This window comes from Colwellia sp. BRX10-3, assembly GCF_014077505.1.
GTDB lineage: Bacteria > Pseudomonadota > Gammaproteobacteria > Enterobacterales > Alteromonadaceae > Cognaticolwellia.
Map to the genome: position 1 here is coordinate 115,344 of NZ_JACGWA010000005.1, position 111,484 is coordinate 226,827.

Annotated in this window: 102 protein-coding genes and 6 tRNA genes (1 of these 108 running past the window's edge); 20 read left to right on the forward strand and 88 right to left on the reverse strand. The window is 38.3% G+C overall.

All coding sequences use genetic code 11. The features are described 5' to 3' along the window. Positions 1 to 544: the 5' portion of a glycosyltransferase family 2 protein gene (locus H4J38_RS09825; RefSeq protein ID WP_182131618.1), read on the reverse strand. Its footprint begins 359 nt before the window's first position; 544 of the gene's 903 nt are visible here — the first part of the coding sequence; the start codon lies at positions 542 to 544; the stop codon falls past the left edge of the window. Positions 545 to 1,119: 575 nt separating this feature from the next. Between H4J38_RS09825 and H4J38_RS09830 the strand changes: the two genes are divergently transcribed. From H4J38_RS09830 to H4J38_RS09855, 6 genes are all read left to right on the forward strand, one after another. After that, complete coding sequence (locus tag H4J38_RS09830; protein WP_182131619.1) at positions 1,120 to 2,448, forward strand: O-antigen ligase; 1,329 nt, start codon at positions 1,120 to 1,122, stop codon at positions 2,446 to 2,448. A gap of 79 nt (positions 2,449 to 2,527) precedes the next feature. Further along, the gene (locus H4J38_RS09835) at positions 2,528 to 3,460 is read left to right on the forward strand and encodes a sulfotransferase family protein (protein ID WP_182131620.1); all 933 of its coding nucleotides are present in this window, start codon (positions 2,528 to 2,530) and stop codon (positions 3,458 to 3,460) included. 7 nt (positions 3,461 to 3,467) lie between these two features. Beyond that, on the forward strand, positions 3,468 to 4,916 hold the full coding sequence (locus H4J38_RS09840; protein WP_182131621.1) for a lipopolysaccharide biosynthesis protein: 1,449 nt from the start codon (positions 3,468 to 3,470) through the stop codon (positions 4,914 to 4,916). 1 nt (position 4,917) lies between these two features. Continuing rightward, positions 4,918 to 5,958 (forward strand): acyltransferase, encoded by a 1,041-nt coding sequence (locus H4J38_RS09845; protein WP_182131622.1) that lies wholly within the window; start codon positions 4,918 to 4,920, stop codon positions 5,956 to 5,958. Positions 5,959 to 5,999: 41 nt separating this feature from the next. Continuing rightward, the gene (locus tag H4J38_RS09850; RefSeq protein WP_182131623.1) at positions 6,000 to 6,995 is read left to right on the forward strand and encodes a glycosyltransferase family 1 protein; all 996 of its coding nucleotides are present in this window, start codon (positions 6,000 to 6,002) and stop codon (positions 6,993 to 6,995) included. 18 nt (positions 6,996 to 7,013) lie between these two features. Continuing rightward, a complete protein-coding gene (locus H4J38_RS09855) occupies positions 7,014 to 8,681 on the forward strand; it encodes a hypothetical protein (protein ID WP_182131624.1) in 1,668 nt (555 codons plus the stop codon). Between the two features lie 191 nt (positions 8,682 to 8,872). Here H4J38_RS09855 and rffA read toward each other — a convergent pair whose 3' ends face one another. From rffA to H4J38_RS09925, 14 genes are all read right to left on the reverse strand, one after another. Continuing rightward, positions 8,873 to 10,027, reverse strand: coding sequence for a dTDP-4-amino-4,6-dideoxygalactose transaminase (gene rffA / locus H4J38_RS09860; RefSeq protein ID WP_182131625.1), 1,155 nt, complete (start codon positions 10,025 to 10,027; stop codon positions 8,873 to 8,875). A 259-nt stretch (positions 10,028 to 10,286) separates the two neighbouring features. After that, positions 10,287 to 10,838, reverse strand: coding sequence for a DapH/DapD/GlmU-related protein (locus H4J38_RS17215; protein WP_182131626.1), 552 nt, complete (start codon positions 10,836 to 10,838; stop codon positions 10,287 to 10,289). 5 nt (positions 10,839 to 10,843) lie between these two features. Continuing rightward, a complete protein-coding gene (locus tag H4J38_RS09870; RefSeq protein WP_220465502.1) occupies positions 10,844 to 11,149 on the reverse strand; it encodes an EamA family transporter in 306 nt (101 codons plus the stop codon). A gap of 340 nt (positions 11,150 to 11,489) precedes the next feature. Beyond that, entirely contained in the window at positions 11,490 to 12,221 is a 732-nt protein-coding gene (locus H4J38_RS09875; RefSeq protein WP_182131628.1) for a sulfotransferase, read from the reverse strand. After that, positions 12,218 to 13,135, reverse strand: a complete 918-nt coding sequence (locus H4J38_RS09880; protein ID WP_182131629.1) for a glycosyltransferase family 2 protein — start codon at positions 13,133 to 13,135, stop codon at positions 12,218 to 12,220. The genes H4J38_RS09875 and H4J38_RS09880 overlap by 4 nt, the downstream gene beginning before the upstream one ends. A 284-nt stretch (positions 13,136 to 13,419) precedes the next feature. Then, complete coding sequence (locus H4J38_RS09885; RefSeq protein ID WP_182131630.1) at positions 13,420 to 14,358, reverse strand: glycosyltransferase; 939 nt, start codon at positions 14,356 to 14,358, stop codon at positions 13,420 to 13,422. A 24-nt stretch (positions 14,359 to 14,382) separates the two neighbouring features. Continuing rightward, positions 14,383 to 15,867, reverse strand: a complete 1,485-nt coding sequence (locus tag H4J38_RS09890; protein ID WP_182131631.1) for an oligosaccharide flippase family protein — start codon at positions 15,865 to 15,867, stop codon at positions 14,383 to 14,385. A gap of 48 nt (positions 15,868 to 15,915) precedes the next feature. Then, on the reverse strand, positions 15,916 to 17,031 hold the full coding sequence (locus H4J38_RS09895; RefSeq protein WP_182131632.1) for a glycosyltransferase: 1,116 nt from the start codon (positions 17,029 to 17,031) through the stop codon (positions 15,916 to 15,918). Then, on the reverse strand, positions 17,028 to 18,080 hold the full coding sequence (locus tag H4J38_RS09900; RefSeq protein WP_182131633.1) for a glycosyltransferase family 4 protein: 1,053 nt from the start codon (positions 18,078 to 18,080) through the stop codon (positions 17,028 to 17,030). Before H4J38_RS09900 ends, H4J38_RS09895 begins: the two co-directional genes overlap by 4 nt. A gap of 28 nt (positions 18,081 to 18,108) precedes the next feature. Continuing rightward, the gene (locus tag H4J38_RS09905; protein ID WP_182131634.1) at positions 18,109 to 19,092 is read right to left on the reverse strand and encodes a polysaccharide deacetylase family protein; all 984 of its coding nucleotides are present in this window, start codon (positions 19,090 to 19,092) and stop codon (positions 18,109 to 18,111) included. Then, positions 19,092 to 20,255, reverse strand: coding sequence for a hypothetical protein (locus H4J38_RS09910; protein WP_182131635.1), 1,164 nt, complete (start codon positions 20,253 to 20,255; stop codon positions 19,092 to 19,094). The genes H4J38_RS09905 and H4J38_RS09910 overlap by 1 nt, the downstream gene beginning before the upstream one ends. Then, the gene (locus tag H4J38_RS09915) at positions 20,252 to 21,433 is read right to left on the reverse strand and encodes a glycosyltransferase family 2 protein (RefSeq protein WP_182131636.1); all 1,182 of its coding nucleotides are present in this window, start codon (positions 21,431 to 21,433) and stop codon (positions 20,252 to 20,254) included. Before H4J38_RS09915 ends, H4J38_RS09910 begins: the two co-directional genes overlap by 4 nt. Further along, complete coding sequence (locus H4J38_RS09920; RefSeq protein ID WP_220465503.1) at positions 21,433 to 21,951, reverse strand: serine O-acetyltransferase; 519 nt, start codon at positions 21,949 to 21,951, stop codon at positions 21,433 to 21,435. The genes H4J38_RS09915 and H4J38_RS09920 overlap by 1 nt, the downstream gene beginning before the upstream one ends. Further along, complete coding sequence (locus H4J38_RS09925; protein ID WP_182131637.1) at positions 21,951 to 23,360, reverse strand: TIGR03013 family XrtA/PEP-CTERM system glycosyltransferase; 1,410 nt, start codon at positions 23,358 to 23,360, stop codon at positions 21,951 to 21,953. The genes H4J38_RS09920 and H4J38_RS09925 overlap by 1 nt, the downstream gene beginning before the upstream one ends. Before the next feature lie 240 nt (positions 23,361 to 23,600). Here H4J38_RS09925 and H4J38_RS09930 point away from each other — a divergent pair, with 240 nt between their 5' ends. Genes H4J38_RS09930 through H4J38_RS09950 form a run of 5 tightly spaced genes read left to right on the forward strand, consistent with a single transcriptional unit; the run spans position 23,601 to position 29,339 of the window. Further along, entirely contained in the window at positions 23,601 to 24,224 is a 624-nt protein-coding gene (locus H4J38_RS09930; protein WP_220465504.1) for an XrtA/PEP-CTERM system exopolysaccharide export protein, read from the forward strand. Between the two features lie 37 nt (positions 24,225 to 24,261). Continuing rightward, complete coding sequence (locus H4J38_RS09935; RefSeq protein ID WP_182131639.1) at positions 24,262 to 25,854, forward strand: XrtA system polysaccharide chain length determinant; 1,593 nt, start codon at positions 24,262 to 24,264, stop codon at positions 25,852 to 25,854. Between the two features lie 3 nt (positions 25,855 to 25,857). Continuing rightward, on the forward strand, positions 25,858 to 26,715 hold the full coding sequence (locus H4J38_RS09940; protein ID WP_182131640.1) for an XrtA-associated tyrosine autokinase: 858 nt from the start codon (positions 25,858 to 25,860) through the stop codon (positions 26,713 to 26,715). Continuing rightward, positions 26,678 to 28,303 (forward strand): TIGR03016 family PEP-CTERM system-associated outer membrane protein, encoded by a 1,626-nt coding sequence (locus H4J38_RS09945; protein ID WP_182131641.1) that lies wholly within the window; start codon positions 26,678 to 26,680, stop codon positions 28,301 to 28,303. Before H4J38_RS09940 ends, H4J38_RS09945 begins: the two co-directional genes overlap by 38 nt. A 4-nt stretch (positions 28,304 to 28,307) precedes the next feature. Next, entirely contained in the window at positions 28,308 to 29,339 is a 1,032-nt protein-coding gene (locus H4J38_RS09950; protein ID WP_182131642.1) for an XrtA/PEP-CTERM system-associated ATPase, read from the forward strand. A 172-nt stretch (positions 29,340 to 29,511) separates the two neighbouring features. On the opposite strand, the gene prsR is transcribed toward H4J38_RS09950, so the two are convergent. Genes prsR through H4J38_RS09970 form a run of 4 tightly spaced genes read right to left on the reverse strand, consistent with a single transcriptional unit; the run spans position 29,512 to position 36,978 of the window. Continuing rightward, positions 29,512 to 30,861, reverse strand: a complete 1,350-nt coding sequence (gene prsR, locus H4J38_RS09955; RefSeq protein ID WP_182131643.1) for a PEP-CTERM-box response regulator transcription factor — start codon at positions 30,859 to 30,861, stop codon at positions 29,512 to 29,514. 13 nt (positions 30,862 to 30,874) lie between these two features. Beyond that, the gene (prsK, locus tag H4J38_RS09960; RefSeq protein WP_182131644.1) at positions 30,875 to 32,932 is read right to left on the reverse strand and encodes an XrtA/PEP-CTERM system histidine kinase PrsK; all 2,058 of its coding nucleotides are present in this window, start codon (positions 32,930 to 32,932) and stop codon (positions 30,875 to 30,877) included. Between the two features lie 3 nt (positions 32,933 to 32,935). Then, positions 32,936 to 35,980 (reverse strand): efflux RND transporter permease subunit, encoded by a 3,045-nt coding sequence (locus H4J38_RS09965; RefSeq protein ID WP_182131645.1) that lies wholly within the window; start codon positions 35,978 to 35,980, stop codon positions 32,936 to 32,938. 5 nt (positions 35,981 to 35,985) lie between these two features. After that, positions 35,986 to 36,978, reverse strand: coding sequence for an efflux RND transporter periplasmic adaptor subunit (locus tag H4J38_RS09970; RefSeq protein ID WP_182131646.1), 993 nt, complete (start codon positions 36,976 to 36,978; stop codon positions 35,986 to 35,988). A 460-nt stretch (positions 36,979 to 37,438) separates the two neighbouring features. On the opposite strand from H4J38_RS09970, the gene H4J38_RS09975 reads away from it, so the two are divergent. Together H4J38_RS09975 and H4J38_RS09980 are read left to right on the forward strand one after the other, a co-directional pair. Continuing rightward, positions 37,439 to 37,515: transfer RNA gene (locus H4J38_RS09975), tRNA-Arg, on the forward strand. A gap of 191 nt (positions 37,516 to 37,706) precedes the next feature. Beyond that, the gene (locus H4J38_RS09980) at positions 37,707 to 38,111 is read left to right on the forward strand and encodes an OsmC family protein (RefSeq protein ID WP_182131647.1); all 405 of its coding nucleotides are present in this window, start codon (positions 37,707 to 37,709) and stop codon (positions 38,109 to 38,111) included. Positions 38,112 to 38,406: 295 nt separating this feature from the next. Here H4J38_RS09980 and H4J38_RS09985 read toward each other — a convergent pair whose 3' ends face one another. From H4J38_RS09985 to rpsJ, 29 genes are all read right to left on the reverse strand, one after another. Then, complete coding sequence (locus tag H4J38_RS09985) at positions 38,407 to 39,306, reverse strand: phosphoribulokinase (RefSeq protein ID WP_182131648.1); 900 nt, start codon at positions 39,304 to 39,306, stop codon at positions 38,407 to 38,409. 169 nt (positions 39,307 to 39,475) lie between these two features. Further along, positions 39,476 to 39,883 carry a 50S ribosomal protein L17 gene (gene rplQ / locus H4J38_RS09990; RefSeq protein WP_081151062.1) on the reverse strand — a complete coding sequence of 136 codons (408 nt, stop codon included), beginning with the start codon at positions 39,881 to 39,883 and terminating at the stop codon, positions 39,476 to 39,478. A gap of 42 nt (positions 39,884 to 39,925) precedes the next feature. Next, positions 39,926 to 40,915 (reverse strand): DNA-directed RNA polymerase subunit alpha, encoded by a 990-nt coding sequence (locus tag H4J38_RS09995; protein ID WP_182131649.1) that lies wholly within the window; start codon positions 40,913 to 40,915, stop codon positions 39,926 to 39,928. 24 nt (positions 40,916 to 40,939) lie between these two features. Next, positions 40,940 to 41,560: a 30S ribosomal protein S4 gene (gene rpsD / locus H4J38_RS10000; protein ID WP_081179731.1), complete on the reverse strand. Its 621-nt coding sequence runs from the start codon at positions 41,558 to 41,560 to the stop codon at positions 40,940 to 40,942. A 33-nt stretch (positions 41,561 to 41,593) separates the two neighbouring features. Next, positions 41,594 to 41,983 carry a 30S ribosomal protein S11 gene (gene rpsK, locus H4J38_RS10005; RefSeq protein ID WP_076420861.1) on the reverse strand — a complete coding sequence of 130 codons (390 nt, stop codon included), beginning with the start codon at positions 41,981 to 41,983 and terminating at the stop codon, positions 41,594 to 41,596. A gap of 13 nt (positions 41,984 to 41,996) precedes the next feature. Continuing rightward, entirely contained in the window at positions 41,997 to 42,353 is a 357-nt protein-coding gene (gene rpsM / locus H4J38_RS10010; protein WP_081151060.1) for a 30S ribosomal protein S13, read from the reverse strand. Between the two features lie 133 nt (positions 42,354 to 42,486). Beyond that, positions 42,487 to 42,600, reverse strand: a complete 114-nt coding sequence (gene rpmJ, locus H4J38_RS10015; protein WP_077287462.1) for a 50S ribosomal protein L36 — start codon at positions 42,598 to 42,600, stop codon at positions 42,487 to 42,489. 30 nt (positions 42,601 to 42,630) lie between these two features. After that, complete coding sequence (gene secY / locus H4J38_RS10020; protein ID WP_081179730.1) at positions 42,631 to 43,956, reverse strand: preprotein translocase subunit SecY; 1,326 nt, start codon at positions 43,954 to 43,956, stop codon at positions 42,631 to 42,633. Between the two features lie 8 nt (positions 43,957 to 43,964). After that, entirely contained in the window at positions 43,965 to 44,399 is a 435-nt protein-coding gene (gene rplO, locus H4J38_RS10025) for a 50S ribosomal protein L15 (protein ID WP_182131650.1), read from the reverse strand. Between the two features lie 2 nt (positions 44,400 to 44,401). Beyond that, positions 44,402 to 44,581: a 50S ribosomal protein L30 gene (rpmD, locus tag H4J38_RS10030; protein ID WP_077287469.1), complete on the reverse strand. Its 180-nt coding sequence runs from the start codon at positions 44,579 to 44,581 to the stop codon at positions 44,402 to 44,404. Positions 44,582 to 44,587: 6 nt separating this feature from the next. Beyond that, positions 44,588 to 45,097, reverse strand: coding sequence for a 30S ribosomal protein S5 (rpsE, locus tag H4J38_RS10035; RefSeq protein ID WP_146877772.1), 510 nt, complete (start codon positions 45,095 to 45,097; stop codon positions 44,588 to 44,590). Positions 45,098 to 45,106: 9 nt separating this feature from the next. Beyond that, on the reverse strand, positions 45,107 to 45,460 hold the full coding sequence (gene rplR, locus H4J38_RS10040) for a 50S ribosomal protein L18 (RefSeq protein ID WP_081151055.1): 354 nt from the start codon (positions 45,458 to 45,460) through the stop codon (positions 45,107 to 45,109). Positions 45,461 to 45,469: 9 nt separating this feature from the next. Continuing rightward, complete coding sequence (rplF, locus tag H4J38_RS10045; RefSeq protein WP_182131651.1) at positions 45,470 to 46,003, reverse strand: 50S ribosomal protein L6; 534 nt, start codon at positions 46,001 to 46,003, stop codon at positions 45,470 to 45,472. Between the two features lie 11 nt (positions 46,004 to 46,014). Beyond that, complete coding sequence (rpsH, locus tag H4J38_RS10050; protein WP_126667316.1) at positions 46,015 to 46,404, reverse strand: 30S ribosomal protein S8; 390 nt, start codon at positions 46,402 to 46,404, stop codon at positions 46,015 to 46,017. 19 nt (positions 46,405 to 46,423) lie between these two features. Further along, complete coding sequence (gene rpsN, locus H4J38_RS10055) at positions 46,424 to 46,729, reverse strand: 30S ribosomal protein S14 (protein ID WP_081151052.1); 306 nt, start codon at positions 46,727 to 46,729, stop codon at positions 46,424 to 46,426. A gap of 4 nt (positions 46,730 to 46,733) precedes the next feature. After that, positions 46,734 to 47,279 carry a 50S ribosomal protein L5 gene (gene rplE / locus H4J38_RS10060; RefSeq protein WP_182131652.1) on the reverse strand — a complete coding sequence of 182 codons (546 nt, stop codon included), beginning with the start codon at positions 47,277 to 47,279 and terminating at the stop codon, positions 46,734 to 46,736. Positions 47,280 to 47,291: 12 nt separating this feature from the next. Then, complete coding sequence (gene rplX / locus H4J38_RS10065; RefSeq protein WP_182131653.1) at positions 47,292 to 47,606, reverse strand: 50S ribosomal protein L24; 315 nt, start codon at positions 47,604 to 47,606, stop codon at positions 47,292 to 47,294. A gap of 12 nt (positions 47,607 to 47,618) precedes the next feature. Then, positions 47,619 to 47,987: a 50S ribosomal protein L14 gene (rplN, locus tag H4J38_RS10070; protein WP_070375069.1), complete on the reverse strand. Its 369-nt coding sequence runs from the start codon at positions 47,985 to 47,987 to the stop codon at positions 47,619 to 47,621. A 358-nt stretch (positions 47,988 to 48,345) separates the two neighbouring features. Then, a complete protein-coding gene (rpsQ, locus tag H4J38_RS10075) occupies positions 48,346 to 48,597 on the reverse strand; it encodes a 30S ribosomal protein S17 (RefSeq protein WP_182131654.1) in 252 nt (83 codons plus the stop codon). Continuing rightward, positions 48,597 to 48,788, reverse strand: a complete 192-nt coding sequence (gene rpmC / locus H4J38_RS10080) for a 50S ribosomal protein L29 (RefSeq protein ID WP_182131655.1) — start codon at positions 48,786 to 48,788, stop codon at positions 48,597 to 48,599. The genes rpsQ and rpmC overlap by 1 nt, the downstream gene beginning before the upstream one ends. Further along, a complete protein-coding gene (rplP, locus tag H4J38_RS10085; protein ID WP_081151048.1) occupies positions 48,788 to 49,201 on the reverse strand; it encodes a 50S ribosomal protein L16 in 414 nt (137 codons plus the stop codon). The genes rpmC and rplP overlap by 1 nt, the downstream gene beginning before the upstream one ends. Before the next feature lie 11 nt (positions 49,202 to 49,212). After that, the gene (gene rpsC / locus H4J38_RS10090) at positions 49,213 to 49,911 is read right to left on the reverse strand and encodes a 30S ribosomal protein S3 (protein WP_146877782.1); all 699 of its coding nucleotides are present in this window, start codon (positions 49,909 to 49,911) and stop codon (positions 49,213 to 49,215) included. Positions 49,912 to 49,922: 11 nt separating this feature from the next. Further along, positions 49,923 to 50,255 carry a 50S ribosomal protein L22 gene (gene rplV / locus H4J38_RS10095; protein ID WP_126667308.1) on the reverse strand — a complete coding sequence of 111 codons (333 nt, stop codon included), beginning with the start codon at positions 50,253 to 50,255 and terminating at the stop codon, positions 49,923 to 49,925. Between the two features lie 10 nt (positions 50,256 to 50,265). Then, complete coding sequence (gene rpsS, locus H4J38_RS10100; RefSeq protein ID WP_081151044.1) at positions 50,266 to 50,541, reverse strand: 30S ribosomal protein S19; 276 nt, start codon at positions 50,539 to 50,541, stop codon at positions 50,266 to 50,268. A 28-nt stretch (positions 50,542 to 50,569) separates the two neighbouring features. After that, positions 50,570 to 51,394: a 50S ribosomal protein L2 gene (gene rplB / locus H4J38_RS10105; protein ID WP_182131656.1), complete on the reverse strand. Its 825-nt coding sequence runs from the start codon at positions 51,392 to 51,394 to the stop codon at positions 50,570 to 50,572. Between the two features lie 12 nt (positions 51,395 to 51,406). Beyond that, positions 51,407 to 51,709, reverse strand: a complete 303-nt coding sequence (gene rplW / locus H4J38_RS10110; protein WP_182131657.1) for a 50S ribosomal protein L23 — start codon at positions 51,707 to 51,709, stop codon at positions 51,407 to 51,409. After that, positions 51,706 to 52,311 carry a 50S ribosomal protein L4 gene (gene rplD, locus H4J38_RS10115; protein ID WP_182131658.1) on the reverse strand — a complete coding sequence of 202 codons (606 nt, stop codon included), beginning with the start codon at positions 52,309 to 52,311 and terminating at the stop codon, positions 51,706 to 51,708. Before rplD ends, rplW begins: the two co-directional genes overlap by 4 nt. 15 nt (positions 52,312 to 52,326) lie before the next feature. Beyond that, on the reverse strand, positions 52,327 to 52,965 hold the full coding sequence (gene rplC, locus H4J38_RS10120) for a 50S ribosomal protein L3 (RefSeq protein ID WP_126667305.1): 639 nt from the start codon (positions 52,963 to 52,965) through the stop codon (positions 52,327 to 52,329). Positions 52,966 to 52,978: 13 nt separating this feature from the next. Beyond that, positions 52,979 to 53,290, reverse strand: a complete 312-nt coding sequence (gene rpsJ, locus H4J38_RS10125; protein ID WP_070375080.1) for a 30S ribosomal protein S10 — start codon at positions 53,288 to 53,290, stop codon at positions 52,979 to 52,981. A 564-nt stretch (positions 53,291 to 53,854) separates the two neighbouring features. On the opposite strand from rpsJ, the gene fusA (H4J38_RS10130) reads away from it, so the two are divergent. Then, positions 53,855 to 55,954, forward strand: a complete 2,100-nt coding sequence (gene fusA / locus H4J38_RS10130) for an elongation factor G (protein ID WP_182131659.1) — start codon at positions 53,855 to 53,857, stop codon at positions 55,952 to 55,954. Between the two features lie 222 nt (positions 55,955 to 56,176). Beyond that, a complete protein-coding gene (locus H4J38_RS10135) occupies positions 56,177 to 58,180 on the forward strand; it encodes a methyl-accepting chemotaxis protein (RefSeq protein WP_182131660.1) in 2,004 nt (667 codons plus the stop codon). 507 nt (positions 58,181 to 58,687) lie between these two features. On the opposite strand, the gene tuf (H4J38_RS10140) is transcribed toward H4J38_RS10135, so the two are convergent. From tuf (H4J38_RS10140) to H4J38_RS10200, 13 genes are all read right to left on the reverse strand, one after another. Then, positions 58,688 to 59,872 carry an elongation factor Tu gene (gene tuf, locus H4J38_RS10140; protein WP_182131661.1) on the reverse strand — a complete coding sequence of 395 codons (1,185 nt, stop codon included), beginning with the start codon at positions 59,870 to 59,872 and terminating at the stop codon, positions 58,688 to 58,690. A gap of 68 nt (positions 59,873 to 59,940) precedes the next feature. Beyond that, positions 59,941 to 62,037, reverse strand: coding sequence for an elongation factor G (gene fusA / locus H4J38_RS10145; RefSeq protein ID WP_182131662.1), 2,097 nt, complete (start codon positions 62,035 to 62,037; stop codon positions 59,941 to 59,943). A 138-nt stretch (positions 62,038 to 62,175) separates the two neighbouring features. Continuing rightward, positions 62,176 to 62,649: a 30S ribosomal protein S7 gene (rpsG, locus tag H4J38_RS10150; protein ID WP_126667302.1), complete on the reverse strand. Its 474-nt coding sequence runs from the start codon at positions 62,647 to 62,649 to the stop codon at positions 62,176 to 62,178. A gap of 108 nt (positions 62,650 to 62,757) precedes the next feature. Then, on the reverse strand, positions 62,758 to 63,132 hold the full coding sequence (gene rpsL / locus H4J38_RS10155; RefSeq protein ID WP_011045492.1) for a 30S ribosomal protein S12: 375 nt from the start codon (positions 63,130 to 63,132) through the stop codon (positions 62,758 to 62,760). Positions 63,133 to 63,346: 214 nt separating this feature from the next. Beyond that, positions 63,347 to 67,552 (reverse strand): DNA-directed RNA polymerase subunit beta', encoded by a 4,206-nt coding sequence (gene rpoC / locus H4J38_RS10160; RefSeq protein WP_182131663.1) that lies wholly within the window; start codon positions 67,550 to 67,552, stop codon positions 63,347 to 63,349. Between the two features lie 105 nt (positions 67,553 to 67,657). Further along, entirely contained in the window at positions 67,658 to 71,686 is a 4,029-nt protein-coding gene (gene rpoB / locus H4J38_RS10165; RefSeq protein WP_182131664.1) for a DNA-directed RNA polymerase subunit beta, read from the reverse strand. A 198-nt stretch (positions 71,687 to 71,884) separates the two neighbouring features. After that, positions 71,885 to 72,247 (reverse strand): 50S ribosomal protein L7/L12, encoded by a 363-nt coding sequence (rplL, locus tag H4J38_RS10170; protein WP_081151025.1) that lies wholly within the window; start codon positions 72,245 to 72,247, stop codon positions 71,885 to 71,887. 102 nt (positions 72,248 to 72,349) lie between these two features. Beyond that, entirely contained in the window at positions 72,350 to 72,844 is a 495-nt protein-coding gene (gene rplJ / locus H4J38_RS10175; RefSeq protein ID WP_182131665.1) for a 50S ribosomal protein L10, read from the reverse strand. A 300-nt stretch (positions 72,845 to 73,144) separates the two neighbouring features. Next, positions 73,145 to 73,840 (reverse strand): 50S ribosomal protein L1, encoded by a 696-nt coding sequence (gene rplA, locus H4J38_RS10180; RefSeq protein ID WP_182131666.1) that lies wholly within the window; start codon positions 73,838 to 73,840, stop codon positions 73,145 to 73,147. 3 nt (positions 73,841 to 73,843) lie between these two features. Beyond that, the gene (gene rplK, locus H4J38_RS10185; RefSeq protein ID WP_182131667.1) at positions 73,844 to 74,272 is read right to left on the reverse strand and encodes a 50S ribosomal protein L11; all 429 of its coding nucleotides are present in this window, start codon (positions 74,270 to 74,272) and stop codon (positions 73,844 to 73,846) included. Positions 74,273 to 74,790: 518 nt separating this feature from the next. Further along, positions 74,791 to 75,375 carry a transcription termination/antitermination protein NusG gene (gene nusG, locus H4J38_RS10190; RefSeq protein ID WP_182131668.1) on the reverse strand — a complete coding sequence of 195 codons (585 nt, stop codon included), beginning with the start codon at positions 75,373 to 75,375 and terminating at the stop codon, positions 74,791 to 74,793. 9 nt (positions 75,376 to 75,384) lie between these two features. After that, positions 75,385 to 75,768, reverse strand: coding sequence for a preprotein translocase subunit SecE (secE, locus tag H4J38_RS10195; RefSeq protein WP_182131669.1), 384 nt, complete (start codon positions 75,766 to 75,768; stop codon positions 75,385 to 75,387). Between the two features lie 108 nt (positions 75,769 to 75,876). Next, positions 75,877 to 75,953, reverse strand: a tRNA-Trp gene (locus H4J38_RS10200). Between the two features lie 274 nt (positions 75,954 to 76,227). Here H4J38_RS10200 and H4J38_RS10205 point away from each other — a divergent pair. Then, entirely contained in the window at positions 76,228 to 77,190 is a 963-nt protein-coding gene (locus tag H4J38_RS10205; protein WP_182131670.1) for a 2OG-Fe(II) oxygenase, read from the forward strand. 526 nt (positions 77,191 to 77,716) lie between these two features. On the opposite strand, the gene tuf (H4J38_RS10210) is transcribed toward H4J38_RS10205, so the two are convergent. The 17 genes from tuf (H4J38_RS10210) to argC all read right to left on the reverse strand — a co-directional run bounded on the left by tuf (H4J38_RS10210) (position 77,717) and on the right by argC (position 94,042). Continuing rightward, positions 77,717 to 78,901 carry an elongation factor Tu gene (gene tuf / locus H4J38_RS10210; RefSeq protein WP_182131671.1) on the reverse strand — a complete coding sequence of 395 codons (1,185 nt, stop codon included), beginning with the start codon at positions 78,899 to 78,901 and terminating at the stop codon, positions 77,717 to 77,719. 82 nt (positions 78,902 to 78,983) lie between these two features. Further along, positions 78,984 to 79,059: transfer RNA gene (locus H4J38_RS10215), tRNA-Thr, on the reverse strand. A gap of 16 nt (positions 79,060 to 79,075) precedes the next feature. Next, positions 79,076 to 79,150, reverse strand: a tRNA-Gly gene (locus H4J38_RS10220). Positions 79,151 to 79,179: 29 nt separating this feature from the next. After that, positions 79,180 to 79,264: transfer RNA gene (locus tag H4J38_RS10225), tRNA-Tyr, on the reverse strand. A 35-nt stretch (positions 79,265 to 79,299) separates the two neighbouring features. Further along, positions 79,300 to 79,375, reverse strand: a tRNA-Thr gene (locus H4J38_RS10230). A gap of 134 nt (positions 79,376 to 79,509) precedes the next feature. Then, positions 79,510 to 80,244 (reverse strand): type III pantothenate kinase, encoded by a 735-nt coding sequence (locus H4J38_RS10235; protein WP_182131672.1) that lies wholly within the window; start codon positions 80,242 to 80,244, stop codon positions 79,510 to 79,512. Further along, on the reverse strand, positions 80,241 to 81,215 hold the full coding sequence (birA, locus tag H4J38_RS10240) for a bifunctional biotin--[acetyl-CoA-carboxylase] ligase/biotin operon repressor BirA (protein WP_182131673.1): 975 nt from the start codon (positions 81,213 to 81,215) through the stop codon (positions 80,241 to 80,243). The genes H4J38_RS10235 and birA overlap by 4 nt, the downstream gene beginning before the upstream one ends. Next, positions 81,215 to 82,246 (reverse strand): UDP-N-acetylmuramate dehydrogenase, encoded by a 1,032-nt coding sequence (gene murB, locus H4J38_RS10245; RefSeq protein WP_182131674.1) that lies wholly within the window; start codon positions 82,244 to 82,246, stop codon positions 81,215 to 81,217. The genes birA and murB overlap by 1 nt, the downstream gene beginning before the upstream one ends. Before the next feature lie 70 nt (positions 82,247 to 82,316). Beyond that, the gene (locus tag H4J38_RS10250; protein ID WP_182131675.1) at positions 82,317 to 84,476 is read right to left on the reverse strand and encodes a polysaccharide biosynthesis tyrosine autokinase; all 2,160 of its coding nucleotides are present in this window, start codon (positions 84,474 to 84,476) and stop codon (positions 82,317 to 82,319) included. Beyond that, a complete protein-coding gene (locus H4J38_RS10255; RefSeq protein ID WP_259365481.1) occupies positions 84,473 to 84,982 on the reverse strand; it encodes a polysaccharide biosynthesis/export family protein in 510 nt (169 codons plus the stop codon). Before H4J38_RS10255 ends, H4J38_RS10250 begins: the two co-directional genes overlap by 4 nt. A gap of 174 nt (positions 84,983 to 85,156) precedes the next feature. Then, a complete protein-coding gene (locus tag H4J38_RS10260; RefSeq protein WP_182131677.1) occupies positions 85,157 to 86,320 on the reverse strand; it encodes an outer membrane beta-barrel protein in 1,164 nt (387 codons plus the stop codon). A gap of 219 nt (positions 86,321 to 86,539) precedes the next feature. After that, positions 86,540 to 87,847 carry an amino-acid N-acetyltransferase gene (argA, locus tag H4J38_RS10265; RefSeq protein ID WP_182131678.1) on the reverse strand — a complete coding sequence of 436 codons (1,308 nt, stop codon included), beginning with the start codon at positions 87,845 to 87,847 and terminating at the stop codon, positions 86,540 to 86,542. Between the two features lie 56 nt (positions 87,848 to 87,903). Next, positions 87,904 to 89,865, reverse strand: coding sequence for an argininosuccinate lyase (gene argH, locus H4J38_RS10270; protein ID WP_182131679.1), 1,962 nt, complete (start codon positions 89,863 to 89,865; stop codon positions 87,904 to 87,906). Between the two features lie 20 nt (positions 89,866 to 89,885). Then, positions 89,886 to 91,130: an argininosuccinate synthase gene (locus H4J38_RS10275; RefSeq protein WP_182131680.1), complete on the reverse strand. Its 1,245-nt coding sequence runs from the start codon at positions 91,128 to 91,130 to the stop codon at positions 89,886 to 89,888. Between the two features lie 114 nt (positions 91,131 to 91,244). Beyond that, positions 91,245 to 92,159 (reverse strand): ornithine carbamoyltransferase, encoded by a 915-nt coding sequence (locus H4J38_RS10280; protein ID WP_182131681.1) that lies wholly within the window; start codon positions 92,157 to 92,159, stop codon positions 91,245 to 91,247. Between the two features lie 57 nt (positions 92,160 to 92,216). After that, positions 92,217 to 93,005, reverse strand: a complete 789-nt coding sequence (gene argB / locus H4J38_RS10285) for an acetylglutamate kinase (RefSeq protein WP_182131682.1) — start codon at positions 93,003 to 93,005, stop codon at positions 92,217 to 92,219. Next, the gene (gene argC, locus H4J38_RS10290) at positions 93,002 to 94,042 is read right to left on the reverse strand and encodes an N-acetyl-gamma-glutamyl-phosphate reductase (RefSeq protein ID WP_182131683.1); all 1,041 of its coding nucleotides are present in this window, start codon (positions 94,040 to 94,042) and stop codon (positions 93,002 to 93,004) included. The genes argB and argC overlap by 4 nt, the downstream gene beginning before the upstream one ends. 314 nt (positions 94,043 to 94,356) lie before the next feature. On the opposite strand from argC, the gene argE reads away from it, so the two are divergent. After that, positions 94,357 to 95,517, forward strand: coding sequence for an acetylornithine deacetylase (gene argE, locus H4J38_RS10295; RefSeq protein ID WP_182131684.1), 1,161 nt, complete (start codon positions 94,357 to 94,359; stop codon positions 95,515 to 95,517). A gap of 120 nt (positions 95,518 to 95,637) precedes the next feature. On the opposite strand, the gene H4J38_RS10300 is transcribed toward argE, so the two are convergent. Then, entirely contained in the window at positions 95,638 to 97,098 is a 1,461-nt protein-coding gene (locus H4J38_RS10300) for a hypothetical protein (protein ID WP_182131685.1), read from the reverse strand. A gap of 259 nt (positions 97,099 to 97,357) precedes the next feature. On the opposite strand from H4J38_RS10300, the gene H4J38_RS10305 reads away from it, so the two are divergent. After that, the gene (locus H4J38_RS10305) at positions 97,358 to 97,549 is read left to right on the forward strand and encodes a DUF2970 domain-containing protein (RefSeq protein ID WP_404842609.1); all 192 of its coding nucleotides are present in this window, start codon (positions 97,358 to 97,360) and stop codon (positions 97,547 to 97,549) included. A 161-nt stretch (positions 97,550 to 97,710) separates the two neighbouring features. Here H4J38_RS10305 and H4J38_RS10310 read toward each other — a convergent pair whose 3' ends face one another. The 9 genes from H4J38_RS10310 to H4J38_RS10350 all read right to left on the reverse strand — a co-directional run bounded on the left by H4J38_RS10310 (position 97,711) and on the right by H4J38_RS10350 (position 106,556). Next, a complete protein-coding gene (locus H4J38_RS10310; protein WP_182131687.1) occupies positions 97,711 to 98,526 on the reverse strand; it encodes a Dam family site-specific DNA-(adenine-N6)-methyltransferase in 816 nt (271 codons plus the stop codon). Positions 98,527 to 98,604: 78 nt separating this feature from the next. Next, positions 98,605 to 99,954, reverse strand: coding sequence for an SPOR domain-containing protein (locus tag H4J38_RS10315; protein ID WP_182131688.1), 1,350 nt, complete (start codon positions 99,952 to 99,954; stop codon positions 98,605 to 98,607). Positions 99,955 to 99,976: 22 nt separating this feature from the next. Next, complete coding sequence (gene aroB, locus H4J38_RS10320) at positions 99,977 to 101,041, reverse strand: 3-dehydroquinate synthase (protein ID WP_182131689.1); 1,065 nt, start codon at positions 101,039 to 101,041, stop codon at positions 99,977 to 99,979. An 11-nt stretch (positions 101,042 to 101,052) separates the two neighbouring features. Next, positions 101,053 to 101,571, reverse strand: coding sequence for a shikimate kinase AroK (gene aroK, locus H4J38_RS10325; RefSeq protein ID WP_081150979.1), 519 nt, complete (start codon positions 101,569 to 101,571; stop codon positions 101,053 to 101,055). A 144-nt stretch (positions 101,572 to 101,715) separates the two neighbouring features. Then, positions 101,716 to 103,719, reverse strand: a complete 2,004-nt coding sequence (locus H4J38_RS10330; protein ID WP_259365482.1) for a type IV pilus secretin PilQ — start codon at positions 103,717 to 103,719, stop codon at positions 101,716 to 101,718. Positions 103,720 to 103,772: 53 nt separating this feature from the next. Continuing rightward, positions 103,773 to 104,306, reverse strand: a complete 534-nt coding sequence (locus tag H4J38_RS10335; protein ID WP_182131690.1) for a pilus assembly protein PilP — start codon at positions 104,304 to 104,306, stop codon at positions 103,773 to 103,775. Further along, complete coding sequence (locus H4J38_RS10340) at positions 104,306 to 104,911, reverse strand: type 4a pilus biogenesis protein PilO (RefSeq protein WP_182131691.1); 606 nt, start codon at positions 104,909 to 104,911, stop codon at positions 104,306 to 104,308. The genes H4J38_RS10335 and H4J38_RS10340 overlap by 1 nt, the downstream gene beginning before the upstream one ends. Continuing rightward, positions 104,911 to 105,489 (reverse strand): PilN domain-containing protein, encoded by a 579-nt coding sequence (locus H4J38_RS10345; RefSeq protein WP_182131692.1) that lies wholly within the window; start codon positions 105,487 to 105,489, stop codon positions 104,911 to 104,913. The genes H4J38_RS10340 and H4J38_RS10345 overlap by 1 nt, the downstream gene beginning before the upstream one ends. Further along, complete coding sequence (locus tag H4J38_RS10350) at positions 105,477 to 106,556, reverse strand: pilus assembly protein PilM (RefSeq protein WP_182131693.1); 1,080 nt, start codon at positions 106,554 to 106,556, stop codon at positions 105,477 to 105,479. Before H4J38_RS10350 ends, H4J38_RS10345 begins: the two co-directional genes overlap by 13 nt. A gap of 131 nt (positions 106,557 to 106,687) precedes the next feature. Between H4J38_RS10350 and H4J38_RS10355 the strand changes: the two genes are divergently transcribed. Next, complete coding sequence (locus tag H4J38_RS10355) at positions 106,688 to 109,264, forward strand: penicillin-binding protein 1A (RefSeq protein WP_310733466.1); 2,577 nt, start codon at positions 106,688 to 106,690, stop codon at positions 109,262 to 109,264. 461 nt (positions 109,265 to 109,725) lie between these two features. After that, positions 109,726 to 111,336, forward strand: a complete 1,611-nt coding sequence (pckA, locus tag H4J38_RS10360) for a phosphoenolpyruvate carboxykinase (ATP) (protein WP_182131694.1) — start codon at positions 109,726 to 109,728, stop codon at positions 111,334 to 111,336. Positions 111,337 to 111,484 lie beyond the last annotated feature (148 nt).

Here is a 111,484-nt window from a genome sequence, read left to right on the forward strand (position 1 = left end):
GGTATAAATCAATATCTTCTGCTGTTTTTAAGTCTTCATCAACCCCCCCTACCTCTCTAATAACAGTTGATTCAATTAAAAAACTCGAGGTAGTTAAATTATAAGGATGCATAAATATGTCTTCACAGTTTTTCTCTATTAGCTCTGGTAAATTGTGAGTGTAAGCCTTAGGCTGAGATCTTAAATTATAATCTTTACAATATATAGCTATCAAAGATTTGTTCTCTTCCATATGCATCATCTGAACTGATAGCTTTGAAGGAAGCCACTCATCATCAGCATCTAAAAAGGCAAGATATTTACCTTTAGCAGCCTTTATTCCAACATTTCGAGCTGAAGAAGCGCCACCATTAATTTTATGAAGCAAACGTATACTCAATGAATGTTCTTGAACTATTAATACAGAGTCATCTGTTGAACCATCATCAACAACAATCACCTCATAACTATTAAAAGTTTGTTTCTGAATAGAGTCTAAAGCCCTAGCTATATACTTTGAAGCATTATATACAGGAATAATTATTGATACAGTTGAATTGCTCATTGAAAACTTCATATTATAGTTTTTAGGATCTGTTGATCTTTCGTGATTAAATTTTGAACTAAAAAAGTAATCTCGTATAATTATTTCGCCCAAAATAGAAATATAACATCACCATATCCCGACCAGTGCTCACAAATGAGCACTGGTCAAAACTAAGCACTGGTCAAAACTAAGCACTGGTCAAAACTAAGCACTATAATGCTCAAAGATAGAATGTATGACAAGCTCGAATACAGAATTACTATGGAAAATATTTTTTGTCGAATAGAAACAAAGCATCATTAGCATTATCTACAAAAATCACTTCTGGCAACATGAATGAGAGAAAATCTATACCTGAATTATGCAAAGGCCTATACGAAAGCTTGATGGTAATAATGCATATTTGAAAAGCTAGCAAATTTCAGTAAAAAAACTGATTTAAGATAGAAATAGTTAATAAATAACCGATTAACTGTAGTAGTATTGGTTAATATTTTTACTGGTTATTTTCTGGTAAAAGTTAAAATAATAGCAATTGAACAACTTAAAAAGTAAACCATTCTCACTCACGCCCAAATGGAATTAATTTAAGCATGGTAAGACCGCTCCCTAAGCAAGAACACAAAGATTCTACTTTTGCTTTTGTACTCTTATTTTTATATACCGCCGCAGTTTTAATTCGTCCACATGAAATGTTTGTTGGCACACGGCAATGGATCATTATTAAAGTTTTTGCCATTCTATGCTTCTTAGCCGTATTAGTAGGACATAGACCATTAAAAATATACCCACAACATTGGATGTTACTCTCTTTAGTGCCTTTAATTATTATGTCAGGCTTTTTAAATGCCTCGGGGATGATAGGTATTGAAGAGGCTCAAAAACTCTTTATAAGTGCCATTATCCCCCTGTTTCTATACACTTTCAGTATAAGCACCATAAAACGACAACATTGGCTAATGTTTGTCTGTTTAATTGCTGCGATGTTAATGGTACATAATGGCCATACTCAACAAACTGCATTTATGGGTAACGGCTGGGCATTGTATACCCATTCTGTTGGATATATTGATCTTGGAGAACGACGAATAACTTATTTAGGATTTTTTAATGACCCAAATGATTTAGGTATGTTTTTAGTTATGTGCATTCCTTTTACAATATATTTTTTTTCAAAGGGTAAGTTCCTTACTAAGTTACTAATGTTCTTAGTTTTAGCTTCTCTTGTGTACGGCGTATTTTTAACAGGCTCAAGAGGAACCATGGTAGGTTCAATCGCATTAGTTGGCACATATTTTTTGATCACGTACGCTGGCCCTAAGTTATTCGTAGCTTCAATTGTTGTTGCACCAATTTTTGCGGTTGTAGCCACATCACTTCAAAAAAATATAGATGAATCAGCTAACCAACGTTTAGAGGCATGGTATCACGGCATTCAAATGGCAATATCTAACCCCATATTTGGTGTAGGTAAGGCACAATTTGTAGAAGTACATGGTAGAACAGCACACAATTCATATATATTGATACTAGGCGAACTAGGTTTTGTAGGATATTCTCTCTGGGGGGGGGCTATTATTTTTACTGTTTTTAGTGCTTTTAAATTTCTTAAATACAATAAAAACAAAATACAGACAGAGCAAGATAATGATAGGAATACAGCACTAAAAAATGAATTTATGCTCAATAAAACTCTACTTTTTTCAATGGTTGGTTTTATGGTTACTGGTTTTTTTCTTAGTCGCTCATACACCTTACTGTTATTTATCTTTGTAGGTATGACACTCGCCTCTCACATACGATTAGTAAAACTAGAGCCTGCTCTTGAACAGTTTTTTAACACAAAAACAGCTTTACGCTCAATGATGTATAGTTGGGTAGTTATTATCGCGGTATATATAACATTAAAAATTGGCTTATAGTATTTATTTATAGTTTCAGATATCTGATAATACACTGATATAAAATCAACTTAAAACCTCATAAAATAATGGATTTAAAATGAAAAAAGCGGTAATTGTAGTCGGCATGCATCGAAGTGGCACTTCGGCTATATCAGGCATGCTATCAACTTTAGGCGTTTTTATGGGGAAAAAGCTTTTTTCAGCCCAAAAAGGTGTTAACGAGAAAGGGTTTTATGAAAACGCTGCGATTGTTGATTTAAATGAAAAAGCTTTTGATCTACTTAACTGGACATGGGATGACCCATTAGCTAATTGTTTTGAAAAATTTGACGAAACAGTAGTATCTTCGCTAGAAAAACAGGCATTAGCACTTATAAAAACAGAATATCAAGAACAACCAATATGGGGAATGAAAGATCCTAGAACATCTCTACTACTTCCCTTCTGGATTAAAGTTCTAGCAAAGTCTAATATAGAACCTTGTTTTATTCTCATGATAAGAAAACCAAACGAGGTGGTTGGCTCTTTGAAAAAAAGAGATGAATTTTCAGATTCCAAGTCGTTACTGCTATGGATAAATTATACATTATCTAGTTATTGGCAAGTTAAGAACGAAAAATTTGTTATCGTCTCATTTGATCACTTAATTGGTGCGCCTACAGAAATAATTCAACAATTAAAAACAGAATTTGGCTTGGTTATCGAACATCCAGAAAAACAAGATTTCATAGATCCTAAGATGCAAAACCAAAAGCAGCTCGATAGTGGTAAAAGTGAACTCCACCAACTTGCAAATTCAGTCTACCTAGAATTAACATCTGAACAGCCAGATGAAGCCACTATTGAAAAGCTCACAAAAACATTTAATGAGCTAAAACTAAAAGATAGCTCTGTATTCATTGAGCATATACATTCATTAAAATTAAGTGAAACAAAATATCGGCAATTATTTTATACTGCCTACAAATCCATTTGGTGGAAACTAGCAACGCCATTTCGTAAGTTAGAAAGATTGATAACGAATAATTAGAACTGCTTTGAAACAACAAGTAATTGAGTCACTTAAGTGGCTAGCTATCGGAAAAGTTTTATCACAGGCCTTTCGATGGGGAGCGACCATTTTCACTATGCGTATTCTTTTTCCTGAAGATTACGCCATCATAGCGATTAGTTCATTTTTCATAGAGTTCTTATGGATGTTCAGTACAGGCGGAATATTAACCGCACTTGTTAGACAAAAAGACCTATCTACGCAAGTATTGAAACAATTTACCACCTTCTCATATTTAGCGCATACAGCCCTATTTTTAATTCTATTTTTTATGGCTGAGTTTATTGCTAACATTTATGGCAATGCAAGTTTAGAAAAAGTAATACAACTATCATCGTTAAGTTTTTTAATCTCTTGCATAGGGCTAAATTCAAAAGCGCTTTTGTCACGTGAATTAGACTTTCGATCGATTTCAATTAGTGAGGCAACAGGGGATATTATTTGCTCACTTACCACCCTTTACTTGGCCTATATTGGTTTAGGATTTTGGGCTATTGTCTGGGGGAGTTTGATAAAAGTAATTATTGAGAACATGTTACTTATATTTTTTAGACCTGTTTTTTTCTTTCCTAATTTAATAAATAAAGAAAGTAGTCCACTTGTAAAATTTGCATCTAAAGCTGCATTTTTAGGAACATTAGCACATATTGCCACCAATGCAGATATCGCAATTGCGGGTTTAATTCTATCAGATCATGAACTTGGTATATTTCAGTTTGCTGTTGTATTTGCAATGATGCCAATGTCAAAAATAATGCCAATGATTCGACAAGTTGCATTACCAGCCTATGCAAAGTTACAAGACGAGCCAGCAAAGCTTCGTCAGTATTTCATAAAAAGCCAGAGAATGATGATGCTTGTAATGATCCCCTTATTTTGGGGTATTTCTGCTTGCTCATATACTATAATCCCTATTATTTTTGGAGAGAAATGGTCTGATGCTTGTTTAGTACTAAGTGTCTATTGTTTATCTATTCCACTAAAACTGATATTGGAATTAGTAGGCCCTGTATTTAAAGCGATTGGAGATGTAAGCACCTTAATTACAAACACATTTATTAATATAGTAATCATGTTACCTTCATTTTTAATAGGCAGCTTTTGGGGGCCTGTAGGACTGGCATTAAGTTGGTTAGTTGGGTTTTCATTGGTTTTTATTATTGTATCTAATCGAATATGTACTCGTTTAAATATTTCCACAGCATTATTTTATCGCTCTTTAGCCTTTATAATGACATCGGGTATTGTAATGCTTGTGAGTGTGCTTTTTACAACAGAACTGCTCGAAAACCATATCAATCTGCTTCTATTGTTAGCATGTCAAATTATTGTTGGTGCAATTGCCTACCTTATATCGCTTATACTGCTTGATAAAACAGTATTACAAGAAGCACTTAACATGATGCCCGCAAAATATAGCAAATGGATTTCATAACATGACTTTAACCTTGAAAGGTTTATTTAATAACTCTGCTCAACATGGGCAATCTGAATTATCCAGAATAGATTATTTAGACGGGTGGAGAGGCTTGGCAATATCTTTTGTACTTTTTGCACATTTTATTCCAAACAGTTTTTACAGTGCCAATTATGGGCGACTAGGTGTCGATATATTTTTTGTATTATCTGGCATGTTTATGTCTAAAATTTTATTTGAAAAACGAGTACCACTGACAACATTTTATAAAAGAAGATTTAGCCGTATACTTCCTGTTTTTGTTATTTTCATCAGCGTTTTTTATTTTGCAAGTTATGTATTCTCACTTTCAAATGAGCATGAAAACTTTTTTTATACTTTATTCTTTTTACGAACTTACTTTCCCAGTGATCCTTCTATTATGCACACAGGCATACCAGTAGAGCATTTGTGGTCACTTAATGTAGAAGAGCACTGTTACATATTACTGAGCATTATCACTTTATTTAAAGTTTTTAAAGGCCGTGAATACATTCCTTTACTCATCGTTGGCTTTACAACAATTTCACTTAAATATATCTATGAAATATATCCGGAGACCGCTTCCGCCAATTATGATATTAAAACAGAAATTGTTGCCAGCCATTTATTTATTTCTGCTGGATACTATTTGATCAGGGATAGATTTACAAAATTTGTACCCCCTTGGTTGCCACTGTTAACGTTTGTATTAGCTGTACTTTGCTATTTTGAAGGGGCACCATGGTATTCAACCTGGTTGTTTTCTCCGCTGCTACTAGCTTTTACAGTGAATCATTTAAATAATATCCCTGAATTTTTCAAAAATACTCTTAGATTCAAGCCGTTGAGTTTACTTGGTGTTTGGTCATATTCAATTTATTTATGGCAACAACCTTTCCATTATTATGGCGTAAAATTTGGTGAACTATTCCCGTTTGCAGGTATTGTATTTTTTCTCCCCTTAGCTATTGCTACAGGTATGTTTTCATTTTATTTTATAGAGAACCCAATTAGAACTTACCTAAATAATAGGTTTTAGCTTGAACACAACACATTTACATTAATAAGGTTATTCGCTTTATGATTAAAGTTGGCGTATACAACCCTGATGGGTTACCAGAAAGCTTCAGAGTATGTATTACTAATATTTGTTCCAATTTACAACATTACGATTGCTTACCTGTCATTACCGATGATCTTTCTTTATTAAAAGAATGTGATGTTTTATGGGATCCAAGAGCTGGCGGTGGGCATGGCCCCCATGAGCCTTTAACAGAGCTTAACCGTCCTTTAATCGTTACATTACATGGCATTGGTCCAATGTTGTACCCTGCTTTATATTCTGTAGGCATCCGCCATCGATACAATATAATAAAAGCAAATAGACAGAAGAAACGAGATTGGAAGCGTTTACATAGTAAATGCTCTAAGGTGCTTACTGTGTCAGAATACTCTAAAAATGTTATCTGTAAAAATATCAGTATTCCTAAAGACCTAATAGAAGTTGTTTATAATGGCTTCGATAAAGCTATCTTCAATAAAAATGCCGACAATGATGTAATCATAAATAAAGGCCAGCCTTTTTTCTTTCATATTTCTAATGACGAACCTAGAAAAAATGTTGACCGAATAATCTCTGCCTATGAAAATATTCCGGCTAAAAATAAATGGCCATTAATATTAAAGCTAAGTAGCAAAAGAGCAATAGATGTTGAAGGGATTAAAGTCATCAGCAACAGACTATCTGACGCAGAAGTAGCTAATTATTACCGTTCAGCCGGCGCTTTAGTTTTTCCGTCTATTTATGAAGGCTTTGGCTTACCTATCGTAGAGGCCTTAGCATGTAACTGCCCAGTAATTACCTCACGAAATACCGCCTGTGAGGAAGTGGGGAAAAATGCTATATCCTTAGTTGACCCTTTCTCAGTTAAAGACATTACAGCTACAATGAAAGCCTGTATGGAAGAACCACAACCATTATTAGATGTAGATAAAGTAATACAAGCATATAGCTGGTTATCAGCTGCTGAGCTACATGCAAAGCATTTTCATAATGCTATTCCTCTTAAAAAATAACAAAGGATGTTATAAGCAATGCAACTTTTAACTCGAACCAATATTTGTAATACCATTGCTAATTTTCAATCAAAAAAAATATTATTTGGTTTCTATGTTGCGACCATATTAATTTCATATTACTTTCTAGTTAGTTCTGGAAAGTCCTATACAGTAATATGGTTTAATGACACCATGGCCTTGCTTGATGCCACTTACCGCGTAACACTAGGTCAAATTCCCGGAACAGATTTTTACAGCTCTATTGGTCCATTAAACTTTTACTTATCAGCGGTAGGTTTAAAGCTTGGGTTTGATCCTAGCGTTATATTTGCCATCGAAGGTATTTTAGTACTATTGATCATTTTCTCCGCAGGCTTGTTAGTAATGTACTCTAGATTCTCATTACTGATGATACTGCTACCCAGTATATTTATTTGGTTACTTATTACCGTACCTTTAGGCTCAGGACAAGACGCTAATAACTTCAGCTGGGGAATGTTTTATAATAGACACGGTTGGGCTGGGCTATTTTTCATTCTCTTGTTTTACATTGAACCTAGAGAAATAACAAAAGCATCGAAATGGATAGATAGCTCAATGTTAGCGATCCTTGTGCTGTTTGAACTTTATTGCAAGATAACATACGGCTTAATAGGTTTGGGGTTCATTTTTGCCAACATGCTAGTGTCTAAATATAACCGTTCTGTTTCAATAATATCACTGCTGATAATAGCCTTATCTGTACTAATTATTCACTACGCTATTGATATACATAATGGATACTTAGATAGTATTTTAAGAGCAATAAATTCAAGAGGTGCATACAGAGGCAATATCTATAATGTTATCAACACAATTATTGAGCACTCTCATATTATAAGCGCAGTGCTTTTAGCAATGGTTTACAGTGCTTTTCTAGGGTGCAATAAACTACTTAATTGGCTTTTTGTTATTGGTAGTACTATAGTTTGCATTATTTTATTAGACCAAAACGGCGATATAAAGGGCATTCCCTCTATAATAGCTGTTTTCCTTGTACTCGCTGAATTAATTCGCCGTAATAACCTCTCATCTACCGAGAATAATAAAGCCATGAAAGGTTTCAGCGGTGCGGAGCCTATCTGCATAGTAATCATCATGACTATTCTATTAATAAAGCCCACGGTAAATAGATTATATTCACTGTACGCATACAATATAAAGACTACATCAGTAACGTCATTAACAAGCAACCCTGAAAAAATCACTAACTTTTTAGTACCTACGCCACCCAGGAAGTATCTGTTTACCAACCTTGTAGCTGAAAATGATTTGTCTTCTGATTTACTGAGCGATATAAGAGCATCTGCAAGCGATCAAATACTATCAAGTTATGAGTACTTAATTACCATTAATGACGGCCATAAGCTTCTTAATGAACACATGACTCAAAGAGGGAAGGTATTTGTATTAGATATGGCCAACCCGTTTATATTTACGCTAGGGCTACCCCTCCAAAATCCAGGTTATCCATTTCTATTTAGCTGGCCTTCTGAAACTGTTGATACTATTTTGGACGATGCAACTTATATTATGGAGCCAAGGTTACCTTTCAAATCTAGCTTATCTGTTAGTTATAAAGCTGAATATGAAAACTACCTACATTCAAATTACCGAAGCATTACCAGTTCACTTTATTGGAACCTTTGGATTAAAAAGTTGTAGGTGTAGCTGCTTGTTATCTTAAAATATCGCTATTTATAATATTTAAAAAACTATACCTGCATAATACGATAAATCAAAGTTCATTTGCTGATGGCAATATTTTATTCAGTGAAAAAGCATTATAAAGCTACTGATAATAAAAAGCGCCCAAATTGGGCGCGCAAAAACTATAACGATGAAAGTTTCATTGATTAGTAAAGTTCACTAATATGTTCCTGCTTATAATAACCCCTAACACTGTTGATGATTTTTGAAAGTTGGTCAGGGGTTATACCGTAAAACAAAGGCAACCTAACCAATCTTTCACTATGAGCGGTAGTAATAACATCAGCCCCATAAAACTCACCAAATTCAAGCCCAGCTGGAGCGCTATGTAAAGGCACATAATGAAATACGGCCATAATACCATCAGCCCTTAAATGTGAAATCAGTGCTGTCCGCACTGCTAGCGACTCACATTTAAGATAAAACATATGTCCATTGTTAGTCGCGAAATCAGAGATATTCGGTAATGTAATCAATCCTTTAACCGCCAAATCATCTAACTTTGATGCGTAAACATTCCAACTATTACGCCGGTCATTGTTAATTTCAGACAATTTAAGTAATTGACCATATAAATAGGCGGCTTGTATTTCAGAAGGTAAATAGCTAGAACCAATATCCACCCAACTGTATTTATCAACACTACCACGGAAAAACTGACTTCGATTAGTGCCTTTTTCTCTTATGATTTCAGCTCGGCTTAGCATTTTTGAATCATTAATCAGTAATGCGCCACCTTCACCACCACTGGTGATGTTTTTTGTTTCATGAAAACTAAATGTACCAAAATGACCAATAGTGCCTAAAGGTTTACCGTTATAAAAGCTGTCAATCGCTTGAGCGGCATCTTCAACAACATATAAATTATGTTCTTCAGCTAGTGCCATTATGCTGTCCATATCACAAGCAACACCAGCATAATGAACAGGTACAATCGCTTTTGTTTTGCTATTTATTGCTGCCTTAATACATTCAGGGTCAATATTCATCGTCGCTGCATCCACATCGACAAATATTATTTTTGCTCCTCGCAAAGCAAAGGCATTGGCCGTTGAAACAAAAGTGTAGCTAGGCATAATTACCTCATCGCCTACTTTTAAATCAATTAATATCGCTGCCATTTCCAGTGCGGCTGTACATGACGGCGTTAATAAAGCTTTTTTACATCCCGTAAGTTGTTCTAGTAAGACCTCACATTTCTTTGAAAATGGTCCGTCACCACTCAAAGCTCGAGATGCTATTGCTTCGCTAATATAATCTAATTCATTACCAACAACAGGCGAGTTATTAAAAGGAATCATAATTTACCACCTGAATTATCCTTAATCATGGTTGTCCCTTGTGTATGTATATAACATCTATCATGCCTAGCTGATCGCATATATCTAGATGTATGGAAAGATGATGAGCAGAATCGGCTATCGAATCTAATGATTCTAAGTTGTTTGCATAAATTACGCCAAACAACGTGATATTCTGTTACATTCATTAAAAATCAAATGAATGCTACTCCAAGACAGCAGGCACAATTTGCTACTGTTATATTCAATTTTTAATCCATCATAAATTTGGGTTATTGTATTTTTTAATTATTCTATCTTTAATTTTTTTAGCGGGTACACCGCCAACAACTGTGTAAGGCTCTACGCTTTTAGCAACGACACTCCCTGCGGCGATTATTGCTCCTTCGCCTATAGTAACACCCTGTAAAATGGTAGAATCACCACCAATCCAAACATTATCTTTAACATAAATCGAAGCTGAATTGTCTGCTAAGTTTATATCATTCATTTCATGACCAGCAGCGAAAAAACGTATTGCTGGTCCTAATCGAACATTGTTGCCGATTGAAATTTTTGTTTGTTGTTTATCATGCCATGAAGAAAAAAATTCACAACCTCTATTAATTGAAACGTCATTCCCAATATGTATAGTGGATGGGTAACGAAAATAAACATTTGAATCAATAAAAACACGTTTACCATAATTACCCAGAATTATATTCCAGAATGGAACCCTTAATATTGGTGGCAATATAAAAATAATAATATGAATAATATTGATCACATAGGAATAATGTAGAAAAGCGAAACGCAAAAAATTTTTTTTCATTAGGTTTACACCATATAAATAGATACGCCACAAAACACTAAGAATGCACCTAGTATCTGCATACGTACGACTTTTTCTTTTAAGACATAGTAGGATAAGATTAAGACAATTAGGCCATTTAAACTAGTCATCATATAAACTGTATCCACACTTAGATATTTTAATGCTAAAAAGCTAAAAACAGGTGCAAGGATAAAGCTAATAATCGCAGTTACCAACAATAATAGCCTCTTTTTAATAGCATATTGTTTATACAGTACCACACCGAAAGAAGTAGCTAATACGGCACATAAAGTTAAAAAATAGCCCATCACTTAACTTCCTTCGCCGTTTCCATCAAATATAGACCTGCGAGTATTATAATTAAACCACTGATCTTTTGAATAGTTAACGACGTATCTCCGATAATGACAGCATAAATAAATATTAACGGAAAAAAAATCGCCGTAAGGGGGTAAGTTTTCGATAAATCATAATGTTTATTTAACCATCCCCAAGTTACAAACTTCACTAAGTTAATAAGGAAAACAAGTATAATTATGCTTATGCCTAAAAGGCTAAATAGTTCATATTCGCCAGATGATTGCTTTAAAATAATAGAAGTTAACAATGTGAGAAATACAGTGAATAAGACGCTTAATATTCGCATATTTAATCTGACCAACAACTAACGTCACAATAGTTACCTACAGTATTGACTGTTTTAAAGTAATAATCGTTTAAATACTCACTGACTACACTCGGAATTTCTATTTTCTGAGTACTCGCATTTTCTAATTTTTCAAATGATTCAGGTACAAAACATTTGTCGACATCTAAAAATTCATATGTCATTTGAAGTTGATTTAAATCAGTGGTAATAAGTTCTTTGCATAGAATTAGAATATTATCATTAGAAAAATATTGCTGATAAAGCTTAATATAATTGTCGTATAAGCCCCGGCCAAGATAGTTAAATGGATCGGTAGAAAGTTCAATATCTAATTTTGGAGCTGGTAAAGTGTTTAGAATAGCCTCTTTCATAGTACGACACTCCAAGCCATTATTAACTGAAAAATGGTAATTAGATATTGCACGTTCCGCAGGATTTCTCAGTAACATAATGATTTTTGCATTTGGATACATTGCTACAATTCGCTGTGCAGCTAGTTCTGATTCAATATATGTCGTACTTTTTTCACCGCAAGCGCTAATGTTAGAGTTAATATTACCAAAGTATTTTTGTTCATAATGTTCTTTTTTAGAATCAAATGTTTGTGTTAAAAAATATTTTGGTTCCGGTTTTATTGGTTGTGCCATTGTAATTTGAGGATGTTGTTGTAACATCTGATATAACCAAGTTGTACTACTCCTTTGAGCCCCAACAATGAAAAACTGATTCATTCAATTTCCTCAGAAATATGATAGGCACGATCATGAGATAAGGTTCGCGAAATACGGATGACATATTCACCTAAAACACCTAACAGTAAAATAACAAATCCATTCAAAAATGATAGTAGTGCTATTAAAGTTGTCCAGCCTTGCACGTTGGAACCATAAAAAAATTGTTTTATGATCATAAACATACCCCAGCCAAAACTTAAAATAGCAATAAAAGCGCCGATGGTTGAAAGTAACTTTAGCGGATAAGAAGAATAATTAAATAACAAACGACTCACTAAGAGTAAAATTTTACCGAGAGAATAATTTGACTCACCGTTATCCCGTTTCGCATGCTTAGTTAATGTATTTCCAATCTTACTAGCATGCATTAATAACAATCCTGGAATATAGGGTTCATTAACCCGATACTTAGTTATTCTTTTAGCTAGCGCTTGAGTAAAAATTCGAAAATTTGTTAGTGTAATATTATCGGGCTTATCAAATACTTTCTTGTTTAGCAAGTCTATGATCTTAGTGCCAATTTTTCTATATGACGCATGTTTTTTCTCTTCGAATTTAGCAAAAACCAAATCATACCCTTCTTCAATTTTAGTCACTAACTTTATAATTTCACTAGGCGGGTTTTGTAAATCATCATCCATGGTAATAATGTAATCACCAGATGACTTTTCAATGCCACAAATTACAGCAGTGTGTTGGCCGTAGTTTTTAACTAAGTTGATTGCTTTTACTTCATTAATATTTTTGGCCAGTTCTGAAATAACTTTCCAGCTGTCATCAGGGCTACCATCATTTACAAGTATTAACTCGTAGTCATCTGTTATTTTACTAACATGAGTGATTATTTCTTCAACAGTTTTTTCAACAAAATGTTCACTTTTATAAACGGGAATAACTATAGATAACTTCAAAACTAACACCTTATTTTAACTGTATTTTATTATTTACTAAACCTAAAGAGCATTGGCCATAGTTTTTATAACCATGGTGTTGCCTATCATTATTAATTACTCTCTACCCATTCTAATTGAAGGCTATTTATTAATAGACATTATTTATAATTCAGCTTATAAACTGCTTTAGCATTATCAATCACTAAAAATAAAACGGTATAACATACTATATTGTTTCCTAAAACCCCTTCCAAGCCTATTCTATTTATTGATAAATCTGTGTTGTAATAAGCTTCCTTTACTTAAATTGAAGTAATTCGTTTAGTTTTTTGTAGTAACGTAAGCATAAAAGATGGGCACCACTTAAAAAACAGGCCTTGCGACTTTAGCTTTGAATCATTATCTAATTCAGCAGCAAGTAATAGTGCATCTCCTCCTAACCTGAAGTCGCCATTAAAAATAAAGGCCTCGGCATAGCGTAAGTGAATATTTTTTTCTACTTGCTGATAGTCCACTTCTTTACTTTGCGAATAAGATTTTGCAAATGGCCTAATCTTAGCTAAACAAACTAGTTCTGCTTTATACATTTTAGCTTCATTAGATGAATAATTATTTTCATGAAATATATGTATGGCTAGATACTCTTCGACAAAGTCGACTTCACAAACTAACGACATTTTAAGCCAAGCTAACCAGTCATCTACCCCCATAAGCTCAATGTCTTTGTCAAACGCTTCTATTTCTAGCAGCAATGTTCTACGGGCTATAGCGGTACAACTCACTATCTCATTTTTCTTTGTCAACGATGCGTAAATATTCCCACGATATGTATCAAAGAATGGAAGCTCTACCTGCCGGTCTTCTGATATATGATCTTCAATAGCACCACAATAAACCAAGCCAACCTTTGGGTTATCAAATAAAACAACTTGCTTAGTAAGTTTTTCTGGGAGCCAAAAATCATCTTGATCACAAAAAGCAATAAATTCACCTTTTGCGTTTGCTATACCAAATTGCCTAGCACACGCCACGCCACCATTGTCTTTATGCAGTATTACAATACGGCTGTCTTTTTGCGCTATTTTATCAAAAAAGTCGGTTGTAGCATCTGGACTTCCATCATTAATTATCAATAATTCAAAGTTCTGAAAACTTTGATGCAAAAGACTATCAATGGTTTTTTCTATGTATTTTTCTCCTTTATAAAAAGGAACAACAATAGAAATTAACGTTTGAGACATAAACTTTCCTAATCAATCAGATGACTATTTCTTTAACAACAGACATATTAAATGTTTGCGCATGCTTACAGTTATAATTAAAAACCAAGAAAACACAAACAGTGTTACAGAGATAACACCCGCATAAAGAATAAGTTCGAACCATGTCAATGGTTCAACATTTTTTAAAATTTCTTGGCCAATTAATACTAGCGCTATATATATTATGGACAATGTTAAAAACTTAATTACGGGTATAGTAATTGAAAAATCATTATATCGTTTCAACAGTATGGCATGCAAAATTACTTCACTAATAAAAAAGCTTATCGCTGTGGCAATAGCAATTCCTGTTAACCCCCAGTTTTGGGCAAAAGTTATCGATAATACAATATTCAACAGTGCACCAAATAAACTAACGACAGAGATGAGTTGATGGTTCGCTTGGGCAAGTAGTAAGGAACTCACTGGGCGTGATACGGACTTACATATGTATGCAAAGCCAAGGATACCAGCCAAATAACCGTATTGAGCATATTCAGCCCCAATCCATAAATAGATAAAGTCTTCGGCCAATATTGCTAATGGAGTATAAAGTAATATCACAACAAAAAAATTTATGTCTAGTACTTGTTTAAATATATCGTCTATCAAACTATTTCTTGCGACTAATCGATTTAGCATTGGAGCAAACACATCTACAATAGCAACAATCAAACTCTCTATTTGATTCACTAAATTGTTTATTACTCCATATAATGCGACATATTTCAGGCCTAATATATGACTGATCACTATTGGGTCTGAACGCCTTAAGACAGTATCAGCGATACCCGCCGCTACAAGGTGTTTAGAATATGAAAATAGATATTTTATTTCTAGAAATGATACAAAATTAAATGAGAATTCAAATCGTTTATTAAGCTTTTTCGCGTAATATATTTTTAAGCTATGTGCAATTATGTCGGCGGTAATTGTGGCGATCGCTGCGCCATAAATATTTAAATCAACAATCAGAAAAAAAACTAATACTGACTTTATTAACGTATTAAGCAAACTTATATTAGCGTCTATATCCATTCTTAGGTAAGCACAAAAAAAACCGTGATAACTATTCATGATAAAGTCTAATAACACTTTAAGTGCCAATATTGACAATGCTATAGCAGCACTTGATTGGTTAATATCATTTATACCTAATATCTCAGGTACAAACGCTAAAATAAACACACAACCTGCAGCAATAAGACCCAAAGCCCCAAACAAAACCACCGAGACTGAAAAGACTACATTGATACGATGGTTATCTGCATTTTCTAATGCTATCGCGATTTCACGCTTTACCGCTGAGGAAAACCCTAGTTCAATAAAGTTAAACCAGCCTAAGGTCGAAATGATTAAAAGCCATAGACCATAGCTTTCATTACCCAGATGCTTTATTAGATAGGGGGTCATCGCCAACGATATCATCGTCAACGATAAAACCTCTATAACCCTGAAAAATGAACTCTTTAATAATTTATCTTTCATATTTATTGCAGCTAAAAGGCAAAAGATTGAAAAGTTTAATTATATTGATCAATTAAACGTATCCAAAAACTGTTCGCTTGTATTTTCCCAAGTGTAACTTTCTACAGACTTAAGAATACCTCCACTAGACCAAGCTTCGTTCATCAGGCTCCTTATTCCCTGATAGATTGTATCAGGCTGATAATCTTCAAGCAGTATACCGTTAATATCATTTTTAATAACTTCTGGTATCCCCCCCACGCTAGTTGCTACCACGGGTGTACCTGTAGCAAGTGCTTCCATAATAACATTAGGCACTCCTTCTCTATAACTCGGTAATATGAGTGCGTGAGACTTTGCAAACCACTGATTGAGTTGTTCGTGCGGAATAGCACCTATTATTTTGACTGTATTTTGCAGTTCGTTTTGTTCTATATAAGCCGCTAACTTAGCTTTTTCTGGCCCTTTGCCAATTAACGATAATTCAAAATCTACGTTTTTATCTTTTAATAATTTGGCTGCGGCTAATAATTCAAACACACCCTTGGTAGAAATTAGATTGCCAATAAACAAGAATTTAAGCTTTGAACTATCAGGCTTTTTCTCAATGCTAAAACGCTCAAAATTAACGCCATTATAAATTGTTTTTACTTTAGCACTAGGCGCTATTTCAAGCACTTTGGCGGCAAGGGCGTTACTTTTAGTGGCTACTGTTGTGGCATGTTTAAAGGCAAAGGCGAGTTGTTTTTTTCTTCTGGGGCAAAGGCTGTGTACATTAACGTCACTGCCTAAGCAATCAATGGTTAATTTAAAACCAAATATTTTTTTTAAAATTGCTGCAGTCACACCTTCAGGATAAGCCCAGCTAGCTAAAACATATTTATGTTTAGCAAACCAAAGTAATGGCTTTATGCTGATAATGATTGAAATCAGCATAAACAAGGGATTCAGCGAACGGCCAATGCCTGGAATGTAGAAAAATGGAAATAAACAAATATTTTTCTGCGAGTAATATTCGCGGCCAATGAGTACTTTTTTAAACCAGGTTACAAAAGAAACAGGGATTAAATATGACAAGCTTGCTTGTGCTTCCATATGTGATGTTTGTTGTAGGTTAAACTGCCCTCTTGTTTTTTCCCAAGGCAATGGATATAAATTTGAGAAAAATAGGATCTGCTTTTTCATGCTTTATACCCATAATATTGTTGATAGGTCTTGGCAATATCATCAATTGAAAAGTGACTCGCCACGTATTTTTGCCCCAACCTTCCTTTTTCAGATAAAATATTTTTATTGGCGTAAATAAATTCAAGATGCTGGCCTAGCTGCGATATATTGCCTGTGTCATATAAAAAGCCACCTTCGCTTGCTGTAACAATGTCTGGTATTGCCCCTACACGTGAACTAATGCAAGGCACACCGCTAGCCATAGCTTCTAAGAGCACCATGGGTAAACCTTCAGTTTCAGAACTAATAATTAAGCAATCAAGTTCAGGATAAATCTTACTTTCATCAATAACATTATTCATAAACATGACATGATTCGTTAAGCCTGTTGTTTGAACTAGAGCTTCTAACATCTGCCTTTGTGGTCCGTCACCATATATTTTTAACGTTAGTTTTTCGCTAAGTCCATAATCACTGATGCATTGAATTACATCTTCAATTTTCTTCAATGGGATTAAACGTGACACCGTGCCAATAACTAGCTTCTCTTGATTATTGGTTTGAATTTTTACGTTTGAAATAGCCACACCATTTTTAATGACAATAATTTTTTCTACCGGCCAGTTAAAAAGTGCCTTGGCTTTTAGTTTTGTTTGTTCGGATACCGCAAAGGTATAATTGACATAGCAACGAGCGATGATATGAGATACTTTGATACCTTTTAAATTTGGCGCAACTTCACCATGAATGGTATAAATAACTTGCTTGTGCATCAACAAGGGGGAAATAAATAAGAAGGCTCTAATAACCGCTGGGGAATGAATATGTATTACATCAAATTGCCTTATCAGCTTTGATAATTGATATTGTTTTTTAAGAAAACCAACAACAATATTATAAATTTTTATCTTTGAGCATTTTAACGCTTGCTGAAAATCATCTGTTTCATCACCAAATGATAAAATAGATACATTTTGCCCATTCGCTTGCTGTGAAAGCGATAAGTTTTTTACTAGTTTTTCTGCTCCGCCAACTTTTAAGCTGCTGACACAATGAAGTATTTTCATTTTTATTGCTGTCACTTCTTTTCAAGGATCAGTATATTTTAGCGTAACCTAAGGTGTTTTTTAGTGTACTAATGGACGTTGAAGGTTCGATAGAAAAGCGCCTTAAATCATATTTATTTGCTTCAATGTTTACATTTATGCCAGGCTGAAAATTAAACGCTATATCATAGCCACAGTTTGCTAAAGCGGTAGTAACTTGTTCATTGTAAGTCCCCTGACTACCAACAGGATAGGAAAAAGAGTTAACTTTATAGGCTAAGTGTTTTTCTATGAGCATTTTAGAATGCGTTAACTCAAATATTATGTCTTCTTGAGTGAGGTTTGCTAATATTTCATGATTATGTGAATGCGCGCCAACATCCATTCCGTGTTCGATCATTTCAGCTAAATCTTCCCAAGCCATAAATTCTTGTGTTGGTATCTCACCATCTATTGGGAACAAAGTCTCCAATTCATTTAATTGCTCTTCAATAGGTACTTGACTAACTTTTGCAGCCGCTAACATGCTGCGGACAAATTCACGTTCATCACCATTATATGTGACGGCTTCATTCCAACTAGATAATTTAAGTGTTTTAAATTTATTTTTCTTATAGTTGTAGGCAATTCGATCCCACCAAGGTAATTTTTTATCACCAATTAAGCTTGTCGCGATAAAAAAACATGCGGGTACATTATGACGCTTTAAAATTGGAAAGGCTTCGGTGTAATTATCTTTGTAGCCATCATCAAAAGTAATGATTAAATATTTGCCATGAATTTTTTCAGGATGTTTTTTTACAAGTTCAACCGCTTCTGCAATAGAAATTATGTCAAATTCTTGTTTAAAGAAAACTATAAACTCATCTAATTGCTTTGGATTACATGAAAAAACACAAGGGTCAAAACGTGTTTCCTTCCAATCACCAATTCTGTGAAAATTAAAGCTATATATACCATCAGAAATATTTGCCCATCTAATAGCATCGACTCCAATATAGCGTTCAAGCCTTCTCAATACCTTTGTAAGCATTAAAGCTGACTCCTTTTAAAGTCTGGCTTAGGTATTATAAAATCACGATAGTCATTAGGGTTACCTTTTTTACAATCTTCTGCAGCTTTAATGATATTGTACATTTCGCGTGAACTTACATAATGTAAAAAGTAGTTTTTTCCGTCATTATATTTTTCATTCAAATGCTGATGCATTTCATTAATAGGCTGCCCTAATAATGTTTCCATAGAAGCTTCTTGAGTGCCATGCGTATGCACTTTTATAAAAATCCAATCGGGTCTGTTATCAATATGGATTGCTTGATCAACCCACATATCAACTCTTTCTTTACTCGGAGGAAGGGTATTTCTAACATCTGATTGTTCTATTTTTGGAATTACACCAAACTTTCTATTTTTCCAATTTAATTTGAGCACACCTTGGACGATCATTAAATCTCCCCATGTACTGCCACCTTTTTTAACTTTTCGGCCTGTATTGTATGATTTTGGCTTTAATGGATCATCTTTCGCGTAATAAATACAATTTACCATCGCAGGTTGCGTGGTATCTGGCGAAGGGAAAGTATAGTCGGCGTAACATCCCGTTTCTTTTAATATAATAAGTTCGTCATTAACCCCACACCAATGCCCATGTGCATGCGAATTATCTAGCGCCCAATTGCCGTGAATAAAAGCATAAGTAGGCTTGCCTGTTTCTGGATCTAAACTTAATGCTCCGTGGTCTTTGTACAACAGTTCCGCAAAATTAGTTAAAGTTGTTCTAAGATTATCACTAGTATCATTTTCATGATGAAGGTGAATTTCGATTTCACCAAACCCTCTAGCACATAAGTCCGAAAGCTTATCTAAGTGCTCTTTTCTGTACTCTTCCTCAGGGAAGAAAAATGAATGTTTAGGATGGTATCCATCCGCGTCCGTATATCTTGCCGCCATTATTGGATAGTCTGTCATCCAACGGTCCACTCTTTCGCGCTCAAGGTTTATATTGTCTTTATTCATCCATTGAGGCTCGTAATGGTCGACAAAACAAAACATGATGTGCTTAGGCCCATCAAACTTTTTATTTGGAAATAAACCTTGTTTTACATAAGTTGGTAGCCATGTTTGCATCTCTTTTTTGCGAACAACGAAGATAAAAGCTCCAACAATAAAGAGTGATAAAAGCAACGCTATGATCATCTGGATGTACTCTCCCAAGTAGCGGATAGGTTTTTATTTAAAAATTTAAGAAACCCTCTTAGTAGAGAGAAGTTCATTGAAACAAAAAAGGCAATAAGCTGTAGCAGTTTAATATGTATTCCATTACCTGATTTTATTTTCAAACCTACAATAGCTAATAAATAAAAAGTAATCTGTAAAAGTAATGCATAAAGATACAGTTCATGATCTACCGCTAGTATTAAATTACAAATAAAAGCCAGCACCATAAAATGTGGCACAAACCACCTTAGTACTTTATGGCTTAAATAGGAGAAAAAGCGATAGCCTTGTAACGGGTTTAATAACCAACCAAGTCTCATCATTGCTTGATAATTCCCTGCACCAATTCTTACTCTTCTAGACGATTCTTCGGCAAGGTCTGGTGCTATTTCTTCGATAGCTTTTGCTTCTGGGGCATATAAAACTGTATAACCTTGTTGTGCGATATTCATCACAATACAAAAGTCATCAATAATGGTATTAGTTGGTAATGGTATGTAGGTTTCTGTTCTGATCGCGTAAATTGCACCATTTGCACCTAACAATGCATTTAGCCTTGATTCATGAAATTTTAAAGCTTGTTCATATTTCCAATATAGATTGTCTTTATTATCACCGGAAAATGGGTCAATTAGATGTAGCTCTCCACAAACAGCACCTATTTTTTCAGTTTCAAAATGTGAAACTAAATGTTGTATAGCATCAGTATTAAACATTGTGTTTGCATCAGAAAAAATAGTAAAAGGTGACTCAACTTTGGTCATTAAATCATTTAAAACATTTATTTTTCCGCGGTTCTGTTCAAAACAATGAATACTTAAGTTTGGGTGGTCAAATGTATTTAAAACATCATTAGTTTGATCGGTACTGCCATCAGAACCAATTAAAAATGTAATTTTTTCCTTCGGGTAATCTAAGGCTAGTAAGTTATTAATACGATCTTCAATACATTTTTCTTCATTGTAAGCCGCAATGATAATGGTCACTTCTGGTAATGAAGTAAATTTAGTTCTACGTTCTGCTTTATTGAAAACGAAAGCTGTGTCCTTGCACACTTGAATAACGCCACTGATGATAATTAAAAGCAGTGGATACAAAATATAAGTATATAAAATGATAAATATTGAAAGGACAAATAATAACTCTATTGTATTCATTATTTGTTAAGCCTCGCGGTAGCTGGAACACCTAAAGCGGTACAGTTACTTGGCACATCTTTAACTACAACAGCGTTAGCACCAATTTTTACGTTATCACCAATAATTACTTTACCAATAACCTTAGCACCAGCACCAATAAATACATCATTACCCAATTCAGGCGACAAACCTTTTTCGGCACCTATAACAACACCACTTTCAATGGTAATATTCCGCCCCATTTTAACACTTGAGTTAATAACAACACCTACGGGATGCATAAGGACAAAACCTGCACCTGCAGATGACTTCACACCTATGGTACAACCATTATAAATCCGATTTATGTGCTGAAAAATCAACGCTAATGGAGACAATATTTTGTGCTTACTACAACTACTGGCTAATCGATAAAAGATGTTTGCACTTGTACCATCGGTAAAAAGCATTCTTAAAACAGATAAGTTTGAACCGTCGTCTAAAAATATTTCACGTTTTCTTTTAAAGTCGAGCTTAATCAGTGTCAAAATACTCATTATCGACCCTTGCCAAATAACACAATTTCAACAGTGCGGATTAAAATCAATAAATCCAACATAAAGCTGCGATGTTTAATGTAATACAAATCGTATTTTAGCTTTTCTAAAGAGTCTTTTTCTGTGGCACCATATGGGTACTTAAGTTGAGCCCAGCCGGTTAAACCAGGTTTAACATTATGGCGTTCGTTATAATAAGGAATGTTTTTGATTAATTGCTGAACAAATTCTGGACGCTCAGGTCGAGGGCCAACAAAACCCATATCACCCATCATTACATTATAAATTTGTGGTAATTCGTCAATGCGATATTTTCGAATAGCTTTGCCAATTCGAGTTGTTCTATCATCATCTTTCGAAGCCATTTGCGCGCCATTTTTTTCTGCGTCGATTCGCATACTTCTAAATTTAACAATATTAAAAGCTTGACCGTCTAAACCGACACGTTCTTGAGAATAGAAAATAGGCGCTTTGATGCCATCTTCAAGTTTAATTAAAAGCGCGGTAATAAGCATTACGGGCCAAGTAAATAGAAATAAGAAAAAGCCCATAGTGGCATTAAAAATCCAGTCTAGGGTGTTACGTAGATGGTTAGCAGATGCAAAGCCATTAGAATATATAACCCAACTTGGATAAATTAAGTTAACTGCAATTTGCCCGGTTTCACGTTCTATAAAGTCGAGAATTTCAGTTATTTCAACTCCCCTGATTTTACAGGCAAAGAGCTCATCTACAGGTAGGTTTTCTCGACGTTCGTCATTGGCGACAACAATTTCATCAATTTGATGCTCTAAGGCGTAATTTACTAATGAACTGTCTAAGTTGATTCTATTTTCATTAACAATGCCATGGTCAGCATCGCCATTCATAACAACAAAACCATGCATAAAAAAACCTTGGCGGTCAACATCGCGACGCATACGCTTTTCTATAATTGAAGCACGCTCGCCGGCGCCTAGCACTAGGATATTTCGCTTATTAAAACCGAAAAAGTCGATTTGCAGGGTAAAATACCGAACACCACTCACTATAAATAAACTTATTAAAGATGCCGTAGCAAGCAATTCAATTGCTAATGCGCCTTTACCATAGAATGGGTTAAGCAAAGAAACAATAAAAAACCCGATAGCTACCGACACCAGTAATCGTCTGAACACTCCGCGCAAGTTTTCTCTTAGCTTTGAGTCATAAAGCCCCATTGCCAAGCAAGATAGCTGTACAATTAACGCAAAAACGACCGCGTGGATAAACAAAATATTGATCGCGATGTCTTGCGTTTTATGAGCAACAAAATGAAATAATCCATTAAAGTACAAGCTAAGCATAAGTGCGCCAGCAAAACAGACAAATTCGATTAATACTAAAGACTTACTACCCGCAGATAAATCACGAAATTTAGGGCTAGACATAAGGTTAGAAAGTTCCTTTCTAGTGAGAAAAATAAACCAGTATTGGATACTTTTAATTTTTTAGCTGTATATTAGAATTGATTCACTGCTAAATGTAAACATTAGACTATTTAAAATACTACAATTACAATCTATTTACAGAAATTAAATAATGTGCATCAGATGTAAAAATCAAATACAATCTGGTAGCTTATATAAAAAACAGTTGTAAATAATAAGGTTAATACCATGGAAACACGCATGACTAATACATTAAAAGCGATTTTATTTCTTGCTCTGGGTTACATTGTAACTGGATGTAGTTCACCTACATTACCTACTGCTAAGCTTCATCAGTCAAATACTGTTGATGTAGATTCATACAAATATTTAATAGGTGCTGGCGACGTAGTCAATATTTTTGTTTGGCGCAACCCTGAAGTTTCTGGCACGTTTGTAGTGCGCCCCGATGGTATGATTACTACATCATTGGTGGAAGATATCCCTGTATCTGGAAAAACGCCGACAGAACTTGCACGCTCAATTGAAGAAATATTGGCAACTTATTTGCGTGAACCAGTAGTTACTGTAACGGTAAATAATTTTGTTGGCCCCTTTAGTGAACAAATTCGTATTATTGGTGAAGCAGCTCAACCCCAATCAGTTAACTATATTCAACACATGACTTTATTAGACGTTATGATACGTGTTGGCGGTTTAACAGAGTTCGCTAATGGTAACGGCGCAATATTAGTGCGAATAGAGAACGGTGAACAAAAACAATACGACATATTTATTGAAGACTTAATAAAAAATGGGGAAATATTAGCTAACGTTGATGTATTACCTGGCGATATTATTGTAATACCTGAAACATGGTTTTAAACGCAATAGATTTATTTACCTGTTTTAGAGGTCAGGAATGCAAGAAATTATAGAACAAATTGTAGATTATCTTAAAGGCATCTGGCTTAAGCGCCGCTTTATTATTATTTCAACTTGGCTAATATGCCCATTTGCTTGGGTTTTTATTTCCCAACTCGATAATGTGTATGAGTCTGATGCGCGTATTTACGCCGACACCCAGTCGATTCTTGGTCCATTGTTAAAAGGCCTAACGGTTGAAACCAATCCAGAAGTACAAATTCGTTTAATGATTAAAACGCTATTAAGTCGCCCTAACTTGGAGCGAATTACGCGTATGACAGATCTAGATGTGCAAGCCAATACACCTGCAGCTTATGAAGAATTAATCGAGAATCTAAAAACTACTATTGATATTAAAAAAACTGGTGGTCGAAATGAAAATATTTTTACTATTACATATCAACATAAAGATCCAGAAATGGCGAAAAATGTGGTCAATTCTGCACTAACAGTATTTATTGAAAACACCTTAGGTGAGAATCGCAGCGATTCAAACACTGCACAGAAATTTTTAGGCACTCAGATAAAAGATTATGAAAATCGTTTATTATCTGATGAGGCTAGATTAACTGATTTTAAACAAAAATATAGCGGTGTATTACCTGACCAATATGGTGGTTTTTATCAAAAATTAAATATTGTAAAAGAGCAATTAAAAATTACAGAGTTAAATTTACTAGAACAACAAACTCAATTAAAGTCAGCAAAAGCCCAATTGAGCTCTTCACCTTCTAGTAATGAAAATGCCCAAAACAACATTATGAATTCTAATAGTATTCAAACCACATACGATGACCGTATATCTGAGTTAGAAGCCACCTTAGATTCACTACAATTACGTTACACTGAAATGCACCCGGATGTAAAAGAAGTTAATCGCAGACTTGAGCATTTAAATAACCAACGTAGTAAAGAAATTGATGAATATTTGAATGCTACTAACAGTGGTGATAGCAATAAACTTTCTACTAGCCAAAACCCTGTTATTCAACAATTACAAATTCAAGTAAATCAATTAGAAAATCTAGTTGCTTCGACAAATGTACGGGCTATCGATTACCGTCAGCAAGTTAAAGAACTTGAAAGTAAAATTCATATTTTGCCAGAGATTGAAGCTGAGTTAACCTCATTGAATCGTGGTTATGAAATTACTAAAAGTAAATATGAAGAGTTACTAAATCGTCAGGAAACAGCTCAACTAGCACAACAAGCAGATGAATCAACCAATCCAATTCAATTTAGGGTTATCGATCCACCAAGAGCTTCAACAGAGCCAGTTGGACCAAAGCGTATTCTATTTTTAATTGGCTCAACTATATTTGCTTTTGGTGTAGGTGTTGGTTTGTCACTGTTATTTAGTCAAATTAACCCGGTGGTTACTTCGAGTAGCCAGGTATCAAAACTTACCGGCATTCCTGTTTTTGGCATTGTTTCTGCCACAGATAACCTTGGTTTGCAGCGCTGGCACAAGCGAAAAACCCTGATTTTTATTATTTCTAATAGCGTGTTATTAATTTTACTGACATTTTTTATACTTTATGCCATAGCGCCCAATGCTATATTAGCGCCGTTCCGAGGGATTTTATAATTTATGAGTATCATCGAGAAAGCGCTAGCAAAACAGCAACAAAAACAGACTAAAACCTCAGTTGAGGTTCAACAACATTCTCTGCCAGAAGAAAGTACCGACAATACCGCTGACGTAATTACAAAAGATTTATTGGCACTTGATAAAATAAGCTTAGCAGAGCGTGGTTATTTAATAGATAACGGTACCCGAAAGAGTATTAAAGACGAGTTCCGTCAAATTAAGCGTAAATTACTGAATAACGCTTTTGGTAATGCTTCAAAAACACTTCACCATAGCAATTTAATTATGGTGAGTAGCGCGAAGCCAAATGAGGGCAAAACTTTTGTCGCGATTAACTTAGCCTTAAGTATCGCGCTTGAGCAAGATAAAACGGTACTGCTTATTGATGCCGACGTTCTGCGACCTAGTGTTGCTCGTGAGTTAGGGGTTGGAGAAAATCCAGGCATTATCGACTATTTATTAGGTAAATCTGAACAAGTAAGCGATATAATTTACAACACAGATATTGATAAACTAAAATTAATACCCGCTGGGAAGCCTCATCATTTATCTAACGAATTATTAGCCAGTGAGAAAATGACAACATTGGCCAATGAGTTAGCTAATCGTTATCCCGATCGAATTGTTATTTTTGATTGCCCACCATTGATTGGCGTGACGGAGACAATGGTATTAGCAAGTTTAATGGGGCAAGCAATCATTGTAGTTGAGGAATCAAAGACTTCTATTGCAGATGTTCAGGCCGCAACTCGTCACCTCAACGAAGATTTAGCTTTGGGGCTAGTACTTAATAAAGCAATAAGATCTCATAAGGATTTGTATGGCTATTACGGCTATGGGTATGGCACAAAAAACTAAACTAAGTGCTGTTTATTTTGCATTGCTTTGCTCTACTAATTTCGCTTTTGCTGGCGATTGGCAGTTTCATCCCAGCATTAACATTGATGAAACCTACTCTGACAATGTTGGTTTAACAGCGAGCAATGAACAATCCAGTTTGGTAACTCAAACTGGGCTAAACATTGATGCTACTTATAAAGCACAGCAGGCTGAATTTAATTTTTCGTCGCAAAGTTCTTATGCTTTATATAGCCATGACCATGATCTTGATAATGACTACCATACGGTGTCCAGTGATTTACGGCTGCAGCTTTGGCCAAACGGTATTACACTGTTCGGCGGTCTCAACATATCCAATCAGTCTCGTAATAGCAGTAGAAATGCCTTAGCTGATATTGTATCAGCCGATACAATTCAAGTTGAAACCTATAACGGTGGCATTGAATATAATATAAAAAATAGTGCTTTCGTTTTAAATTCTTCGATTGGTTATCGACAAACTAACTCAGAAGATAACATCGGCAACCGAGAGGGTGTGCTTGTCCAACTCATGAGTACGAATGGTACTGGCGCTCGACATGCATTTTGGGAAATAGAGCATAATTATCAAGAATTAAAAAATAAAGAACAACAAGGTACACAAAGTCAAAGTGAAGTTAAAATAGGCTTAATATCTGACTTTAATCTTAATCCGTTTCTTCGTTACTATGATGAAGACAATAGTGGTGATATTAATAATAGTAGTCGTTCAATAGAGTCAAGTTCTTACGGCTTAGGTCTTCGCTGGCTAATTTCACCGCGACTGCGCTTAGATGTTTCATATAACAAGCCGATTGGCAATAAATTGGATATTGATGGCGATGAGCAAAAAGAATATGTTAACGCTGTGATTCAATGGCAACCTTCACCTCGCACCAAGCTTTCAGCAAACCTTTCTGAGCGTTTTTATGGTAATAGCTATGGATTTGACTTTACCCATAGAAATAGGCGTTTAAAAAACAGTATTAGCTATGTTGAAGATGTTCAGACTTTTACCCGTAATAATTTTGTCGCAAACATTGTTGGCTTTTATTTTTGCCCAAGCAATACCGTTACGTCAATCGATGAGTGTATTCTTAATGATGGTGCAACCATTTTTCCTGATAATCCTAATGAACCAGGCAATCCGGGTTTTCAAATATTTCCGATTCAAGACTTTACTTTAGTTGAAGATAACGTTTTTTCGCTTAATAAAACTTTAAGCTGGAGTTCAGTATTAGAGCTGCCACGAACTACGATTAATTTTACTGCTAATAAGCAAAATCGAGAAAACCTTGACAGCTTTATTGAAGACGAACAGAGTGAAACAAGTTTAAACGTAAAGCGTAAAGTTAGTGGCCGCTCTAGTGTCAGTTTCAATTTATCGTATACTGAAACAAACTTGCAGATTGATACTGAGTTAGAGCGTACCGATAGATACCGTAGTTACAAACTAAGCTACGAAAAATCATTAAATAGTGCATTGTCTTTTGATTTAGCATTGAGTTATTTGAACCGAAGTTCGGAAAACACTCTGTTAAATTACGAAGAAGGTCGCGTAAGCGCCAAAATTACCAAAGGTTTCTAGTAGTATGTATGAAAGTTATTATGGCTTTAAAGAAAGACCGTTTCAATTAAGCCCAGATCCCAGATTTTTTTTCGCCTCTAGCCATCACCAACGCGCTTTGTCGTATCTCCAGTATGGCTTAGATCAAGGTGAAGGTTTTATAGTTGTAACGGGACCAATAGGTACTGGAAAAACCACTATCGCGCGTAATTTATTAAATAACTTAGGCGACAAAAGCATTGTAGCTGCACAGCTTGTTACGACTAAACTTAATCCTCAAGAGTTACTCGAATTAGTTGTTTCAGAATTTAATATCACTGTTGTTGGCAATAGCAAAGCTGATTTACTTCAAGGTATTGAAAAGTTTCTTATTCAATTACATCAACAAGGAAAAAGAGCTTTATTAATTGTTGATGAAGCGCAAAACCTACCTAGTGAAACTGTGGAAGAGTTGCGTATGCTGTCTAATTTCCAGCTTGATAATAAGCCTTTAATTCAGAGTTTTTTACTTGGTCAAGAAGAACTCAAAGGTATTATACAAGCACCTAATATGGAGCAATTTCGCCAACGTATTATCGCTTCAGCACATTTAAAACCGTTGTCAAAAGAAGAAGTAAAAGAGTACATAAATCATAGGTTACATCAGGCCGGTTGTATTAAAGACGATTTATTTTCAAATGCTGCCTTTGACCTCATCCATGAGAAAACGCTGGGAGTTCCGCGAAAGATAAATATATTTGTCGATAGATTACTCTTGTTTGGCTTTTTAGAAGAACTTAAAAGTATCGACTCTGACGCAATTAATGAAGTTGCAGAAGAAATGGAAGTTGAACTTACCGGCTCTTTAAATACGGTAGAGCTTGCTAGTACTGAGCCAAACCAAGTTGTAGTAAATTCGTCAGAAAAAGTTGAAAGCATTAGAGAAATATTACGCGAAGTAGAAGAAATACTGGAAGGTAATATAAAACAGAAAATTAAAATGGCCCGTTATGTTGATAAAATGCTAAAACATAAAAGCCGTGTTTACACAGATACAGACGAGAGTACTGAAAAATAACGGGCTTTATGGTGATAGCCTTCAGGTAATTTCCCGCTAAACAAATGACGGATTCAAGCCCAACCTACAAGTGAAAACTTCACCAGGAATAAACCTAACTTAATCCTATATTGCTTAAATTAAAAACCGCCTTTTGGGCGGTTTTATTTTTTATCGAGCGCACACTTAATGTTTACTCATTAATATTTAATTCATACTTTTCTATTAATGAGTATAAAGTAGGTCTAGTTACCCCTAGCAAATCGGCTGCTTTAGACATATTGCCATCAGATAACGCATAGGCCTTTTGAATGGCGATTGATTCAGCTTGCTCACGCACTACGCGTAAATTTAATGAAAGTTCAAAACTTTTATCTTGATGATCAAAGAAGCCTAAATCTATTGCTGTTACTTGTGTGCCTGTGGTCATAATAACCGAACTTTTCACCTTGTTTTGTAGCTCTCGTATATTACCGGGCCACTTATGCCCTTTAATTGCACTTAATGCGTCCTCAGAGAAGCTTTTAACGTTTCGCTTATACTCAATGGCATAATGTTGCAAAAAGTACTGTGAAAGGATTATAACGTCTTCATCTCGATCTCGTAATGGCGGAATATTTAAGGTGATTTCACTAACACGGTAAAATAAATCTTCACGAAAGGTTTTATCAGCAACCATCTGTTCAAGATTTTGATTGGTTGCGCAGACGACTCTTACATCGACTACAATTTCTTGTCGCCCGCCAAGGCGCTCAATACTTTTTTCCTGCAAGAACCTTAGCAATTTTGCTTGCAAGCTATAAGGCATATCACCAATTTCATCGAGAAATAGTGTTCCACCTTCTGCACATTCAATTTTTCCTTTCGTAGTACGGTGAGCGCCAGTAAAAGCGCCTTTTTCGAATCCAAACAGTTCGCTTTCTAATAAGGTTTCAGGAATAGAAGCACAATTTATCGCAATAAATGGTTTGTTTTTACGATCGCTAGCTAAATGTACGGCATTAGCCGTTACTTCTTTACCTGTGCCACTTTCTCCCAACAGTAAAGCTGTAATTGACGTTGGGGCAATGCGCTTTACCATCATGCGCAGGCGCTCAATACTTTCGCTGTTGCCGATAATGCCAATGTCACTGCCGCCAACAGCACGCATTTTGCGATTTTCTTCTTCAATTTCAGCGACACTAAATGCACGAGCAACTATGACATTAATAACGTCAGTTTCTATAGGTTTTTGGTAAAAGTCGTACGCGCCCGCAGCAATCGCCGCCAAGGCATTGGTTCTGTCGTCATTGCCTGTTATTACTATTACTTTAGTATGTGGCGCAATAGTCAAAATCTCCTGCAATGCAGCTAATCCTTCTGAGGCATTTGCCTCATCTGGTGGAAGACCTAAGTCTAAGGTAACAACTTTAGGTTCATAACGACGAACCGCAGCAACCGCACTTTCACGATCACCAGCGAGTACAACATCGTAATCAGATAAGCTCCATTTTAATTGTTTTTGGATACCTTTATCGTCATCTACGATTAACAACTTTTCCATAATGATTTAACCCTTATAGTAAATCTTGACCGCTGTTTGCGCCTGCTGCTCTTAATGGCAGATCAATAGTAAAAACTGTACCTTGTTTAGGCGTGCTTGTAACTTTAATTATGCCTGCCATGTTTTCAAAGAATTGTTTGGCTTCGAATACACCAATACCCATACCTGCATTGCCTTTGGTAGTGTCAAAAGGTCGAAATAATCGGTTTTTGATAAATTCTTCACTCATGCCACAGCCATTGTCTGAAATAATTAATCTAATGATGCGTTTTTTCTCGATAAGGGATACTTTTATCCAGCCATCACTGGCTGTTGCTTCTTGAGCATTTTGTATTAAATGGTGGATAACCGATTGAAAAGAATCGCTATCGATAAAGGTAATACAGTTGCCTTGCTGTTCAAATTCAACCTGTGGTGCACGTAAATTGCACTGCAAGATCACTTTTTTAATTATTTCGCCCAAGTTTGATTGGCTAAATGAAGACTGTTCGCCTTGTTTTTTTCTAAGTTGAGACAATACTTTTTCTAGTCTTTGAGTGGCTGACTCAACGGTTTCAAACACATCATCAACAAATTCAGGATTGTTACGATGTTTTTCGGCATTTGCGGTAATTAATGCTAATTGTGCTTGGACATTTTTTAAGTCGTGTACCAAAAATGCTGACATACGATTAAAGGCGTCAAACTGCTTTGATTCGCTTAACTTATCTGTCGCTTCATAGAGTGAAACAAAATTACCCAGCTGTTTAGATATAGCAAAGAGTAAATCTCGGTCTTCCCAATTTAGGCGTTTGAGTTCTTTTTCATCTGCAAGCAAAAATAACCCATAAAATGCTTTGCCGATAAATATAGGCACTATAATTTGAATGTTTTTGGTACGACAAAGCGCTATATCTAGTGTTAGTTCTGGATAAAGCAAAGGAGATGCTTCGTACTCATTAACATCTACGATCCAACCTTTTTTTTGACAGAATAGCCCTACTTCTAATAACTGCTCTTCAATCTCTTCGTTGATTTCAAGCCCATTGCTGTATTGAAGCTGATAATGTTGGTTGGAAAACTTTTTAATTATCGCACCACGAGAGGCTTCAACTTTAGACATCATAATTTGTGTTGCCATTTGATAATGGCTTTCACCGCTAGTGGTTTCAATTTTTTCAATTAGGTTTAACCACTCATCACGATATTCGTATTTATTGGCAAAAAAGTTTTTCGCAATAAAAACTTTCACACGACGGCGTAAAGACTCTGTAATAAGTAAAGCAACAAGTACAATGCCACTGAGCATTAAAAATCCAATGCTGACTAAATCGCCCCACTCGCCACCTATGTAATTTATAACGTAACCTGCAAAGGACATTAACAGTAAGTAAGCACCTGCTATCATCAGCATTGAGCTATAGAAAACAACGTTGCGTGAGACAAAAATACGTACTTCGCCATTTTTAATCCGGCGGATACTAACCAATATAAGTGGCGCAACGAATAGCGCTAAGTAACCCCGACTAAACCAAAAGTCAAAATCGATACCATCAACCATAGTTGCTTGTGCATACATGACAAAATCAAAAATTGCGACACTCGCAAGTGCAATAACTAACGGCCAAATAGCCCAGCGCGCTTGTAGATTTGCATTACGGTAAAGTTGCTCAAGCAACACCAACATCCATAAATTAAGTACAATAAAGAGCAGGAATATGTATTCGTAGGCGTAATCTAACCAGTAACTGGCTAACCAACAACCTAGCATCAGCAATGACCAAACACCAACATACTGGCGAACATAGTAATTACTGACCAATGCTTTAAAGTTACGATGTTCAGTATTAAAAAGAATAATTAATAGCGACCAACAGCCAATTTTAAAGCCATCAGCTAACATCGCCCATTGCAGGCTGTAACCTAATTTAATTTGCAGGGCAGCGATTAAATTACTAGTTAAAGTTACTAAGGTACAAAATAATACCGCTCGTGCGACTAAGCTACGATTTCGGGCAGCAATTATAAGTAGTGTAAATAATACATATACTACAACTGCTAAAGAGAAACCTATTAAGCCAATAAAATCCATAATTTATTCTTTTATGCTTCTATCTGGATTAACTTTTGTAAATAATTCAGTGAGAATTGGCACAATAATAAAACTCGCGAGAGCCGAGATACATAAGCCAGAAATAATAACCACACCTAACGGTTGCCATAAGCTACCACCAAAAAGCGTTAATGGCAGTAAGCCACCGATAGTTGTAATTGTTGTTAACAATATTGGGGTAAAGCGTGTGGAGCTGGCGGATAAAATAGCTTGTTTTTTATCTAGTCCCGCCTCTAAATTTCGATTAGTTGTGTCGATCAGAATAATGGCATTATTGACCACAATACCAAACAGACTAATTAAACCAATAAAAGCCATCATAGAAAATGATAGGCCCGTTAAATATAAGCCAAATATTGCGCCAGCCATAGCGAAAGGTATTGAAGTAAAAATGATTAACGGCTGTAAGAATGATTTAAATTGCAGAACTAAAATTGCAAAAATACCAATCGCCGTTATCAGCATTATTTGCGACAGCCCTGCGAACGACTCTTGTCGAGATTCTTCTTCTCCACCTAAAATGTAATACATGCCTGTTGGCAATGAGGTGTTATCAAGGTAATTAACCACCTCACTTGTTATTTTTTGCACAGAATAGCCTTGGCCAGCGTCTGCTGATACCCGTGCCATTCGTAGTTTTTGATAATGGAAAAAGTCTGTCCGCCCTTTCTGCAGCTTTATCTCTACAAACTGCCCTATAGGAATATTTTCGCCTTGTTGATTAACAATCGTTATATCGGATAATCCAGTTAAGCCACTTTTGGGGCGACGCACTAATATAGGATAGTTTTCACCATTAACATCATTAAATTGACCAATAAATGTGCCTGAAAGTGCGGTTTGTATGCTGTTGTCTAACTGATTTATGTCTATTCCTGACAGGGCAGCTTTATCGTAATCTATCGCTAATGCGAGTTCGGTATTAGCAATACCAATAGGATTGTCGAGATTTATCGCCCCAGGTATTGATGCTATTTTGGTTTGTAAATCTGCGGCAACACGCTCAAGGTCAGATAACGACTCGCTGATCAATCTAACGGTAATAGGTTGGTCAGTCACTGGTCCTTGAGTAAATTCTTTAACGGTAATTTTTGCTTGATGCCAAGCTGAGAACTCGTCTCGTAACGCGGCAACTAACGCATTAACTTCTTTTTCGTCGTATGCTTTCAATACCAACAGCAGCTGACCATAACTTGACACACCACGTTTAGGTATTTCGTTGTAATAAATACGGGGATTAGAGTTACCAACATTGAGCGCTATTTTATCAACATAGGACTGAGCTTCAATAAAGTCTGTCATCGAGTGCATGACCTTATTGGTATAATCTAATGAAGAATTAGCCGGTGTTTCAACGTCAATTAACAACATTGATTTCTCAGCTTTAGGGAATAAACTTACGCCTACCTGCCCAAAGAGAGATGCCATTACAAACAAGGCGATAAAGGCGAGTACTAACATGACAAGTTTTGCACTCATTAAACGGCCAAGCCATCGAACATAATAACGCTCAGCAAATATATTGGCATAGTGTTGCAGCGCTTTAACTTTACTCGGCTTTTGGCTGAAAAATTTACTGGCAAGCAATGGCGTGAGTGTTAGTGCTATTAACAAAGATGCCAACAGTACTAGCACAACAGTTACAGGCATAGAGCGCACAAAATCACCTGTATCGCTAGCTAACATAAGCATAGGTAAAAATGCCAACATGGTGGTTACTGTACCACTAGTAATGGCCCAACCGACTTTACTGGTGCCAGATGCCGAGGCCTCTGCTAAAGTGACTGAATTTTTCTTTTCTCGATGAATGCTCTCTGTTACCACAATGGCATTATCAACTAATAAACCTAACGCAATAATTAACCCAACAATAGACATTTGCTGTAAGCCAAAGCCAGCAAAGTCTAGCCAACCAATGGCAATTAAAAAAGATAACGGGATGGCAATAATAACGACAATAGCTTCGCGTAAGCCTAGAAATATTAGCGACATTAATCCCACAAGTACTAAGCCTTGCCATAAGTTATCAAAAAAGCCGTTTACTCGATTTTCAACACCGTCAGATTGTTTAAAAAGGGTGGCAATTTTAATATTGTCAGGCAGCGTCTGTTTAAAAGCTAGAATTTCAGCATCAATCGCTTGGGTAAGGCCAAATATATTGGTATTCATTCTTTGTTCGACCGTTAAAAATATAACCGCCTTACCATCGTAGTAAGCTAGGTAGCTAGGCTCTCTGTTAGAAAAAGCGACATGTGCAACATCTTTTAAACGAATTACAGCACTTTCATTGGAGAAAACTACGGTATTGTTAAGTTCGTCAATGTGTTGAAAGTTACCACTTGTTTTAACATTAAATCGACGGGTATTAGCGTCAACAAATCCTGGTGTGATGTTAATCGCTCGTTTTTGTAGCAAGCTATTAATGGTTTGAATGCTAATACCATAGTGTTCTAGCATCGCAAGGTTTAAATCTACGGCTACAACTTGCGTTGGATAACCCCAAATATCAGCTTTTTTTACGGCTTCAATAGCTTCTAAACGTTTTTCAAGCTGCTTGGCATGAAACTCCATATTTTTATAGTCAGTTGTTTCACTCCAAAGTGCTAACTGAATAATAGCCACACTAGTCGGTGTCGCTTTTAAAACTAATACATCTTGAACGCCTTCAGGCAATGTAGGTTTTACGGTTGATACGGCTTGTTTAACTTCGTTGTAAGCGGCATTGGGATCACTACCATATAAGAATGTGACTTCGATGCGAGCCCCACCATTTTTAATTTGCGATTCAACTTTTTTAATCCCTTCAATATCTGCAAATTCTTCTTCGAGTGGATCAACGACTAATGTTTCAATATCGGTAGGTGACGCACCTGGATAAATAATTTCAAGTAAGGTAATGGGAATATCAAATTGAGGGTCTTCAGAACGAGGCATTTGAAAATATGAAACAATGCCAACAAGCACTAAGAGAACAACAATAGTAAACGTAAACTGAGCATTTTTTATTGCAATGCGAGGGAGATGCATAATGACTAATTCCCACCCACTGAGTAATTTTGCCAACCTTTAGTGATTATGTTTAAAGGTTCGTCATTACGATTAGCCTTTAAGTAAATATAATCGTTGTCTAACTGAAATACTTCGAAACTGTGTTGTGTAAAATCTGAATTATCAAATGATTGCGCAATTACAATGGCCTTGCCATCATCATCAACAGCAACCAATGCTGCTATTGGAAGACGATAAACAAATTTGTCACTGTCAAATGCAATGTTAACACCTGCCAATTGACCCGCTATCATACCTGCAGTTATTTTACTTTTCGGTAGCGATACCTCAATTGTAAATAAGTTACTATCTGCACTAGCAATGGCGGGAATTTTGCTAATAATGCCTTCAACAATACCTATATGACTTAAAGACACTCTAACCTTTTGATCTAAGCGGACTTGACTTACTTCTTGCCCTGTTAATGCAACTTTAATGATCCAGTCAAGCTTTGCGACTTTGAGTACTTGCTGTCCAGGACTTTGTAATTCGCCAAGCTCAGTATCACGGGCTAGAACAACCCCTGAAAAAGGTGCATATATTTGAGCTTTTTGTAAATTGTAATACGAAACTTGGTAGGCTGCACGTGTGGTTTCTACTTGTGTTATTGCGGTATCCATCTGGCGCTCTGACGCAAGTTTACTTTCCATTAATTGACTTATACGCTCCACTTCACGCTTTGCTTGTGTCAATTGTGCGAAATTGGAATTTTTTTGCTCTTTTAATTCAGTTATATCAAGTGATGCGAGCAATTGTCCTTTATTAAACAGCTCGCCCTCTTCGACACTCAGTAATGTTAAGTAGCCACTACTTTTAAAAGCAAGACTCAAGGTGCGCTTAAAATCTAGTTTCCCAGTGCGCTGTATAGTCTCACTGTAAAGTTCAGCGCTAATAAGTTCTGTATCGTATGACTGACCCTGAGATGGTGCAGTCAATAAGATAAGTAATAAGGTAAATATAATCGAGAATAGTTTCATAGCCAAGCGCTTACTTATAGGGTGTTGAGATAAAAGATATTATAGCCTTTACTTTAGGCATCTTCATGACGAAAGTACATCTTTTTCCCTAATTACACTGACAATAAATTAATATAACTCGCAGGTGGTTAGCCTGAATGAACAGCTTAAACTTATTGTTAAACAAAGGAATTAAGACACATTTACAGATAATTATATAAAATTTATAACCTACTGCTCTTCTCAGTAATAAATCCTGTAATTTTGTAGACATAAACATTGATAATCTATAGTATTTGCCGCGCTTAAACCTTTTCAATATATGTATAGTTCTGCTAGAAAGCGCGATACTTTATGGATGGAACATTGCTTAGTAAAATCTAAGTTATATTCTTATATTAATTAAGTTTGCACTTATATAAATTACCGTTGTTTGTTAATGACAGTTAATTAACGCTACAATTTGTATTAAAATCAATAACCACCCGTAGCTCAGCTGGATAGAGTACACGCCTCCGAAGCGTGCGGTCACAGGTTCAATTCCTGTCGGGTGGGCCACCTTTTCTTTAATAAGCTTACATTAAAATTTTGATCTTTAATCGCAATTATTATCAGTTTTCATACTCTTTAAAGTTTAAACTCATCAAAAATAACCTGCTATAAATACAACAAACTTCAACGGGGCCACTAGCTAAAGCTGTTATAAATAGCTAATATCCTATTCAATTAGAAACTTAGGGAATATGTTAATGAAAGCACAAGTAAAATGGATCGGCGAAGAAATGTTTTTGGGTACGTCTGAAAGTGGCCACACGATTGTACTAGATGCAAACGCTGGTGCCTTGGCTCCAAGTCCATTAGAAAGTGTATTAATATCTTTAGGTGGCTGTTCTTCAGTTGATGTGGTTAGCATACTAGAAAAAGCTCGCCAAAATATTAAAGGCTGTAATGTAGAGATTGAAGCTAAACGCGTTGATTCTGTGCCAAAATTATTTTCAGATATACACTTACATTTTGTTATAGAAGGCACTGATATTAGTGCTAAACATGTTGAACGAGCTGTGAGTTTATCTGCTGATAAATATTGCTCTGTGGCTTTAATGCTTAATAAGTCTGTAAAAATTAGTCATGACTTTGAGATTATAGAAATATAACTATTTTGTTGTCATTCAGGCGACTGGGTGTAACTTTCTGTTTGTCCTTACCGGGCTTTAAACGTTTTGTATTGTGATGCTGAAACTAATCCTGCTTTTGTATTGAGCAGGTAATATCAAAATAACGACATTTGCATACAGGCCTGAATTAATCGACTTTTTATAAGTAAAGCTTGCCCGTAAAACTTTTTAAATCTCTACTCAGTTTTCCCATGGTTTCCTGCTAGTAAAAAAATTCACAAGAAGAAAGGCAGGAAGAGTAAAGGTTAAATCAATAAATAACCTTGTTCTGCAGCTATAGATCACTCATCCAATCAAGTTGCTTGTTTGCTTCATTTTTTCTGAGCATTAAATCTTTAATCATGGGTGTCAGTAGTAACTCCATCGCAAGACCCATCTTTCCGCCAGGAACAACCAGAGTATTTATTCGAGACATAAATGAACCATCGATCATACTTAAATAATAGGGAAAATCTAGTTGACTAGATTCGCGACAACGAATCACAACAAAACTCTCATCTAAAGTAGGTATCGCTTTAGCGCTGAAAGGATTTGAGGTATCAACGGTGGGAACGCGCTGAAAATTGATATGCGTACGTGAAAACTGGGGCGTTATAAAGGATATATAATCTTCCATACTCCGCACAATGCTTTGTGTTACAGCCTCTCGGCTATGACCACGTTTATCAGTATCGCGTATTATTTTTTGTATCCACTCTAGGTTTACAATCGGCACCATACCAATAAGTAGATCAACATGCTTAGCAACATCGTTCTTTTCGGTAACAACGCCACCATGCAGTCCTTCATAGAACAATAGGTCAGTACCGTCACCCAATTCCTCCCAAGGCGTGAAAGTGCCCGGCATTTGGTTATAAGGCACAGCTTCATCGAACGTGTGCAAGTAACGGCGCATTTTGCCTTTACCTGTTGCAGAATAATCTTTAAATAACTTCTCTAAGGCATCGAAATCATTTGCCGCATCACCAAAGTAACTTATTTTAAGTTGCTGTTCTTTAGCTTTTCGCTTTTCCATATCCATTTCTTGTCGCGAATAGCGATGGAAACTGTCGCCCTCAACCGTTGCTGATGTTACACCCAATGAACGAAATATATGCTCGAACGATTCTGTTGTCGTAGAAGTGCCTGCTCCCGAAGAGCCAGTAACTGCAATAATAGGATTACGTGACGACATGATAGTTAAGCCTTATTTTAGATGGACAATTGTTATACGAGGTATTACCAGAAGGGTCAAGCTTTTCGCTAATCTTCTTATTTCACAAATCGTAATTTTAGAGCAAAAAAAAGCGGAGCCTAAGCTCCGCTTTCAATATATTCAGAATAAATTTAGTACAAGTACTAAATTATGCTTCTGCGTTAACTTCTTCAACTACTTCAGCGGCTTCTTCAACTGCTGGGCGGTCTACAAGTTCAACGTAAGCCATAGGCGCTTTATCACCAGTACGGAAACCACATTTTAAAATGCGAGTGTATCCACCTGGACGTTCTTGGTAACGAGCACCAAGTTCGTTGAATAAAATACCTACTACTTCTTTATCTTGTGTACGAGCAAACGCTAAACGGCGATTTGCAACACTGTCGGTCTTAGCCAATGTAATCAATGGCTCTACGACCATACGTAGTTCTTTAGCTTTAGCTACAGTCGTTTTAATCAAACCGTGCTTCACTAAAGAGCTTGCCATATTGCGGAACATCGCTTTACGATGACTGCTATTACGGTTTAACTGGCGACCGCTTTTACGATGGCGCATAAGTTAATCCTTCTCTCAACTATTAAAAAAACGATGATCGACTTAGTCGTTATCAGCTATGCTTTCAGGTGGCCAGTTTTCTAGGCGCATACCTAGAGACAAACCACGAGACGCCAAAACGTCTTTGATTTCAGTTAAAGACTTCTTACCTAAATTAGGTGTTTTAAGAAGCTCAACTTCAGCACGCTGTACTAAATCGCCAATATATTGAATTGCTTCTGCTTTTAGGCAATTTGCTGAACGAACAGTAAGTTCAAGGTCATCAACAGGACGAAGCAAAATAGGATCAAACAGTGGTTTTTCCTCTTTTGGTTCAACTTCAGTCACATCACGAAGCTCTACAAACGCATCTAGCTGTTCGGCTAAAATTGTTGAAGCGCGACGAATTGCTTCTTCAGGATCTAACGTTCCGTTAGTTTCCATGTCTAAGACCAGTTTGTCCAAATCTGTACGCTGTTCAACACGTGCAGAATCAACATCATAGGCAATTCTTACAACTGGACTGAATGAAGCATCAACTAACAAACGTCCAATTGCACGATCTTCTTCCTCGGCATCACGTCGAGCTGAAGCAGGAACATAACCACGTCCCATTTCAACCTTTATACGCATACTGATAGAGCCATCACCTGTCAAATGACAGATTACATGATCTGGATTTGCAATTTCTACATCACCATCATGTTGGATATCGGCAGCCGTTACAGGGCCTTCACCGGACTTAGTTAAAGTAAGAACGGCTTCATTTTTGCCTTCTAAACTTATAGCTAATCCTTTAAGGTTTAACAGTATTTCGATGATGTCTTCTTGCACACCTTCTTTACTGCTGTACTCATGAAGTACACCGTCAATTTCCACTTCAGTTACAGCACAACCTGGCATTGAAGATAAAAGAATGCGGCGTAACGCATTACCTAAAGTGTGACCAAAACCACGCTCTAATGGCTCTAAAGTTACTTTAGCGCGAGTAGCACTAATAGTTTCGATACCAACCAATCGTGGTCTAAGGAATTCGGTTACAGAACCCTGCATTATGTCCTCTCTTAAAGTGCAACTTTACTTAGAGTAAAGTTCAACAATCAACTGTTCATTAATTTCGGCAGACAAGTCAGAACGATCAGGAACACGTTTGAAAACGCCTTCAAGTTTCTTGTTATCAACTTCAACCCAAACTGGCTTCTCACGTTGCTCAGCTAATTCTAAAGCAGCGATAATACGCGCTTGAGTTTTAGACTTTTCACGTACAGAAACTGCATCTTCGGCTTTAACAGTGAAAGATGGAATATTAACAACAACACCGTTTACTACGATAGCTTTATGGCTAACTAGTTGACGAGCTTCAGCACGAGTGCTTGCATAGCCCATACGGTATACTACGTTATCAAGACGTTTCTCTAAAAGTTGCAACAAGTTTTCACCTGTATTGCCTTTTAGACGAGCCGCTTCTTTATAGTAGTTGCGGAATTGTTTTTCTAGTACGCCATATATACGACGAACTTTTTGTTTTTCACGAAGTTGAATACCGTAGTCTGATAAACGACCGCGACGGGCGCCATGTTGACCTGGTATTGTTTCGATTTTACATTTAGTGTCAATTGCTCTAACACCGCTTTTAAGGAACAAATCTGTACCTTCGCGGCGACTAAGCTTTAACTTAGGACCTAAATATCTAGCCATTTTCTTTCTCCAACTATCCTAAAAAAAGTACGATTAAACGCGACGTTTCTTAGGAGGACGACAACCATTATGAGGAATTGGTGTAACGTCAGTAATGTTGGTGATTTTAAAACCAGCAGCATTTAAAGCACGGATAGCAGATTCACGACCTGGACCCGGACCTTTAACGAACACTTCAATATTCTTCAAGCCAAACTCTTGTGCAGCTTTACCAGCACGATCTGCAGCTACTTGCGCAGCAAATGGAGTAGATTTACGTGAACCACGGAAACCTGAACCACCAGCAGTCGCCCATGATAAGGCGTTACCTTGACGATCTGTAAGAGTTACGATTGTGTTGTTGAAAGATGCATGGATATGAGCCATGCCGTCAGCAACTTGTTTTTTTACGCGTTTACGCGTACGTACAGGTGTTTTAGCCATTGTTTAGTTCCTCTTACTTCTTAATTGGCTTACGAGGACCTTTACGGGTGCGCGCATTAGTTTTAGTGCGTTGACCACGTAATGGAAGACTGCGACGGTGGCGTATGCCACGGTAACAACCTAAGTCCATAAGACGTTTAATGTTCATTGAAACTTCACGGCGTAAATCACCTTCTACGGTGTATTTATCCACTTCTGCACGAAGCAAATCAATTTGAGCTTCGTCCAATTCACTGATCTTAGTTGACTCTGCAATACCAGTTGCAACACAAATTGCTTTCGCACGTGTTGCTCCGATACCGAAGATCGCAGTAATGGCGATTACTGCATGCTTACGATCAGGGATGTTAATGCCAGCGATACGGGCCACTAAACACATCTCCTATTTTTAAATTAAAATTTACCGGTTGAAAAGCCCGTTAGGATACTCAACCAGCCGCATTTCTTTGCAAATCGAAGCGGCATTATACAGACTTATCTGTATAATGCTACTGCTTAAAGATTTAGCCTTGACGTTGCTTATGCTTTGGCTCTTCGCAAATTACACGAACAACACCAGCACGTTTAACAACTTTACAGTTACGACAAATCTTTTTTACGGATGCACGTACTTTCATTTTATATACTCCGTTACCTAATGACTCAGTCTAACGACCATAGCCCTTAAGGTTTGCTTTCTTAAGTACATTGTCATATTGATGAGACATCAAATGGGTCTGTACTTGTGCCATAAAGTCCATTATCACAACTACAATAATAAGTAGTGATGTGCCGCCAAAGTAAAAATTGACGTCCCATGCCATGATAATAAACTGAGGTACCAAACAGATAAAGGTAATATACATCGCACCAGCTAAGGTTAAGCGAGTCATAACTTTATCTATATATTTTGACGTTTGTTCACCAGGACGGATCCCAGGAATAAACGCACCGGATTTTTTCAGGTTATCTGCTGTTTCACGCGGATTGAAAACAAGAGCCGTGTAAAAGAAACAGAAAAATATTATCGCTGCTGCAAGTAACATTACATATAGCGGCTGTCCTGGAGAAATAGCAATTGATACTTCTTGTAGGAAATCAGCAACCATACCTTCACCTTGACCAAACCAGCTCGCAAGCGTGCCTGGAAACAAGATAATACTTGAGGCGAAAATTGGTGGAATAACACCTGCCATATTGACTTTTAGCGGTAAATGCGTGCTTTGGGCAGCGAAAACCTTACGGCCTTGCTGACGTTTAGCATAGTTAACAACAATACGTCGTTGACCACGTTCCACAAATACTACAAAGAAAGTCGTAGCAAATATAATTACGCCAATTAGCAATAATACCAATAAGTGCAATTCACCTTGACGCGCCGCCTCTGCTGTTTGACCAACAGCTGACGGCATACCAGCAACTATACCTGCGAATATCAAGATAGATATACCGTTACCAATACCACGTTCAGTAATTTGTTCACCTAACCACATTAAAAACATGGTACCAGTAACCAAACTAACTACCGCAGCAAAGTAGAATCCGAAACCTGCGTCCATTACTAGACCTGGCATCATCCCCGGTAAACTTCTTGCTATTGCAATTGATTGTACAGTCGCTAGAACTAAAGTGCCGTAGCGGGTGTATTGACTGATCTTACGTCGTCCAGCTTCACCTTCTTTTTTCAACTCTGCCATTGCCGGGTGCATAACCGTAAGCAATTGCATAATGATTGAAGCTGAGATGTACGGCATAATACCAAGTGCCAATACAGAGGCTCGCTCAAGTGCACCACCAGAGAACATGTTAAACATCTCTACAATGGTGCCCTTTTGTTGTTCGAACAACTGAGCTAATACAGCGGCGTCAATACCAGGGATTGGCACAAATGTTCCCAAACGAAGCACAATAAGTGCACCGAATACAAACCACAATCTTTGTTTAAGCTCAGACAATCCGCCCTTTGCTTTATTATCAATTCCTGGTGTAGCCATAACCTGTACTATTCCTCGATTTTTCCGCCAGCAGCTTCAATAGCTGCACGTGCGCCTTTAGTAACACCTAAACCACGTACGGTAATTGGACGAGTGATATCACCAGAAAGCATGATTTTCACGGCCACAATATTACGTGTGATTAAGTTAGCATCTTTAAGGGCAAAGATATCGACAACATCACCTGTGATGTTGTTTAGTTCATGTAAACGTACTTCAGCGCGAACTAAAGATTTACGTGACGTGAAACCAAACTTAGGTAAACGTTGTTTCAATGGCATTTGACCACCTTCGAAACCAGGACGTACACTACCGCCAGAACGAGATTTCTGACCTTTGTGACCACGACCGCCTGTTTTACCTATGCCAGAACCAATACCACGCCCACAGCGTTTCTTGGCTTTCTTAGCACCTGGTGCAGGAGATAAAGTATTTAAATGCATTATTAATCCTCCACCTTAATCATATAAGATACTTGATTAATCATACCGCGTACAGATGGAGTATCTTCTAACTCTACTGTATGACGAATACGACGTAAACCAAGACCTTTTAATGTAGCTCTATGCTTCGGTAAACGACCGATAGAACTTTTTAACTGAGTTATTCTAACTGTTTTAGCCATGCTCAATTACCCCAGAATATCTGAAACGCTTTTGCCACGCTTTGCTGCAACAGCTTCAGGCGAATGCATATTCGCAAGAGCAGAAACAGTAGCGCGAACTACGTTTATTGGGTTAGTAGAACCGTATGCTTTTGACAATACGTTCTGTACGCCTGCAACTTCAAGTACTGCACGCATAGCGCCACCGGCGATTATGCCTGTACCTTCAGAAGCTGGTTGCATGTAAACTTTTGAACCAGAGTGCTTGCCAATAATGACATGCTGAAGAGTAGTACCCTTCAAATCAACGGTTACTAAGTTACGACGTGCTTTTTCCATTGCTTTTTGGATTGCAGCAGGCACTTCACGTGCTTTACCGTAACCAAAACCAACGCGACCAGCGCCATCACCAACTACGGTTAGTGCTGTGAAACTGAATATACGACCACCTTTAACCACTTTTGAAACGCGGTTAACTGCGATTAGCTTTTCAGCCATATCACTTTGTTGTGAGTTTTCTTGATTATGATTAGCCATTATCAACCCCTAAAACTGAAGACCAGCTTCGCGAGCTGCATCTGCTAACGCTTTCACGCGACCATGGTAACGGAAACCTGAACGGTCAAAAGCAACACTAGTGATGCCTTTAGCCACTGCACGTTCTGCAATAGCCTTACCTACAGCCGTAGCTGCTTCAACGTTACCTGTTTTTTCTAACTGAGCACTAACTTCTTTGTCTAAAGTAGACGCTGCTGCGATTACTTCAGAACCTGTTGGAGCGATCAATTGCGCGTAAATATGACGAGGAGTACGGAATACAACTAAACGATTCGCACCCAACTCGCTAATTTTTGCACGAGAGCGTTTAGCTCTGCGCAAACGAGATGTTTTCTTATCCATAGTATTACCCTACTTCTTCTTAGCTTCTTTACGACGTACATTCTCATCGCTATAACGAATTCCTTTACCTTTATAAGGCTCAGGTTTACGGTATGCGCGAATGTTCGCTGCAGTTTGACCGACCAACTGTTTATCAGCACCTTTCAGTATGATTTCAGTTTGGCTAGGAGTTTCAACGGTAATTCCTTCAGGAATTGCGTGGTCAACCGGATGCGAAAAGCCTAAAGATAAGTTTAAGTTCTTACCTGCAGCTTTAGCACGGTAACCAACACCGTTTAACAATAATTTCTTCTCAAAACCTTTACTTACACCTTCAACCATATTATTGATTAAAGAGCGTACTGTACCGGCTTGAGCCCAAGCGCCTTTAACATCAGCAACGATATTAGTGATAATGTTGTTCTCTTCTTGAGAAACAACAACAGCACCATGGATCGTGTGAGATAATTCACCCATTGGACCTTTAACTTTAATGTCTTGACCTGATAACGTAATAGTAACGCCTGCAGGTATTGCGACATGTGCTTTTGCGACACGAGACATATTCTGCTCCTTTACTCTACGAAACCAAGAACTTCACCGCCAAGACCCGCATTGCGAGCGGCGCGATCAGTCATTAGACCTTTAGAAGTAGAAATAATTGCGATACCCATTCCTGCTAATACTTTAGGAAGCTCTTGAGCTCCTTTGTATACGCGAAGACCTGGACGTGAAACACGTTTGATCACTTCAATTACTTCTTTACCTTCAAAATATTTCAATTCAACAGTTAACTCAGGCTTTGCATCACCTGAAACTGAAAACTCTGAAATGTAACCTTCTTCTTTAAGCAAGTTGGCAAGTGCAACTTTTACCTTTGAAGATGGCATTTTTACTGCAGTCTTAGCTGCAGATTGACCGTTGCGGATGCGTGTAAACATGTCCGCGATAGGATCAGTCATCATAACCATTTACTCCCGTGAATTACCAACTAGCTTTCTTAAGACCTGGAACTTCACCGCGCATCATAGTTTCACGTAATTTAATACGGCTTAAACCGAATTTACGTAAGAAACCATGCGGACGGCCAGTAATGTTACAACGGTTACGTTGACGACTACTGCTCGAATCACGAGGTAAACTTTGAAGTTTCAATACTGCATCCCAGCGTTCTTCTTCAGAAGAATCAACACCAGAGATGATAGCTTTTAGTGCACTACGCTTTTCAGCATATTGTGCAACTAACTTGGTTCTTTTAGCTTCACGAGCTTTCATTGACGTTTTAGCCATAACTCTACACCTTCTTCTTAAATGGGAAGTTAAAGGCAGCCAATAATGCATGGCCTTCTTCGTTGTCCTTCGCACTTGTAGTGATAGTGATATCCATTCCGCGAATTTTATCGATTTTATCGTACTCGATTTCAGGGAAAATGATTTGCTCACGTACGCCCATGCTGTAGTTACCACGACCATCGAATGACTTAGGATTCAAGCCACGGAAATCACGGATACGAGGAATAGAAATAGAGATTAAACGCTCTAAAAATTCCCACATACGTTCGCCACGTAGAGTTACCTTCGTGCCAATAGGGTAGCCTTCACGAATTTTAAAGCCCGCAACTGATTTGCGTGCTACTGTCGTGACAGGTTTTTGACCTGAGATTGCAGTAAGATCATTTGTGGCGTGCTCTAGTACTTTTTTATCAGCAATAGCTTCACCAACACCCATGTTAAGGGTGATCTTTTCAATCCGAGGGACTTGCATGACACTTTTGTACTCAAACTTCTTCTGAAGTTCGGCTACAATTGTATCTTTGTAAAAATCATGCAGTTTCGCCATCGTTTACTCCAATTAAATTAATTCGTTATTAGATTTAAAGAAACGAACTTTTTTGCCGTCTTCATCTCTAAAACCAACACGATCTGCTTTTCCAGTAGCTGGATTAACAATCGCAATGTTGGATACATTTAAAGGTGCTTCTTTTTCAACAATCCCACCAGGCTGCTGTAACTGAGGTACAGGCTTAGTGTGCTTCTTGATTAAGTTAATACCTTCAACAAATACTTTGCTGTCTTCAACAAGAACTTTGGTCACTTTACCAGTTTTGCCCTTGTCTTTACCTGCAAGTACGATTACTTCATCATCACGACGAATCTTAGATGCCATTATCGTGACTCCTTATAGTACTTCTGGTGCAAGTGAAACAATTTTCATGAATTTTTCATTACGAAGTTCACGAGTCACAGGACCGAAAATACGAGTACCAATTGGTTGTAAGTTAGCATTTAACATTACAGCCGCATTTTCATCGAAACGGATAGTAGAACCATCTGAACGACGAACACCTTTCTTAGTGCGCACCACTACTGCAGTAAGGACATCACCTTTTTTAACTTTGCCGCGAGGATTTGATTCCTTCACTGCAATTTTAATGATGTCACCAATGCGTGCGTAGCGACGGTGCGAACCACCAAGAACCTTTATACATTGTACACGTCGAGCGCCGCTGTTATCAGCTACGTTCAATTGTGATTGCATTTGGATCATTTAATATGTCTCCGCTAAATTATCTTATAAAAGATTAAATTCAAGGCCAGAAATTTGACCCGTCACTGCCTTCTAAATCCCCCTCACAACGAGCGGGCGCGAGATTATAACACCAGTGTTTTAAAAGTGATACTTAATTTAGCTAAAAAGTAACCACTTACCTAGGAAGGTACTGCTCAATAAACATGCAAACTATAACTCGTGCATGCTTTGAAGCAATTAGATTAATGAAATGTGTACTAACTAGCCTCTATAAATAACAGGGTTAGTGTTCACATTATTTTTGTTTCGAACAATAAAAAAGGCCCTGCCGAAGCAGAGCCTTTTGAAAGTTCTTATTGTGAATTAGATTAAGCGATTAAGCTTTTTCTAATACGCTTACTAATGTCCAAGACTTAGTCTTAGAAATAGGAGCACATTCACGAATAGATACTAAATCACCAGCTGCACATTGGTTAGTTTCATCATGCGCTTTCAACTTAGTTGAACGCGTCATGTACTTACCGTACATTGGGTGTTTAACACGTCGTTCGATCAGGACAGTGATAGACTTTTCCATTTTGTCACTGACGACACGACCTTGTAGTGTACGAATTTTTGCTTCGCTCATTACTTACCTGCCTTTTCAGTTATGATAGTCTTAACACGCGCGATATTACGGCGTACATTTCTTTGCAAATGAGTTTGCGTTAACTGACCTGTGCTTGCTTGCATGCGATAGTTAAACTGTTCGCGTAACAACTCAAGCAATTCAGCATTTAGCTCTTCAATGCTTTTTTCTTTCAATTCACTAGCTTTCATTACATCACCGTTCTAGTTACGAAAGTTGTTTTGAACGGAAGTTTAGCTGCAGCTAAAGCAAAAGCTTCGCGTGCAATCTCTTCCGAAACACCTTCCATTTCATAAAGAACACGACCAGGAAGAATTTGGCATACCCAATATTCCACTGAACCTTTACCTTTACCCATACGAACCTCAAGAGGTTTTTTAGTAATTGGCTTATCAGGGAATACACGGATCCAGATTTTACCTTGACGCTTCACGTGACGAGTCATTGCTCGACGAGCAGCTTCAATTTGACGCGCAGTCATACGACCACGTTCCATTGATTTTAACCCGAAAGTACCGAAGCTTACTGAACTACCTACCTGTGCAAGACCGCGGTTACGCATTTTAAATTGCTTGCGGAACTTAGTACGTTTTGGTTGTAACATTACTTATTCCCCTACTTACTGGTCTTGCGGTTAGGTTTTCTTTTAGGCTTAGCAGCTGGTTGCTCTACTTGTAATGGCATGTTGCCAATTACTTCGCCTTTAAAGATCCATACTTTGATACCGATAACACCGTAAGTGGTATCAGCACGCGCAATTGAGTAATCAATGTCAGCACGTAAAGTGTGTAATGGAACACGACCTTCACGATACCATTCAGCACGTGCAATATCTGCACCGCCTAAACGACCACTTACTTGTACTTTGATGCCTTTTGCGCCTAGACGCATAGCATTTTGTACAGCACGTTTCATCGCACGACGGAACATTACACGACGTTCTAATTGACTAGCAATACTGTCAGCAACAAGCTGCGAATCCATTTCTGGTTTACGCACTTCAGCAATGTTGATTTGAGCAGGAACACCAGCAATTTTAGAAACCGCTAAACGTAGTTTCTCAACATCTTCGCCTTTCTTACCGATTACAACACCCGGACGAGCCGTGTGAATTGTAACGCGGATAGATTTAGCCGGACGTTCAATTACAATTTTTGATAATGAAGCACGCTTAAGCTTTTCAGTTAAATATTCACGAACCAAATGGTCACCGTGTAAATTAGCTGCGAAATCTTTAGTACTTGCAAACCAAGTAGACGCGAAAGGTTTCGTGATACCTAAGCGAATACCATTTGGATGGACTTTTTGACCCATTCTAATATCTCCTAGCTATCAGATACAATCACAGTAATGTGACTTGTACGCTTAAGGATTCGATCCGCGCGACCTTTCGCACGAGGCTTAATACGTTTCATTGTTGGACCATCGTCAACCATAATAGTTTTTACGATAAGTTCGTCAATGTCTGCACCTTCATTGTGCTCTGCGTTAGCAATTGCTGAATCAAGTACTTTTTTAACCAAAACAGCAGCAGATTTGTTGCTGAATGTTAAGATTTCAAGTGCTTTTTCAACATGCAAGCCGCGGATTTGATCCACAACTAAGCGTGCTTTTTGTGCAGAGCCACGGGCAAATTTATGTGTAGCAATAGCTTCCATCTAATTTCCCCTATCTCTTCGCTTTCTTATCCGCGACATGGCCACGGTAAGTACGAGTTGGTGCAAATTCACCTAATTTGTGACCGATCATTTCATCAGTTACAAATACAGGTACGTGTTGACGGCCATTATGGACGGCAATGGTCAATCCGATCATCGTAGGGATGATCATTGAACGACGGGACCAAGTCTTAATTGGCTTTTTATTCCCGCTTTCCACCGCTGTCTCTACCTTCGTCAACAAGTGTAGGTCTATAAATGGACCTTTCTTGAGAGAACGTGGCATGGTGATTCCTCTTTAATTGTAAGTACTATTATTTAGCACGACGACGTACGATAAATTTATCGGTACGCTTGTTAGAACGAGTCTTGTAACCCTTAGTTGGTACACCCCAAGGTGATACCGGATGACGACCGCCTGATGTTTTACCTTCACCACCACCGTGTGGGTGATCAACTGGGTTCATGGCAACACCACGAACAGTTGGGCGAACACCACGCCAGCGTGAAGCTCCTGCTTTACCCAAAGAGCGAAGCATGTGTTCAGAGTTGCCGATTTCACCTAAAGTAGCACGACAATCTGACTCAATTTTACGCATTTCGCCAGAACGAAGACGTAAAGTGACATATGCACCGTCTTTCGCAACTAACTGAGCGTAAGTACCAGCAGCACGTGCAATTTGTGCACCTTTACCTGGTTTAAGTTCAATTGCGTGTACAACACTACCTAATGGTGTGTTGCGAAGTGGTAAAGTGTTACCCGCTTTAATAGGAGCATCGACACCAGACTGGATTGAATCTCCAGCTTTTAAGCCTTTAGGGGCTAGGATGTAACGACGTTCACCATCTGCGTAAAGTACTAGTGCAATGTTTGCACTACGGTTTGGATCATATTCCAAACGTTCTACTTTGGCAGGGATACCATCTTTATTACGCTTAAAGTCGACAATACGGTAATGTTGCTTATGTCCACCACCAATGTGACGAACAGTAATACGACCATTATTGTTACGACCACCAGACTTAGACTTAGTGTCTAATAATGGTGCGTAAGGCTTACCTTTATGCAACTCCGTGTTTACCACTTTAACAACGTGGCGACGACCCGGAGAAGTAGGTTTACATTTAACTATAGCCATTTTCGTAAACTCCTATGATTCCGCGCCAACGAAGTTGATGTCGCTGCCTTCAGCAAGTGTAACGTATGCTTTTTTCCAATCGCTTCTGCGACCAAAACGAGCACCAGTACGTTTCACTTTACCTTTGACGTTTAATGTGCGAACACCATCAACTGAAACTTCGAAAAGTTTCTCAACAGCAGCTTTAATTTCAGCTTTAGTAGCAGTAGTAGCAACTTTGAAAACAACAGTGTTGTTAACTTCAGCAGCCATAGTGCTTTTCTCAGAAATGTTTGGTGCTAAAAGCACTTTCAGTAAACGTTCTTCGTTTATCATCCTAACATCTCCTCAAGTTGCTTAACTGCAGATGCAGTCATCAAAACTTTTTCGAAACCAACTAAACTAACTGGGTCAATACCATCTACGTCACGAACGTCAACTTTGTACAAGTTACGTGCTGATAAGAACAAGTTCTCATCAATCTCTGGAGTAACGATTAATACGTCTTTTAACTCCAAAGCGTTAAGTTTAGCTACTAACTCTTTAGTTTTTGGTGTTTCAACTGCAAAATTTTCTACCACAACTAAGCGTTCTTGACGAACTAACTCAGAAAGGATGCTTTTAATCGCACCACGGTACATTTTACGGTTAACTTTTTGGCTGTGGTCTTGTGGCTTAGCAGCAAATGTTACACCACCTGAACGCCAGATTGGACCACGACTTGTACCAGCACGCGCACGGCCAGTACCTTTTTGACGCCATGGTTTTGCACCACCACCGCTAACTTCTGAACGAGTTTTTTGAGCACGAGTACCTGCACGAGCACCAGCTGCATAAGCAACTACTACTTGATGTACAAGAGCTTCATTAAACTCAAGTCCAAAAGTTGTTTCAGAAACTTCAAGAGCGCCTGAAGCGTCTTTTAATGCTAATTCCATCACAAATCTCCTGGACTAGGCTTTAACAGCTGGTTTGATGATTACGCTACCGTTGATTGCACCCGGAACCGCACCTTTAATAAGGAGCAAGTTACGTTCAGCATCAACACGAACCAATTCAAGGTTTTGCGTTGTAACTTTCGCAGCACCCATGTGACCAGACATTTTTTTGCCTTTGAAAACACGACCTGGTGTTTGACACATACCTATCGAACCGTTTGAACGGTGAGATAGTGAGTTACCATGAGTTGCATCTTGCATTGAAAAATTCCAACGCTTAATACCACCTTGGAAACCTTTACCTTTTGAGGTGCCAGTAACATCTACTAATTTCGTGTCGTTAAATAACTCAACAGTGATTTCACTGCCAGTTACAAGACCTTCGCCTTCATTTGCATCTAAGCGGAATTCCCACAGGCCACGACCTGCTTCGATACCAGCTTTCGCAAAGTGACCGGCTGTTGGCTTGTTAACACGGTTAGCTTTTTTGCTTCCCGTAGTAACTTGAAGCGCTGAATAACCATCGTTGTCAACAGTTTTAACCTGAGCAACACGGTTCGCTTCAACTTCTAGGACGGTTACAGGAGTAGATACGCCATCTTCAGAGAAGATGCGAGTCATACCCACTTTACGTCCAACTAGACCTATAGTCATGTTAAAACTCCTATTAACCCAAGCTGATTTGAACGTCAACACCAGCTGCAAGATCTAAACGCATTAATGCGTCTACAGTCTTCTCAGTTGGTTCTACGATATCAATCATGCGTTTGTGAGTACGAATTTCGTACTGATCACGTGCATCTTTGTTAACGTGTGGTGAAGTCAAGATAGTGAAACGTTCTTTGCGTGTAGGAAGTGGAATTGGACCACGAACCTGAGCGCCAGTACGTTTAGCAGTATCAACGATTTCAGCTGTTGATTGATCAATCAAACGATGATCGAACGCTTTCAAACGAATGCGAATTCTTTGATTTGACATTAAGACAAATCCCCATTTTAAAGAACAACAAAATACTGCCCATCACCTTTTTATATAAAAGGGGGGAGTATCGCTATATTTACCATTCAACTCCATATCGGAGCTGCTGTGCGTTAACTATTAATTAATAAAAACTAATACGCTAACAGATATACACGAAGAGACGAGCTCAACGTGGAGGCGAATTATACAGAGACTGAGGATAATTTCAACTAGTTTATTTAACCTGATTAATATCGCCTGACGGCACTGTAATATATGATTAAAATAACCATGCGGACACTATAAGGAAGTACGTAAACGATCTTCAAATTTATATTTATTATGCTTTTTTCTCCACTTATATCCTCACCTAAATTTATACCTATATATAAGCAAGACTATGCTCATGTTTATTTATAATTTTGAACACAATAAAAGTCTTTTTCTTTAAATTTGCTACTTTTTTAGGCTACTTGGCAAAAATTAGTAAACTTAAATAATTTTTTATGTCGATTCGTCTTGAGTAATGGTATACTCGCGCGCAAAATTTCAACAATTCATTTTCATAAATAGAGTAAAGTAATGGCAGATTTAGCTAAATACAGAAATATTGGTATCTTCGCTCACGTTGATGCTGGTAAAACAACGACAACTGAACGTATCCTTAAATTAACCGGTATGATCCATAAAATTGGTGAAGTACATGACGGTGAATCTACAACTGACTTCATGGAACAAGAAGCTGAGCGCGGTATTACCATCCAGTCTGCTGCGGTAAGCTGTTTTTGGAAAGATCACCGCTTTAACGTAATCGATACTCCTGGTCACGTTGATTTCACCGTTGAAGTTTATCGTTCACTTAAAGTACTTGATGGTGGTATTGGTGTATTCTGTGGTTCTGGTGGTGTTGAACCACAATCAGAAACAAACTGGCGTTATGCTAACGACTCTAAAGTAGCTCGTTTAATCTTCGTTAACAAATTAGACCGTTTAGGTGCTAACTTTTACCGTGTAACTGACCAAGTTAAAAACGTATTAGGTGCTCACCCACTTATTATGACTTTACCTATTGGTGAAGAAGATGATTTTGTTGGTGTTGTCGATGTACTTTCACAAAAAGCTTACATTTGGGATGATTCAGGTCTTCCAGAAAACTACGAAATTACAGATATTCCAGCCCACATGGTTGATGACGCAGCTATCTACCGTGAGCAAATGATCGAAACTGCACTAGAAGCAGATGAAGATTTATTAATGGATTACTTAGAAGGTGAACTTACGCCGACTGAAGAGCAAATTAAAGCCTGTATCCGTAAAGGTACTAACGAATTAATGTTCTTCCCAACTTATTGTGGTTCAGCATTCAAAAACAAAGGTATGCAGTTAATACTTGATGCTGTTATAGATTACTTACCTTCTCCTACTGATGTTAAGCCACAACCACTTACTGATGAAGAAGGTGAGCCTAATGGTGAGTACGCAATCGTTTCTGCAGATGAAACATTCAAAGCGTTAGCATTCAAAATCACTGATGACCGTTTTGGTACATTAACTTTCGTACGTATCTATTCAGGTACCTTAAAGAAAGGCGATACCATACTTAACGCTGCAACAGGTAAAACTGAACGTGTTGGCCGTATGTGTGAAATGCAAGCCGATGACCGTAACGAACTTACTTCAGCACAAGCTGGTGATATCATCGCGATTGTTGGTATGAAAAGTAACGTTCAGACAGGTCACACATTATGTGATCCGAAACACCCAATCATCCTAGAAGCTATGGTATTCCCTAAGCCTGTAATCTCAATTTCTGTAACACCAAAAGATAAAGGTTCAACGGAAAAAATGGGTATTGCTATCGGTAAAATGGTTGCTGAAGATCCAACATTCCAAGTTGAAACTGATATAGATTCAGGTGAAACAATCTTATCTGGTATGGGTGAACTTCACCTAGATATCAAAGTAGATATTCTAAAACGTACCTACGGTGTTGAATTAGCTGTTGGTAAACCACAAGTTGCTTACCGTGAAACTATTACTCAAGAAATTGATGATAGCTATACACATAAGAAACAATCGGGTGGTTCTGGTCAATTTGGTAAAATTGATTATATTATCCGTCCAGGTGAACCAAATTCTGGTTTTACATTCTCATCAAAAGTTGTTGGTGGTAATGTACCAAAAGAATTCTTCCCAGCTATTGAAAAAGGCTTCAAAGGCATGATGGATACTGGTGTTCTTGCTGGTTTCCCTGTACTTGACGTTGAAATTGAATTATACGATGGTGGTTTCCATGCTGTCGATTCATCTGCGGTTGCATTTGAACTCGCTGCTCGTGGTGCTTTCCGTCAGTCAATTCCAAAAGCTGGTGCCCAGTTAATCGAACCTATCATGAAAGTAGATGTGTTTACGCCTGATGATCACGTTGGTGATGTTATTGGTGATTTAAACCGTCGCCGTGGCATGATCGCAGGACAAGATGCTGGTGTTTCTGGTGTCCGTATTAAAGCTGATGTACCTCTTTCAGAAATGTTCGGTTACATCGGAACTTTACGTACAATGACATCAGGTCGTGGTCAATTCTCTATGGAATTTTCTCACTACTCTCCATGTCCAAACAACGTATCAGAAGCGGTTATAGCTGAAGTAAAAGAAATGCAGGCTGCTAAATCTAAAAATTAATTCTCTTACTTTTAGTATTTTTATAAAAGGATGCTTCGGCATCCTTTTTTATTGCCTAAAATATACCTGTTATCAACGGTGCAACATATAGCCATTAGGTAAAGCTCATGATATTGTTTTCATTAATGCTAATAGTTAGTGATAAGCAGTTCATTTTCTATTACTGGTGTTAGTACGCTTTAACCCATAATTATAAGAATAATTTAGTAGGTATTAATTTATATGTTTAAATTTATAACCCGTTCAATAATGCGCCAATTAGTTATTACTATTTCAAGTGCCGTAGCAGTATTACTGATCATTACATCATTTTTTGTTTTATCCAATGTCAGCGACAACACCAGAAAGCAACTTATATCAGATATTGAGCACCTCGTTACATTACAATCTACCAAAGTGAAGAACTTCTTCATTGCGAAGGGACAAATAAACCATAGCGTATTTTCCAACCCGCTGGTGATTGATTGGTTCAGTACCTACGATAAGCGCCTAGCCGATATTAATAATAATAAACAATACCAAGATGTGACTCGTTATTTTAAATACTTCTCAGAAAAAGATCCTGCGATCAAAAGTGTATTTTTTGGTAGTGAGAATACCCATGAATATTTCGATTTAAATGGCCGATATGATGATGCAATGTACTTCACAAATAAACGTCCATGGTGGTCGGACGGCCTTACTAAAGGAAAAATGCATGTAACGGATCCAGCAGTAGACAATAACGACGGTTCAGTTTCAGCAACCATTACCTCGCCTTATTATCTACCCAATGGTAAATTATTGGGTATTGGTGGTATGGACATATTGATCACTACAATTGGTCAGGACTTACTTGCACCAATTAAATATAAGAATGAAGGTGAAGCTTTCTTAATTACTGATACTGGTAAGCTAGTATTCTTTCCAGGTTTTAATGATGACTTTAAACCTGGTGATAACATGGCCACTGTAGACAGCCACTTTTCAAACACCTCTGGCTTTGAAAAATTGCAAGCGACACTTGCGCAAAATACTAATGGTATTGCTCAAGTGTCTTGGCGCGGCACAAACTATCAAGTAATTTTCAATCAAGTTAAAAGCGATTATCCATTAATGAATTGGAAACTAGGTTTTCTAGTGCCTGAGCAACTAATATCGCAACCTGTCGAGGAGGCATTCAGGTCTTCTATTGCTATTGTTATCGCGATTATTATTATGATTGCTATCGTAGTATGGTTAACTGTATTACCTTTCGTTAAACGCATAACAAGACTTAAAAATGCCATGAAAGATATTGCGGATGGTGATGGTGATTTAACCCAAAGAATTGCACCGTTAAAAAATGATGAAATAGGTCAGTTGGTTGATGAATTTAATGTCTTTATTGATTCAATTCAAGAGTTAGTAAGGCAAACTGTCACTATTACTGGAGATGTTTCAGCATCAAGTGAGGCGGCAGAAAATATTGGCAAAGAAACTACTGATATTGTTGAGGCACAAAAACGAGAAATAGATCTTGTTGCCGCCGCTGCAACTGAATTGGCCCAATCAAGCAGTGATATATCTAACAACACTAGTTATTCAAAAAAATTAGTTACAAGTGCTGAAGAAAAAGTTGCGCTAGGCTCAGATGTGGTTAATCAAGCTACTGCTGGTATGCAACAACTGTCGAATAATGTTGATGATGCCTCTCAAGTTGTTCAACAATTAAAATCAGGGACTCAAACCATAGGTGACTTTGTCACGGTGATCCGCAGTATTGCCGAACAAACAAATTTATTAGCGCTAAATGCGGCTATTGAAGCGGCAAGAGCAGGTGAACAAGGTCGTGGCTTTGCCGTTGTTGCAGATGAAGTTCGTACCTTAGCCTCTCGAACACAAGATTCGACAGCTAATATTGAACGCATAATTGATGAGCTTCAAGCAACGGCAGTTAATGCAGTAAAAGTAATGGAGTCTAGCTGCTTAGAAGCTGAAAACAGTGTTCAACTAACACAACAAGTACAACAGGTACTTGCTGAGATTGCTGATGTTATTGGCCAGTTTCAGAGTCAAACTTTTGAAATTGCCAATGCTGTGGAACAACAAGCCAATGTTGCCGAAGAAGTATCTAAAAATATTGAGAATGTTAGAGCATTAACTGACGATACTGTCGATGCTTCTGCAACGATGCAAGCTAGTTTAGCTAATTTATCGAATCAATCTAATTCATTGTCTAAGGTCGTTAATCAATTTAACGTATAGCCAAAATAATAGAGCTCAGCGAGGTAGATAATTCTGCCACGTTGAGCGAAATTTTTAAGAAGTAAGTCACTCTATTCATCCTGCCTCCTAAAGCCGCCCTAACCACACTAGTTCTTTCATAAAAACTGTCTAGTGAAATATGGCAAGTCCACTCATCAAAACAAAAAAGACGCCGAAACGTCTTTTTTAAGTGCTCGTGTGAACTAAAATTAAGCGATAATTCGTTAAGGTAAGAGCAGATACAACACCTGCACCTATCTTACGACTTATTACTCACATCTCTTATTCACCTTGTTCATCAAAACAAAACAGACGCCGAAGCGTCTTTTTTAAGTGCTAGTGTGAGCTAAAATTAATCGATAATTCGTTAAGGTAAGAGCAGATACAACACCTGCACCTATTTTGCGACTCACACCTCACTACTCAACTCGCGCAACTCACTCACTTTATTCACTAAAACAAAAAAGACGCCGAAGCGTCTTTTTTAAGTGCTAGTGTGAACTAAAATTAAGCGATAATTTTAGATACAACACCAGCACCAACTGTACGACCACCTTCACGGATTGCGAAGCGTAAACCTTCGTCCATCGCTACTGGGTTGATAAGCTCTACAACAAACTTCAAGTTGTCGCCTGGCATTACCATTTCAACACCTTCAGGAAGCTCTACAGCACCTGTGATGTCCGTTGTACGGAAGTAAAACTGTGGACGGTAGCCTTTAAAGAATGGCGTATGACGACCACCTTCATCTTTCGATAACACGTATACTTCTGATTCGAATTTAGTGTGAGGTAAAATTGAACCAGGTTGACATAGTACTTGACCACGTTCTACATCTTCACGCTTAAGACCACGTAAAAGAACACCACAGTTCTCACCAGCACGACCTTCGTCAAGCAGCTTGCGGAACATTTCAACACCTGTACAAGTCGATGTTTGTGTATCACGGATACCAACAACTTCTACTGCATCGCCAACTTTAACGATACCACGTTCAACACGACCAGTTACTACAGTACCACGACCTGAAATTGAGAATACATCTTCGATAGGCATGATGAATGCTCCATCAATTGCACGCTCTGGCTCTGGAATGTAAGTATCTAAATGGTGAGCAAGTTCTAAAACTTTAGCTTCCCATTTCTCGTCGCCTTGTAAAGCGCCAAGTGCTGAACCTTGAATTACCGGTAAATCATCACCTGGGAATTCATATTCAGAAAGAAGTTCACGAACTTCCATTTCTACTAATTCTAATAATTCGTCATCATCAACAACATCACATTTGTTCATGAATACGATGATGTATGGAACACCAACTTGACGTGATAGTAAGATATGCTCACGTGTTTGTGGCATAGGACCATCTGTAGCAGCAACTACTAAGATAGCACCATCCATTTGAGCAGCACCGGTGATCATGTTTTTGATATAATCAGCATGGCCAGGACAATCTACGTGAGCGTAGTGACGTACTTCTGTATCGTATTCGATGTGAGAAGTATTAATAGTAATACCACGCTCACGCTCTTCAGGAGCATTATCGATTTGTGCGAAGTCTTTAACTTCACCACCGTAAGTTTTTGTTAACACTGCAGAGATAGCAGCTGTTAATGTTGTTTTACCATGATCAACGTGTCCAATAGTACCAACGTTAACATGAGGTTTATTACGTTCAAATTTTGCTTTAGCCATTTTTCAATTACCTTAAAGTTTATTAAAAGCCCGGCCAAAAGACCGAGCCAGACTTTCAAAAAGCCTTACTAAGATTCAATTATTTTGTCGGCAACAGCCTTTGGCGCTTCGCTATATTGCTGAAACTCCATGGCATATGATGCGCGACCTTGAGTTGCACTACGTAATGCCGTAGCGTAACCAAACATTTCCGATAGTGGCACAAGTGCATTCACTACCTTAGAACCAGCTGGACCTTCGTCCATGCCATCGATCATGCCACGGCGACGATTTAAATCGCCTACAACATCACCCATGTTTGCTTCTGGCGTAATAACTTCAACTTTCATCATAGGTTCAAGGATCACCGGTGATGCTTTTAGCACCCCCTGTCTAAAACCTATTGATGCAGCGACTTTAAACGCCATTTCGTTAGAGTCAACGTCATGAAAAGATCCGTCATAAAGCGTGACTTTGATGTCTAATAACGGGTAACCCGCTAACACACCACTGTCCATTTGCTCTCGACAACCCTTTTCAATTGAAGGGATAAATTCTTTTGGAATAGTACCACCAACAATCTCGTTAACAAACTCGAAACCTTTACCTTCTGGCAATGGCTCCAATTTCAACCAAACATGACCAAATTGACCACGACCACCTGATTGACGAACAAATTTACCTTCCACTTCAACTGTTGAACGAATGGTCTCGCGATAAGCCACCTGTGGATTACCGACATTACATTCAACGCCAAATTCACGTTTCATACGTTCAACCAAAATATCGAGGTGTAATTCCCCCATACCTGAAATGATGGTTTGACCCGTATCTTCATCAGAAACTACTCTAAATGACGGATCTTCTGCGGCCAACTTACCTAACGCAATGCCCATTTTTTCTTGGGCAGCGACAGTTTTTGGCTCAACTGCTACAGAAATTACTGGCTCCGGAAATTCCATCCGTTCAAGTGTGATCACGTGATTCGCATCACATAAAGTATCACCTGTGGTGACATCTTTAAGACCAATAGCCGCAGCTATATCACCTGCACGTACTTCTTTAATTTCCTTGCGGTCATTTGCGTGCATTTGCACAATACGACCTAAGCGTTCTTTTTTGCCTTTCACAGGATTGTATATACTGTCGCCAGTTTTTACTACACCTGAGTATACGCGAAAGAACGTTAACGTACCGACAAACGGGTCAGTCGCGATTTTAAATGCTAAAGCAGCAAATGGCGCTTTATCATCAGCTTCACGACAACCTTCAGTTTCGTTTTTGTCATTATTAATACCTTTTATCGCTTCAACATCTGTTGGCGCAGGTAGAAATTCTATGACAGCATCAAGTACTGCTTGTACGCCTTTATTTTTGAAAGCTGAACCACAAGAACAAAGGACAATTTCATTGTTTAGCGTACGGGTACGTAGCGCAGATTTTATTTCTGCTTCGGATAAGTCCCCTTCTTCAAGGTATTTATCCATTAGTTCTTCAGAGGCTTCTGCAGCTTCAGAGACAAGGTTTTCATGCCAGTGTTCGGCTTGTTCTTGCATCTCTGCTGGAATATCTTCATAAGTAAATGTCATGCCCTGGTCACTTTCGTTCCAGTTAATAGCTTTCATTTTAATTAAGTCGACAACACCAGTAAAGTCATCTTCAGCGCCAATTGCTAATTGAATTGGTACTGCGTTTGCTTTCAAGCGAGAATTAAGTTGCTCAACAACAGCTAAGAAGTCCGCACCTGTGCGGTCCATCTTATTAACAAAAACTAAACGTGGAACAGAGTATCTCTCCATTTGACGCCAAACTGTTTCTGTTTGTGGTTGAACTCCTGAAGATGCACACAAGACTAATACCGCACCATCTAATACACGTAATGAACGTTCTACTTCAATTGTAAAATCTACGTGACCAGGGGTGTCGATGATATTTATGTGATGGTCTTCAAATTGTGCTTCCATCCCTTTCCAAAAACAAGTAGTAGCTGCAGAGGTTATGGTTATACCACGCTCCTGCTCTTGTTCCATCCAGTCCATAGTGGCTGCGCCATCATGAACTTCACCGATCTTATGTGAAAGACCAGTATAGAAAAGTACCCTTTCTGTTGTTGTCGTTTTACCGGCATCGACATGAGCACAAATACCGATATTTCGGTAACGCTCAATAGGGGTTATACGTGCCACAATTTCTTCCTCTTTCTGAGAATTTCTCTCAGATTATAAAACAGTTGTGGCTATCACTTTGTATCTATATAGATAGTCGATGATAACCACGGCATTACGCTTATTATACAACTAGCAATTTTTGCTAGTGCATAATATCTACCAACGGTAGTGAGCGAATGCTTTGTTAGCTTCGGCCATACGGTGAACGTCTTCACGTTTCTTAACCGCTGAACCTTTGCTGTCAGACGCATCTAACATTTCGTTAGCTAGGCGCTGAGCCATTGATTTTTCACCACGTTTACGAGCTGCTTCAACTAACCAACGCATGGCTAGAGCATTACGACGCACTGGACGTACTTCAACTGGAACTTGGTAAGTAGAACCACCAACACGACGAGACTTTACTTCCACTTGTGGGCGGATGTTGTCTAACGCTGTTTCGAATAACTCAAGGTGAGTTTTCTCAGTGTTTTTCTCAGTTAAAATGTCTAATGCACCGTAAACAATTTTTTCTGCAGTAGATTTTTTACCATCAACCATAAGGATGTTGATGAATTTTGCTAAAAGTTCGTTGTGGAACTTAGGATCTGGCAATATTTTACGTTGCCCTACGACGCGTCTTCTTGGCATCTTAATTCTCCGTTATATTCAGGATAAACCCAAAATGTAATATGTTATTTGGCCTTACTTAACGTTTCTATTCTTTTACTTATTTTTCATAAGTGTAGAAAGGGAAACTTAAGATTTAGGTCGTTTAGCACCGTATTTAGAACGGCCTTGTCTTCTGTCGCTTACACCAGAACAATCTAGTGCGCCACGAACGGTGTGATAACGCACACCCGGTAAATCTTTAACACGACCACCACGAATCAAGATAACACTATGTTCTTGTAAGTTGTGACCTTCACCACCGATGTATGAAGTTACTTCGAAGCCGTTAGTTAAACGAACACGAGCTACTTTACGTAATGCTGAGTTAGGTTTTTTTGGTGTAGTTGTATACACACGAGTACATACGCCACGACGTTGTGGACAAGCTTGTAACGCTGGTACGTTACTTTTAGTTACTTGTCTTACACGTGGTTTACGTACTAATTGGTTAATAGTTGCCATTAAATAGCTCCCGATTAGTTAAATTTGTGTAAATTCCAATCAATGGGGAAATTTACACCCTTATAAACGTGAAAATCCGCGACTCTAAATTCTATACACAAGTGTACGGAATATAGGGTCGCGGAATTCTATAGGTCAAGCTTTAACCTGTCAAGCTTTACTCGCATTAGACAGGTTATTCATCTGCTTTTAACCAATTTATCTTTATTATGTACTATGAAGATAAATCTGCATTTAAAGCGTCTGTTAGTGCTTGCGCTGCGTCGTCAGCTGATACTGTTACTTCTTCAGCAGGAACGGCGTTTTTAGCACGCGCGCGTTCTTGATGATAAGCATAACCTGTACCTGCTGGGATTAAGCGACCAACAATAACGTTTTCTTTCAAGCCACGAAGCTTGTCTTTCTTACCAGCGACTGCTGCTTCAGTAAGTACACGCGTCGTTTCTTGGAAAGATGCTGCTGAGATAAATGACTCAGTTGCTAATGATGCTTTAGTAATACCCATCATCAACATTACATATTCAGCTGGCTGCTTGCCATTAGCTTCTAGCTCACGGTTTGCGATATTAACGCGCGCCACTTCAACTATTTCGCCTTTCAAGAATTCACCATCACCAGCGTCTAAAATCTCACACTTGCGGATCATTTGACGAACGATAACTTCAATGTGCTTATCGTTAATTTTAACACCTTGTAAACGGTATACTTCTTGTACTTCGTTAACAATGTAGTTAGCTACTGGAGCAACACCACGTAAACGCAAGATATCGTGTGGAGACTCTGGACCATCGGCAATAACTTCACCTTTAAGTACAGATTCACCTTCAAACACGTTTAGTTGACGCATTTTAGGGATCATCTCTTCGTAAACTTCACCACTTGGTTGAGTGATTAATAAACGCACTTTACCTTTAGTTTCTTTACCGAAGGCGATAATACCTGTTTTCTCAGCTAAGATAGCTGGAAGCTTAGGCTTACGTGCTTCAAATAAATCTGCTACACGTGGTAAACCACCGGTAATATCACGCGTTTTTGACGATGCTTGTGGAATACGGGCTAGCGCATCACCAATACCAACTTCTGCACCATCTTCAAGGTTAATAATCGCGTTACCCGGTAAGAAGTACTGTGCTGGAATTTCAGTACCGGCTATCATCACGTCGTTGCCTTTAGCATCAACTAACTTAACCGCTGGGCGCATTTCTTTACCCGCAGTGTTACGTTGACCTGCTTCAGTGACTACGATGCTAGATAAACCAGTAAGCTCATCAGTTTGACGAACCATAGTTACGCCATCAATAAGTTCAACGAATTGAACCTTACCACCAACCTCAGTGATAATTGGATGCGTATGCGGATCCCAATTAGCGATGATGTCGCCAGATTTGATTGCTTCACCATCTTTCTTATTAAGAATGGTACCGTAAGGAACTTTATAACGCTCTTTCTCACGACCAAGCTCATCAATTACTGTTAGTTCAGATGAACGTGAAGTTATTACTAAGTTATCTTCAGGGTTAGTTACAAATTTAGCATTTTGTAATTTCAGTGTACCTGTGTTCTTAACTTGTACGTTGTTCTCTGCTGATGCACGAGATGCCGCACCACCAATGTGGAACGTACGCATAGTTAACTGAGTACCAGGTTCACCGATAGATTGTGCTGCCACAACACCAATCGCTTCACCTTGGTTGATCATATGACCACGAGCCAAATCACGACCGTAACAATGAGCACAAATACCAAAATCGGTTTTACAGGTAATGATTGAGCGAACTTTCATTTGATCAATTGAATTTTTTTCAATGAAATCACATAACGCTTCGTCAATTAAAGTATTACGAGGTAATAACACTTCATCAGTACCAGGTTTCACAACATCTTCAGCTACAACACGACCAAGCACACGTTCACGTAACGGCTCAACAACATCACCACCTTCAATTAATGGTGTCATTTGTAAACCGTCTAATGTGCCACAGTCATGTTCGGTAACAACCAAATCTTGTGCAACATCAACTAAACGACGAGTTAAATAACCCGAGTTAGCCGTTTTCAATGCCGTATCAGCCAAACCTTTACGCGCACCATGTGTTGAGATGAAGTACTGTAGTACATTCAAACCTTCACGGAAGTTAGCGGTGATTGGTGTTTCGATGATTGAACCATCTGGTTTAGCCATCAAACCACGCATACCTGCAAGCTGACGAATCTGAGCAGCACTACCACGAGCACCTGAATCCGCCATCATGTAGATTGAGTTGAAAGAGTCTTGCTCTTCTGGCTCACCGTCGCGGTTTATCACAGTTTCTTTTGATAAGTTGTCCATCATCGCTTTCGAGATTTTCTCGTTGGCAGAAGACCAAATATCAATAACTTTGTTGTATTTTTCACCCTGAGTTACAAGACCTTGCTCGAACTGAGTTTGAATTTCTTTAACTTCTTCTTCTGAATCTTCGATAATAGTGTATTTCGCTGCCGGAATAACCATATCGTCGATACCAACTGAAGCACCCGCGATCATCGCGTAGTGGAAACCTGTATACATAATTTGGTCAGCAAAGATAACAGTATCTTTAAGACCTAAGTTACGGTACGCATGGTTGATCAGTTTTGAAATTGGCTTTTTACCTAGTGGCTGATCAATAAGATCATAAGGCATGCCATCTGGACATACTTGCCATAAGATTGCACGACCAACAGTAGTATCACGAAGCTTAGTAACAGGCTCAAGCACACCATCTGCATTGCGAACATGTTCAGTAATACGAATTTTCACTCGGGCATGAAGTTCAGCAAAACCTGTACGGTAAGCTTTTTCAGCTTCTTTGATGTCGGTAAAAATCATACCTTCACCTAAACCATTTACACGATCACGTGTTAGGTAATATAAACCTAATACAACATCTTGTGATGGTACGATGATAGGATCACCATTCGCTGGAGAAAGTACGTTATTCGTTGACATCATCAACGTACGCGCTTCCATTTGTGCTTCGATTGTCAACGGTACATGTACCGCCATTTGGTCACCATCGAAATCGGCGTTATATGCCGCACAAACCAACGGGTGTAAATGAATCGCTTTACCTTCAATTAATACAGGTTCAAACGCTTGGATACCCAATCTATGAAGTGTTGGTGCACGGTTAAGCATAACCGGATGTTCACGAATTACTTCATCTAGTACATCCCAAACTTCAGCGCCTTCACGCTCTACTAATTTCTTAGCAGCTTTGATTGTTGTGGCTAAACCACGCGCTTCTAATTTACCGTAAATAAATGGCTTGAATAGTTCAAGTGCCATCTTCTTAGGTAAACCACATTGATGCAAACGTAGTGTAGGACCAACAGTAATTACAGAACGACCAGAATAATCAACACGTTTACCCAATAAGTTCTGACGGAAACGACCTTGCTTACCTTTGATCATATCGGCAAGTGATTTAAGAGGTCGTTTGTTAGAACCGGTAATTGCACGACCACGACGACCGTTATCAAGCAATGCATCAACAGACTCTTGCAACATACGCTTTTCGTTACGTACGATAATATCTGGTGCTACTAGGTCAAGAAGACGTTTCAAACGGTTGTTACGGTTAATAACACGACGATATAAATCGTTTAAGTCAGACGTTGCGAAACGACCACCATCTAATGGTACCAACGGACGTAAATCTGGTGGTAAAATTGGTAAAACGTTCATGATCATCCACTCAGGCTTATTACCTGATGCCGCGAATGCTTCCATTAATTTTAAACGTTTAGTGATTTTTTTACGTTTTGTTTCAGAGCCAATTTCAGGTAACTCTTCACGCATTTGCGCTACTTCACCGTCAAGATCAATCTGTTTCAATAACGCAAGTACCGCTTCAGCACCCATTAGGGCGTCGAATTCGTCACCGTGCTCTTCTAACGCATCAAGATATTCTTCTTCGGTTAGAATTTGGCTTTTTTCTAATGTTGTCATACCAGGTTCGGTAACAACATAAGATTCAAAATAAAGCACACGTTCAATATCACGTAGCGTCATGTCTAATAATAGACCGATACGTGATGGTAAAGACTTTAAGAACCAAATGTGGGCAACTGGACTTGCTAATTCGATATGACCCATACGGTCACGTCGAACTTTAGTCAATGTAACTTCTACGCCACATTTTTCACAAATTACACCACGGTGCTTAAGGCGTTTGTATTTGCCACAAAGACATTCATAGTCTTTTACTGGGCCAAATATACGCGCACAGAACAATCCATCACGTTCCGGCTTAAAAGTACGATAGTTAATCGTCTCAGGTTTCTTTACCTCACCAAATGACCATGAACGAATCATGTCAGGTGAAGCTAGCCCGATGCGAATTCCATCGAACTCTTCTGTTTGATTTTGTTGCTTAAGAAACTTAAGTAAATCTTTCACACACTATCTCCTGTCGGAGTTAAATACCGGAGAGAACAGTTATCTGTTCTCTCCCTGTACTGACTTTCAGCGTCTGCTAAATATCAGCAATGTAGCTGCGCTAGCTTAGTCCTGATCCAATTCGATGTTGATACCCAACGAACGAATTTCTTTCAACAATACGTTGAATGATTCAGGGATGCCTGGTTCCATGCGATGATCACCGTCAACTAAGTTTTTATACATCTTAGTACGACCGTTAACATCATCAGATTTAACCGTTAGCATTTCTTGTAAGGTATAAGCCGCACCATAAGCTTCAAGTGCCCATACTTCCATCTCACCGAAACGCTGACCACCAAACTGTGCTTTACCACCCAATGGTTGTTGTGTTACTAGCGAGTATGAACCCGTAGAACGCGCATGCATTTTGTCATCAACTAAATGGTTTAGTTTCAACATATACATGTAACCAACAGTTACTGGACGCTCAAAGTTACGACCAGTACGGCCATCAGTAAGCGTGAACTGACCACTTTCAGGCATATCAGCAAGTTTAAATAAGTCTTTAATCTCTTTCTCGCTCGCACCGTCAAATACTGGTGTAGCAATCGGAAGACCTGCACGTAAGTTACCCGCTAAGCGCATAATTTCATCATCAGAGAATGAATCAATATCGACTTTTTGGCGAGACTCACCTAAGTTGTAAACTTCTTTCAAGAATTCACGTAATTTATGAATTTCTTGCTGAGCTTCCAACATGCGGTTAATTTTTTCACCAATACCACGTGCTGCCATACCTAAATGCGTTTCTAGGATCTGACCAATGTTCATTCGTGATGGTACACCCAATGGGTTAAGTACTACATCAACTGGAACACCGTGCTCATCGTAAGGCATGTCTTCAACAGGTACTACGTTTGAAATAACACCTTTGTTACCATGACGACCGGCCATTTTATCACCTGGCTGGATACGACGCTTAACTGCTAAATGCACTTTAACTATTTTCAATACGCCCGGTGCTAAATCTGCACCTTGTGTGATTTTACGACGCTTAACTTCATATTTCTTATCAAAATCAGCTTTTATGTTGTCATATTGTTCAGCGATTTGTTCAAGCTCTGACTGTTGACCTTCATCAGCTAAGTTCTGAACTAACCACTTATCACGAGACATACTGTTAAGATCAGATTCATTTAAACCTGAGCCTAATAATAATTTCTTCGCACGAGCGTAAATGCCATCTTCTAGAATACTGAACTCATCACCCAAGTCTTTCTTAACTTGTTTAAGTTGCATTTCTTCGATTTCAACAGCACGAGCATCTTTTTCAACACCGTCACGGGTGAAGATTTGTACATCAATGATAGTACCAGACACGGAGTTAGGAACACGTAAAGAGCTGTCTTTAACATCAGCGGCTTTTTCACCAAAGATTGCACGTAATAGTTTTTCTTCTGGCGTTAACTGTGTTTCACCTTTAGGAGTAACTTTACCCACTAAAATGTCGCCACCGTTAACTTCAGCACCAATGTAAACAACACCCGCTTCATCTAATTTAGATAATGCAGATTCGCCAACATTTGGAATATCAGCCGTAATTTCTTCGCTGCCAAGCTTAGTATCACGAGCGATACAAGTTAATTCTTGAATATGAATCGTAGTGAAACGATCTTCAGTAGCTACACGCTCAGATAACAACATTGAATCTTCAAAGTTGTAACCATTCCAAGGCATGAAAGCAATACGCATGTTTTGACCAAGCGCCAATTCACCCATATCGGTAGAAGGACCATCAGCTAAAACATCACCACGAACTACAGGTTCAGCCATACGACACAATGGACGTTGGTTGATACATGTATTTTGGTTTGAACGGGTGTATTTAGTTAAGTTATAAATATCAATGCCCGCTTCACCAGCGTGCATTTCATTTTCATTAACTTTAACAACGATACGTGATGCATCAACGTAAGCAACAACACCACCACGTTTAGCAACAACAGTTACACCTGAATCAACAGCAACAATTTTTTCCATACCCGTACCAACAAGTGGTTTATCCACTCTTAATGTAGGTACTGCTTGACGTTGCATGTTCGAGCCCATCAAGGCACGGTTAGCATCATCGTGTTCTAGGAACGGAATAAGTGATGCCGCCACAGATACGATTTGTTGTGGTGAAACATCCATATACTGAACTTGTTCAGCAGACATTAGGGTAAATTCGTTTTTATGACGACAAGCTACTAAGCCTGCAACCAATTTACCATCCGCATCAACTTCAGCGGTAGTTTGTGCAATCACGAAGTTGCCTTCTTCGATTGCAGAAAGGTAATCTATGTCATCAGTGATCAAACCATCAACGATTTTACGGTAAGGTGTTTCCAAGAAACCGAAATCGTTAGTACGTGCATAACACGATAACGAGTTGATCAAACCAATGTTTGGACCTTCCGGTGTTTCAATTGGACAAACACGACCATAATGAGTTGGATGAACATCACGTACTTCAAAACCAGCACGTTCACGTGTCAAACCACCCGGCCCTAAAGCAGAAATACGACGCTTATGCGTCACTTCTGATAACGGGTTGTTTTGGTCCATAAATTGTGACAATTGTGATGAACCAAAGAATTCTTTAACGGCAGCAGAAATCGGCTTAGCGTTAATTAAATCTTGTGGCATGATCGCATCTAAGTCACCAAGACTTAAACGTTCACGAACAGCACGCTCAACACGTACTAAACCAACACGAAATTGGTTTTCTGCCATTTCACCAACAGAACGTATACGACGGTTACCTAAGTGATCAATATCATCCACTTCACCTTTACCGTCACGAATGCCGATTAAAGTTTTCATTACTGAAATGATATCTTCTTTAGATAATACACCCGTACCTACATCATCAGCATTACCAACACGACGGTTGAACTTCATACGACCTACCGTTGATAAGTCATAACGTTCTAGTGCGAAAAATAGGTTATTGAATAACGTATCTGCAGCGTCTTTTGTTGGTGGCTCGCCAGGACGCATCATACGGTAAATTTCAACTAACGCTTCTAATCGGTTGGTTGAGTTATCTACACGAAGTGTGTCTGACATATATGAACCAACATCGAATTCGTTCATATATAAAGTAGAAAGTACTTTATGACCTGCTTGACTTAATTCAGCTAGCATTTCTAGCGTGATTTCAGCATTAGGTTCAGCTATCACTTCACCGGTAGATTTGTCGATATAGGCTTTAGAAAGTACTTTGCCTACAATATATTCCGCAGGTACTTCTAGCTTTTCAAGCTTAGCTTTTTCTAGTGATCTAATATGGCGAGCAGTAATACGACGACCTTGCTCAACTAAAACATCACCTTTAGGCAGTTTTATATCGAAAGTAGCTGTTTCACCACGTAAGCGTTCTGGAATTAAATCCATTACTAACTTATCGCCTTTAATCGTAAAATCTGTTGTATCGTAGAAGATATCTAAAATTTCTTCTGTTGAGTACTCTAAAGCACGCAAAATTATTGACGCCGGTAATTTACGACGACGGTCAATACGAACAAATAAGTTATCTTTTGGATCAAATTCGAAATCTAACCATGAACCACGGTAAGGTATAACGCGGGCGTTATATAACACTTTACCTGATGAATGCGTTTTCCCTTTATCGTGATCGAAAAACACACCTGGAGAACGGTGTAATTGAGAAACAATAACACGCTCAGTACCATTGATGACAAACGTACCGTTGTCAGTCATTAATGGTATTTCACCCATGTATACTTCTTGTTCTTTGATATCTTTTACTGTGCCTGCCGCCGCTTCTTTATCATAAACTACTAGACGTAATTTAACGCGTAATGGCGCAGAGTAGGTTATACCGCGAATTTGACATTCTTTAACGTCAAATAACGGTTCGCCCAAACGATAGCTTACATATTGTAATTCTGAGCTACCAGAATAAGCTTTAATTGGAAAAATAGAATGAAATGCAGCCTCTAGGCCTGTTTCACCAGTTGGATCAATATCAATAAACTTACGGAAAGATTCGAGTTGGATTGATAACAAGAATGGATAATCCATTACTTGCACACTTTTACCAAAGTCCTTACGAATACGTTTCTTTTCAGAGTAAGAGTAAACCATGGGGTTCCTCAGCTTGCTGGTTATGGCCGAATCTGCCTTTAAAAAGACAGGATATTGCAGTGATACTTTTTTTATCAAGCATCAAATAATGCACTGTTTTGGTTCAAAAAAAAACCACTTTCTTTAGCGCAAAAAGGCCGGTGACGTTTAAATCACCAGCCATTGCCTTTTCAGGCAAATAATCTGTTTAAAAACAGACTATTTGATCTCAACAGAAGCACCTGCTTCTTCAAGAGTTTTCTTAAGCTCTTCAGCTTCAGCTTTGTCAACGCCTTCTTTAATCGCTTTCGGAGCTGATTCAACAAGATCTTTAGCTTCTTTTAAGCCAAGACCTGTTGCGCCACGAACGGCTTTGATTACAGCAACTTTCTTCTCGCCGAAGCTAGTCATTACTACATCAAATTCAGTTTTTTCTTCAGCAGCTTCAGCTGGACCAGCAGCAGCAACAGCAGTTGCAGCAGATACGCCAAACTTCTCTTCCATTGCTTCGATTAGTGCAACAACGTCCATTACTGACATTTCAGCAACTGCGTTTAGGATATCGTCTTTAGAAATAGACATTTTAAATTTCCTGTTTTAAGTAACAGTCTTTTTGACTGTTATAAATAACTATAAATACAAAAAGTGCAAATTGTGCTCTTATCATTAAGAGGTAAACAATTATTAAGCAGCTTCTTGCTCTTTCTGATCGCGTACTGCAGCAATTGTGCGGACAAGTTTGCCTGCAGATGCTTCTTTCATAGCGCTCATTAAACGTGCAATTGCTTCGTCGTAAGTTGGTAGCTTAGCTAACATGTTTACGTCTACTACATTACCTTCAAATGCTGCTGCTTTTAATTCAAATTTTTCGTTAGTTTTAGCGAAATCTGTGAATAAACGTGCTGCTGCACCTGGATGCTCGTTTGAGAATGCAATTAATGATGGACCAACTAATGTGTCAGTAACACATTCAAAGTTAGTACCTTGTAATGCACGACGTGCTAACGTGTTACGGATAACTTTCATCCATACGCCGTTTTCACGTGCTTGCTTACGTAATACAGTAATTGCTTCAACTGAAACACCGCGTGAATCCGCGACTACAGCTGATTGAGCGCCATTGGCAGCTTCTTGAACTTCAGCAACAATTGCTTTTTTGTCATCAAGATTGATAGCCATTGGCTTTACTCCTGGTTCACCGGCAATATAAAACCGGTATTTACTATCCCTAAGCAAATTAATATTCGCTTAGGCCGTTACGGCGAGGACCAGAATTAGGAAATACTGGGTAATCACCATCTACGTAGGAAAAATTAAGCTTTTAACGAAGAATCGTCTCAGCTCCTACGGTCTTTGACGGGGTTGTCTAAAGCAAATACATGCTAATAACTAGACAACACCTACCAAAATTTAAGGGGCGAAATTATAGTCTACAATTTCACCCTTGTAAAGTATCGATTTTCGACACTTTACTGAAAACTATTGTGTCAAGCTAGCTTGGTTAACGGCAACGCCGGCACCCATAGTAGTTGAAACAGAAATTTTCTTAATGTACTGGCCTTTAGCATTAGCTGGTTTTGCTTTTTTAAGCGCTTCCAATAATGACTCAAGGTTTTCCTGCAATTTAGCATCGTCGAAATCAGCCTTACCAATCGTAGTATGGATGATACCGTTTTTGTCATTGCGGTAGCGGATTTGACCCGCTTTTGCGTTATTTACAGCAGTAACAACGTCAGGTGTAACTGTGCCAACTTTCGGGTTAGGCATTAGACCACGTGGACCTAAAATCTGACCTAGTTGACCAACAACACGCATAGCATCTGGCGTAGCAATTACAACGTCAAAATCCATTTTACCGGCTTTAACTTGTTCTGCTAAATCTTCCATACCTACGATGTCTGCACCGGCTTCTTTCGCTTTATCAGCGTTAACGCCTTGCGTAAATACAGCAACACGAACATCACGACCAGTACCGTTTGGTAACACAGTTGCGCCACGTACGTTTTGATCTGATTTACGAGCATCAATGCCAAGATTTATAGCAACATCTACACTTTCACGAAACTTAGCAGTAGCAAGTTCTTTAAGTAAAGTGATAGCTTCTGTGATGTCATATTCTTTTAATACGTCTACTTTTTCACGGATAAGACGAGTGCGTTTTGATAATTTAGTCATTGATTAGTCCTCTACCACTAAACCCATTGAACGAGCAGAACCCGCAATGGTACGCACTGCAGCTTCCATAGAACCAGCAGTAAGATCAGTTTCTTTAATCTTAACAATTTCTTCAAGTTGTGCTGTAGTAACAGTACCAACTTTATCAGTGTTAGGACGACCTGAACCACTCTTAACACCAGCAGCTTTTAGAAGTAAATAAGCAGCAGGTGGAGTTTTTGTTTCAAATGTAAAAGAACGATCAGCATATACAGTAATAACTACTGGAACTGGAGCGCCTTTTTCCAAAGAATCTGTTTTTGCGTTAAACGCTTTACAGAATTCCATGATGTTAACACCGTGTTGACCTAGTGCAGGACCAACTGGCGGTGACGGGTTTGCTGCGCCAGCAGCAACTTGTAGCTTGATTAAAGCTGTGACTTTTTTAGCCATGGTTTTAATACCTATAGTATGGGTTCTAACGCTGATAATTAAATCAGCTCCCCGTTAACAAAAAATCGATTTTCTCTTCATCAGATAAAATCGGCAGCGGATTATATATTATTCGAAGGTAGTTGTGCAAGATCAGTTATTACATTTGTATAAAAAAAGAGCGTAGAGCGCTATTAGTGATCGAATAGGAGGGGTAGAAAACGGTAAGAGTAACAAAAGTTCTGACATCTGGACTTTAGCCGATAATTAATCAATTGGGTATAAATAAAACTTGCCTTAAAATCACCTCAAGTCTGTGATTATTCCTTTGTCATTGTTTCCTCCCTGTAAAAAATAATAAAATAATGCACAGGAAGAAAAGAAGGAGGCTAACAGAAGAAGTAAAAGGTCAAAGCAGCGCATCTAAGAAAGAGATGTGTATCTTCTCTTTTGTGTATCCATGAATCTGCGACAGACCTTAAATTTTTCACATAAAAAAGCCAGAGTAAAAACTCTGGCTTTTTAGGGTATATTTAGTGCTAACCTTTTTCGACTTGACCAAATTCCAAATCAACGGGTGTAGAACGACCAAAAATCAGTACGGATACTTTAATACGGTTTTTCTCGTAATCAAGCTCTTCAACAACACCATTAAAGTCAGCAAAAGGACCATCGATAACGCGTACCACTTCGCCTGGCTCAAATAATGTTTTAGGTTTAGGCTTATCAGTATCTTCAAGACGCTGTAAAATTCGATCAGCTTCTTTTTGCGTAATAGGTGCTGGTCTTTCTTTAGTACCACCAATAAAGCCTAAAACACGCGGTACACTTTTAACTAAATGCCATGATTCATCATCTAATTCCATATGAACCAATACATAGCCTGGGAAGAATTTACGTGAACTTTTACGTTTTTGCCCCGCACGCATTTCGATAACTTCTTCAGTTGGCACTAGAATTTCGCCAAACTTTTCTTCTAAAGCGTGAATACCAATATGCTCAAGCAATGTTTTTTGTACTCGCCCTTCATAACCTGAAAACGCTTGTACAACATACCAACGTAATTTAGGATTATTGTTTTTTTCTACTTCAGGCTCATCTGTATTTGTAATTTCTTCAGTCATGACGGTACCTTAACCTACTTTTAATCCAGTAATTAATCCTACTACCCAGAAAAGAACTGAATCTAACCCCCAAAGTAATAACGACATAATTAATGTTGCCACTAATACTATGCCCGTTGTTTGTACTGCTTCTTGACGTGTTGGCCAAACGACTTTACGTACTTCAGTACGTGACTCTTTAGCAAATGCTACAGCAGTACGACCTTTAACTGTTTGCATAGCTACGAGCCCTGCAACAACAATAGCGGCAACTACCGCTATGGCGCGCACAAGAATTGATTGTTCAGCAAAAACATAATTACCAACCACAGCGCCAGCTAATAGTAAAACGATTACGCTCCACTTTAAAAAATCAAATGAACCACTTGGTTCAGTTTCAGTACTTGCATTCATATCTACTACCTGTAATTACGCGTCTAATCTAAGACAAAGCACCCCGAGGTTATCGAGGTTAAAATCTAAAACACCTATCATTTTACTAATAAGCACTTTACTCAAAAATGGCAGGGGTAGAGAGATTCGAACTCCCAACCGTCGGTTTTGGAGACCGCTGTTCTACCAATTGGAACTATACCCCTTCAATTTGTACTTACACTTACCGAGTGATTCTTAGTTGTTTGGGAATTAAGAGAGACTCTAGAAGTGAGGCGCTATTATACTAACCAAAATATTATACTCAAGGACTATTTTACAGTTATCTAAAGATCTACTAAGTGTTAGCAATATTAATAGCCGCTACACTCTGTAAACACTAAAATTAGTTGTGTTAGGTGCCTATAATTGATAATCATTGATATTCGCTCTGATATTAGATATTTTGAGCCTTTGATATTTGAGAATAACTGATACCCTATGCTTTTAGAATTACTGGAAGATAAACACTTCGGCAAATTAGCCCCAAAAACAGTGTTTAAGCTAGCTAACAGCAACGCTAATTTTTCAAATCTTTGGTTAGTTCATTCCATCAGAAGTGATTGTTCATTATTTGAACTCGCCTTGGCAATTGCCGCAAACATAAAGTGGAGCACCCCAGCGTTAACCGCTATTGAAAACTACTTGAACATTGATACTTTTACCGATCATCAGGTTAGTAGTGAAGTAAAGCAAGCTCTAATTGATTCAAAAAATATTATTAGTGACTTTTGCGAGATTAGGCAGAGAAAGCTACTTGTCAAGTTACACACTATTGCAGAAAATATCCCTGATGCTACTGTCATAGGGGATCATAAATATACTTGCAACATACCTATTGCTTCTGTGCAATTAGATGAAATATTACAAAGCTGTGGCCCGCTTCTAAAAGACGTTTCTTTATTTGGCGGTGAAGGGAAAGACAGCAAAAACCAAAGCATTAGAAACAATACCCATTACCCTACTCCCCTGCCAAATGGCTCTGTGCCTTTAGCGCTACTCGAAAACTTACTCGCTAAAGCCACTGGCCTTGATATTTCATTTGCTGAGCCTCCTGTAGTATTAAGATATCAACCGGGACAATACTACAAATGGCATTATGACCATATATATCCACATACAGAAGAAATAACAAAACATATAGAACAATTCGGCCAAAGAGTAAAAACAGCAATTTTCTATTTAAATGACAATTTTACTGGTGGTGAAACAGAATTTAAAGCGCCTTTTATCTCTGTTACTCCTGAAAAAAACAAAGTGCTCATTTTTGATAATTGTGATGCGTTAAAAAACAGAGATACTACCAGCATCCATCGGGGGAACGAGATTACAGCGGGTGAAAAATGGATTGTAACTCTCTGGTTTAGAGATAAACCTTTTTGGCTGAGATCTGGTCTTCTATAATTTCTTAAATTTACCAGTAGTGATAAGTACCAAATCTAGAAATCACAGCTACTTTATATTTTTTAAAGCTCTAGTGTGAACTAAAATTAAGCGATAATTCATTAAGGTAAGAGCTAATACAACACCTGCACCTATCTTACGACTTACTACTCACATCCCTTATTCACCTTGTTCATCAAAACAAAAAAGACGCCGAAGCGTCTTTTTTAAGTGCTAGTGTGAACTAAAATTAAGCGATAATTCGTTAAGGTAATAGCAGATACAACACCTACACCTATCTTACGACTTACTACTCACATCTCTTATTCACCTTGTTCATCAAAACAAAACAGACGCCGAAGCGTCTTTTTAAGTGCTAGTGTGAGCTAAAATTAAGCGATAATTCGTTAAGGTAAGAGCAGATACAACACCTGCACCTATCTTACGACTCACACCTCACTACTCAACTCGCGCAACTCACTCACTTTATTCACTAAAACAAAAAAGACGCCGAAGCGTCTTTTTTAAGTGCTAGTGTGAACTAAAATTAAGCGATAATTTTAGATACAACACCAGCACCAACTGTACGACCACCTTCACGGATTGCGAAGCGTAAACCTTCGTCCATCGCTACTGGGTTGATAAGCTCTACAACAAACTTCAAGTTGTCGCCTGGCATTACCATTTCAACACCTTCAGGAAGCTCTACAGCACCTGTGATGTCCGTTGTACGGAAGTAAAACTGTGGACGGTAGCCTTTAAAGAATGGCGTATGACGACCACCTTCATCTTTCGATAACACGTATACTTCTGATTCGAATTTAGTGTGAGGTAAAATTGAACCAGGTTGACATAGTACTTGACCACGTTCTACATCTTCACGCTTAAGACCACGTAAAAGAACACCACAGTTCTCGCCAGCACGACCTTCGTCAAGCAGCTTACGGAACATTTCAACACCTGTACAAGTCGATGTTTGTGTATCACGGATACCAACAACTTCTACTGCATCGCCAACTTTAACGATACCACGTTCAACACGACCAGTTACTACTGTACCACGACCTGAAATTGAGAATACATCTTCGATAGGCATGATGAATGCTCCGTCGATTGCACGCTCTGGCTCTGGAATGTAAGTATCTAATTGGTCAGCAAGTTCAATGATTTTCGCTTCCCATTTCTCGTCGCCTTGTAAAGCGCCAAGTGCTGAACCTTGAATTACCGGTAAATCATCACCTGGGAAGTCATATTCAGAAAGAAGTTCACGAACTTCCATTTCTACTAATTCTAGTAACTCTTCATCATCAACCATGTCACATTTGTTCATGAATACGATGATGTATGGAACGCCAACTTGACGTGATAACAAGATGTGCTCACGTGTTTGTGGCATAGGACCATCTGTAGCAGCAACTACTAAGATAGCACCATCCATTTGAGCAGCGCCGGTGATCATGTTTTTGATGTAATCAGCATGGCCAGGACAATCTACGTGGGCGTAGTGACGTGCAGCTGTATCGTATTCGATGTGAGAAGTATTAATAGTAATACCACGCTCACGCTCTTCAGGAGCATTATCGATTTGTGCGAAGTCTTTAACTTCACCACCGTGAACTTTAGTTAATACCGCAGAGATAGCGGCTGTTAGTGTTGTTTTACCGTGATCGACGTGACCAATAGTACCAACGTTAACGTGCGGTTTATTACGTTCAAATTTTGCTTTAGCCATCTTAAAATACCTCTGGGTACATTAAATAAATTAATTTATTGTGTTAAACATTGATTAATCTATAGAAGGTCTAAAGAAGAAGTGGTGCTGATAGGCAGATTCGAACTGCCGACCTCACCCTTACCAAGGGTGCGCTCTACCAACTGAGCCATATCAGCATTTCTCTATAAAGACTGGAGCGGGTGGCGGGAATCGAACCCGCTTCATCAGCTTGGAAGGCTGAGGTAATAGCCAGTATACGACACCCGCTAAATTCTATCAGATTATCTCTGTTAAAATGGTGGAGGGAGGTGGATTCGAACCACCGAAGGCTGAGCCGTCAGATTTACAGTCTGATCCCTTTGGCCACTCGGGAACCCCTCCAAATTTTATTTTCCACATTACAAGTAATGTATTAATGGTGCCGACTGCCGGAGTCGAACTGGCGACCTACTGATTACAAGTCAGTTGCTCTACCAACTGAGCTAAGTCGGCACTACATTAAGTGGTGCGAATTCTAGAGTAATGTTTTCTAGCTTGCAACAGCAAAATGCAAAAAAAAGCATGTTTTTATGCGTTTGATGGTTTTTTACACACAATAGCAATTATTTAACTGTACGCTCTAGTACTTAGCTGGCTTGAAAACAGCTTAAACCATGAAATACTAGCTTAGGCTCTAACTGACAGTTATCAGTTATTAGATTAGCAATTTCTTTGCCATTACCACCTGTTATCAGTATTTTGTCGAGTATTAACAAACTATCCGCTTGGATAATAGCTTCTTTAATTGCACCTATGGTCATTGCCCAATTGCCATGATTCAAACAATTAGAACTGTCCATACCAAATGATAAACTTGCAATAGCTTTTGGTGTGGCAATAATTTGATGGGTACGGCTTAATAAACTATTAAAAAGCGTTTGTACGCCTGGCATTATCCAACCGCCATGATGTTGCCCGTTTGCATCTAACAAATCAACTGTCGTCGCGGTGCCCGCATCAATAATAAGTAAATTCTGTTTTGGATAAAGCTGCTTCGCCCCTATCATAGCCAACCAGCGATCAACTCCTAGTCGCTCTGGTTGCTGGTAAGATGAAGTTACACCAAACGCTTTTGCTGAACTGTGTACTTGTTCAAAGGCAATATTGTTATGAACAGTCCACTGCTCAATGGCATCATAAACTTCTCTACCATGAACGTTAGCAAGAAACACTTCGCTAACATGTGAAAAATTTCCTTGCGACAACTGCGCTTGAAATGACTGATAATCGAGATAAACAATTTCAGAAAGTGGCGCAGCACACTCGAGCGCTTGAAAGACATATTTTACCTGTGTATTACCAACATCAACTAATAATCTCATAGCCCAGGCCTTAAGCTAACTTCACCACCGTATACCGGACTAACTTGGCCATTAACCTCTAACATTAATGCGCCTTGTGCATTAATGCCTCGACAAATACCTCGAGTAACTTTTTCACCGGTAATTAAAGCAACAGGCTTATTAAAGTAAAAATCTTGTGTTTGCCACTGTGCCACCATAGTGTTAATGCCTGTTTCACTATGTACTTTTAATCGTTTAAGCAACGCTGAAATAATGTTTGCCGCTAAAACATTTCGATCAATGTCGACACCCAGTGCACTCGATAAATCAATCCAAGGTTGATCGACTAATCCTGCACTTTTTTCTGGCATTTTAATATTTAAGCCAATACCAATAACACAATGGCAGGGCTCCATCGCTTGTCCTTCAAGATCAATTAAAATACCCGCAAGCTTTACGCCATTATAATAGATATCATTTGGCCACTTCAATTCAACATCAACTTCGTATAGTGATTTTATAGCATCACTCACCGCTAGTGCAGCAACAACACTTAAACCCATGGCAGCTGACATGCCTTGTTCTAAATACCAATACATAGATAAATAAATATGTGAGCCAAAAGGAGAAATCCATTGTCGGCCTCTTCGCCCTCGACCAGCACTTTGATATTCGGCAATGCACACTTGACCCGGCACATTTTGGTTAGGTAAACGGCGCATTAAATAACTATTGGTGGAATCTATTAAGTTATGCACTTCTACTTTCGCGCTGGTATTTTGCTCGGCTAATTGTGCCACTATCAGGTTTTCATTAAGCAGTTCTATCGGCTGAGCTAAGCGATAACCTTTACCTGTGACACTAAAAATATCAAAACCCATTTCCTGCAAGGCATTAATATGTTTTGAAATTGCCGCTCTGCTGACACCTAATTCTTCTCCTAAAGCTTGGCCAGACAAAAACTCACCTTTAACCAGTTTTTTTATCAACTGCTCACGAATTGCTTTCATTATTGACACCCTGTGCTTGCAATACTTAGCTCACCATCTTCACCGATAAACCGCACTTCAGGCACCAAGTGGATGTTAAATTTAGCCATAATTTTTTCCTGAATATAGGCCGACAAAGCAACAATATGCTGGCCATGCTTACTGTCATAGTTAATGATCACTAGGGCTTGATTCTCATGCACACCGACACCCTCATGGCGATAACCTTTAAGCCCTGCTTGCTCAATTAGCCAACCAGCAGCTAATTTTATTTCACCATTAGGTTGCCGATAAAAAGGCATTTGAGGATAATTTTGCTGTAGAGCGTTAAAAAAATCTTCATTGATGATGGGATTTTTAAAGAAGCTACCCGCATTAGGTAATTGTTTAGGCTCAGGTAACTTTGCTTGGCGAAGCTGTATAACTTTTGCCATTATTGCCTGCGGAGTTATCGGGAACGCGAGGTCGTTTAACCCTTGATAACTGTCTACTGCCCGCCATGCTTTTGGTAATAAAAAATGCACATGGGTAATAATACCTTTACCGTTTAATGTTTGTTTAAAAATACTGTTACGATAACCGAATTGACACTCAGCGTTGGTAAAACTTATCAGCTTTTGTTGAACAAAATCAAACCAAGTTACACGTTCAATAAAATCACTGACTTCAATGCCATAAGCACCAATATTTTGCACAGGTGCGGCACCGACACTACCGGGGATCAAAGCCAAGTTTTCTAAACCGTACATACCACTATCAATACAAAACACCACCAAATCATGCCAATTTTGCGCGCAAGCCGCACTGACCTGAAAATATTCATCACTTTCAGTGACCTCTATACCCATTAGGCTAGGCTTGATAATAGTCGGTGCATTCTCTTGACAAAATAAGGTATTAGTCCCTTCGCCAAGAATGTAAGACTTCGCGGCTTTTTCAATTGATATTTCAGCGAGCTCTTTTAAAGTCGATGGAAAGAGTACTTCAGCCGTTACGACAGGTACATTAAAGCTATTGAACGTTTGTAAGGAGAAGTTGGTACGTATTTTCATAACAGTGACTATTAAAGATTTGTTCTATTGTACGCAAAAATAGCTAAGGCATAAACTGTATTAGGTATAGTTAACCGCGCTTTCTTGAGGCGAGCTTAATAATATTGCTACGATCGTTATAATATTTATTCTGATATTTATCAGTATCAATATTTTCACTGTGGTTAATCACTACGCCTTCAATAGGTGCATTAACCTGTTTCAGCATTCTAAGACCTGCAGATATTTGTTCTCGCTTGGTCTTATTCCCGTGCACAATATAGATAACGCTATCGACTAATTTAGAGATAATAACCGCATCACTAACGGCATTTACAGGGGGGGTTTCAATAATAATTCGATCGTAAAAATTACCAAACACTTTAATTAGCATATTAAAGCGCTTCATTGATAGAAACGCCAGTGGATTAGCCGGTGTAATGCCAGAAGTCAAAATATCTAACTTGACATTTTTATCCCGAATAATACATTCATTAATTTGATGTGTTTTAGCCAGTAAATTAGAAAGCCCAGGACGATGTTCACTTAAATTCATATTTTTTGCGATAGTTGGATGGCGCATATCAGCTTCAATTAGCAGCACCTTTTCCATCTCACTAAACGAGCGAGCAAGATGAAGTGCAACCGTGGATTTACCTTCATTAGGCACAGAAGAGGTTACAGCAATTATTTTAGGTGGCGTTTTTTCACTGTTAAATAATAAGGCCGTTCGCAAGGTTCGTATGGCTTCGGTAAAACGATTGTCCGTAATGTAGTTATCTTCTTTTCGCTCACGGGTACTCGCCTTAATTTTTGGTAAAACGGCGAGAATAGGTGCTTCATTAAAATTATCCAATTTGCGACGAGAATTTAGCGTATCCATTAATAATTCACGCATGATAATAACAAGAGAAATTAGAAAAATTGAAAGTACAAACGTCAGTGCTATAACCAACACTTTATTCGGTGCAAATTGGCTTTTAGGCACTGTTGCCTTATCAATAAAGCGTACATAAAAATTCGCTTTATAGTTGCCCATGGCATCAGCTTCTTTTAAGCGCACTAAATAGTTATTATAAAGCTCTTTATTGGTATCGACTTCACGGGTTAACTGCGAAAATTTATTTTGTAAGCGACTTAATCGCAGATAATCTTTTTTCGCTATGGCTAGGCGTTGCTTAGTGCCGTCGACCCTTTCAACTGCACTAAAATATTCTTTTTCGATTGAAATAACAATATCGTAAACTTGTTGTATAATACGTTTTTGCAACGACATTAACTCAGCATTAACAGCAATTATTTTAGGATGTTTGGGGCCATAACGCTGCGACAATTCAACCATCTTACGTTCAATTATCTCTTCAGCTCGTCGCAGTTGCATTAATGTAGCGTGACTACTAATTTCATGCAGATCACTTAATTTATCAATGTCACCCGCGTGCTGCTGCATATCTTGATACGAAATGGCCAGGTCATCAGCTAACTTTGCTGCCTTGAGTGATTCAGATGTTAACTCAGTTAATTGAGCTCCAACTAAACCAACAACCCCATGAATATCAACAATGCCCTCAGCTTCTCGATATGTTTGTAGCGACAGCTCAGAACTTTGCAATTTTTTCCCAAGCTCTTCAAGTTGATCAACCAACCACTGCGATGTTGTTTCTTTTGAGGCACTATGTATTTCATCTTGATACTGCAGGTATGTAATACCAACTTGATTAGCTATTTTTTGTGATAGCTGTGCAGAAAAAGACGCGTAGGATATTTTTACTAGCTCGGTACCAGCAATAGGTGTGATACTTAATTTTTTTTGAAATTGGCTAACAACTTCGCTCACTTCTGGAGTAGAGCTTCGTTTGCCTATTTGGGAAAAAACAGCCCACTTTTCGTTATATTTTCCGCTATTAAACTCTTCATGCTGAACAAGATTGAGCTGAGATATCACCCGCTCAGCAAACTTACGCGAACGCAATAATTCAAACTGTGTTTGAATTTGCTCTTTACTCGCGTTTGATTCATTAAAGGCATCATTAATAGATAGGGTATTTGCTGGCTTATTGGTGCCAATTTGTAAAATTGCCGTCGCTCGATATGAGGGTTTAAGTAATGAAAGGTAAAAAGCAGCGAAGAAAGTCATCACTAGTGTAAAAAATACAATTTTCCAACGACGCGACCAAAGCGGCGATAAAATTTCTTTTAAAGCCACTTCTTCGTTTATGGAAGTCAGGTTTTTATTTTCTAATGTATTCAAAAAAAACTTTGCTCAATTTCTATGATATCGTCCGGCAAAATCGCACTGGAAACATTAGCTTCAAATATCGCTTTTTTACCATCCACTAATCTGGTGATATTCCACGACGACTTTGACGCTCTTGCTGCTAACCCACCGGCGATAGCTATGGCTTTATCTAGTGTTAAATCTTCCTGAAAGGGGTAACCGCCGGGGCGCTTAACTTGTCCATGTATAAAAAAAGGTCGGTACATAACTATTGAAACAGTCACTTGAGGATCAATTAAATAATCGCCTCGTAAGCCGTTTGCTATTTTATTTTCTAAAATTTTTGACGATAAACCTACTACCTTAATATCAGATAAAAACGGAAATGAAATAACACCTGACTTATCAACTTTAATATTGGTTGTTAAATCTGCCTCGCCATAAACTGTGATTTGGATCTGATCCCCAGCACCTAATTTATAATCACCTGCTGTTACATGGCCAAGAAAAAACAACAAGAAAAACATCAAAAATCGCATACTTTTCATCCAACTAAGTTACAAATTGTAACATTACCTTCTAGCTAATTACTATTTTTACCCATAACTAACATTTTCATTTAAATCAGCATGTTTAATACAACCAAAATAAACATCTAAACAGTTAAGTAGAATTCATTTCAGTAGGACTTTCTTCAATTAAAAATCCATTAACTAAAGGTTAACTTTGACAGTTAACCCTACTCTATTATGTAAGTAGTCAAACTTATCGGCACTGGCCTCCAATGACTTATAGTGATAATTCAACTGTAAGCTCAATCTGTCACTATACTGGTAATCTAACGTTAGTGTAGAAAATACATAATCTTCTTTTTGAGTATTCTGGGGACTGATAAATTTTTCACTATTAATACCTACTGTGGCTAACACATTCAAATTTTCACTAAAGGCATGTTCAAGATCTATTTGATGGGTTTGAGCTAAACGGTAACTACTAATTAATCGGTAGCTTTCATCAAAGTTACGCTTTGATCGAATATGCACTTGGGTGAAATCAGAAGGACGCCAAATATAATCAAACCGCCACTTAAAGGCATCGTCGTCACTTAATCGGTTATCGTCAAATTTCAGTTGCTGATAACCCACTAAAAAATTAAGCTCACTGATTACCGTGGTATACCACTTAACACCGACTAAACCGGCAAAACTATCTCGGTTAATTATCGGATTGTTTGGGTATTGAGTGTTTTTGTAATCAATATCAAAGGCTAGAAATGTTTTACCTGATAACAAATAATCAAAACTTGATTTAACGTTCAGTATTTCTGTATCTAGTCGGCGGGTATCTGCTCGGCGAGTAGTAAATTCGTTTTCATTATAAGTAACTTCGAAATTTAATTTACCTTGTGATTCTAGTGTGCCGTATTCATAGCCAATACTGGCACCAACATTCTCTTTTTCATCACCCTTAGATAAAGTTTCAGCCTCACCTAAAGATAAGCCCGTGCCTCTATAATTATAGCTATTAAGCCAGAGAGCTGACATATAAAGTCGTTGATTTTGGCTAAACTTAAGTTGATATTTAGGAATAATGGTGAAATCAGTATGATCATCATTATCAAATTTATTGAAAAAGTATGTAGCAAGTTTGGCATCAAAATTAAATGCTGATTGTTGACTTTTTGACGTTAAAGCTAAATCAGACGATAAGCTATAATAAGCCGTACCTTGCTCATTATCAGCTTGATACAGAAAATTATCTATGTAGCCCGCTTCAGAAGCTAAGTTGAACGCGACATTGTTATCTAATTCAGCCAAAACTGAAGTGCTAAATGCGCAATAAATGACACACACAGCGACGAGCCGAGAAAAATTCATATCTCAAATTTGCCTATTTTTATTATTATTATGCGGACGAATAAATTAATCCGATTGGCATTTTAGCCGTTTATAGTACTTAGTATGCACAAAAACAAATTCTATTGAAATCATTTGTTATAATTTTGTTACTGAAATTATACATGGGCTCGCCAGTATTTTATAGGCTAAAAAAAGCAACCGTTGCGGTTGCTTTGATTTCAAGATTAACAAAACTCATTAAATTACTTTAGTAAATGCCTTAGATTTTCGCTGAATATTATACATTTTTTGCTTACCTTCTGGTAAGTTTTCAATAGCTTGTTCGCTGTAACCTTGCTCAATGAACCAGTGAGCACTTACTGTAGTTAAGACAAAAATTGAGCTAAGATTTTTTCTTTTAGCCGCCTGTTCAAGCGCTTGAATAAGACGAATCCCGCGATTACCTCCGCGATAATCTGGATGAATGACTAAACAGGCTATTTCACCTGATTTTGCCTCTAGATATGGATAAAGTGCCGCACAAGCAATGATAACATCTTCTTTTTTAATTACCGTAAAGCGATCTATTTCGATTTCGAGTAACTCACGTGAACGTTTAACAAGTACACCTTCTTCTTCCAATGGTGCTATTAGCTCTAATATACCACCAACATCATCAATACTAGCAGCTGACAGTTGCTCTTGATGGTCTTTGGCAATTAAAGTTCCTGCGCCATCACGGGTAAAAAGCTCTTGTAGCAAAGCACTATCACTGGTGTAACTTACACTATGGCAACGCTCTACGCCCTGCTTACCACATTGAATAATGGCTTTTAATAGTAACTGTTGAACATGATTTTTTTGCTCTGCAAGTAACTGGCTAACAGTCGCCACACCACAACTTCGAATTAACGCGCCTTTTTTATCAAGTAATCCGGCTTGTTCTGTCAGTGTTATTAGCTTATCCGCCTTTAACGCTATCGCTGTTTGTGCCGCCACATCTTCTAACGCTAAATTAAAAACCTCACCCGTTGATGAATAACCAACCGGCGATAGCAATACTATTGAACCAAAATTCAATTGAGTATTAATACCTTCAGCATCAATTCTGCGCACTAACCCGGTATGTTTAAAATCAATACCGTTGCGCACACCTATAGGTTTAGCAATAACAAAATTACCTGTACTGACCCGAATTTGCGAGCCGTGCATAGGGGAGTTCACTAAGCCCATGGTTAACAGCGCTTCGATATGAATTCGCAAAGAACCTGTGGCATCTTTTACTACCGATAAAGTTTCAGCGTCGGTAATACGGACATTATCTTCAATTTGTTGTGGTATTGCGCGAGCAGTTAATCGTTCCTCGATTTGTACGCGCGCGCCATGCACCAAAACTAACTTAACCCCCAAACTTCTTAGCAAGGCAATATCATGAATGATATTAGCAAAATTTGCGTGTTGAATAGCCTCACCACCAAACATAAGCACAAAAGTTTTACCACGATGAGCATTTATATAGGGCGCAGCATTTCTAAACCACTTTACATTGTTTTCATTACTATTCATGACATCTGATCACTAATAACATTACTTATATCAACATTAATCACTAGGCTAAAACGCTACAGTTTTTCTGCACAGCGATTAACAATATATTCCATGGCAACTTCGTCTTCAGGATCCTTATGCGGACTTTGCTCACTGTCTTCTATAATGTTGTCGGCTAAAGAGTTTTTATCAATTAAGTTAAAGCCGAGTTGCTGAAAATAGTTCGGAATATATGTCAGGACAATAATTTTTTGTAGTTGCATTTGGTGAGCAAACTCTAACAAATATTGCACAAGCGCCTGCCCTTGACCTTGACCATGAGCGGTTTTATCAATCACCAATGTACGAATTTCTGCGAGGCCTGTTTGGTAAATATAAAGTGACGCACAACCGACAACCACACCCTCAACCTCAGCAACAACGAAGTTTTGCACAGCGTGAATAATATTATCGCGACTACGTGGCAGTATTTCCCCGCGTTCGGCCCAGTAATCGACTAAAGCCGAGATACTGTCAATATCTGACATTCTTGCTCTACGTACCGACATAGCGGCTGCACGCTGGGCATTTAGACGTTGTTTAACTTGTTTTAAGGTTAAGTTAATTTGTGTTTTACTCGGTGCCCCTAAAACTTGCGTATTCAAGGTATCTTGATTGTCAGATAAAAGATTACCTGACTGTACTTCTGCTAACGCTTTCTCAACTTGCTGGCGAGACGTGCCACCTATTGCGCCGCGCTTATCTAAGCATGATTCAATCGATAAATGTTGGTAAACATCTTGCTCGATTCTGTCACTAAACTTTTGTAGTTCCGCAATGGTGAAGTCTTCCAACGCGTGTCCTGCATCGATAGCCGCTAACACAACTTCACCGACAATATGATGCGCTTCACGAAAGGGAATATCTTTACTCACAAGGTAGTCAGCGAGCTCAGTAGAATTTGCATAACCTTGTTGAGCTGCTGCTAACGTGCGCGCACGGTTAACTGTTAAGCCTTCTGCAACTAATACTGCCATTTGCATACATTCTTGCCATGTATCAAGGGCGTCAAATAAACCTTCTTTGTCTTCTTGCATGTCTTTATTATAGGCAAGAGGTAAGGCTTTCATGGTCATCATCATACCGGTCAATGAACCCATCACTCGGCCAGCTTTACCACGTAATAGTTCACAAGCGTCTGGGTTTTTCTTTTGTGGCATTAATGACGAGCCTGAGCTAACTAAATCGCTCATTTCAACAAAACCGGCTTCACCTGAATTATAAAAAACCAAGTCTTCAGCAAAACGCGATAAATGCATCATGCTAATACTTGCCGTCGATAATAATTCAATCACATGATCACGGTCTGAAACTGCATCTAAGCTGTTGAGTGTTGCGCTGCGAAAACCAAGATTATGGGCCAGTTGCTCACGATCAATAGGGTATGCCGTACCTGCTAATGCTCCAGAGCCTAATGGTGAAGTGTCGGCACGATATAAAGCGTCTTTTAGACGACCGATATCACGGTTAAACATTTCAACATAAGCCAAACACCAATGACCAAAAGTTATTGGTTGCGCTCTTTGCAAATGGGTATAGCCTGGCAACACGGTATTACGTTCACGTTCAGCAAGATCTAACATTGCCTGTTGCAAGTTTACCAAAGCATAAAGTAAATCACTGCCAGTTTCTTTGCACCAAAGTTTTAAGTCTGTGGCAACTTGGTCATTACGGCTGCGACCTGTGTGTAACTTCTTACCTAAATCACCGGTTTTTTCAATTAGGTTAATTTCTACCCAACTGTGAATATCTTCAGCATCCGACGCTAAAATTTGCTTCGGGTTTTCTTCAACTGAAGCTTTTAGCTCTAATAATGCTGCTTTTAATTCTTTAAATTCTGCTTGGCTTAACACATCAACCGTAGTTAATGCTTCAGCCCAGGCAATTGACCCAACAATGTCTTGCACCGCCATACGATAATCAACAGGTAAAGAGTCATTAAACTTTTTAAACTGTACACTAGCTTGCTCTTTAAACCGTCCGCCCCATAATGCCATGGCTAAATTCCTCTACCTTTTTATTTCTTTTTAGTCAGTACTGAGTCTGCCTGTTTAAGTGCCGTTATTCTACTTGATAAGCTGAACAATCTAATAAAACCTTCTGCATGTTTTTGGTCATAAACATCGTCAGCACCAAAGGTAGCAAATTCTTCTGAATATAAGCTGTTTGGCGAACGACGTTGGGTCACTTGCGCCATACCTTTAAAGAGTTTAACCACAACATCACCGGTAACTTTCTCGGCGAATGACGCTGCTGAAGCCAGTTGCGCCTTTGCAAGCGGCGTAAACCAACGACCGTCATAGATTACGTGTGAAAATTCATGACCAACAGATTCACGATATTTTAAAGACTCTTTATCTAAAATTAATGATTCTAGACCCTTATATGCTGCCATTAGCACAGTACCACCTGGGGTTTCATAACAACCACGCGACTTCATGCCTACTAAACGGTTTTCAACAATATCGATACGACCAACACCATGTGCAGCCGCTTTTTCGTTTAAATACATCAATGATTGATAGGCCGACATTGGTTTACCATCAACAGCAACTAATTCGCCTGCTTCAAAGCTCAACATCACTTTGGCCGCTTCATCTGGTGCATCCATTGGATCTACGGTCATAGTCCACACTTCTTTTGAAGGCTCACACCAAGGGTCTTCTAGCTCACCACCTTCATGCGATATATGCCAAGCATTTGCGTCACGGCTATAAATTTTAGTTAATGATGCCGCACAAGGGATGTTACGCTCAGCTAAATAATCTAGTAAGTCTTCACGCGAAACCATATCCCACTCACGCCAAGGAGCAATAACGGTTAATTGCGGTGCTAAGGCGGCAAAACATGCTTCAAAACGCACTTGATCGTTACCTTTACCGGTACAACCGTGACAAACCGCATCAGCACCTACTTTTAAGGCAATTTCGATATGGGCTTTGGCAATCACTGGACGCGCCATTGACGTACCTAACAAATATTGTCCTTCATAAACCGCACCAGTTTTGATAATAGGGTAAATGTAGTCTTTAACGTATTCTTCTTTTAAGTCAACTACATAGCACTCTGAAGCACCGGATGCGATCGCTTTTTCTTTAATACCAATAAGTTCTTCTTCACCTTGGCCAACATCAGCACAAAATGCCACCACTTCACAGCCATCATAATTCTCTTTTAACCAAGGAATGATTGCTGAGGTGTCTAAACCACCTGAATACGCTAATACTACTTTTTTAATGTCTTTTTTTGCTGCTAATGCCATGATTTAATTCCTTCACAATTTTTATCATCAGTCTAGCCAACTTCAAGGAATTGGCTAGGTTGAAAGGTATTTTTAAAATTTAAATTGATTGTTCTGTTGAAGTACAACAGCATATTAATCCGCTAATATACTAACTAATACCGCATTTTGTGCCCACATACGGTTTTCAGCTGACTGAAACGCCACTGACATTTCGCTATCAAACAACTCGGTGGTAATTTCTTCTTCGAGGTGTGCTGGTTGGCAATGCATAACGATACTTGCTCCAGTTTTGGCCATCAGTTTATGATTCACCTGATATGGCTTAAAGGTCGTTAAAACATCAGTAACATTGGTGTTATCACCCATTGATATCCAAGTGTCCGTGTAGAGTGCATCTTGTGGTCCTAATGCTGTTATATCAGTGGTTAATAACAGTTTGGATCCTGAATCTTGGCTATACTTCAACGCTTTGTTAAACATTTTATCTTCAGGACCATAACCTTCTGGACAGACTAAAGTAAAATCAACGCCCACGATTGCCGCCATCAGCATTAATGAGTTAGAGACATTATTAGCATCACCAATATAAGCAAGCTTTACGGTTGAAAGATCAGAGAAGTTTTCCGCAAGAGTAACAAAATCAGCCAATGCTTGGCATGGGTGATACTTGTCACAAAGTGCATTGATCACAGGTATGCTGCCATGCTGTGCTAATTGTTCTATCGAACTGTTATTAAAAACACGAGCGACAATAGCATCGGCATAACACGACAGGTTTTTAGCATAATCGCTAACCCGCTCGCGTTCACCCAATTTACCATTTTGTTGGCCTAAATAGAGCGCATGACCACCGAGTTTTTTAATGCCAATATCAAAACTAACATGAGTTCTTAACGAAGGTTTTTCGAAGATCATCGCAACAGACTTACCCGCTAAAACCTGATTGTACTTTTCAGGTTGCTGTTTAATGTCACGTGCTAAAGTAATTAAATCGAGTATTTGTTTTTTATTTAGCTGATCATCAGCTAAGAAATGTTCTAAATTCATTAAAATTTTATCCTGGACGAAAACGAGTTAACAACGAGTATAAGTAATATATGTTTATCAAATACTGGGCTGTATACGAGTACCAATATTGGCACCGTTGAGCAAATCGATAATTTGCTCGGGCGATTGCCAACTAGCAACCGCGATGCTTCGTCGCAACTTATTCGCCGCTTGTAATGCTGCGTTAACTTTAGCTGTCATGCCTCCGGCAATAACACCACTATTAATAAGTGCTTCTGCTTGCTCACCATTAAGTGAACTAAGATACTCACCGGTTGCGCCTTTAACGCCATTAACATCGGTTAGTAGCAACAAGTCAGCATTAAGTAACTGACATATAACTACCGCGGCATCATCAGCATTTACATTGACTAAGTCACCATTTTCCAATGCTCCAATAGATGAAACAATTGGTAAAAAATTTGCACTTAATAGCGTATCTAATAGCGCGCTACTATAGGGTTTTGGTACACCCACTTGACCTAATCCTAATGGGCTTAATTGACATTGCACCATTTGACCATCGGTAAGCGATAAGCCAACGGCTGGTAATTTTAAACTTGCCGCACTCGCAACAATCGCTTTATTAACATTTCCGGCAAGTGCACCACTAATAATTGGCATTTGCGCTTTCGGTGTTACCCGTAAACCATGTTTTTTCTCGGTAACAAATCCAGCTTGGGCAAGCATTTCATCAACCACACAACCACCGCCATGCACAATCACCACAGGTTGATCTTTTAAACTGGCAATTACGGTTAACAATGCTGTTAAGGCTGAGGTATTACCTTGATTATAGCCATCTAAAATAGCACCGCCAATTTTGATCACAACAGGCTTTTTCATAACCAGCTCCCAGGTGTTAATAAGCTATATTCGCTGGGTAAACCCAAGCTAATATTAGCGCATTGTATTGCTTGCGATGCCGCACCTTTTAAAAGATTGTCAATGGCACAACTCACAACTACAACATGTTTATTTTCATCAACTAGCCAATGCACATCAGCAAATGGCGTATGGGCAACATTGTCAATTTTAGGCCAAGACTTCACTATTCTCACAAGAGGTGTATCTTGGTATGCTTGCGTAAAGACATCGTCAACTTGTTGACTAGTCACGTCTGCTTTCAACTGTAATGTTATTGTAACTAATAGCCCACGTTTATAAGGAGCTAAATGCGGATTAAATATCACCTCAGCATTAGCTTCTTGACTAATTTCTGGCTGATGTCTGTGTTGTAAAATATTGTAGGGAGTTAGGCTAACTTCACAAAAGCTTGTCGCTAATGAGGCCTTACGACCAGCACCAGTGACACCACTGATACCATTGACAACAATTAGCGAGTTTTCTTGATGAAGCGCATTACTGGTGATGGGTTTTAACGCCAATAAACTTGCTGTGGGATAACAGCCAGGTACAGCAATTAAATTACTGGTAGCAATTTTTGCAGCTTGCCATTCGGCTAAACCATATTGAGCCTGTTGCAGAGCGTTTAACGAGTGATGTTCAAAACCATAATGAACAGGATATTGCTTGGCGTCTTTTAAACGAAAGCCACCAGACAAGTCGAACACTTTAATATTATGGTCAATAAAGGCTTGTGCCCATTGCGCACTAAATTCATGAGGGGTAGCAAAAAATACCGCATCGATACTATGTTCAGATGATCTAATATGTTGATCAAACCATTGCTGAGAAAAAGAATGCAGGGGTACAGCACAAATCCCCTGCCAGCGAGCATGTAATTCCGCAAAAGTTTTACCACTAGAAGTACTATTTTCAGACACTAACAAGTGTTGAATTGATATTTTGTTATGCTGTGTTAATAAACCAATTAACTCAGCACCGACATAACCACTTGCACCAATAACTACGACGTTCATTTACTTACCATTATGTTTACGATTAGAAATTACAATGGGTATTGTTATCAACACGTAAAATTTGCAATTCTATTCAACTTTGACTAATTATTTTCTAGCGATTATTACCAAAAATATGGCGTTATCTAGAAAATCATGATTTCCAAGACCTAATATTTACTCTATCGTCGTCGTTTAGTCGAATTGATTACAAACATTTTCATAGTGTGGTTAAATTAGGCTATTTACATTGTTAAGTTAAAGTATCATCATATAACTAATTATGCAATTAAAAAGCATAACTACCCATGAAATAAATTTAGGTTTTAAATATAATGAAAAAGCTAAACAAGAATCTACCCAACTTTACCCAAGCCATTAGCCAATTAATAGCACAGCCAAGTATCAGTTCATCACAAGCTAGCTGGGATCAAAGTAATGAGGGCGTGATAAATTTACTCTCTGCTTGGTTTGAAACATTGGGCTTTGCTATTACTATTCAAGCGGTGCCGAACGTTAAAGGTAAGTTTAATATGTTAGCGAAATTAGGCACTGGCTCAGGTGGTTTATTACTTGCGGGCCATAGCGACACAGTACCTTTTGATGAAAATCGCTGGTTATCTGATCCATTAAAAATTACCGATATCGATAATAAGCTGTTTGGCTTAGGTAGCTGTGACATGAAAGGCTTTTTTGCTTTTATTTTACAAGTTTGTCAACAGCTAGATTTTGCCTCAATAAAGAGGCCGTTATACGTTTTAGCCACTGCTGATGAAGAAACTACTATGGCTGGTGCGAGATTCTTTGCTAACAGTGAAATAATAAAACCTGACGTTGCGATTATAGGCGAGCCGACAAATTTAGTGCCTGTGGTAATGCACAAAGGTCACATGTCTCATAAAATCAGCATTAAAGGTCAAGCTGGACATTCAAGCAAGCCTGCCAGTGGCGTCAATGCTATTGAAATTATGTATCAAGTAATTAGCGAATTATTCAAGCTCAGGGACAATCTCAACCTGAATTTTCAAAATGAAGCTTTTGACGTTCAAACACCAACAATAAATTTAGGTGCCATTAGAGGTGGCGACAATGCCAATAGAATTTGTGGCCATTGTGAGTTAGATATTGATATGCGATCTTTACCGGGTATGAAAGACGAAGAGCTGGTTTCATGGTTATCAAAGGCGTTGCAGCCAATAGCAGAAAAATATCCTGGACGGCTATCAATAAGTGAACTTGACCCTAGCTCACCGAGTTTTCAGCAGACACCTGAAAGTGAGTTAGTGCTGACCGCTGAAAAACTTTCTGGTCATCACTGTTGTGCTGTAAATTACGCTACAGAAGCACCTTTTATTCAACAATTAGGTTGCCAAACTATCGTTATGGGACCCGGCTCTATCGATCAGGCTCATCAACCTAATGAATATTTAGCTCATAGTGAAATTACCAAAACTGAGGTGTTACTCACTAAACTCGTTCATCATTATTGCTTTTAATTCTTGCGCTATATACAACTATAAAATGGATTGGTGCATAAAATTAAACTTACTCTACTATTTATGCTCTGTTGGTTTGTACTCTAGGTGTTTTACTCTGATATTTTTTCCTGGTGTTAGTTAGCTGATACGATTCCAGAGTTTTTGGTTAGTTTTTTTGATGAAATATTCTTCAGGCTGCCAACAACGCGGCAATAAATCAAGTTCTTTTCGTTCAAGATAGTTTGATGATAGCAAGGCTAGTATCTCATTCAGCCTCTCTTTATTAATACTGGAAAACTCTTTCGCCGTTTCCACAAAATACAAATTATTGCTTTTTTTAATGATCAAATCATGACCATGACCAATGAATGTTAACTGTCTTGTTGCTATACGACATTTGGGCTCATTCGGCTTATCAGGATAAAACTGGGTTACTATCGCATATTCGTAACGAACATCCTGTTCAACATCATGAGGAATATAAATAACCCCAAATCCTTGCGGAAAGTCGCCAGTAATTTGATATAAAGTGTCGACAACGCTGCGACTGCAATTGCCGCGTTCAGCGTTCAGATATAAGGCTTGATAAACTTTCGGTAATAATTTGTAGTTGTAATTGTCTTTAGTTGATAAAACAATTGAAGTATATATTTGTGGTACTTTTAATATATTGCCAACCCCTAATTTAGGCTGAACACTACACATTAGCAACTGTTTAGAAAAGCGTAACTTATTGGTTTCTTTGGCATTAAAAACGTCTCGTTCAATTTTAGAATTACCCAAATAGTTTACAGCCCCAATGCCATTGATAAGATACTTAATGGTTTCACGATAATTAATTTGTAACAGTGCTTTACGTTCTTCAATTTGTAATGTGCGAAAAACGTCTTGCTTGCCGTCAGTGCCGTGCATAATTTTCTGTGCATCAGGATGATAATTGCCAATGTCTTGTAATATTGCAGCCATTAATAAAGGCACTTTCACATGATCGACGAATTGATCATAAGCCGCTTTGTTTTCACTACGTAATTCATTAAAATCAAAATCGGCTATATCAGCTAATTCTTGCGCCAAGTAGACCTCAGATATAAGTTTTTTTAAGCAGATTTGATCCAACAACCTTAAAGCGAGCACGCCTCTGTACAGTGGCTTACTTCGCTCGTTTGCTACAGCAACCTTATTTCCTTCTGTTGGCGATAATAGTTGAATAGTACCTAATAGCTCTGCAGATTTTCGATTAGTTTCAGCACGACTCTCGCCTTCACAAAGCTCAATTATATCTCGACATATCTGCTGTAAATGATCCGCACGTTCATTGCGCTCTAAACGTAACTCTTGCGAGTAATCACTTTGCTCTCGTTCGAAGTTAAAAAGTTTAATTTTACTTTTACTTTTACTTTTATCACTGTCAATTTCTCCTAATTTAGCAATATCATTATTAAGTTTATCTAGTTTACGTTGTGAGAATTGCTCTAGATCGTAAAATGCAATAGCCCTTTCTAAGACAGAATCTTTTAAAGCACTGCGACCATAAATTTTATTTAATAAAATTTTGACCTTAGCTGTAAACTTAGTATCGCCAATTAAATGTTTCGACATGTATTCCGTTCATATAAATAATGCTGATAAAGTGCAATTGTTCAATCATAGCTTGATTCCTCAATCACAATATTTAACTGTCCTCAATAATACTTAACATTAATCAAATTAATTAAAATATCAATACTTAAGTGGTTAATTAAGCGAAACTTTACAAAATTTAGTTAAATTAGCAGCACTTGATCGGTGCTGCGCATTAGCACATACTGATTAAAACTGCTGTGATAAAAATTTGCCATACTGGCAATTAAGGATAATGATGGCCTCAAGCAACTTTAAAGAAACACTTAAAAGCGTTGGTGCAGCATTTTTTGGTGTGCAAAGTGATAAAAATAGAGAACGCGATTTTACCCAAGGTAAATTTAGTCATTTCATTATTGCGGGGGTAATTGCCGTGGTGCTATTTATAGGCTCGTTAATTGCTATTGTAAGCTTTGTGCTACCAAGCTGATATTTATCAAACTCAGTTCACCTAACATGTTGAGTGAGCATCATTAGATAGCATTTCAACAGGATGGACTTGTCTCATTACTCACTATCGCCATATAACTTCCCAAATAAATTTAAACTGACTTAGTAAGTTAAGAAGGGCTTATTTGAGTAGAATAATAGTTAATAAAGCGCGAGTAGTTCAGAGACTTTATTACGTTTATTACCTTTTTGACTAATCGTTCGAGACACTTCTATTGAGTGATGTTTTTTCGCATGCTCATATATTTTTCGCGTCCAGATAGTATCGTGATTACTGATCAATACTGATATGTTTCGTTTTTTGGTTACTTCTTCTGCCGCATTTGCTAAATCTGCTTGTTCATCCAAACCAAAGCCGTTACCTGAATAACTGGTAAAACTCGCCGTTTTGCTTAACGGCACGTAAGGTGGATCGCAATAAATGACATCCCCTGATTTTGCATGAGCAAAGGTTTGTCGATAACCGTCACAAATAAATACCGCTTTTTCGGCTTTTTCTGCGAAGTAGATTAGCTCTGCTTCAGGAAAGTAAGGACGTTTGTATTGGCCAAAAGGGACATTATAACCGCCAGATTTATTGTATCGACATAAACCATTATAACCATGACGATTCATGTAGAGAAAAACTAGGGATCTAAAATATGGGTCTGAACTGGCATTAAACTCTTTTCGCAGCTGATAATAAACTTCTGCTTGATTATTTTCTGGTGAAAAAAATCGACGAGCATCTTGGATAAACCTAGCGGGGGTGCGTTGCACAATACGGTATAAATTAACGAGATCTTGATTAATATCACTGAGTAAATATTCATCATAATCGCTATTTAGAAACACTGAACCGGCACCAACAAAAGGTTCAATCAGGCGATTTCCTTTTGGCAGCATAGAATTTATGACATCGCTTAGAGCGTATTTACCACCCGCCCATTTTAAAAACGCTCGATGTTTTTTCTTCATGGCACCTACAAACTCTAAAATTTAACAACAGATGTCTACATCTGAAAAGTAAGCGGGGATTGTATCCTGAATCAACCTTTATTGGGAGTGCAGAAATGCATTGATTTCGTCATTAATTACCCTAACAGGCTTTATCCATGGTTGACGTGCTAATAACGATTTTGGCAAAAGCGATAAGGCAGATTGTGCTGTTGATTTATCGGCATATACCGAACTAGTAATAACAATTAATGGTTTATTATTTAATAAGCGCTGATATACCTGGTGATCAATAGTTGATAAGGTATCTAAAAATGTTTTTGGCAATTTCAAATCACGAAAAGCCGCTAGTTGTATGACATAGCCAGCATTATTCGCGTAGTAGTCATTATCTACTGTTAATTGATTAGTCAGCTTACTCTGCTCTGCACTAGTTTTCATGTTTAGCAGACTTGTTGAAGTTTTTAGTACTGCATCAACAGCCTGAGCATTAGCGTTATTCACAGTTGTTATCGCAGACATAATATCGCTAGGCAAAGCCGGTAACGTTTCCACTTTAATTGATACAACCGGTAATGGATTTATTAACGATGAGTATATTTCGCTGGGTATAGCCGCAATATTAGTGCTATTGATTACTGTTATTGAATCTGACATCTGAGCAAAAGTTTCACCGTCACTTGATAAAACCATGGTTTGCGGTTTAGCTAAAGCTTTGGTTAATGACACTTCTTCATGGTTGTTCGCGATTATTACTTTAGAAAAGTTGAAACTATCTATTTGAAATAAGTTAATAATTCCAGCACCTAGGCCAAGTAACAGAACTAATACACTAATTTGCCATTTATTCTGCTTGATAAAATTCCATTTCGGCTGACTGTTTTTAAATATAACTGACGAGGTCGATAGAAGTTGTCCTGACTGCGCCGATAATAATGTCAGCTTATTTTCAAATAAGCTTTTATTCGTAGCGACATTTTTTCCAGCTTGTGCCGAACCAAACATCACGATGTTAACGACCAGATTAGCTTTTTTTGCAATAGCCGCTAATTGTGATAACTCATGTAACAACTGCAAAGATAAATGCTGAGCACTCTCGAGTACAATACTAATAGCCTGCTTTGATTTCTTAGATAAATTGATCACACTTACCGCTAATGAAATTTCAGGATCAAATAATTCTCCAGTGTATAACTGTTCAATAATTCGGCAACGAATTTGGATATTATTAAATTGTGGAGATAGTGAAATATAGGCAGCGTTATGCTGTTCAGGTAGACCGGCTAGAAACTGACTTGAAATAGGGGCACTTTGCTCTACGTTTTCATCAATAACCAAAATGGCTTGTTTAGAAAAACGTAGAATATAGTCTATGCGTGCTTGTGCACTAATTTTAGTGACACTGGTGTTATCGTTTGATATGCCAATATTTTGCTTTAACGCCGACATGCTTCACCTATTCTGAATTAAATTACAGAATTTGTTGAAGGTGTTCCTCACTAACATCGTCGTTAATTTCAGATTGACCAATAGCGGTTGGGAGAATAAAGCGTAGCTTTCCTGCTAAATTCTTTTTATCACGACGCATATGGCAAATAAATTTATCAAATCCCATATTCTCCGGCGCTATTAACGGTAAGTTAAACGCAGAAAGTAAAGATTCAATACGACGAAGATCTGACACTTCAAGCAAATTCATTGCTACTGATAACTTAGCAGCAAGTACCATGCCAGTAGCAACGGCTTCACCGTGTAACCATTTACCGTAACCCTGATCAGCTTCAATAGCATGTCCAAAGGTATGCCCTAAATTCAATAATGCACGCACACCTGTTTCTGTTTCATCTTCAGCAACGATATTCGCTTTACATTGGCAACAGCGCTCTATCATCTGCATTAAGATCTTATTTTCACCGGCCTTGATTTCATCAATATTTTTTTCAAGCCAAGTAAAAAATTCACCATCGCCTAAGATGCCGTACTTAATAACCTCAGCCATACCAGCATTAAACTCTCTAACCGGTAAAGTAGATAGGCTTGATAAGTCGATAAAAACGGCTTTAGGTTGATAGAACGCGCCTATCATATTCTTACCTAAAGGGTGATTAACCGCTGTTTTTCCGCCAACAGATGAGTCAACTTGAGATAGTACCGTTGTCGGTATTTGGATAAAATCAATACCGCGCTGATAACAAGCTGCTGCGAAGCCAGTAATGTCACCAATAACCCCGCCGCCTAATGCGATTAAAGTCGTATCTCTGCCGTGGGTGCCCTTAAGCAGATGTGACATTATCCGTTCAAAATTCGCTAAGCTTTTCTGAGCTTCACCATCAGGTAAAATGATTTCATCAATATCGAAATCCCTAAGGCTATGTTTCAATTGCTCAATATATAGTGGTGCAACTATGGTATTACTTACAATGCAAACACGCTTACTGCGGATGTGACTAGACAGCAGATCACTATTTGCTAATAGTCCGCTGTCTATATAAATGGGATAACTTCGTGAGCCGAGTTTAACCTGAAGAGTGGTCATAAGTATGTCGTTTAAAAATCTAAACGTTCTACTATTTTACTTGCCACAACTTTCGCACTTTGATCATCCGTCTGCACGATAACATCGGCAATTTCTTCATATAACGGATTACGTTCTACTGCTAAGTTTTCAAGTACTGTTCTAGGTTCTTCATCAGTTTGTAGAAGTGGACGACGTCGGTCTCTTTGCGTACGTGCGACTTGTTTATCAATGGTTGTTTCTAGATAAACCACAATACCGCGCGCTGATAAGCGATTACGTACTTGAGCGCTGATCACAGATCCACCGCCAGTTGCCAAAACAATTCCTTGTTTTTCACTTAAGTCTTCAATAACTGATTCTTCTCTTAAGCGAAAGCCTTCTTCGCCTTCAAGATCAAAAACCCAGGCGATATCTGCACCAGTGCGACGTTCGATTTCTTGATCAGAATCAAAAAACTCTAGATGTAGCTTGTCCGCTAATTCTCTACCAATGGTACTTTTGCCTGCGCCCATTGGGCCTACAAGGAAAATATTACGTTTTTCTGCCATTAGATTAATTAATACTCGTTTATTTATTACGTGAACAGGTAAGAGGGAACCTCCCTCGAAAATTTCAAGGGCGCAATTATCGCAATTGTTGGGTACAAATTGCAAGCATGTAAGATGAAAACACCACCTTACATGCAAATTAACTTAAAATCTTTCCGTAACTATGCGTGGTGTAACGAATATTAAGAGTTCTTTTTTCTCATTAAAGTTGCTGCTATTCCTAAACATCCAGCCAAAATACGGAATATCGCCTAAAACAGGTACTTTTGAAACCGAGCTAATAATTTGTTGTTGATAAATACCACCAAGTACGATGGTTTCACCATTATTAACTAAAACTTGCGTGCCAATTCTTTGCGTATCAATTGCTGGCGCTGTGCCATTGGAAACATCTGAAACCGTATCTTGTGTTACTACCAAGTCCAAAATAATTCTATCATCAGGTGTAATATGAGGTGTTACGGTTAAGCTTAATACTGCTTTCTTAAATTGTGTTGATGTTGCACCACTAGAAGCGGCTTCTTGATAAGGTATTTCAACACCTTGCTCGATATACGCTTCTTTTTGATTCGCAGTGGTAATACGAGGACTGGCAATTATTTCGCCTTTATTTTCTTTTTCCATGGCACTTAATTCAAGATCAAGAATGGTACCATCGGCTAAACGTGCAACCTGAAATGCAATACTGCCAGCCGGGTTTACCACCGGTAAATTAACATTGAGTCGATCACTTAATGATGGAATTGTACCATTGCCTGCACTCTCAGCGCCTGACAAAGAACCTGATGTTGATGAATCAGAACCTGTGTCTGTTACACCCCAACGAATACCCAGTTCTTCATTAATATTATCTTTTACCGTTACCATGCGAGATTCAATAATAACTTGGCGGACAGGAATATCTAATACTGACACCATACGTTTAATATCTTCAATGCTAGTCGCGGTATCTCGGATCAACAAGGTATTGGTTCTTTCATCAACACTAACGCTGCCACGTGATGATAAAATACTATTGTCTTCATTTTTTATTAACGCGGCAAATTCAGCAGCTTTTGCGTAATTAACTTGTACGTATTCAGAATATAACGGCGCAAGTTCTTCAACTTGCTGCTGAGCTTGTAAGTCACGAGCTTCTCGAGCGGCTAGTTCATCACTTGGAGCAACCATGAGAATGTTGCCTTCCATACGCTTGTCTAAGCCTTTAACCTTGAGGATAATATCTAATGCTTGATCCCAAGGAACGCCATCTAATCTCAAAGTAATGTTGCCTGCAACGGTATCGCTGGTGACTAGGTTGAAACCATTGTAATCAGCAATAATTTGTAAAACAGTACGAACAGAAATATCTTGGAAATTTAATGATATTGCTCTGCCACTAAAACTCTCTTCCTCTCCAAGGTAACCGTCTTCTTTTACTTTAGCGTTTACCGTTAATGAAAACACATCATTAAACTGTTGATGCTTATATTCAAACGGCCCATTAATATCAACCACTAAACGAGCATTTCGCCCTTCTTTAAAGGTTTCAATACCGGTAACAAGTGTGCCAAAGTCAGTTACATCTAATTTATAAATGTAGTCTTCCAAAATTTCAGTATTATGAAATTCGATATAAAGCTTACCTAGTTTGTCACTCACATCGACAGCAACTTTACTGTCAATAAGCTTAACTAAAAGTTGCGCTTCATCTTTCTGACCACGTTTAAAATCAATATTATCAATTTGGTTAATAAAACCATGCCCAAGCGGAATTAATTGGGTTACCGTTTTATTTACCTGCCCAGTATTCAAGGTGAGCGCAAAGGTATTATTTTTTTGAATAACGTCAAAAATTGATAGATGCTGCAAATTAACATTAGCAACGACTTTGCCTGCTATTTTTTGCACCGTAATATTTTTTACGCCAGCGTGCTCAACAAGTGTGTTGGCAATCGCAGGATTAAATTGCTCTGCATCAAAAGTTATTCTAACTTGTGCAGGTTTCATTGACGTTGCCACTTCGGGCGGCGCAGCAATATTGTCGGATAACTCAAACACCAACTCAATTTCATCATTTTGAATGGTGTTGTAGGTAATTCCTGTTAATTCGTTCGCCCACGATAAAGTGGAAAACACGCATAAATAGGCGGCCGTAATTAACTTCATTTTTTTGCAATGTGTCATAAGATTATCGTTTTTCATTTTATTAAATAGCAACATTACTTCCTTAGCCCCTCTGCACTTGTCTCCGTCATGGTAACGACAGTTTCACGTTCCACCCAGCACCCAGCGCCATCTGGGATTAACTCTAATACTTTTACATTGTCTTGGCTTACCGTGGTGATTTTCCCATGATATAAGCCAACGTAACTTCCCACAGCAACTCTGTGCAAGGTATTATCAGACGCCTCGACGAGTGCCCAAGTAACACCTAATTCACCTAAGGTGCCACGCATCACTAAATCACTTAGTGAAAACTTCTCCAAAGGCTGCTTTCTTCGACGCGGATCTGGACTTAAACAGCCTGACATTTGTTGAATTTTTTCTTGAATAGCTTCAGGTTTCGGTATATCAAATGGGCTACGTAACACATCTGCCGAATAGTCGAAGTGATCAAAAACTCTCACTTCAGGCATTGGGTCAATCGTGCTAGCTGTGCCTGATTGCACCTTAACAATATGTTGTTTCAAATCATCTGTATCACTAAAACAGCCCGTTAGTAGAACAGCACTTAATAGAATGAATTTTTTCATTATTCGTCTGCCTCCCTATAACGATAGGTTTTAGCTTGTAACTTTAATTTTAAATCTCCCGATGCTTGTTTTTGCATACTAATGTCAAAATCATGCAGGGTAACTATGCGTGGTAAGCCAGCAATTCGACTAACGAATTGACCAAATTCATGATAAGAACCTAAAACCTCAATATCGATGGGTAACTCGATATAAATTTCTTGCTCTATTTCCGGCTGCCAATTTAGTTTAACAAAATCAAGTCCTGTAGTGGTACCGACAAAGGTAATATCGTCTAACAAACCTGGTGTTTCATGGCTTTCAGGTAAACTTTTCAATTGGTTGGCAAACATTGCTTCTGCTTCAACCATTTGTTGTTCAAACAATTCTAAATTAGCCGCTATATGATATTTTGCTTGGTATTGTTGTTTTAAAGTCGTTTCTTCTGCTGTCACCCGTTCAAGTTGTTCAATTTGATCACTGACCATTAGCACATAACCCAAACCTAACACCAAGATAACCAAGAATATTGATAAAACAATTTTCGCCGCTTTCGGCCATTGTCCAATATTATCAAGCTCTAATCCATCAAATTGCTCCATAAATTCCGATAAATCAAAATTCATTATGGTGCTCCTTGATTAGTAGGTTCATTCAAGTTAATTAAACCTTTAATTCGAACACGCATTTTAAAATCACTTAATAATTTACTTTTTGCATCGTTGGAGGTTATCGATTCAAGAATTGCGTCTTCAAATAAATCAGAGCTTTCTATTTCTCTAATCATGTTAGCTAGATGATTATTAGACTCACTTTTACCGATAATATTTAAGCTATTATCTTGTTTTTCTAAGCGAGTAAGATAAATTCCATTCGGTACTACTTTTGCAATCTCGTCTAAAACTTGTGTACCCACATTACGACTACGTTGCAGTTGTTCAACAACACTAGTACGTTTTTCGAGTTCTTTTTTCTTTTCGTTCAGCGATTTTATTTTCGAGATACGTAAATCGAGTATTTGAATCTCATTTTGTAAAAACTGATTACGAGAATTCTGACCATCAATACGCATTTGATAAAACTGATTCACTGAGAATACAATAATAAATGCTGCCAAAGCTACTATGGTTAACACAGTAAAGTATTCTCGCTGTTTAGCTTTTTCAGCTTCTTCACGCCATGGTAATAGATTTATATATGCCAAGGGGAAAAACTCCTTAATGCTAAACCAGCTGCCACCATAAAGCGCGGTGCTGTGTTGGCTAACTCTTCTTGATTAATAGTGCTAGAAATTTCCATACCTGCAAAAGGGTTTGCTATTACTGTATGTATACCCAGCTCTTCTGATAATAATTGCTCTACGCCTTCCACTGAAGCACTACCACCTGAAATAACCAGATAATCAATTTTTTCTTTGCCGCTAGTGGTAAGAAACATTTGAATGGCGCGGCGAATTTGCTGCACTAATATGGTGTGAAAAGGCGCTAAAACTTCAAAGGTGTAATTGGGGGGCAGATCATCGGTTAACTTGGCTAATTCAGCCTCTTCAAACGATTTATTATAATAAGATACAATAGAGCGAGTATATTGCTCGCCACCAAACAGTTGATCGCGACTGTAAATATGTGTACCCGCTTCCGTGACCGAGAATAATGTCATGGTCGCGCCCAAATCTACGGTAGCGATAACTTTATCTGCGGCATCATCAGGTAATTGGCTTAAGGTTAAATCATAAGCGCGACTGATGGCGTAAGACTCAACATCGATAACTTTAGTTTCAAAACCACCTGCTTCTAGTGCCGCAACTCTTGCTTCAACAGATTCTGTCCGAGCAGCACTGAGTAAAACATTAATTTTACTTGGGTCTGATTCATTAATATCGAGTGATTCAAAATCTAAGCTAACTTCATCCAGGGGATAAGGAATTAAGCTATCAGCTTCGATTTCTATCTGACTCGCTAATTCTTGTTCGGTTAATGCGACATCCATATAAATTATTTTCGTAATAACCGTTTGCCCAGAGACAGCTGACGCTGCTTGTTCAACAGACGACGAGATTTTTTTGCGGATTTTAGCAACAACTTTACCAACAGCGTCAATGTCCTGAATTTCTCTATCAACAATCGCGCCTCTTGGCATCGGTTCAATAGCGACAGTTTCAAGAACATATCCGTTATCGTTTCGGTTCAGTAAAACAGCTTTAATAGAGTGAGAACCGATGTCAATTCCAACCATTAAGGCGGTCTTTTTTTTCCATAAACTACTTAACATAGAATCCTACTAGAACATTTTATTATAATAATATTAGGTATAAAATTCGTATTTATACATTTATTACATGCTTTTACAGGATATACTAGTACTATTACGTCAATTTTATAACTTTTATCGAGCATTTTTTTGTGTTTTCTATAAAAAACCTATTAAAAACGGGTGCTGCGTTGATATTTATCGGAATTTTGGCTCTTGCCGGAATTTACATGTCGATGCGTTCAAATTTACCCAGTGTCGAGTCACTGAAAGATTTGCAGTGGCAAACGCCAATGCAAATTTTTAGTTCTGATGGCAAACTTATTTCCCAATTTGGTGAGAAGAAACGTATTCCTCTTACCTTGGATGAAATGCCCCAGCAATTAATCAATGCGATTTTAGCCACAGAGGACGATCGTTTTTATCTTCATTTCGGCGTTGATCCCATTGGCATGGGTCGAGCCATCTTAGGTCAACTGACAGGACAAAATAAAGGCGGCGCTAGTACCATCACTATGCAGGTTGCCCGAAACTTTTTCCTGACTCGAGAACAAACCTATGTCCGAAAAATTCGTGAAATATTTATTTCATTCCATATTGAAAGCTTGTTAACAAAAGACGAAATCCTTGCGCTCTATATGAATAAAATTTCATTAGGGCATCGCTCTTTTGGATTTGGCGCGGCAGCACAGGTCTATTATGGTAAAGACGTAAAAGAACTGACGTTGGCTCAAATAGCCGTATTAGCAGGTTTACCCAAAGCGCCTTCAACCATGAACCCAATTAGTCGACCAGATCGTGCTTTACAGCGACGAACCGTAGTATTACAACGCATGTATACCGCTGACTATATCACTGCTGAAGAAATGTCAGCAGCAAACAAAGAACCGATTTCTGCCATAAAACACGGTGCTGAAATCGAGTTAAGTGCCCCTTATATTGCCGAAATGGCGCATCAAGAAATGGTTGATCGTTTTGGCAAAGAAGCCGCATATACCGGCGGTTATAAAGTATTTACTACTGTAACTTCCAAGCTGCAATATGCAGCTCAACAAGCCGTGGTTAATAATATTTTAGCATACGACCAACGCCATGGTTATCGCGGACCTATTAGTACCTTACGACCCATTGACGACCAAACTCAAACTCGCAGTACAAGTGATTCAAGTGACAATGCAATTGCGCCAATAACTGTAGAAGAAACAATAGCAGCACTCGCCCCGCATGGAAGCTACCACTCGATTGTACCTGCAGTTGTTACGGCAACATTTGAACAATCTGCGAAAGTTAGGTTACAAGATGGCTCAGAGGTTAACATCGATTGGCAAGGATTAGCCTGGGCACGTGCTTATATAAATGATGATAAGCAAGCAGCACCTCCAACTATCGCTAGTGAAATTTTGACAATCGGTGATATTATTATGGTTGCTGCAACAGAATCTGGCTATCGCTTAAGTCAATTACCAGAAGTCAGCTCGGCATTAGTATCTCTAGCAACAGACAGTGGTGCCATAAAAGCCGCAGTCGGTGGGTTTAGTTTTGACCAAAGTCAATTTAACCGTGTTACCCAAGCGAAACGACAAGTGGGTTCTAACATTAAGCCTTTCATTTATTCTGCAGCGTTAGACAGCGGCTATACATTAGCATCGATAGTCAATGACGCTCCGATTAATCAGTGGGATAGAAGTTCAGGTGTGGTTTGGCGTCCTAAAAATTCGCCTCCGGTTTATAACGGCGAAATACGCTTTCGTTTAGCATTAGCGCAATCTAAAAACGTCATTGCTGTTCGCTTACTCAGAGAAGTAGGCTTAGATAAAATCATTCCCTATTTAGCGCTTTTTGGTTTTAATCCTGAGGATTTACCGCGTAACGAATCTTTAGCACTCGGTTCAGCGTCTTTAACACCTATCGAAGTGGCCACTGGCTTTGCAACTTTTGCTAATGGCGGTTTTTTAATCAAGCCTTACTTAATCGAACGCATTGAAGACTCATTCGGTAAGGTATTATTTCAAGCCAATCCGGCCATGGCATGTGACCCTTGCGAAGAAATTATTACAACAGTACCTGAAGTCATAGATGGCAGCAGTGACAATTATGCTCTAGATGTTATTGATCAAATTCAGCTAGCGCCAAAAACAGTCAATAAAGCCCCTAGAGTTATTAGTGCCCAAAACGCATTTTTAATGACTGAAGCACTGAACTCTGCAATCTGGGGCGCTGACTGGAATGTAAAGCCTTTTTGGCAAGGCACAGGTTTTCGTGCACGTGTACTTAAACGCAGAGATATTGCTGGTAAAACAGGTACTACCAATCAGGCGAAAGACGCTTGGTTTTCCGGCTACAGTCGCAGACTCGTCACAACATCTTGGATAGGTTTTGACAATCCCAGCCGTAATCTTGGTCAAACAACCTACAACAGTAACCTAGGTAAAGAACAAACCACAGGTAAAGAGTTTGGTGCTAAGTCGGCACAGCCTGCTTGGATCAACTTTATGAGAGTAGCACTAGCCGAGCTTCCAGTTGAATATTTTGAGCAACCCGAAGCATTAATGTCGGTTAGAATAGATAAAGTGTCTGGGAAGTTAACCACAAAAACAGATAAATCAAGCCGCTTTGAGTATTTTGAATTAGGCACAGCTCCTACTGAATACATAAGCCAAGATGTCAGCAGTGAAATTCTCGATGGTGATGGCTCAATTACTCCCAATGAAGACGGAATATTCGATTAACAGCAACTTGTGTTGATCTTGTCGAAATAACTATTTCGACAAGATTTTTTATACTTGAAAGATCAACAACCGCTCTCAAAAGTTTCGTTAGGTAAGCATCCTAACGAAAAATTTGTTTCTATTCGAAATTTATCCCGAACATTTACAAAAATTATATTACTTTAAAATGTAATTTAATTGATATTTTCCTGACCAAATAGTCAACAACAAAATGCGCATAACCTCTTGTTTATAAGCACTATAGTCATTAGCCACTGGTTATTACTTAGTAGCCTTAGCCATTAACTATTTTCATCGTAAACATCTTTTCGTAATAAATAATGAAACTTAGTATGAAAACTTTCACAACGAAAGAAAAAAAACTTTCGTTTTGCTTATTGATCGCATAAAATTGTCGTCCAAACTCGGAATACCGAAACAAATTATTCAAAAATCGTCATACTTTTAGGAGCGAATTCGCAATGGCAGCTTTAGAAAACTCAATTGATTTATCTTCATACGGCATCACTAATGTTGCTGAGATAGTTTACAATCCGTCTTATGAGTTACTCTTTGCTGAGGAAACAAGATCTGATCTCTCTGGTTTTGATAAAGGCGTAGTTACCGAACTTGGCGCTGTTTCAGTAGACACGGGAATATTTACCGGTCGCTCTCCTAAAGACAAATATATTGTTCGTGATGACACTACGCGCGATACCGTTTGGTGGTCAGATCAAGGAAAAAATGACAACAAACCCATGACACAAGAAACTTGGACTAGCCTTAAAGGTTTAGTCACTGAGCAGTTGTCTGGCAAGCGTTTATTTGTTGTTGATACTTTTTGTGGCGCAGATGAAGCGACTCGCTTAAAAGTACGCTTTATCACAGAAGTAGCTTGGCAAGCCCATTTTGTTAAAAACATGTTCATTCGCCCTACCGATGTCGAGTTAGCATCTTACGAACCTGATTTCATCGTAATGAATGGCGCAAAAACAACTAATCCAAATTGGCAAGCACAAGGCCTAAATTCTGAAAACTTCGTTGCCTTTAACCTTACTGAACGTATTCAGTTAATTGGTGGTACTTGGTACGGCGGCGAAATGAAAAAAGGTATGTTCTCAATGATGAACTACCTACTACCATTAAAAGGCATTGCTTCTATGCATTGTAGTGCTAACGTTGGTGAAGATGGTGACACTGCTGTTTTCTTCGGCCTTTCTGGCACAGGTAAAACAACATTATCAACTGATCCTAAACGCCAACTTATTGGTGACGATGAACATGGTTGGGATGAAAACGGGGTATTTAACTTTGAAGGTGGTTGTTACGCAAAAACTATCAACTTGAGCAAAGAAAATGAACCTGACATATACAACGCTATTCGTCGTGACGCTTTACTAGAAAACGTAACTGTTGACGAAAAGGGTCTGATTGATTTTGACGATAATTCAAAAACTGAAAACACCCGTGTTTCTTATCCAATTCACCACATTGATAATATCGTTAAGCCGGTTTCTCGTGCTGGCCATGCAAAAAAAGTTATTTTCTTAACCGCTGATGCTTTTGGTGTATTGCCGCCTGTTGCTAAATTAACACCTGCACAAACAGAATATTACTTTTTGTCTGGTTTCACGGCGAAACTTGCCGGTACTGAACGTGGTATAACAGAACCAACACCTACATTCTCAAGTTGTTTTGGTGCCGCCTTTTTAAGTTTACACCCAACACAATACGCTGAAGTTCTTCGTAATCGTATGCAAGCTGTAGGCGCTGAAGCTTACTTGGTTAATACCGGTTGGAATGGCACTGGCAAACGTATTTCAATTAAAGATACGCGTGCAATTATTGATGCGATTTTAGATGGTTCAATTGATAATGCAGAAACACAAGTTTTACCCTTATTCAATTTAGATATTCCAACTAGCATTGATGGCGTTGACAATAGTATTTTAGACCCACGTAATACTTATGCTGATGCTTCACAATGGCAAGGTAAAGCAGTTGACTTAGCCACGCGCTTTGTTAACAACTTTAATAAGTTTACTGATACTGATAACGGTAAGTCATTGGTAGCCGCTGGCCCAAAGCTATAACTAAACCAATACCGCACTAAAGTAGAATGTCCCGTCCTAGAATATGTTGACGGTTTTAATGAAAGGCCAGTGGCTTAAGCTTCTGGTCTTTTTTGTGCACTTGGTTTGGTGTTTTCATTGCCAAACTTAAGTGCGGCCTTATTTCATT

What these genes read in the sequence shown, in the direction of transcription:
- H4J38_RS09930 (WP_220465504.1), top strand. Translation starts at nt 23,601, where the DNA reads ATGACTAATACATTAAAAGCGATTTTATTTCTTGCTCTGGGTTACATT.
- H4J38_RS10260 (WP_182131677.1), bottom strand. Translation starts at nt 86,320, where the DNA reads ATGAATTTTTCTCGGCTCGTCGCTGTGTGTGTCATTTATTGCGCATTT.
- H4J38_RS09935 (WP_182131639.1), top strand. Translation starts at nt 24,262, where the DNA reads ATGCAAGAAATTATAGAACAAATTGTAGATTATCTTAAAGGCATCTGG.
- H4J38_RS10310 (WP_182131687.1), bottom strand. Translation starts at nt 98,526, where the DNA reads ATGAAGAAAAAACATCGAGCGTTTTTAAAATGGGCGGGTGGTAAATAC.
- rplK (WP_182131667.1), bottom strand. Translation starts at nt 74,272, where the DNA reads ATGGCTAAAAAAGTCACAGCTTTAATCAAGCTACAAGTTGCTGCTGGC.
- H4J38_RS09890 (WP_182131631.1), bottom strand. Translation starts at nt 15,867, where the DNA reads ATGAAAGATAAATTATTAAAGAGTTCATTTTTCAGGGTTATAGAGGTT.
- H4J38_RS09855 (WP_182131624.1), top strand. Translation starts at nt 7,014, where the DNA reads ATGCAACTTTTAACTCGAACCAATATTTGTAATACCATTGCTAATTTT.
- H4J38_RS09945 (WP_182131641.1), top strand. Translation starts at nt 26,678, where the DNA reads ATGGCTATTACGGCTATGGGTATGGCACAAAAAACTAAACTAAGTGCT.
- rpsD (WP_081179731.1), bottom strand. Translation starts at nt 41,560, where the DNA reads ATGGCTAGATATTTAGGTCCTAAGTTAAAGCTTAGTCGCCGCGAAGGT.
- rpmC (WP_182131655.1), bottom strand. Translation starts at nt 48,788, where the DNA reads ATGAAAGCTAGTGAATTGAAAGAAAAAAGCATTGAAGAGCTAAATGCT.
- H4J38_RS09900 (WP_182131633.1), bottom strand. Translation starts at nt 18,080, where the DNA reads ATGAAAATACTTCATTGTGTCAGCAGCTTAAAAGTTGGCGGAGCAGAA.
- rplP (WP_081151048.1), bottom strand. Translation starts at nt 49,201, where the DNA reads ATGTTACAACCAAAACGTACTAAGTTCCGCAAGCAATTTAAAATGCGT.
- H4J38_RS09970 (WP_182131646.1), bottom strand. Translation starts at nt 36,978, where the DNA reads ATGAAACTATTCTCGATTATATTTACCTTATTACTTATCTTATTGACT.
- rplF (WP_182131651.1), bottom strand. Translation starts at nt 46,003, where the DNA reads ATGTCTCGTGTCGCAAAAGCACATGTCGCAATACCTGCAGGCGTTACT.
- rpsG (WP_126667302.1), bottom strand. Translation starts at nt 62,649, where the DNA reads ATGCCAAGAAGACGCGTCGTAGGGCAACGTAAAATATTGCCAGATCCT.
- argC (WP_182131683.1), bottom strand. Translation starts at nt 94,042, where the DNA reads ATGAACGTCGTAGTTATTGGTGCAAGTGGTTATGTCGGTGCTGAGTTA.
- H4J38_RS10280 (WP_182131681.1), bottom strand. Translation starts at nt 92,159, where the DNA reads ATGAATTTAGAACATTTCTTAGCTGATGATCAGCTAAATAAAAAACAA.
- H4J38_RS09910 (WP_182131635.1), bottom strand. Translation starts at nt 20,255, where the DNA reads ATGATCATAGCGTTGCTTTTATCACTCTTTATTGTTGGAGCTTTTATC.
- tuf (WP_182131671.1), bottom strand. Translation starts at nt 78,901, where the DNA reads ATGGCTAAAGCAAAATTTGAACGTAATAAACCGCACGTTAACGTTGGT.
- H4J38_RS09835 (WP_182131620.1), top strand. Translation starts at nt 2,528, where the DNA reads ATGAAAAAAGCGGTAATTGTAGTCGGCATGCATCGAAGTGGCACTTCG.
- rplE (WP_182131652.1), bottom strand. Translation starts at nt 47,279, where the DNA reads ATGGCGAAACTGCATGATTTTTACAAAGATACAATTGTAGCCGAACTT.
- rpsK (WP_076420861.1), bottom strand. Translation starts at nt 41,983, where the DNA reads ATGGCTAAAACACCTGTACGTACGCGTAAACGCGTAAAAAAACAAGTT.
- murB (WP_182131674.1), bottom strand. Translation starts at nt 82,246, where the DNA reads ATGAAAATACGTACCAACTTCTCCTTACAAACGTTCAATAGCTTTAAT.
- H4J38_RS10305 (WP_404842609.1), top strand. Translation starts at nt 97,358, where the DNA reads ATGGCCTCAAGCAACTTTAAAGAAACACTTAAAAGCGTTGGTGCAGCA.
- H4J38_RS09905 (WP_182131634.1), bottom strand. Translation starts at nt 19,092, where the DNA reads ATGCTTACAAAGGTATTGAGAAGGCTTGAACGCTATATTGGAGTCGAT.
- H4J38_RS09830 (WP_182131619.1), top strand. Translation starts at nt 1,120, where the DNA reads ATGGTAAGACCGCTCCCTAAGCAAGAACACAAAGATTCTACTTTTGCT.
- rpsL (WP_011045492.1), bottom strand. Translation starts at nt 63,132, where the DNA reads ATGGCAACTATTAACCAATTAGTACGTAAACCACGTGTAAGACAAGTA.
- H4J38_RS09965 (WP_182131645.1), bottom strand. Translation starts at nt 35,980, where the DNA reads ATGCATCTCCCTCGCATTGCAATAAAAAATGCTCAGTTTACGTTTACT.
- pckA (WP_182131694.1), top strand. Translation starts at nt 109,726, where the DNA reads ATGGCAGCTTTAGAAAACTCAATTGATTTATCTTCATACGGCATCACT.
- rpsC (WP_146877782.1), bottom strand. Translation starts at nt 49,911, where the DNA reads ATGGGTCAAAAAGTCCATCCAAATGGTATTCGCTTAGGTATCACGAAA.
- rplR (WP_081151055.1), bottom strand. Translation starts at nt 45,460, where the DNA reads ATGGATAAGAAAACATCTCGTTTGCGCAGAGCTAAACGCTCTCGTGCA.
- rplV (WP_126667308.1), bottom strand. Translation starts at nt 50,255, where the DNA reads ATGGAAGCTATTGCTACACATAAATTTGCCCGTGGCTCTGCACAAAAA.
- rplB (WP_182131656.1), bottom strand. Translation starts at nt 51,394, where the DNA reads ATGGCTATAGTTAAATGTAAACCTACTTCTCCGGGTCGTCGCCACGTT.
- fusA (WP_182131659.1), top strand. Translation starts at nt 53,855, where the DNA reads ATGGCAGATTTAGCTAAATACAGAAATATTGGTATCTTCGCTCACGTT.
- rplQ (WP_081151062.1), bottom strand. Translation starts at nt 39,883, where the DNA reads ATGCGCCATCGTAAAAGCGGTCGCCAGTTAAACCGTAATAGCAGTCAT.
- H4J38_RS09850 (WP_182131623.1), top strand. Translation starts at nt 6,000, where the DNA reads ATGATTAAAGTTGGCGTATACAACCCTGATGGGTTACCAGAAAGCTTC.
- H4J38_RS10315 (WP_182131688.1), bottom strand. Translation starts at nt 99,954, where the DNA reads ATGTCGGCGTTAAAGCAAAATATTGGCATATCAAACGATAACACCAGT.
- aroB (WP_182131689.1), bottom strand. Translation starts at nt 101,041, where the DNA reads ATGACCACTCTTCAGGTTAAACTCGGCTCACGAAGTTATCCCATTTAT.
- H4J38_RS10235 (WP_182131672.1), bottom strand. Translation starts at nt 80,244, where the DNA reads ATGAGATTATTAGTTGATGTTGGTAATACACAGGTAAAATATGTCTTT.
- rplW (WP_182131657.1), bottom strand. Translation starts at nt 51,709, where the DNA reads ATGATAAACGAAGAACGTTTACTGAAAGTGCTTTTAGCACCAAACATT.
- H4J38_RS09950 (WP_182131642.1), top strand. Translation starts at nt 28,308, where the DNA reads ATGTATGAAAGTTATTATGGCTTTAAAGAAAGACCGTTTCAATTAAGC.
- argE (WP_182131684.1), top strand. Translation starts at nt 94,357, where the DNA reads ATGAAAAAGCTAAACAAGAATCTACCCAACTTTACCCAAGCCATTAGC.
- H4J38_RS09985 (WP_182131648.1), bottom strand. Translation starts at nt 39,306, where the DNA reads ATGTCGTCACGTAATCCTATTATTGCAGTTACTGGCTCTTCGGGAGCA.
- H4J38_RS10350 (WP_182131693.1), bottom strand. Translation starts at nt 106,556, where the DNA reads ATGTTAAGTAGTTTATGGAAAAAAAAGACCGCCTTAATGGTTGGAATT.
- argA (WP_182131678.1), bottom strand. Translation starts at nt 87,847, where the DNA reads ATGAATAGTAATGAAAACAATGTAAAGTGGTTTAGAAATGCTGCGCCC.
- rplA (WP_182131666.1), bottom strand. Translation starts at nt 73,840, where the DNA reads ATGACTAAATTATCAAAACGCACTCGTCTTATCCGTGAAAAAGTAGAC.
- H4J38_RS10300 (WP_182131685.1), bottom strand. Translation starts at nt 97,098, where the DNA reads ATGTCGAAACATTTAATTGGCGATACTAAGTTTACAGCTAAGGTCAAA.
- rpsJ (WP_070375080.1), bottom strand. Translation starts at nt 53,290, where the DNA reads ATGTCAAATCAAAGAATTCGCATTCGTTTGAAAGCGTTCGATCATCGT.
- rpsS (WP_081151044.1), bottom strand. Translation starts at nt 50,541, where the DNA reads ATGCCACGTTCTCTCAAGAAAGGTCCATTTATAGACCTACACTTGTTG.
- H4J38_RS09885 (WP_182131630.1), bottom strand. Translation starts at nt 14,358, where the DNA reads ATGTCTCAAACGTTAATTTCTATTGTTGTTCCTTTTTATAAAGGAGAA.
- birA (WP_182131673.1), bottom strand. Translation starts at nt 81,215, where the DNA reads ATGAAAGCAATTCGTGAGCAGTTGATAAAAAAACTGGTTAAAGGTGAG.
- rplL (WP_081151025.1), bottom strand. Translation starts at nt 72,247, where the DNA reads ATGTCTATTTCTAAAGACGATATCCTAAACGCAGTTGCTGAAATGTCA.
- H4J38_RS09925 (WP_182131637.1), bottom strand. Translation starts at nt 23,360, where the DNA reads ATGTCTAGCCCTAAATTTCGTGATTTATCTGCGGGTAGTAAGTCTTTA.
- rpsQ (WP_182131654.1), bottom strand. Translation starts at nt 48,597, where the DNA reads ATGAGCGAAGCAAAAATTCGTACACTACAAGGTCGTGTCGTCAGTGAC.
- H4J38_RS09895 (WP_182131632.1), bottom strand. Translation starts at nt 17,031, where the DNA reads ATGAAAAAGCAGATCCTATTTTTCTCAAATTTATATCCATTGCCTTGG.
- nusG (WP_182131668.1), bottom strand. Translation starts at nt 75,375, where the DNA reads ATGACTGAAGAAATTACAAATACAGATGAGCCTGAAGTAGAAAAAAAC.
- secE (WP_182131669.1), bottom strand. Translation starts at nt 75,768, where the DNA reads ATGAATGCAAGTACTGAAACTGAACCAAGTGGTTCATTTGATTTTTTA.
- secY (WP_081179730.1), bottom strand. Translation starts at nt 43,956, where the DNA reads ATGGCTACACCAGGAATTGATAATAAAGCAAAGGGCGGATTGTCTGAG.
- rplJ (WP_182131665.1), bottom strand. Translation starts at nt 72,844, where the DNA reads ATGGCTATCAATCTTGATGACAAAAAAGCAATTGTTGCTGAAGTTCAA.
- H4J38_RS09915 (WP_182131636.1), bottom strand. Translation starts at nt 21,433, where the DNA reads ATGAATACAATAGAGTTATTATTTGTCCTTTCAATATTTATCATTTTA.
- rpmJ (WP_077287462.1), bottom strand. Translation starts at nt 42,600, where the DNA reads ATGAAAGTACGTGCATCCGTAAAAAAGATTTGTCGTAACTGTAAAGTT.
- argH (WP_182131679.1), bottom strand. Translation starts at nt 89,865, where the DNA reads ATGGCATTATGGGGCGGACGGTTTAAAGAGCAAGCTAGTGTACAGTTT.
- H4J38_RS09845 (WP_182131622.1), top strand. Translation starts at nt 4,918, where the DNA reads ATGACTTTAACCTTGAAAGGTTTATTTAATAACTCTGCTCAACATGGG.
- prsK (WP_182131644.1), bottom strand. Translation starts at nt 32,932, where the DNA reads ATGGATTTTATTGGCTTAATAGGTTTCTCTTTAGCAGTTGTAGTATAT.
- H4J38_RS10135 (WP_182131660.1), top strand. Translation starts at nt 56,177, where the DNA reads ATGTTTAAATTTATAACCCGTTCAATAATGCGCCAATTAGTTATTACT.
- rpmD (WP_077287469.1), bottom strand. Translation starts at nt 44,581, where the DNA reads ATGGCTAAAACAGTTAGAATAACTCAGTTAAAAAGTTCTATCGGTCGT.
- rffA (WP_182131625.1), bottom strand. Translation starts at nt 10,027, where the DNA reads ATGATTCCTTTTAATAACTCGCCTGTTGTTGGTAATGAATTAGATTAT.
- rpoB (WP_182131664.1), bottom strand. Translation starts at nt 71,686, where the DNA reads ATGGTTTACTCTTACTCTGAAAAGAAACGTATTCGTAAGGACTTTGGT.
- rplN (WP_070375069.1), bottom strand. Translation starts at nt 47,987, where the DNA reads ATGATCCAAATGCAATCACAATTGAACGTAGCTGATAACAGCGGCGCT.
- aroK (WP_081150979.1), bottom strand. Translation starts at nt 101,571, where the DNA reads ATGGCAGAAAAACGTAATATTTTCCTTGTAGGCCCAATGGGCGCAGGC.
- H4J38_RS10255 (WP_259365481.1), bottom strand. Translation starts at nt 84,982, where the DNA reads ATGCGATTTTTGATGTTTTTCTTGTTGTTTTTTCTTGGCCATGTAACA.
- rpsH (WP_126667316.1), bottom strand. Translation starts at nt 46,404, where the DNA reads ATGATGACTGATCCTATCGCGGACATGTTTACACGCATCCGCAACGGT.
- prsR (WP_182131643.1), bottom strand. Translation starts at nt 30,861, where the DNA reads ATGGAAAAGTTGTTAATCGTAGATGACGATAAAGGTATCCAAAAACAA.
- H4J38_RS09940 (WP_182131640.1), top strand. Translation starts at nt 25,858, where the DNA reads ATGAGTATCATCGAGAAAGCGCTAGCAAAACAGCAACAAAAACAGACT.
- rplO (WP_182131650.1), bottom strand. Translation starts at nt 44,399, where the DNA reads ATGCATTTAAATACTTTATCTCCTGCACCAGGTGCTAAGAAAGCCAAG.
- H4J38_RS09995 (WP_182131649.1), bottom strand. Translation starts at nt 40,915, where the DNA reads ATGCAGGGTTCTGTAACCGAATTCCTTAGACCACGATTGGTTGGTATC.
- rpsE (WP_146877772.1), bottom strand. Translation starts at nt 45,097, where the DNA reads ATGGCTAATCATAATCAAGAAAACTCACAACAAAGTGATATGGCTGAA.
- argB (WP_182131682.1), bottom strand. Translation starts at nt 93,005, where the DNA reads ATGAAAAAGCCTGTTGTGATCAAAATTGGCGGTGCTATTTTAGATGGC.
- H4J38_RS09875 (WP_182131628.1), bottom strand. Translation starts at nt 12,221, where the DNA reads ATGAATCAGTTTTTCATTGTTGGGGCTCAAAGGAGTAGTACAACTTGG.
- H4J38_RS10335 (WP_182131690.1), bottom strand. Translation starts at nt 104,306, where the DNA reads ATGAAAAAATTCATTCTATTAAGTGCTGTTCTACTAACGGGCTGTTTT.
- H4J38_RS10275 (WP_182131680.1), bottom strand. Translation starts at nt 91,130, where the DNA reads ATGGCATTAGCAGCAAAAAAAGACATTAAAAAAGTAGTATTAGCGTAT.
- H4J38_RS10330 (WP_259365482.1), bottom strand. Translation starts at nt 103,719, where the DNA reads ATGAAGTTAATTACGGCCGCCTATTTATGCGTGTTTTCCACTTTATCG.
- tuf (WP_182131661.1), bottom strand. Translation starts at nt 59,872, where the DNA reads ATGGCTAAAGCAAAATTTGAACGTAATAAACCTCATGTTAACGTTGGT.
- H4J38_RS09920 (WP_220465503.1), bottom strand. Translation starts at nt 21,951, where the DNA reads ATGAGTATTTTGACACTGATTAAGCTCGACTTTAAAAGAAAACGTGAA.
- H4J38_RS09980 (WP_182131647.1), top strand. Translation starts at nt 37,707, where the DNA reads ATGAAAGCACAAGTAAAATGGATCGGCGAAGAAATGTTTTTGGGTACG.
- H4J38_RS17215 (WP_182131626.1), bottom strand. Translation starts at nt 10,838, where the DNA reads ATGAAAAAAAATTTTTTGCGTTTCGCTTTTCTACATTATTCCTATGTG.
- rplD (WP_182131658.1), bottom strand. Translation starts at nt 52,311, where the DNA reads ATGGAATTAGCATTAAAAGACGCTTCAGGCGCTCTTGAAGTTTCTGAA.
- H4J38_RS10340 (WP_182131691.1), bottom strand. Translation starts at nt 104,911, where the DNA reads ATGAATTTTGATTTATCGGAATTTATGGAGCAATTTGATGGATTAGAG.
- rplX (WP_182131653.1), bottom strand. Translation starts at nt 47,606, where the DNA reads ATGGCATCTAAGATTCGTCGTGATGATGAAGTAATCGTACTTGCAGGT.
- H4J38_RS10205 (WP_182131670.1), top strand. Translation starts at nt 76,228, where the DNA reads ATGCTTTTAGAATTACTGGAAGATAAACACTTCGGCAAATTAGCCCCA.
- rplC (WP_126667305.1), bottom strand. Translation starts at nt 52,965, where the DNA reads ATGACTATAGGTCTAGTTGGACGTAAAGTGGGTATGACTCGCATCTTC.
- H4J38_RS09870 (WP_220465502.1), bottom strand. Translation starts at nt 11,149, where the DNA reads ATGGGCTATTTTTTAACTTTATGTGCCGTATTAGCTACTTCTTTCGGT.
- rpsN (WP_081151052.1), bottom strand. Translation starts at nt 46,729, where the DNA reads ATGGCTAAAACGTCAATGAAAGCTCGTGAAGCTAAAAGAACCAAGTTA.